The organism is Cronobacter sp. HA18006, assembly GCF_011605445.1.
Taxonomy (GTDB): Bacteria; Pseudomonadota; Gammaproteobacteria; order Enterobacterales; family Enterobacteriaceae; genus Cronobacter; species Cronobacter sakazakii.
Map to the genome: position 1 here is coordinate 1 of NZ_JAANQB010000001.1, position 96,722 is coordinate 96,722.

Sequence of the window (96,722 nt, forward strand, 5' to 3'; positions counted from 1 at the left end):
ACTCAGAAGTGAAACGCCGTAGCGCCGATGGTAGTGTGGGGCCTCCCCATGCGAGAGTAGGGAACTGCCAGGCATCAGATAAACGGAAAAGCCTCATGCGAAAGCATGGGGCTTTTTTGTATGCCGCATCAGTGAGGCTGAATGCTTCTGAGCAGGATAAACGGCTGGAAGCAGATTTCCATATCGCTCCAGGACGTTCAGAGAATAGCTGGCAGGTCGGCAGCCCTCGACTACCAAATGCCAGCGAAGATAACCTGCTTTTGTTCTGTTGCACTTCCAAATTTTCGCCCCTAATTCCCATTCATTACGCCCAGCCCATACCCCGTGAAACATTTTCACCTTTCGTACTCCTGCTCGACATTCTCGCCATTCCTGGTTATTGTTGGCTGTCTGGATGTCTAAACGTATAAACGTATGTTGTGAGGAAAAGGTTATGCCGATTCGGGTGCCTGATGAGTTACCAGCCGTCAATTTTCTGCGCCAGGAAAATGTCTTCGTGATGACGACATCACGCGCCAGCGTTCAGGAGATCCGTCCGCTTAAGGTTCTGATCCTGAATCTAATGCCCAAGAAAATCGAAACGGAAAACCAGTTCCTGCGGCTTCTTTCCAACTCACCTTTGCAGGTAGATATCCGTCTGCTGCGCATAGACAGCCGGGAATCACGCAACACGCCTGCGGAGCATCTCAATAACTTCTACTGTAATTTCGAAGATATCTGCGACGAAAACTACGATGGTCTTATCGTTACCGGCGCGCCGCTGGGCCTCGTTGAGTTTAACGATGTTGCGTACTGGCCGCAGATCCAGCAGGTGCTGGAGTGGGCAAAAGAGCATGTTACCTCCACGCTTTTTGTCTGTTGGGCCGTACAGGCGGCGTTAAATATCCTCTATGGTATCCCCAAACAGACGCGCCAGGAGAAAATCTCCGGCGTTTACGAGCATCACATCACGCAGCCACATGCACTGCTGACAAAAGGGTTTGACGATACTTTTCTGGCACCGCATTCACGCTATGCCGATTTCCCGGCAGCGCTCATTCGTGACTACACCGATCTCGATATTCTGGCCGAATCGGAAGAGGGCGACGCCTACCTGTTCGCCAGCAAAGACAAACGTATTGCGTTCGTTACCGGCCACCCGGAGTACGACGCCCTGACCCTTGCCGGCGAATACTTTCGCGATGTTGAAGCAGGTCTGGCACCGCGCGTGCCGTATAACTATTTTCCGAATAACGATCCGACCAAAACGCCGCGCGCCACCTGGCGCAGCCACGGTAATCTGCTCTTCACCAACTGGCTCAACTACTACGTGTATCAGATCACGCCATACGATCTGCGCCATATGAATCCCACGCTCGAGTAATCTCCCGCGCACGCGATCCTTAAGCGTTTCAGCACTCTTGATCAGGCACCTTCGGGTGCCTTTTTTATTTCCGAAAACCTCTTCATTATAAAAAAATCACTTTATTTGTATGTTAATCAAAAGCTTATAATGATAAGCAAATTAAAATGGAAATTGTTTTTGATTTTAGAAAAAGAATGAGTAGTCTTAATGGTGCTGTACGAAATCTGAACGTAAGAGATCGCGTACGTCTGCTATGGGGAATCTTTTGGATCAAAACCGAGGAGCGCTGCTATGAATCAACAGGCAATGACCGCAGAACTGGCTTTCAGCCAGCCTTTTGGCGAGCAGGAACGGCAGATCCTGACGCCGGAAGCCGTCGAGTTTCTTACTGAACTGGTGGCGCGTTTCACGCCGCAACGTAACGATCTGCTCGCCGCACGGCAACAGGTGCAGAAAGAAATTGATGGCGGAAAGCTGCCAGACTTTCTTTCGGAAACAGCTTCCATAAGAAATAGCGACTGGAGAATTCGCGGCATTCCTGAAGATTTGCAAGACCGTCGCGTCGAAATCACCGGCCCGGTCGAGCGCAAAATGGTCATCAATGCGCTGAATGCTAACGTCAAAGTGTTTATGGCAGATTTCGAGGATTCCCTTGCCCCTGCCTGGAACAAAGTCATCGAAGGGCAGATCAACTTGCGTGATGCGATAAAGGGCACGATTACCTGGACCAACGAAGCAGGTAAAATTTATCAGCTCAGGCCGAATCCTGCGGTACTGATCTGCCGCGTGCGCGGCCTGCATCTGCCTGAAAAACATGTCACCTGGCGCGACGAGCCTGTGCCTGGCAGCCTGTTCGATTTCGCGCTCTACTTCTTCCACAACTATAAAAATCTGTTGGCCAAAGGCAGCGGCCCCTATTTCTATCTGCCGAAAACGCAGTCCTGGCAGGAGGCGGCCTGGTGGAGCGACGTCTTCAGCTATGCCGAAGATCGCTTTAATCTTCCGCGCGGCACCATCAAAGCCACGCTGCTTATCGAAACGCTGCCTGCCGTTTTCCAGATGGATGAGATCCTGCACGCGCTGCGTGACCATATCGTTGGCCTCAACTGCGGTCGCTGGGATTACATCTTCAGCTATATCAAAACCCTTAAAAATCATCCTGACCGCGTCCTGCCAGACAGACAATCCGTCACCATGGATAAGCCTTTCCTGAACGCTTATTCGCGGCTGCTCATTAAAACCTGTCATCGCCGCGGCGCGTTCGCGATGGGCGGTATGGCCGCGTTCATCCCGAGCAAAGATACCGAGCGCAACAACTGGGTGCTTAACAAAGTGAAGGCGGATAAAGAGCTGGAAGCCGCGAACGGTCACGACGGCACCTGGATTGCTCACCCTGGTCTTGGCGATACGGTCATGGCGGTTTTTGACGCTGCGCTGGGCGAGCATAAAAACCAGCTGCATGTATTGCGGGAAGACGATGCGCCCATTACCGCTGCACAGCTGCTTGAGCCATGCCCTGGCGAGCGGACGGAAGAGGGGATGCGCGCCAACATTCGCGTGGCGGTGCAATACATCGAAGCGTGGATTTCCGGCAACGGCTGCGTACCGATTTACGGCCTGATGGAAGATGCCGCGACGGCGGAAATTTCACGCACCTCCATCTGGCAGTGGATACACCATCAGAAAACGCTCAGCAACGGTAGCAAAGTCACCAAAGATCTGTTCCGCCAGATGCTGGCCGAAGAGATGCGCGTCATTCAGGAGGAGCTTGGCGAGCAGCGCTACAGCCACGGCCGTTTTGACGAGGCCGCACGCCTGATGGAGCAAATCACCACGTCTGATGAACTCATCGACTTCCTGACGCTGCCGGGCTATCGCCTGCTGGCCTGACCCTACACCACCACAACAACACGGAGCATCTGCCATGACAACAACACGTACCCAACAGATTCAGCAGTTAGAGCAGGAATGGACAAACCCGCGCTGGGAGGGCATTCGCCGCCCTTATAGCGCGCAGGATGTGGTGAAATTACGCGGTTCGGTCAATCCGGAATGCACGCTGGCGCAGCTTGGCGCGGCAAGAATGTGGCGTCTGCTGCATGGCGAGTCGAAAAAGGGCTATGTCAACAGCCTGGGCGCGCTGACCGGCGGGCAGGCATTGCAGCAGGCGAAAGCGGGGATCGAGGCCATCTATCTCTCCGGCTGGCAGGTCGCGGCAGACGCCAACCTTGCCGCCAGCATGTATCCGGACCAGTCGCTCTATCCGGCGAACTCCGTGCCTGCGGTGGTTGAGCGGATCAACAACACGTTTCGTCGCGCCGATCAGATCCAGTGGGCTGCGGGCATTGAGCCTGGCGATCCGCGTTATATCGACTATTTCCTGCCGATCGTGGCCGATGCCGAGGCGGGTTTTGGCGGCGTGCTCAATGCGTTCGAGCTGATGAAAGCGATGATTGAGGCTGGCGCTGCGGCGGTTCACTTTGAAGATCAGCTCGCCTCGGTGAAAAAGTGCGGTCATATGGGCGGCAAAGTGCTGGTGCCCACGCAGGAAGCTATTCAGAAACTGGTCGCCGCACGGCTCGCGGCAGACGTTATGGGCGTTCCGACGCTGCTGATTGCGCGCACCGACGCCGATGCGGCGGATCTCATCACCTCCGACTGCGATCCGTATGATAGTGAATTTATTACCGGCGAGCGTACCAGCGAAGGCTTCTTCCGTACCCGCGCGGGCGTCGAGCAGGCGATCAGCCGCGGGCTCGCCTATGCGCCGTATGCGGATCTGGTGTGGTGCGAAACCTCCACGCCGGATCTCGATCAGGCAAGACGTTTCGCCGAAGCTATCCACGCGCGCTTCCCCGGTAAGCTCTTGGCGTATAACTGCTCGCCGTCGTTCAACTGGAAGAAAAAGCTCGATGACAAAACCATCGCGTCTTTCCAGGAGGAGCTGTCGGCGATGGGGTACAAATACCAGTTCATTACGCTCGCGGGCATTCACAGCATGTGGTTCAACATGTTCGATCTCGCCCACGCCTACGCCCAGGGCGAAGGGATGCGGCATTACGTCGAGAAAGTGCAGCAGCCGGAATTTGCCGCGGGTAAAGAGGGCTACACCTTTGTGTCGCACCAGCAGGAGGTGGGCACCGGTTACTTTGATAATGTCACGACCATTATCCAGGGCGGCGTGTCATCCGTGACGGCGTTAACCGGCTCGACCGAAGAAGCGCAGTTCTGACGCTGCTTTAAGCGCAGCGCATGCACCGGTTGCCAGCGGCGGGTGCGCGTCGCTTACCCGCCCTACAGTCCACTGGATTTTGTGTAGGGTGGATAAGCGCAGCGCATCCACCGATTGTCAGCGGCGGGTGCGCGTCGTTACCCGCCCTACAACCGCTTTGATCCTGTGTAGGGTGGATAAGCGTAGCGCATCCACCGATCGTAAGCTGTGGGCGCGCGTAACTTATCTGCCATACCTTTTATTTTCACACACGGAGCCTGCCTATGCCGCCGCGTGGACTGGAGCTACTCATCGCCCAAACCATCCTGCAGGGGTTTGACGCGCAATATGGTCGTTTTCTGGAAATTACCGCGGGCGCGCAGCACCGCTTCGAGCAGGCCGACTGGCACGCCGTCCAGCAGGCGATGAAAAGCCGTATCCATCTCTACGATCACCATGTCGGGCTGGTGGTGGAGCAGTTGCGCTGCATTATGGAAGGCAAGGCTACCGACCCTGATTTTCTGCTGCGCGTGAAGCGTCACTACACCGACTTGCTTCCCGATTATCCACGCTTTGAAATTGCTGAAAGCTTTTTTAATTCGGTCTATTGCAGGCTGTACGACCACCGCTCGCTGACGCCAGACAGGCTGTTTATTTTCAGCTCCCAGCCCGAGCGACGTTTTCGCACCATGCCGCGACCGCTCGCGAAAAATTTTTTCCCGGAGCAGGGCTGGCAGCCGCTTCTGACCACCTTGCTCACCGATCTCCCGTTGCGCCTGCCGTGGCAGGATCTGGCGCGCGACGTTCGCTACATCATCGCGCATCTCAATGAGACACTCGGCCCGGCTCGCCTTGCGCAGGCGCATCTGGAAATGGCGAACGAACTCTTCTACCGCAACAAAGCCGCGTGGCTGGTGGGCAAACTGCGCCTGCCTGACGCCACGCTGCCTTTTCTGCTGCCTGTCCACCGCAGCGACGACGGCGAACTGTTTGTCGACACCTGCCTTACCGGCAGCGCCGGGGCGAGCATCGTTTTCGGCTTCGCCCGCTCTTATTTCATGGTGTATGCGCCGCTGCCCGCCGCACTTGTCGAATGGCTGCGCGAAATCCTGCCGGGCAAAACCACGGCTGAGCTCTATATGGCGATTGGCTGCCAGAAACACGCCAAAACTGAAAGCTACCGCGAATATCTTCACTATCTGCGTCACGCCGATGAGCAGTTTATCGAGGCGCCAGGCATTCGCGGCATGGTGATGCTGGTCTTCACGCTGCCGGGGTTTGATCGCGTCTTTAAAGTCATCAAAGACCGCTTCGCCCCGCAAAAAGAGATGAGCGAAGCGCATGTGCGCGCCTGCTACCAGTTGGTGAAAGAGCACGACCGCGTCGGGCGCATGGCGGATACCCAGGAGTTTGAAAACTTCGTCATTGAAAAACGCCGTATCAGCCCGGAACTGATGGCGCTGCTGCAACAGGAGGTCGGGCAGAAGCTCACCGACATGGGCGATAAAATCTCCATCAGCCATCTCTATATTGAGCGCCGGATGGTGCCGCTCAATATCTGGCTGGAGCAGGCGACGGGCCAGCAGCTGCGCGACGCCATCGAAGAGTATGGCAACGCCATCCGCCAGCTCGCCGCCGCCAACATCTTTCCCGGCGACATGCTGTTTAAAAACTTCGGCGTCACGCGCCACGGGCGGGTCGTCTTCTACGATTACGACGAGATCTGCTACATGACCGAAGTCAACTTTCGCGATATCCCGCCGCCGCGCTACCCGGAAGACGAGCTCAGCGCCGAACCCTGGTACAGCGTGGCACCCGGCGACGTCTTCCCGGAGGAGTTTCGCCACTGGCTCTGCGCCGACCCGAAAATCGGCCCGCTGTTTGAGGAGATGCACAGCGATCTGTTCAGCGCCAGCTACTGGCGCGCGCTACAGACGCGCATTCGTGAAGGGTATGTGGAGGATGTGTACGCGTACCGCCGCCGCCAGCGCTTTTGCGTGCGCTGGAAAAACCACAACGGCCACCCGGAGGCAGCCGTTTCAGCGATTGCGCCCTCTGCGGTGGGCGAGGGCTAAAGCGAAGGCGTCAGGCGGAGAACCTCTGACACCCGCAAGCCATTTAACGAACGCCGCCGAAAGCCTGCGTCACTTCTTTCGCCGCGCGGATCACCATCGCGCCTAACTCCGTTACGCGATCGTCGGTCATGCGTGAAATCGGGCCGGAAATAGAGATCGCGGCGAACGCCTCGTGGTGCTCGTCGTAAATGCAGGCCGCTACGCAGCGCAGGCCAAGCGCGTGCTCTTCATCATCAAACGAATAGCCGCGCTTGCGCGTCTGGGCGAGATCGTCTTTCAGATGCGCAGGCGCCACCAGCGTCGCGTGCGTATAGGCTTTCAGCCCCTGGCGATGGAGCAGCGCGGAGACATCTTCATCGCTTAACTGCGACAAAAACGCTTTACCGGCACCGGACGCGTGCATCGGCAGCTTGCCGCCAATCGGCGCGGACATACGCATCAGCTGGGTACACTGTACCTGGTCGATAATAATGGCCTGATGGTCGCTCTTATCCAGCACGGCGAGGTTCACGGTTTCGCCGGACTCTTCCATCAGTTTGCGCAGAATCGGGTGCACAATCGCCAGCAGGTTGCGGCTTTGCAGAAAACTGCTGCCGATAATAAAGGCGTGCGCGCCGATGGCCCAGTGGCCTAAATCGCCGACCTGGCGTACAAAGCCCAACTGCTGCATGGTTGTCAACAGGCGGTGGGTGGTGGAGTTCGGCAATCCGGCCTGCTGCGCCAGCTCCGTCAGCGCCACGCTACCCTGCGATTCAGCTATCCACTCCAGCAGTTTCAGGCCGCGCGTGAGCGACTGCACCTGGCCCGTCGCCTGCGGGGCGGCAGCGGCGGCGGCGTTGCGGGGCTTTTTGCCACGTTTGGCGGGTACGGTAGCGACCATAACGGCCTCCTTTTCTGTATCGTGGAAATCATTTTCGTTTTATTTGGCGATAATGCAACCGCCAGGCAACTCATCGGAGCAGTCAATAATGAACATGTCTCAAGTTGCCGTCGCTCGCCTTCCCCGGCCGATCGCTTTATGCCAGTATGGTTTGCTGGCCTTTCCGGCCTGGGTTTTGTCGAGTATCAGGAGCACATGTGAGTAGCAAATCTGAACAGCTGCACCGGCAATTAGCGGAACGCATTATGGTGCTGGACGGCGGTATGGGCACCATGATCCAGAGCTACCGTCTGGATGAAGAGGATTTCCGCGGCGAGCGTTTCGCCGACTGGCCGTGCGATCTTAAAGGTAACAATGACCTGCTGGTACTCACTAAGCCAGATATCATCGCCGCTATCCACTACGCCTACTTTGAAGCGGGCGCCGATATCATCGAGACCAATACCTTTAACTCGACGACCATCGCGATGGCCGATTACCAGATGGAATCGCTGTCGGCGGAAATCAACTACGAAGCCGCGAAGCTGGCCCGCGCCTGCGCCGATGAATGGACGGCGCGCACGCCGGAAAAACCGCGTTACGTGGCAGGTGTGTTAGGGCCCACTAACCGTACAGCGTCGATTTCTCCTGATGTTAACGATCCGGCCTTCCGTAATATTACTTTTGATCAGCTGGTGGAGGCTTACCGCGAATCCACGCGCGCGCTGATTGAAGGCGGCGCAGATCTGATTCTCATCGAAACGGTCTTCGATACGCTTAACGCCAAGGCCGCGATTTTCGCCGTGAAGGCAGAGTTCGAGGCGCTCGGCGTCGAGCTGCCCATCATGATCTCCGGCACAATCACCGACGCCTCAGGCCGCACACTGTCGGGCCAGACCACCGAGGCGTTTTATAACTCGCTGCGCCACGCTGACGCGCTCACCTTCGGCCTTAACTGTGCGCTGGGCCCGGACGAGCTGCGCCAGTACGTGGCGGAGCTGTCGCGCATCGCCGAGTGCTACGTCACCGCGCACCCCAACGCGGGCCTGCCCAACGCCTTCGGCGAATATGATTTAGACGCCGATGTGATGGCCGCGCAAATCCGCGAGTGGGCGGAGTCGGGCTTCTTAAATATCGTCGGCGGCTGCTGCGGTACTACGCCGGAGCATATCGCTGCGATGAGCCGCGCGGTGGACGGTTTACCGCCGCGTAAACTGCCGGATATTCCCGTCGCCTGCCGTCTGGCGGGCCTTGAGCCGCTCAACATCGGCGACGATTCGCTGTTTGTGAACGTCGGCGAGCGTACCAACGTCACCGGCTCGGCCAAATTTAAGCGCTTAATCAAAGAAGAGAAATACAGCGAAGCGCTGGACGTGGCGCGCCAGCAGGTCGAAAACGGCGCGCAGATTATCGATATCAACATGGATGAGGGGATGCTCGACGCCGAAGCGGCGATGGTGCGTTTCCTCAACCTTATCGCGGGTGAGCCAGACATCGCCCGCGTGCCGATTATGATCGACTCCTCGAAGTGGGACGTTATCGAAAAAGGCCTGAAATGCATTCAGGGCAAAGGCATCGTTAACTCGATCTCCATGAAAGAGGGCGTCGAGGCGTTTGTGCATCACGCGAAGCTGGTGCGCCGCTATGGCGCGGCGGTGGTGGTGATGGCGTTTGACGATGTGGGCCAGGCCGACACCCGCGAGCGTAAAATTGAAATTTGCCGCCGCGCTTACAAAATCCTCACCGAAGAGGTCGGCTTCCCGCCGGAAGATATTATTTTCGACCCGAACATTTTCGCGGTCGCGACCGGCATCGATGAGCACAACAACTACGCGCAGGATTTTATCGGCGCGTGTGAAGACATTAAACGCGAGCTGCCGCATGCGCTGATCTCCGGCGGCGTCTCTAACGTCTCGTTCTCGTTTCGCGGCAACGACCCGGTGCGCGAGGCGATCCACGCCGTGTTCCTCTACTACGCCATCCGCAACGGCATGGACATGGGTATCGTTAACGCCGGGCAACTGGCGATTTACGACGATCTGCCCACCGAGCTGCGCGACGCGGTAGAAGACGTCATCCTTAACCGCCGCGCCGATGGCACCGAGCGGCTGCTGGCGCTTGCCGAAAAGTACCGCGGCAGCAAAGCGGATAACGCGGCAGATGCCCAGCAGGCGGAATGGCGCACGTGGGATGTCAAAAAGCGCCTTGAGTATTCACTGGTCAAAGGCATTACCGAGTTTATCGAGCAGGATACCGAAGAGGCGCGCCAGCAGGCGGCCCGCCCGATTGAGGTAATTGAAGGCCCGCTGATGGACGGCATGAACGTGGTCGGCGATCTGTTCGGCGAGGGCAAAATGTTCCTGCCACAGGTGGTGAAATCGGCCCGCGTGATGAAACAAGCGGTGGCGTATCTTGAGCCGTACATCCAGGCCAGTAAAGAAGTGGGCAAGAGCAACGGCAAAATCGTGCTCGCGACCGTGAAAGGCGACGTGCACGACATCGGCAAAAACATCGTTGGCGTGGTGTTGCAGTGCAACAACTACGAGATTATCGACCTCGGCGTGATGGTGCCGACGGATAAAATCCTCAAAACCGCGCGTGAAGTGAACGCCGATATCATTGGGCTTTCCGGGCTTATCACGCCGTCGCTTGATGAGATGGTCAATGTGGCGAAAGAGATGGAGCGTCAGGGCTTTACGCTGCCGCTGCTCATCGGCGGCGCGACCACCTCGAAAGCCCATACGGCGGTGAAAATCGAGCAGAACTACAGCGGGCCGACGGTCTATGTTCAGAACGCCTCACGCACCGTGGGCGTGGTCTCTGCGCTGCTCTCCGACACGCTGCGTGACGATTTCGTCGCGCGCACCCGCAAAGAGTATGAAACCGTGCGCATTCAGCACGGGCGTAAAAAACCGCGCACGCCGCCGGTGACGCTCGCCGCCGCGCGTGAAAACGATCTGGCGTTCGACTGGGAAAGCTATACGCCGCCCGCCGCACACCGTCTGGGCGTCGAAGAAGTAACGGCAAGCATCGAGACGCTGCGTAATTACATCGACTGGACGCCGTTCTTTATGACCTGGTCGCTCGCCGGGAAATACCCGCGCATTCTGGAAGATGAGGTTGTGGGCGAAGAGGCTCAGCGCCTGTTTAAAGACGCCAACGAGATGCTCGACAAACTGAGCGCCGAAAAATCCCTGACGCCGCGCGGCGTGGTAGGGCTTTTCCCGGCGAACCGCGTGGGTGACGACATCGAAATCTACCGCGACGAGACCCGTACACATGTGTTGTCAGTAAGTCATCACTTACGTCAGCAGACCGAGAAAGTGGGCTTTGCGAACTACTGTCTGGCCGATTTCGTCGCGCCAAAACACAGCGGCAAAGCAGACTACCTCGGCGCGTTCGCCGTGACCGGCGGGCTGGAGGAAGACGCGCTGGCGGAGGCCTTCGACGCGCAGCATGATGATTACAATAAAATCATGGTTAAAGCGGTGGCCGACCGTCTGGCGGAAGCGTTCGCCGAGTATCTGCATGAGCGCGTGCGTAAAGTGCTGTGGGGCTACGCGCCGTATGAAAATCTCAGCAATGAGGAGCTCATCCGTGAAAATTATCAGGGCATTCGCCCGGCGCCGGGTTATCCCGCCTGCCCGGAGCACACCGAGAAATCGGTTATCTGGGATCTGCTGGACGTGGAAAACCGCATCGGCATGAAACTCACGGAGTCCTACGCCATGTGGCCAGGCGCGTCAGTCTCCGGCTGGTATTTCAGCCACCCGGAAAGCAAATATTTCGCCGTGGCGCAGATCCAGCGCGACCAGGTGGAAGATTACGCGCAGCGCAAAGGGATGAGCATGAGCGAGGTAGAGCGGTGGCTCGCGGCGAACCTTGGTTACGACGCCGATTAGTTTCGGATTAGGCCTGTAAGACGAACACGCTGGTGGGTGCGCACGGCTTACCCACCCTACAACCGAAGCGTAGGGCGGGTAAGCGCAGCGCACCCGCCGTTCCCGTCATGATCCAACAACCACCATTTCCGCGATCCTCAACGCGCTGGTGGGTGCGCGTTGCTTACCCACCCTACAACCGAAGCGTAGGGCGGGTAAGCGCAGCGCACCCGCCGTTCCCGGCATCCTCCAACAACCGCTATTTCCGCGCTCATCAACGCGCCGGTGGGTGCGCACGGCTTACCCACCCTACAACTGAAACGTAGGGCGGGTAAGTGCAGCGCACCCGCCGTTCCCGTCATGATCCAACAACCGCTATTTCCGCCCTCATCAACGCGCTGGTGGATGCGCGCGGCTTACCCACCCTACAACCGAAACGTAGGGCGGGTAAGCGCAGCGCACCCGCCGTTCCGTCATGATCCAGCACCCATCATTCCCGCCTAATTCAACTCCCGGTTGACCCTTCATATACCCACCCGCCAATACTTCCTCCGGTTAATTACTTATACTCATCAAAGGAGCAGCATCGCGCCTGCTTCTTAGGAAAACACAACGATAAGGAGAAGCCGTGTTAACGCTGTTACACCTGCTTTCTGCTGTGGCGCTGCTCGTCTGGGGCACTCACATCGTGCGTACCGGCGTCATGCGCGTCTTCGGCGCGCGCTTAAGAAGCGTGCTCAGCCGCAGCGTTGAGAAAAAACCGCTCGCCTTCTGCGCGGGCATCGGCGTGACGGCGCTGGTGCAGAGCAGCAACGCCACCACGCTGCTTGTCACCTCGTTCGTCGCGCAGGATCTGGTGGCGCTGACGCCCGCGCTTGTCATCGTGCTTGGCGCGGATGTCGGTACGGCGCTCATGGCGCGCGTGCTTACTTTCGATCTCTCGTGGCTCTCGCCGCTGCTGATTTTTATCGGCGTCATCTTCTTTCTTGGTCGTAAACAGAGCCGCGCCGGCCAGCTCGGGCGCGTCGCTATCGGCCTTGGGCTGATTTTGCAGGCGCTGGAGCTCATCGTGCAGGCGGTTACGCCAATCACCAACGCCTCCGGCGTACAGGTCATTTTCGCCTCGCTCACCGGCGATATCATGCTCGACGCGCTGATAGGGGCGGTGTTCGCGGTCATCAGCTACTCAAGCCTGGCGGCGGTTCTGCTCACCGCGACGCTCACCGCCACGGACGTCATCTCCTTTCAGGTGGCGCTCTGTCTGGTGATTGGTGCGAACCTCGGCTCCGGCCTGCTCGCGATGCTCAACAACGGTGCCGCCAGCCCGGCGGCGCGGCGTGTGGCGCTCGGCAGTCTGCTGTTTAAGCTGGTGGGCAGCGTGCTGGTGCTGCCTTTCGTGCCGCTGCTGGCGCAATCCCTGCACAGGCTGCCGGTAGAGGAATCGGAGTTGGTTATCTATTTCCACGTCTTCTATAACCTCATCCGTTGCCTGGTGATGGTGCCCTTCGCGGGCATGATGGCGCGTCTTTGTCAGCGCATCATCTCGGACGCCCCGGAAACCGATCTGCGCATGAAGCCCCGGCATCTTGACCCGAGCGCGCTGGACACGCCAGCGCTGGGCCTCGCCAACGCCGCGCGCGAAACGCTGCGCATCGGCGACGTGCTGGAGCAGATGCTGGAGGTCTACGGCAAAGTGATGCATGGCGAACCGCGTCAGGAGAAGACACTGCGGCGGCTCGCCGACGACGTGGATGTGCTCTACACCGCCATTAAGCTTTATATGGCGCGCATGCCGAAAGAAGATCTGGCGGAAGATGAGGCGAAGCGCTGGGCGGAAATCATTGAAATGTCGCTAAATCTTGAACAGGCGGCGGATATTCTGGAGCGTATGGGCAGCGAAGTGGCGAATAAATCGCTGGCCGCGCGCCGCGCGTTTTCACCAGAAGGCGTGAAAGAGCTGGATACGCTGCTGGAGAAACTGACCGCCAACCTGAAGCTCAGCCTGTCGGTCTTTTTCGCGGGTGACGTACAAAGCGCTCGCCGCCTGCGACGCCATAAGCACCGTTTTCGCATTCTCAACCGCCGTTACGCGCACGCCCATGTGGACCGGCTGCATCAGCAAAACGTGCAGAGTATCGAAACCAGCTCGCTGCATCTGGGGTTGCTTGGCGATATGAAGCGCCTCAACTCGCTGTTCTGCGCCGTGGCCTACAGCATCCTCGAACAGCCGGATGACGATGAGGAGCGGCTGGAAGAGTAGCCTTACAAAGCCGCTTTTATGATTTAACCGTTAAACCGAGACCCAACGCTTTCATCACTGCCAGCGTGGTTTTAAGCGTTGGGTTGCCTTTATCACTGAAAGAACGGTACAGCTGTTCACGCGACAGCCCTGTCTGAGCGGCGATATGCGACATGCCTTTAGCGCGCGCGACGACGCCCAGCGCCTTTGCAATATGTCCGGCGTCGCCAGTTTCGAGCGCGTCCGCCATAAAGAAGGCGATCTCCTCATCATCTACCAGCGCCGCTGCGGGATCGTATTCGGTCAGCTTCATCACATTATCTCCACTGGTTCTCTGGCAGGTCAGCCAGCATTTTCGCAAGAAGAATGTCTTTATCCTGCGTGTGCTTATCACCACCACAAAGCAAAATGACAATCACCTCGCCGTGTTGTTTGAAATAAATCCGGTATCCCGCGCCGTAGTGAATACGCAGTTCACTGATGCCTGCGCCGACGGGCTTAACATCACCAGGCAAACCATTAGCCAGCCGAAAAAGCCGCGCGGCAATCATCGTTTTTACCCGCTGGTCTTTCAGACTGGCTTGCCAACGGCGGAATACTTCAGTTTGAAAAATATGCTTCATAACGCTCCCTGTATTTTAAAAACTACATGCGAATTCTACAAGTCTGCTCAGGGAGAATAAGTTTCATAAAAAAGGGAACAAAGGCGTCAGTAATGAATCTGGAAGACATGCCGAAAGATGACAAAAAACCTCGCTGACGGCGGGGTTTTTTATTTTATCGTGAAAGCTGGACGCTGTTTTTTATACCCATAAAGGTATAATCAGAGGGAACGCAACATGATAAAACCGTTGTTTTGGGTCGGGCAGGCCAGAAAAGATCTTCAGGCGCTGCCGGAGGATGTACAGGATCTTTTTGGCTATGCGCTTTATCTGGCGCAGCAGGGCAGACGCCATCCGCAGGCCAGGCCGCTTAAAGGTTTTGGCGGCGCGGGTGTGCTTGAGGTCGTGGAGGATTATCAGGGGAATGCCTTTCGGGCGGTCTATACCGTGCGCCTGATAGATGCGATTTATGTCCTGCATGTATTCCAGAAAAAATCCTCTTCCGGGATTGCCACGCCCCGCCCGGAGATGGAAAAAATTGAACAGCGACTTAAAGCCGCGCAACGCCACGCCGGAGGGCTGAAATGACAGCAGACATTGAACGCAGTAACGGAAATGTGTATGACGATCTCGGGCTTATCGACGCCGAAGAGATGCAGCTAAAAGCGCAGCTCGCTATGGCCATTAGCGACATTCTTAAAGCGCGCGGTTTAACCCAACAGGAGGCGGCCCGTCTTCTGGGAATGACCCAGCCAAAACTCTCTTTATTACTTCGCGGCCAGTTTCGCGGGATCAGCGAAACGAAAATGATGGCCTGCCTGATGCTCCTCGGGCGGGATATCAGCATCGTCGTGGGCGAGGCACAGCAGGCGCGCGGAAAAATGCGCCTGATTTATGAGCCAGCCTGACACAGGACAGCGCTCGTGGCTGCGCGTTAACGCCGTCCCCGCACGGGCGTGCTGGCGGACCATGAAAAGGTCGCGTCGCTGTCCGGTTTATACGCCTGCGCTTTTTTCTGTTTGCGCGTCTGCTTCGCCGCCTGTTCGCGCTGCGCCATCAGCTTGTCGATATACTCTTTTTTGACGTGGTTGGCTTCGGAATTGGTAAGCGGGCGACCATGGGCGATGCGGGCGCGGTCGAGCAGGGTTTTTAATTCGCGCTGTTCGCTTTCCGTCATCTCTTTCTGGGTCAGTCGGGGCAGGGACATAGTGGCGACTCCTCAGGGGGTGAGCTGCCAGTGTAACGCAACGCCGCCGCTAACTCAGTAAATAAGCCCGGTTTCGCCGGGCTTATTTGATCAGCGCGCTTTTTTTGCGTTTCCGCCCACCGGTTTGCCGGACCAGTAGCCCGCGAGCAGCGAGCCGGAAAGATTATGCCACACCGAGAACAGCGCGCCGGGTAGCGCCGCGAGCGGCGAAAAATAGAGTTTGCCGAGCGCGGCGGCAAGCCCGGAGTTTTGCATCCCGACTTCAATCGCCAGCGTCCGGCAGGTGGATTCGTCAAAGCCGAAGAGACGCCCGCCCCAGTAGCCGCCGAGCAGGCCGATACTGTTATGCAGAATCACCGCCACAATCACCATCAGCCCGACGGACGCGATATGCGAGGCGGAGCCCGCCACCACGGCGCTGATAATCGCCAGAATACACACCATGGAAAACGCGGGCAGGTAAGGCTCCACCGCTTTTACCACGCGCGGGAACAGGTGATGCACGATAAGCCCGAGCGCAATCGGGATCACCACGATTTGCAGAATGCTCAGCAGCATCCCCATCACATCGACCTGAATATGCGCGTCAACATAGAGGCGCGTCAGCAGCGGCGTGGCGACCACGCCTACCAGCGTTGAGACCGACGAAATGGTCACCGACAGCGCCACGTCACCTTTCGCCAGATAAATCATGACGTTAGACGCTGTACCGCTCGCCACGCTCCCCACCAGCACCATACCGGCGGAGAGATCCGGCGGCATATGAAACAGCATCGCCAGCAGCCAGGCGGCCAGCGGCATTACCAGATAGTGCAGGAAAATCCCTGCGGCCACCGGCGCGGGGCGCGACAGCACGCGTTTGAAATCATCGAGTTTCAGGTGTACGCCCATACCAAACATAATCAGCATCAATAATGTGCTGACCCACGGGCCGATGGGCGTAAACGTGGCGGGCGTGTAATAAGCAATAACCGAGAGCAGCAGCGCCCAGAGCGGGAACAGCCGGGTGAGTGTCGCGAGCATCGTGTTTTCCTTGCACCCCGTGGCGAACCGTCGTCGTAACGCGGCATCGCCGGGGAGAATGTTGTGTTGTGTCGTTATAAACAGGCCGGGATCGAGCCCGGCCATTGGTATTGTTTATCGTGCGAAGGAAAGTTATTCAAACAAATTATGATGAAAAGGCCTCATTCAGGGGCTTTAACCTGCTCCCAGCTCAGCCCAAAACGCGCCAGATATTTACGCAGCCGGTCGGCGTCGTTCGGGTTGGCTTTCTTCTGGCGCGAAACCGCAAACAGCGTGCGTCCGGCCTCAGAGAGCGAGGCGCTACGCCTGCACACGGCAACAACCGCCGCCAGTTGATCCTGGTCGAAGAGATCGAGCGTTGCGGTATCGACAGGCAGCGCGGCGGCAGGGTCTGCGAGCGGCCGCCAGCTCGCGGTAAGACGGCCGATTTCCTCCTCGACTAAGGCGTCGGTAATGCGACCCTGCTCGGCAAGCGTCGCCATGCGCGCCACCGAGCTGCCCAGTTCGCGAAAGTTGCCCGGCCAGCGCGCCTGCGGCGAGCAGGCGAAGGCGAGATAATTTTCGCGCGCCGTTTTATCAAAGCGGATCTGCGTCTGCTGCTGCGCCGAGAAGCGCTGTAGCTCATACTCCACGTTTGGCGCGATATCCTCGCGGCGCTCGGCGAGGCCCGGCAGCGCGAAGGCCCACATATTAATACGCGCATAGAGATCTTCGCGAAAACGGCCTTCAGCGACCCATCGCGCCATGTCGCGGTGCGTACCGGCGATCAGCTGAAAATCGCTCTGCACTTCTTTATCCGCGCCGAACGGGAAAAAGGTCTTTTCCTCAATAGCTTTCAGCAGCATCGCCTGTTCATCGAGCCCAAGCTCAGCGATTTCATCCAGAAACAGCACGCCGCCGTCGGCCTCGCGCAGAAGCCCATGCCGCGCCTGCTGCGCGCCGGTAAACGAGCCCTTCACATGGCCAAACAGCGTCGACATTGCGTTATCGCCGCGAAGCGTCGCGCAGTTCACGGAGACCAGTTTTCCCTGCACCAGATGCCGCGCCTGGCGCAGCTGGAAAATGCGCTTTGCGAGAAACGATTTCCCCGCGCCGGTCGGCCCCGTCAGCAGAATCGGCGCGGTGGATCGCAGCGCCACGCGCTCGATCTGGTCGATCAGACGGTTAAACGTGGCGTTACGGGTGTCGATGCCGGATTTGAGGAACGACACCGACTGCTGCTGCTCGCGCTGGAAGCGGCTGGTCAGCGTCGCATAGCGGCTTAAATCGAGATCGATGACCGACGCCGTGCCGATGGTTTTCTGCGCTTCATCGTCGCCCTGACGATCGGGGCTGGTCTGTAACAGCGCCGCCGGGAGATACCGCGCTTCGGTCAGCAGGAACCAGCAGATCTGCGCCACGTGCGTGCCGGTGGTGATATGCACCAGATACTCTTCGTTATCGGTATCAAAGGGATAGCGCGTGGCAAAATCCAGCAGCGCGGCGTACACCTCCTCGAAATCCCACGGATCGTCCATCACCACGGTGTGCGGGCGTACTTCGGTATGCGGCGAGACGGCGGCGATATCTTCTGTGACCCGCTCTGCGAGCGACGCGTCGCGCGCCTGGTACAGCAGTTCAAAGCGGTCGACAGGCAAACCGGGCTGCTGGCACAGCGCGACGGACGGACGCCATTTATTCCAGCGGTTGGCGCGCTTACCGCGCCGGTCCAGTACGGTGCCCAGCATGCCAATCACCACGCGACGCTTTTGCATTTCTTATCCTTAAAGATAAATAACGATATTAAAAGATAAATCATACGCCTTTCTGTTATAGCCGTCGCGTATCGAATAAAAAATTTATCTCTTAATAATCAACATATTAAAAATTTATTTTCACCTTAAACGAAACTGGCACGCTTCTGGCAATTATCACTTCGTCAGCACGCTGGGTATGCAGGGGTTTATAGCCCCGCCGGCGCACCGGGAACGGTAACACGTTATCCAGGGGGCGTTCCGCCAGTGCAATGACGTGGAAAACGGTCGGTTTATCAGGTTCGACTCCTGAACTTTCTTTCTCCTTCCAGAGAAACGTTAAAAGCAGTACCCCGGCGGTTGAGTTGTTAGCAACCGCCACACACTGACGCCGGTAACGGCGCCGGGCGGCAGGCAGAAAAGACCGGAACAGAGGTGGCTTCCCCCTCCCGCTTCGCGCCGTTATCCGCGTCAGCCACAACAGTAAGGGAAAAAAATGAATAACAAAGTGACGATTCGTAAGGGCCAGCTGGGTTTACTGGCAAAACAGGGCGATTTTTATCAGGTGCTGGAAGCGGGCGAGCATCGCCTGCCGTGGTTTAACAAACCGGACGTGACGCTGGTGGAGATGAACAGCGGCGACGTCGCGCCGGCGCTGGCCGACTATCTGCGCCGTTTTCAGCCAGAATGGGTAGAGAAATATTGCCTGGCGGTTGATACCGCCGATAACGAAACCGCGGCGCTGTGGCGTAACAACGTGCTGGTGGAAATTATCCCGCCGGGCGCGCGGCGTCTCTTCTGGCGCGACGGCGACAGCCTGCGCGCCGTGCGTATGGATACCCGCGACGTACAGGTGCCGACGGAGATAATGGCCGCCGTGTTGCAGCCGCGCGGCCGCGATGCCGTAGTGAAAGGGCGCGACGCTATCCTGACCGTTAACGTGCCCGCCTGGCACGTGGGCGTGCTGAAAATCGACGGCGTTACGCAGCCGCTGCTGCCGCCAGGCTTAAGCGCGTACTGGAAAATCAACCATCTGGTGGAAGCGGAAGTCGTGGATACGCGCCTTCAGGCGATGGAAGTCTCCGGGCAGGAGATCCTGACCAAAGATAAAGTGAACCTGCGCATTAACCTGGGGGCCAACTGGCGCTATCAGGACGTGTTACAGGCGTACAGCCAGCTTGCCAAACCGCTGGAGCATTTATACCGCGAGCTGCAGTTTGCGCTGCGCGAGGCGGTCGGCACCCGCACGCTCGATGAGCTGCTGGAAAATAAACAGATCATCGACGATGTGGTGAGCGCGCAGGTTATCGCCCGTATGGCACCGTTTGGTATCGACGTGGCGTCGACCGGCGTGAAAGACATCGTGCTGCCGGGCGACATGAAAACGATTTTGTCGCGGCTGGTGGAGGCGGAGAAATCCGCGCAGGCGAACGTGATTCGTCGCCGTGAAGAGACCGCCGCGACCCGTTCGCTGCTGAACACCGCAAAAGTCATGGAAAACAATCCGGTCGCACTGCGACTGAAAGAGCTCGAAACCCTGGAAAAAGTGGCGGAGCGTATCGATAAGATCTCCGTATTCGGCGGCCTGGATCAGGTGCTGCAGGGGCTGGTACAGATTAAAGGGGTATAACAATGCAAGAGAATCACTATCAGACGCTGGCGCAGGCTAACGGCGCGCCGGTAAAAATGTGGACCCACGGCGTGCCGGTAGAGCCGGAAGCGCGTGAGCAACTGCTGAAAACGGCGAAAATGCCGTTTATTTTTAAACATCTGGCGGTGATGCCGGATGTGCATCTGGGTAAAGGCTCGACCATCGGCAGCGTGATCCCGACCAAAGGGGCGATTATCCCGGCGGCGGTGGGCGTGGATATCGGCTGCGGGATGATCGCGGTGCGCACGTCGCTCGTGGCGCGCGATCTGCCGGATAACCTGAGCGGGCTGCGCAGCGCCATCGAACAGGCCGTCCCGCACGGGCGCACCACAGGGCGCGGCCAGCGTGATAAAGGCGCGTGGTCGAACACGCCGCAGGATGTGGACCACCACTGGGCATCGCTTGCGCCGCGCTTTAAACGCCTGACGGATAAATATCCCAACCTGTTGAAGACTAACAATCATCAGCATCTGGGAACGCTCGGTACGGGTAATCACTTTATCGAGATCTGCCTTGATGAGCAGGAGCGCGTGTGGGTGATGCTGCACAGCGGATCGCGCGGCGTGGGTAACGCCATCGGCACCCATTTTATCGGGCTTGCGCAGAAAGATATGCAGCGCCATATGGCGAATCTGCCGGACCGCGATCTCGCCTATTTTGAAGAGGGCAGTAAGCACTACGCCGATTACATCGAGGCGGTGGAGTGGGCGCAGGATTTCGCGCGCCAGAACCGTGAAGTGATGATGAACCGCGTGCTGGCGGCGCTTTCCTCGATTATCACGAAGCCGTTTATGACGCAGCAGGAGGCCGTGAACTGCCACCATAACTATGTGCAGAAAGAGACGCATTTTGGTGAAGAGATCCTGGTGACGCGCAAAGGCGCGGTGTCGGCGCAAAAAGGCCAGATGGGCATCATTCCGGGCTCCATGGGCGCGAAAAGCTTTATCGTGCGCGGGCTGGGAAACGAAGAGAGCTTTTGTTCATGCAGCCACGGCGCAGGGCGCGCGATGAGCCGTACCGCGGCGAAAAAACGCTTCACGGTGGAAGATCAAATCCGCGCCACGGCGCACGTGGAGTGCCGTAAAGACAGCGATGTCATTGATGAGATCCCGATGGCGTATAAAGACATCGACGCCGTAATGGCCGCGCAGTCGTCGCTGGTGGAAATTGTGCATACGCTGCGTCAGGTCGTGTGCGTGAAAGGATAATTTTTAAGGAAAAATGATGGAACTGAACGGGGTGGATGCCGCTATGCGCGAGCGCGTGCGGCAGGTGTTAAACGAGGTGGAAACAAAGTATGGCGTGAAGGTGCTTTACGCCTGTGAATCGGGCAGTCGTGGCTGGGGTTTTGCCTCGCCGGACAGCGACTACGACGTGCGCTTTCTCTATGTGCATTCGCCGGAGTGGTATTTACGGGTCGATGCGCCGCGCGATGTCATCGAACTGCCCATCGACGACACGCTCGACGTCTGCGGCTGGGAGTGGCGCAAGGCGCTCGGGCTGCTCAAGCGGGCGAACCCGACGCTTATCGAGTGGCTCGACTCTCCCATCGTCTACCGGCAGGATGAGACCGCCATCGGCGCGCTGCGCGACCAGGTGCCGCAGTGGTTCTCTGCTGAGCGTGCGCGCTGGCACTACTACTCGATGGCCCGCAAAAACTTTCACAGTTATTTGCAGGGCGAGACGGTGCGGCTGAAGAAATATTTCTACGTGCTGCGCCCGCTGCTGGCGGTGCGCTGGGTGGAAGCGGGTAAGGGCGCGCCGCCGATGCGCTTTCGCACGCTGCTGGAGGGTACGGTGAACGATCCGCTGCTGCGGGCGGAAATCGACACGTTGCTTGCCGCCAAACAGCGAGCGGGTGAGGCCGAGTACGGCGCACCGATGCCGCGGATACACGCGTTTATCGCTGCAGAGCTGGCGCGCGGCGAAACGCCGCCGGAGCTGCCGCAGAGTGAAAAGGCGCAGGCGAGTCTGTTAGATAAGCTGCTTTATGAAACGGTGATGGCCTGACAATGTCAGGCCATTTTTTTGGCTTACTCGAAGAGATTGTGGTGCAGCTTCTGGACGACCTGTTCGGCATCGTTGCCCGGCACCAGGAAGCAGAGGTTATAGCTCGACGCGCCGTAGCAAATCATGCGGATGTTAAACGGCTCCAGCACGCCAAACACCTCTTTGCCGACGCCGCAGGCTTTGGAGAGGTTATTGCCAATCAGCGCCACCAGCGCCAGGTTTTCTTCCACTTCCACGCGGCAGAGCGAGGAGAGCTCGGTCAGCAGCGCCTGCGTCAGCAGCGTATCGCCGGTTGACGTGGAGCCGGTGGTGTCGAGCGTCAGCGCCACGCTCACTTCCGACGTGGTGATCAGATCGACCGAAATATTATGGCGCGCCAGGATGCTGAACACTTCCGCGAGGAAACCGCGCGAGTGCAGCATGTTCAGGCTGTGGAGCGTCAGCAGCGTCTGCTTGCGGCGCAGTGCCAGCGCGCGGAACAGCGGCGGGTTGGTGGTTTTGTTGCACACCAGCGTGCCGCCTGCCTTTGGATCTTTGCTGGAGCCGACAAACACCGGAATGTCGCTGCGCACAGCGGGCAGCAGCGTCGCCGGGTGCAGCACTTTCGCGCCGAATGTCGCCATCTCGGCGGCTTCTTCAAAGGCGATTTCATCAATGCGTTTCGCGGCGGGCACCACGCGTGGATCGGTGGTGTAAATGCCCGGCACGTCGGTCCAGATATCCACGCGACGCGCTTTCAGCGCCTCGGCGAGCAGGGCGGCGGTATAGTCGCTGCCGCCGCGGCCAAGCGTGGTGGTGCGTCCTTTGGCTTCGCTGCCGATAAAACCCTGGGTGATAACTAGCCCTTCCGCCAGGCGCGGCGCGAGCTGCTGCGTGCAGAGTTCGGCGAGCGCCGCGATATCCGGCTCGGCGCGACCGAAGCGGTCGCTGGTGCGCATCACTTTACGCACGTCAAACCACAGCGCGTCCACGCCGCGCTCGCGCAGGATCTCGACAAACAGCAGGGTGGACATCAGCTCGCCGTGGCTGACCAGCTCATCGGTAAGCGCGGTGGAGGTCGCAAGCGACGCGGCTTCGGAAAGCGTGGCGATGTTTTCCAGCAGGCGATCAATCTCTTCGCGGATAACCGTCGGGTTTTGCAGGCGTTCCAGAATGTCGTACTGAATTTTGCGGATGGCGTCGAGCTTTACATAGCGCTCTGTCGCTTCGGGGCCTTCTGCCAGCGCCACCAGCAGGTTGGTGATCCCGGCGGAGGCGGAAAGCACCACCAGACGGACGTGACCGTCGTCCAGAACGACATCGGCGCTGCGGTTCATGGCGTCGAAATCCGCCACGCTGGTGCCGCCAAATTTAGCGACCACTAAAGAATCTGTCATAACAACCTCGTGTCAGGGCGCCATTCATCATGTATGGCGGAATCTGTTCAGCCTGGGCACAAGGAAAGCGCAGTAAAGGGGCGGACGCAGGAGGATAAAACCAACGTTACGATACACCCAGAAGCGCTCCACCTTGCGAAACGTTCGACTGCCGTCGTTTCGGGTGACAGCCCAGGGGATTCAGCCCCTGCAGCCGATGACGCGCCTTACCAGACAGCGCGCCATCTCGGCGTCGTTCCCCCTCGCGTGTGGTCGTAGGACGGGTTCCTCGCACACGTTACCTGGCCGACGCGCCTCTTCCGGTTTTCCTTCATATTTCAGGCTGTGGCGGCGTTGGTTGCGCTTGCTCACCCCAGTCACATACTTTTGTATGCTCCTGGGGATGCGCGCGCTTACCGCCTTGCCACACCCCGAACTATTTTGGAAAACAATGATTTTCGTCCTGTTTGTGGCTACGCGTGTGTTGGCTTTCCTCGCTCACCCCAGTCACATACTTTTGTATGCTCCTGGGGATTCGCTGCGTCGCCGCCTGCGTGTAACCCCACACCGTTTGAAAATCGTGTTCTCTTTCTTTCTCAGGCTATGGCGGCATTAGTTGCACTTGCCATACCCGAACTCATCTGAAAAACGCTGACGCCGTGCTGCTGTTTTATTGCCGTAATGCGCAAAACCCTAAGCGGGCGTCAGAGGCGGCTTCAGGTTGCGTAAGCAAGTAACTAAAGCCGCAGAAAAAAACAGGCCAGGCGTGCGCAGGGCGCGTCGGGCCGGTACTTATTCATAAATAAAGGGTTGGCCGGGGGATTGTCAACGATACGGTCATGGGGATTTTTCATATTACGCAGGCTGCCAGGAAAATAACTTATAACGGCTATACTTTTCTCTTGTCGCCGGGGAGGCTGGCGTCCGGCCTTATGATAAAAATCATCACAATTTCAGCGACTGGCGCTACAATCGACCGCAGTCACAATTCTCAAATCACAAGAGTATTGCTATGAAAAACATCAACCCAACGCAGACTTCTGCCTGGCAGGCACTACAAAATCACTTCGACGCGATCAAGGATGTCACCCTCGCTGAGCTCTTCGCGAAAGACGCTGACCGCTTCGGTAAATTCTCCGCCACCTTCAACGATCAGATGCTGGTGGACTACTCCAAAAACCGCATCACGGAAGAAACCCTCAGCAAGCTGCTGGACCTGGCAAAAGAGACCGATCTGGCGGGTGCCATTAAATCGATGTTCTCCGGCGAGAAGATCAACCGCACTGAAGACCGCGCCGTACTGCACGTCGCACTGCGCAACCGCAGCAATACGCCGATTCTGGTAGACGGCAAAGATGTGATGCCGGAAGTGAACGCCGTGCTGGAGAAGATGAAAAAATTCTCCGAGGCCATTATCTCCGGCGAATGGAAAGGCTATACCGGCAAACCCATCACTGACGTGGTGAACATCGGTATCGGCGGCTCTGACCTCGGCCCGTTCATGGTGACCGAAGCGCTGCGCCCGTACAAAAATCACCTCAACATGCACTTTGTTTCTAACGTCGACGGCACCCACATCGCCGAAGTGCTGAAAAAAGTGAACCCGGAAAGCACCCTGTTCCTGGTGGCGTCCAAAACCTTCACCACCCAGGAAACCATGACCAACGCTCACAGCGCGCGTGACTGGTTCCTGAAAACCGCCGGTGACGAAAAGCACGTGGCGAAGCACTTCGCGGCGCTCTCTACCAACGCGAAAGCGGTCGGCGAATTTGGCATTGATACGGCCAACATGTTTGAGTTCTGGGACTGGGTCGGCGGCCGTTACTCCCTGTGGTCGGCGATTGGCCTCTCCATCATTCTGTCCGTGGGTTACGACAACTTTGTTGAGCTGCTCTCCGGCGCGCACGAGATGGATAAACACTTCTCCACCACGCCGTTTGAGAAAAACCTGCCGGTGCTGCTGGCGCTGATTGGCATCTGGTACAACAACTTCTTTGGTGCCGAAACCGAAGCGATTCTGCCGTACGACCAGTACATGCACCGTTTCGCGGCGTACTTCCAGCAGGGCAATATGGAATCCAACGGCAAATACGTTGACCGTGACGGCAACGCCGTGGATTACCAGACCGGCCCGATTATCTGGGGTGAGCCGGGCACTAACGGCCAGCACGCGTTCTATCAGCTGATCCACCAGGGCACTAAACTGGTGCCGTGCGATTTCATCGCGCCGGCGATTACGCACAACCCGCTCTCTGATCACCATCAGAAATTGCTCTCGAACTTCTTCGCCCAGACCGAAGCGCTGGCGTTCGGTAAATCCCGCGACGTGGTGGAACAAGAGTTCCGCGACCAGGGCAAAGATCCGGCTCAGCTGGAAAACGTGGTGCCGTTCAAGGTGTTTGAAGGCAACCGCCCGACCAACTCTATTCTGCTGCGTGAAATCACTCCGTTCAGCCTGGGCGCGCTGATTGCGCTCTACGAGCACAAAATCTTCACCCAGGGCGCCATTCTGAACATCTTCACCTTCGACCAGTGGGGCGTGGAGCTGGGCAAACAGCTTGCTAACCGCATTCTGCCGGAACTGGGTGATAACAAAGAAATCGCCAGCCACGACAGCTCCACCAACGGCTTAATTAACCGTTATAAAGCCTGGCGTGGTTGATTTTAAATAAGCGTGTCAAATAAGCGTAATGATGCCGGCAATATGCCGGCATTTTTTTCTCAGATAAATCTTGTTGTTCGCCCACGTCCCGCTACTCTTTAATCTTGAGGTTAATCCGAAAATCGCCGTGCCCGTCTTCTGCACGCCTGAAATGTTTCAGATAAACCGGATTTCCATTTTGCAGGAATATATTATAACAAGTTGAAAAACAGGCGATTTATATAAAATCTATTACGCCATCCTGCGCCATTTGTCTAATTATCCTAAAACCCTGTGCCTATTTCCCTGTGTCGTAAACCGGCAGGGGTTGTTGTGTATACTCGGAAGCGCCTGAAAAGCTTTTCAGGTAAATCTCCATTCATTCAATGAAGGGAAATTGATATGAAGAAAATCCTTAGTGGCGTTTTCGCCATTGCAGCGCTTGGCGCTGTCTCAGCCCAGGCTGCACCGGTTAGCGTCGGTGAAGCGGCAGGCTCGGCAGCGACCTCCGTGTCGGTTGGCAGCTCCAGCGCCACCGCGTCAAGCACTGTAGGGTCGGTTGTTGGTGTGGCGCTTGCCGCCACCGGCGGCGGCGATGGTTCCAACACCGGGACCACGACCACCACCACCACCAGCACTGCCACCCAGTAAACCCTTCGGGGGCTTTAACCATAACCACACTACGGTGTGGTTATTTTGACTTTTTTTGGGGAAATATCGTGAAGCGACTCGCGATTGTGTTGATGTGCCTGATGATTCAGGCCTGCTCCACCACGACCAAGGGACTCGGCAATTCACTCAGGCAAAGTATTTTCGGCCCGGATGGCGTGCAGCTCACGGATGAAGATATCCAGAACATGCCCTACGCCAGCCAGTACATGACGCTGAATAACGGCCCGCAACTTTTTGTGGTGCTCGCTTTTTCTGAAAACGGCCAGCAAAAATGGGTGACGCAGGACCGCGCGACGATCGTGACGCAGCATGGCCGCGTCGTGAAAACCTTAAGCCTCGCCGATAACCTGATAGACATTAACAACCTGGCGGCCGATCCGCTGGCGCACGCAAATCAGATTATCGACGGCGCAAGCTGGACGCGCACGATGGGCTGGACGGAACGCCATCAGGTGCGTTACGCCACCGCCCGCTCCACCTTTACCTGGGATGGTACCGATACCCTGAAAGTGGGCAGCGACATCACGCCGGTGCGCATTCTGGATGAAGAAGTGACCACAGAAGCCGCCACCTGGCACAACCGCTTCTGGGTGGACAGCGATGGGCAGATTCGTCAGTCAAAACAATATCTGGGTGCGGGGTATTTTCCGATCACCACCATTCTGTTGAAGGCAGCGAAATAATGAAAACCACACTTATCGCTTCGCTGATTTTTAGCCTCGGCAGCTTTTGCGCTTTCGCCGACGGCACCATTACCGTTTATCGGGACCATGCACAGCCGCTAAAAGTTTCCGGCGCGAAACATCTCGCCGATCTGGTTTCTCAACCGCAGTTAGCTGGCAGCTGGTGGCTGGGTGCGGTTATCAGCGAACGTCAGGCAAGCGTTGAGGCGCAGGCGCAGCATCAGGTGCTGTTAAATCGCCTCGCGTCTCTTGCCGCCGAAGAGGGCGGCGATGACGGCGCGGCGATTAACCGCGTGCGCCAGCAGTTACAGGCCATCAAAGTGACAGGCCGTCAGAGAGTGATCCTCGACCCGGACCGCGTGCGGGTGCGTCCGCACAACAACCCGCCGCTGGAAGGCGATTACGAGCTGTGGGTGGGCCCGCAGCCGTCCACCATTACGCTTGTCGGGCTCGTCAGCGCGCCTGGCAAAAAAACGTTTACGCCCGGCAAACCGGTGACCGATTACCTGGACGACGTCAGCCGTCTGAGCGGTGCCGAGCGCAGCTACGCGTGGCTGATTCAGCCGACCGGGCGCGTGGAAAAGGTGCCGGTGGCGTACTGGAATAAGCGCCACGTAGAGCCGATGCCCGGCAGCATTCTGTATGTCGGCTTCGCTGACCATACGTTTACCTCAGCGTATGACGGGCTGAACGAGCAAATCATCTCTTCTCTGACGCATCGGATACCGGATTAATGAAAAAACATTACTACTTCAGCCTGCTGGCGCTGGCGGTCGCTTCCGCCTGTCATGCCGAAACGTATCCGGCACCGGTGGGCCCTTCGCAGTCAGATTTCGGCGGCGTCGGCCTGATGCAGACGCCGACGGCGCGCATGGCGCGCGAGGGCGAGCTGAGCCTGAACTATCGCGATAACGATCAGTATCGTTACTACTCCGCGTCCATTCAGCTCTTTCCGTGGCTGGAAACCACGCTGCGCTACACCGACGTGCGTACCCGCGAATACTCCAACGTGGATGCGTTCTCCGGCGACCAGACCTATAAAGATAAAGCGTTCGATCTCAAGCTGCGCCTGTGGGAAGAGGGCTACTGGCTGCCGCAGGTGGCGGTGGGCGCGCGCGATATCGGCGGTACGGGGCTGTTTGACGCCGAATATCTGGTCGCCAGCAAAGCCTGGGGGCCGTTTGATTTCTCGCTCGGTCTCGGCTGGGGCTATCTCGGTACGAGCGGCAACGTGAAGAACCCGCTCTGTCAGTACGACGATAAATTCTGCTACCGCGACCCGAGCTATCAGCGCGCGGGCTCCATTGACGGCAGCACCATGTTCCACGGCCCGGCGGCGATTTTCGGCGGTATCGAATACCAGACGCCGTGGCAGCCGCTGCGCCTGAAGCTGGAGTATGAAGGCAACAACTATACCCAGGACTTCGCGGGCAAAATCGATCAGAAAAGCAAATTCAACGTGGGCGCGATTTACCGCGTCGCCGACTGGGCGGACGTTAACCTGAGCTACGAGCGCGGCAACACCGTGATGTTCGGCTTCACGCTGCGCACCAACTTTAACGATCTGCGCCCGTCTTACACCGACAACCGTCGTCCTGAATACGATCCGCAGCCGCAGGACGCGGTGTTGCAGCACAGCGTGGTGGCGAACCAGCTCACTTCGCTGAAATACAACGCCGGGCTTAACGATCCGCAGATTCAGGTGAAGGGCGATACGCTTTACGTGACGGGCGAGCAGTATAAATATCGTGATTCGCGTGAAGGGATCGAGCGCGCCAACCGCATCATCATGAATGACCTGCCGCAGGGCGTGAACCGTATCCGCGTGACCGAAACGCGCCTTAACATGCCGCAGGTCACAACAGAGACTGACGTGGCGAGCCTGAAGCGTCATCTGGAAGGTGAGCCACTCGGCCATGAGACGCCGCTCGCACAGCAGCGCATGACGCCGGTCGTTGCCGAGAACCCGGAACAGGGCTGGTATATCGAGAAATCGCGCTTTAATGTCGCGATAAACCCGGTTCTGAACCAGTCCATCGGCGGCCCGGAAAACTTCTACATGTACCAGTTGGGCCTGATGGGCACCGCCGACTGGTGGATGACCGACCACCTGCTGACGTCCGGCAGCGTGTTTGTGAACCTCGCGAATAACTACGACAAGTTCAACTACACCGACCCGAAAGATAATTCGCCACTGCCGCGCGTGCGTACCCGCGTGCGTGAATATGTGGAGAACAACTATTACGTTAACAACCTGCAGGCGAACTACTTCCAGCATCTGGGCGGCGATTTCTACGGCCAAATCTACGCGGGCTATCTGGAAACCATGTATGCCGGCGCGGGCGCGGAAGTGCTGTGGCGTCCGGTGGACAGCAACTGGGCGTTCGGTATCAACGGCAACTACGTGAAACAGCGCGACTGGACCAGCCCGCAGAATATGATGAAATTCACCGATTACAGCGTGAAAACCGGTCATCTGACCGCGTACTGGACGCCGCCATTTGCGCAGGATGTGCTGATTAAAGCGAGCGTCGGGCAGTATCTGGCAGGCGATAAGGGCGGCACGCTGGAGGTCGCGAAACACTTCGACAGCGGAATTGTGGTGGGCGCGTACGCGACTATCACTAACGTGTCGCCGGAGGAGTACGGTGAGGGCGATTTCACCAAGGGCGTGTATGTGTCGGTGCCGTTTGATCTCTTCACCACAAGCCCGACCCGCAGCCGCGCGGCGATCGGCTGGACGCCGCTCACCCGTGACGGCGGCCAGATGCTGGGCCGTAAGTTTGATCTCTATAGCATGACCAGCGATAAGAGCCTGAATTTCCGGTAATCGTGCGGTGGTTCCGGTTACGGAGCGGTGAGGGGTATGTGGGATGGTGGGTGCGCTTTGCTTACCCACCCTACGGGTGATTCATGTTAGACGGTGGGTGCGCTTCGCTTATCCACCCTACGGACGGCCCATGTTTAACGGTGGGGTGATATTTTGTAGGGCGGGTAAGCGTAGCGCACCCGCCACGCAATGTAATGACTACAATCGCCGCAACAACCGCGCCGGGTTACCGGCGTAAACGCCTTTCTCGGTAATCGACCTCGTCACCACGCTGCCTGCGCCAATCACCGCGCCGTCACAAATCGACACCGCGAGAATGGTCGCATTGCTGCCAATCGACACGCCATTACCAATCACAATCCGCCCCCAATTCTCGCTGTCCGGGTCCGGCTTGCCGTCGCGAAACATATCGTTGGCGAACATCACACCGTGGCCGATAAAACAATCTTCCCCGATGGTCACGTACTCGCAAATAAACGTATGCGACTGCACCCGCGTACCGCGACCGATGCGGGAATGGCGCTGGATCTCTACAAACGGGCCGATAAACACTTCATCGCCCAGCTCGCAGCCATACACGTTGGCAGGCTGATAAATCACCACGTCGCGCCCGACGGTCACATCGCGCACGGCCACTTCACGCCATTCCGGCACGGGATTCGTCATCACGCACGCTCCCGCGCAATACGCGCGGCAATCTGCACCAGCGCGGCGCGCGGGCTGGTGAGCAGTTTAGGGTGGCTGAAATAACGCTCCGCGCCCGCCATCGAAGCCTGCGCCAGCGCCACACAACCCGCGCCGCGCGCGAAAGCCTGCTGAGCGGCTTCGGCGACGCGCTGGTGAAAGGCGTCATTCTGGCCGCTCTCAAACAGCGCCCAGGCGTCGGGAATAAGCTCAACACCGAGCGGCGTGGTCGGCGGGAGTGTTGCACGAAACAGCGCGGCGGTCGGGTGCAGCGTGGTTGGCGCGGCGCAGAGCACCACGACGGGCTGTCCGGCGGTCACCGTCGCCTGCGCCAGCGCGCGGTCAACACGCATAATGCCCGGGTCCTGCGCGAGGAAATCGGCGGCACCGCCGAGCGTGGAGCAGGTGAGCAGCACCACATCGGCATCGGTACGCAGATCGGCGAGCGCGGCTATCGTCTCTTTTTCAATCTCAGGCGTGACGCCACCTGCGGCTTGCGCCTGTTCGAGCAGATGCGGCATCACTTTATGGGTTAAGGCGTCTTGCGGGAGATCCAGCGCACGGGCGGCCTCATCAAAAATCGCCACGTTACTTTGCGCCGTATGCAGGCAGGCTATTTTCATCTTCTTTCCCTGTTATCAGTAAGCGTTACGGTGCCAGCCTCTCGCGGGCCGGGCAAAACCTGAACCTTTAACTATAGACGCTCGCTGCGTTTTTAGTCTTGCCACAGCCCGAGCGCCCATAAAAAAAGGCGGCCCGCGGGCCGCCGAAAACAACTTCTTAGTCAGGGATACAATGGTACTACAGTGGCAAAATAACGATGAAGAGACTTAACCTTTAACCCCGCCCGCCGTGAGGCCGCTTACCAGCCAGCGCTGCGCCAGCAGGAAGACCACGGTAATCGGGATAGCTGACAGCACGGCCGCCGCCGCGAAATCGCCCCACAGGTAGTTTTGCGGGTTGAGATATTGCTGCATGCCGACCGCCAGCGTGTAGCTGTCGACATCGCGCAGCAGCAGCGAGGCGACCGGCACTTCGGTAATCGCGCCGATAAACGAAAGAATAAAGACCACCGCAAGAATAGGCACCGACAGCGGCAGCAGGACCAGGCGGAACGCCTGCCACGGTGTCGCGCCATCCAGCGCCGCCGCTTCTTCAAGCGATCCGTCGATGGTTTCGAAATAGCCTTTGATCGTCCAGACATGCAGCGCGATGCCGCCCAGATAGGCGAAGATCACGCCGCCGTGCGTATTAAGCCCGATAAACGGAATGTACTGGCCGAGACGGTCAAACAGGGCGTAGAGCGCCACCAGCGACAGCACCGCCGGGAACATCTGGAAAATCAACATGCCTTTCAGCAGCGCGCCTTTACCCGGGAAACGCATACGGGCGAAGGCATAAGCGCAGGTAGTGGAGAGTGCCACGATGCCTGCCGCGGTAATACCCGCGATTTTCACGGAGTTCCACAGCCACAGCAGCACCGGGAACGGCGGCGGCGTGACGCGGCCGTCGGCATGCTCCACGCTGAAACCGAGCGCCAGCCGCCAGTGCTCCCAGGAAATTTGATCCGGGATGAGGCTACCGGTCGCGAAGTTGCCGGGGCGCAGCGAAATCGCCACGACCATCAACAGCGGGAACATAATGGCGGCGATAAACGCCAGCAGCAGCAGGTGAGTTGCCAGCAGACGCAGCTTTTGCGATTTGGGTTGCACCATAGCCATGTGGGATCTCCTTAATCAAACTTAATGCGCGTGGCTTTGAGGTTCACGACCGCCAGCGCGCCCACCAGCAGGAAGATAAGCGTGGCGATAGCCGCCGCGAGGCCAAAGTCCTGACCGCCGCCGCCTTCAAAGGCGATACGCCAGGTGTAGCTCACCAGCAGGTCGGTATAGCCCGCAGGCGTGGTGGTGCCGATGCGGTCCGGGCCGCCGTTGGTCAACAGCAGGATCAGCACGAAGTTATTAAAGTTAAACGCGAAGCTTGCGATCATCAGCGGCGTCAGCGGCTTGATAAGCAACGGGAATGTGATTTTAAAGAAGTTCTGGAACGGGCCGGCGCCGTCCATCGCGGAAGCCTCATAGAGATCGTCCGGGATCGCTTTCAAAAGCCCCATGCAGAGGATCATCATGTACGGGTAGCCAAGCCAGGTGTTGACGATGATGATCATGGCGCGCGCGGTGGTCGGGTCGGTAAACCACGCCGGTTTGATGCCAAACAGCGCGCTCAGCATCATGTTGATTTCACCAAAGCTCTGGTTAAACAGCCCCTTGAAAATCAGAATGGAAATAAACGACGGCACCGCATACGGCAGGATGAGTAGCACGCGGTAGATGGCTTTACCCTTCAGCGATTCCCACTGCACCAGGCATGCCAGCACCATGCCGACCGCCACCGTCAGCACGACGGTCAGTGCCGCGAAAACAACCGTCCAGACGAAGATAGCCATAAACGGTTTCTGGATGCCTTCATCGGCAAAGACGCGCAGGAAGTTATCCCAGCCGATCGTCACGGTATAACCCGGGCTCAGCTTCTCATCGCCCCACTGGCCGTCGGCGTTCACCGCCTGATAAAAGCCGATGTCATTATTCGGGCGGTATTTCACGCCGCTCTGGTTATTAGTGAGCGTGCCGTCATCGGCGAGTGTATAGAGCGGACGGGTGCCGGAGAACTGGCGCAGCGAGCTCATAACGAGCTGGCTTTTGTCCGGCAGTTCAGCGGTGAGCTGGTTCAGTGCCTGACGATTTTGCGTGATGATGCGAAGGCTGGCGCGTTCGCCTTCTGGCAGGGCAGGCGCGGCGGAAAGCTTCAGTTTCTGCTCGCCGCCAAATTTAAACGGTTCAGAGATATAGTAGTTGCCGCTGGCGCTGTCCGTAAGGGCGAGACGCCACTGATCGCCTGCGGGATACAGGCCAAAGGTATAGCTTTCGCCTGCCTGATATTTACGATCCATCAGCACTTCACGCGCGCGCTCCTGCGTGAGCTGGTTGGTGCTGCTGTAGTTGGTAAAGGCGATGGCGATGGTGCAGGCGAGCGGAAAGAGCACGAACAGCCCCATGCCCGCGAGACCCGGATAAACATAACGCCACGCGTAGGCGCGGCGATTCGCGAAGATGTAGAGGCCAATTGAGCTTAAAATCAGCGTCATGATGGCGAACAGGTATTCCCCCTGTGCGTACATTAAAACGACAAGGTAACCCACCAGTAAGCCCAGCAGACCAATCGCCGACCATTTCAGCGCGTCGCTTTGCCACCAGTGTTTCTTTTTAATGACATCCATGGGGATAATCCTCAACAACGATGAAAACGTAGGTGTGGCCGTGCCACGGTGTAACTCTTTACAGGGTGTGGTGGGCGCGCGTCGCTAACCCACCTGCTTTTTTCGTGGGTGCGCGTCGCTTACCCACCCTACAGGGTGTTTGTGGGTGCGCGTCGCTTACCCACCCTACAGGGTGTTTGTGGGTGCGCTGCGCTTACCCACCGTAACTCTCTGAGAATGATGTTGTACGGCGGGTAAGCAACGCGCACCCGCCATTTTCCAAAAGGGTTACTTCGCGATACGGCCCTGCGCGTCTTTCAGCGCGGCGTCCACGGTCTGACGACCGGTTACGGCGTTGATGACGGCGGTACGTACGGCATACCAGAATGCGGACATTTGCGGCACGTTAGGCATAATTTCACCGGTTTTCGCGTTCGCCATGGTGGCGGCGATGCGCGGATCTTTCTCCAGTTTCTCCTGGTAAGATTTCAGCGCGACGGCACCCAGCGGCTTGTCTTTATTTACCGCTTCCAGACCCTGGTCGGTCAGCAGGTAGTTTTCCAGGAACTCTTTCGCCAGCTCTTTGTTCGGGCTGGCGGCGTTAATACCTGCGCTCAGCACGCCCACGAACGGTTTAGACGGTTTGCCTTTGAAGGTTGGCAGCTGCGCCACGCCGTAATTGACTTTGCTCTTGTCGATGTTGGCCCACGCCCACGGACCGTTGATGGTCATGGCGGTTTCGCCTTTGTTAAACGCCGCTTCCGCGATGGAATAATCGGTGTCGGCGTTCATGTGTTTATCTTTGATAAGCTGAACCAGGAAGTTCAGGCCCGCTTTCGCGCCTGCGGTATCCACGCCGACGTTTTTCACGTCATACTTGCCGTTTTCAAACTTAAACGCGTAACCGCCGTCCGCCGCGATGATCGGCCACGTGAAGTACGGCTCCTGCAGGTTGAACATCAGCGCGCTCTTGCCTTTCGCCTTCAGTTCTTTATCGAGTTTCGGGATCTCTTCCCAGGTTTTCGGCGGGTTCGGCACCAGGTCTTTGTTGTAAATCAGCGACAGCGATTCCACGGCAACCGGGTAGGCAATGATTTTGCCGTTATAGCGCACGGCATCCCACGTGAACGGGTAGAGTTTGTCCTGGAACGCTTTCTCCGGCGTGATTTCCGCTAGCAGGCCAGACTGCGCGTAGCCGCCAAAACGGTCGTGCGCCCAGAAAATAATGTCCGGACCGTCGCCGGTCGCGGCCACCTGCGGATATTTCTCTTCGAGTTTATCCGGGTGCTCAACGGTCACTTTGATGCCGGTGTCTTGTTCAAACTTCTTACCCACTTCGGCCAGGCCGTTATAGCCTTTGTCGCCGTTGATCCAGATAACCAGCTTACCTTCTTCAATCTTGGCCAGAGCAGAGGCAGAAAAGAGCGCCGTCGTCAGCGCTGAGAGGGCGAGGAGGCGTACGCCGCTTTTAATTTTCATAACTCCTATCCTTTTAGTGGTTTGCGCGTGGATACACGTGTTGGCTTTACGTGTAACAGTCTGGGCATCTGACAAGCGCTTCTCATCCTCCTTTCCTCTACGCCCCACCGCCTCGTAGTGTGATCTGCATAACATAAGTGGATTTTCTGTGGCCTCGCGCACAGAAAACCGCTGCGTTTTTTGCCGGTTACATCACGAAAATCGCCGCGAGCCGCCCGGCCGCAGGACGGCTGACAACCCCTCATCCTCCCGTCTCCTCCCCCATAAAAAAGGCGGGGGTGGAGGATGGCTCGCCCTCGCGTAAGGCGCATAGTGCCGTCAACGTGTTTTTCCCGCGGCAAGCGGGTGAAGTAGACAAGGGAGAAGGGAATGGCAGGCGTTCAGCTTCGCAACGTAACAAAAGCCTGGGGCGATGTGGTGGTATCAAAGGATATCAATCTCGATATCACCGAAGGCGAGTTTGTCGTATTTGTCGGGCCGTCGGGCTGCGGAAAATCCACGCTGCTGCGTATGATTGCCGGGCTTGAGACCATCACCAGCGGCGATTTGCATATCGGCGGCAAGCTTATGAACGACGTGCCGCCCGCCGAGCGCGGCGTGGGGATGGTGTTTCAGTCTTACGCGCTCTATCCGCATCTGTCCGTGGCTGAAAACATGTCTTTTGGCCTGAAGCTGGCAGGTGCCCGCAAAGAAACCATCAACCAGCGCGTCACTCAGGTGGCGGAAGTGCTGCAACTGGCGCACCTGCTGGATCGTCGTCCGAAAGCGCTCTCCGGCGGTCAGCGTCAGCGTGTGGCGATTGGCCGTACGCTGGTGGCGGAGCCTTCCGTATTCCTGCTCGATGAGCCGCTCTCAAACCTCGACGCCGCGCTACGCGTGCAGATGCGTATTGAGATCTCCCGTCTTCACAAGCGCCTTAAGCGCACCATGATTTATGTCACCCACGATCAGGTCGAAGCGATGACGCTCGCCGACAAAATCGTGGTGCTGGACGCAGGCCGCGTCGCCCAGGTGGGCAAGCCGCTGGAGCTTTATCACTACCCGGCAGATCGCTTCGTCGCGGGCTTTATCGGCTCGCCGAAAATGAACTTCCTGCCGGTGAAAGTCACCGCCACCGCTATCGATCAGGTGCAGGTGGAGCTGCCGAACCGCCAGCTGGTCTGGCTGCCGGTGGAAAGTACCCATGTTCAGGTGGGTGCCAATATGTCTCTTGGCATTCGCCCCGAACACCTTCTGCCGAGTGATATCGCCGATGTGACGCTGGAAGGCGAGGTGCAGGTGGTCGAACAGTTAGGTCATGAAACTCAGATTCATATCCAAATCCCTGCGCTGCGTCAGAACCTGGTCTACCGCCAGAATGACGTCGTGCTGGTAGAAGAGGGCGCCACATTCGCTATCGGCTTGCCGCCGGAGCGTTGTCATCTTTTTCGGGAAGATGGCACCGCCTGTCGTCGGTTGCATAAAGAGCCGGGCCTTTAAGCGCCCCCGCTTACAAAGAAAAGCAATGATCTCAGGAGATAGAATGATGATAACTCTGCGTAAACTCCCTCTGGCTGTGGCCGTGATGGCGGGCATTTTCGCCGCTCAGGCCTCGGCTGTGGACTTCAAAGGTTATGCCCGTTCCGGCATCGGCTGGACCGGCAGTGGCGGCGAACAGCAGTGCTTCCAGGCGACCGGTGCCGGCGCTAAATACCGTCTGGGTAACGAATGTGAAACCTATGCGGAACTTAAATTAGGCCAGGAAGTATGGAAAGAGGGCGATAAGAGCTTCTACTTCGATACTAACGTAGCGTACTCCGTTGCTCAGCAAAATGACTGGGAAGCCACCAGCCCGGCGTTCCGTGAAGCTAACGTTCAGGGTAAAAACCTGATTGACGCCCTGCCGGGTTCAACCATCTGGGCCGGTAAACGCTTCTATCAGCGTCACGACGTTCACATGATCGACTTCTACTACTGGGATATTTCCGGCCCGGGCGCAGGTATTGAAAACGTCGATCTGGGCTTTGGTAAGCTCTCTGTTGCGGCAACCCGTTCCTCTGAAGCTGGCGGTTCTGCGACTTTCCAGAGCGACAGCATTTATGATTACAACAAGAGCACGGCTAACGACGTCTTTGACGTACGTTTAGGCAGCCTGGAAGTAAACCCGGGCGGCACGCTGGAACTGGGTGTGGACTATGGCCGTGCCAACGCGCGTGACGACTACTATCTGGCTGACGATGCGACCAAAGACGGCTGGATGTTCACCGCTGAGCACGTTCAGACCATCGGTACTGGCTTCAACAAATTTGTGGTTCAGTATGCGACAGATGCGCTGACCTCTCAGGGCAAAGGGCTGTCTCAGGGCTCCGGCATTGGCATCAGCGATACCGATCCTAAGTTTGCGTATGCTCAGAACAACAACGGCCACATGCTGCGTTTAATCGATCACGGCTCAATTTCTATGGGCGATCGCTGGGACATGATGTATGTCGGTATGTATCAGGACATCGACTGGGATAACAACAACGGCACCCGCTGGTGGACCGTGGGTGTACGCCCGATGTTCAAATGGACGCCTATCATGAGCACCCTGCTGGAAGTTGGCTATGACAACGTGAAATCCCAGCGTACTGACGAAACCAACAACCAGTACAAAATCACCCTGGCGCAACAGTGGCAGGCAGGCGACAGCATCTGGTCTCGCCCGGCGCTGCGCGTGTTCGCAACCTATGCGAAGTGGGATGAAAAATGGGGTTATGACAAAACGGGTAACCCGAGCAACAACGCCAACTATGGCTACGCAGTTAAAGATGGCTTTAACGGCGGCAGCTTCGGCCGTGGCGACAATGATGAGTGGACCTTCGGTGCCCAGATGGAAATCTGGTGGTAATCACGCGTTAGTGTTGTAACAAGAGGGGCGAAAGCCCCTCTTAACCCTCATTGAAAAGTACAGATTTGCGGGAAGCGCGCTATTGCCTGGCTACCGTTTCCCTCTCCATCCGAGGTAATAAAAATGAAAAAACGTCTCGTCGCATTATGCTTAAGCGCAGGGCTGCTCGCAGGCCTGCCCGCCGTCAGCTTCGCTGATGTGAATATCGTGCCGCAGAACACTGCCGCGGCACCCGCTATCCCGACCGGTGAGTTACAGCGCCTGACCTGGACGCCCGTCGCGCAGTCGCAAACCCAGACCACCGATCTCGCCGCCGTGGGGCAAACCCTTAACGTACCGGGCATTAGCGGTAAAGTCGCCGCGTATAGTGTGCCGGCCAATATCGGCGAACTGACCATTACGCTCACCAGCCTTGCGAACAAACAGACCGGTATTTATGCCCCGAACGTGCTGGTGCTGGATCAAAACTTAACGCCAGCCGCGTACTTCCCGAGCAATTACTTTACCTATCAGGAGCCGGGCGTGGTCTCTGAAGACCGCCTCGAAGGGGTTATCAAGCTGACCCCTGCGCTGGGGCAGCAGAAACTGTACCTGCTGGTTTTCACCACGCCGCAGGATCTGCAGAAGACCACCACCATGACCAACCCGGCGAAGGCATACGCCAAAGGCGTGGGTAACGCTGTGCCAGATATCGCCGATCCGGTGGCGCGCCACACGCCTGACGGCAAGCTTAAACTGAAAGTAAGCACGAACTCCTCCTCCAGCGTTCTGGTCGGCCCGCTGTTTGGTTCTTCCGGCCCGTCGTCAGTGACGGTCGGCAACACCGCCGCACCAGCCACGGCCTATACCGCGCCAGCGCCTGCCGCACCGGCGGCTGCGCCCGCTCCTGCCGCGAAGCGCGAGCCGGTGCTTAACGACACCGAAGCCTATTTCAACCGCGCCATTAAAGAGGCGGTCGCGAAAGGCGATGTCGATAAAGCGCTGAAACTGTTGGATGAAGCAGAGCGTCTCGGCTCCACCACGGCGCGTCAGACTTTTATCAGCAGCGTAAAAGGCAAGGGGTGACAGTCTCCCCACGCTGCTGATGTTTGCAACACCTGGTGCGCTTGCGCGCACCTTTTTTCCTGGCGCAGCATGCCGTCCTGTTGCACCCATGTTGCGCTTTTGTTCGTACTCCTTGTTTCCCCGCCCCCGTTTTGCTGGTTCTGCGTTACAATACGTCCACTTTTGGCCCCGGAGAGTCACGCATGTCCCATCCCGCGCTGAGACAACTGCGCGCGTTGTCCTTTTTTGACGATATCAGCACGCTTGATAGTTCGCTGCTCGACTGGCTGATGCTGGAAGATTCCATGACCCGCCGTTTCGAAGGCTTTTGCGAGCGCGTGACGGTCGACATGCTGTTTGAGGGCTTTGTCGGCCCCGAGGCGCTGGAGGAAGAGGGCGAGTTTTTGCCTGATGAGCCGCGCTACTGGCTGCGCGAAATTCTGCTGTGCGGCGACGGCGTGCCCTGGCTGGTCGGGCGCACAGTGGTGCCGGAGTCTACACTTTGTGGGCCGGAGCTGGCGTTGCAGCAGCTCGGTACCACGCCGCTGGGCCGTTATCTGTTTACCTCATCCACCCTCACGCGTGATTTTATCCAGCCGGGCCGCAGCGACGAACTCTGGGGACGCCGCTCTCTGCTGAGGCTTTCCGGCAAACCGCTGCTGCTGACTGAACTGTTTTTACCTGCATCACCTTTGTACGGAGAGGAAAAATAATGGAGTGGAGCCTGACGCAGAATAAGCTGCTCGCCTATCACCGCCTGATGCGCACCGATAAGCCGATCGGCGCGTTACTGCTGCTCTGGCCGACGCTGTGGGCGCTCTGGGTGGCATCGCCCGGCGTGCCGCCGCTGTGGATACTTGCGGTGTTTGTGGCGGGCGTCTGGCTGATGCGTGCCGCAGGCTGCGTGGTGAATGATTATGCCGACCGCAAATTTGACGGGCACGTGAAGCGCACCGCGCACCGGCCTCTGCCAAGCGGTGACGTGACCGAAAAAGAGGCGCGAAACCTGTTCGTCATCCTGGTGCTGCTGTCGTTTTTGCTGGTGCTGACGCTGAATGTGAAAACTATTCTGCTCTCTGTGGCAGCGCTGGCGCTGGCCTGGATGTATCCGTTTATGAAGCGCTACACCCATCTGCCGCAGGTGGTGCTGGGCGCGGCGTTTGGCTGGTCGATTCCCATGGCGTTTTGCGCGGTGAGCGAGTCGCTGCCGTTAAGCTGCTGGCTGATGTTTTTCGCCAATATCTGCTGGGCGGTGGCGTACGACACGGAATATGCAATGGTCGATCGTGACGACGATGTGAAAATCGGCGTGAAGTCGACAGCCATCCTCTTCGGGCGTCACGACAAGCTGATAATCGGACTGCTGCAGATAGCCGTGCTGGCGCTGCTTGGCGCAGTCGGCTGGCTGAACGGTCTGGGGGCGTTTTACTATGCCGGTCTTGCAGGCGCGGGCGCGCTGTTTATCTGGCAGCAAAAAATCATCGCCGGGCGCGATCGCGACGCCTGTTTCCGCGCGTTTTTGAACAATAACTACGTGGGGCTGCTGGTGTTTATCGGCCTGGCGCTAAGTTATCTGAAGTTCTGATAAAAGCGGGGAAACCCGCTTTTTTGTTATTAGCGGCGGTGGAGTGACGGCGGGTGCGCTGACGCTTACCCGCCCTACATTTTTTCGGCGAGCAAGGTTATGAGTAGAGTGGGTAAGCGCAGCGCACCCGCCGTGTTAAAGGCATGCCAGCCGGGGCTAATTCTGTAGGGTGGGTAAGCGCAGCGCACCCACCACTCGCATTGTTATCAGCCATTACCCCTGTTTTTCGCCAATAAAAAAGGCGGGTTTCCCCGCCTTTTTACTGTCTGTCGCCAGACTCAATCACGCGCCCGCTTGTGCCGCCGCGCTCTCGATAGTCAGCCTCACATCGGAGGTCATCAGCTCTGCCAGCATCTGGTAAACCTTCATGGTTTCCGCCGGTTCGGCATCACCCGTATCGCTGATGTAGCCTTCATCACGCAGCGTCAGCACCAGCGTTGAGAACACGGCTTTATCGAAGAACTCCGGCGCGTTAATGCCGTGCAGTACGGAAAGACGCTGCGCCACCGTGCGGCTCTCTTTCTCAAGCGTACCGCGGTTGATGGACGGATTCGCGCTCAGCAGCCAGAAGGTAATCGCGTAGCGTTGCAGCGTTTCGCGCACGCCAGCGGCGAGCAATTGCAGCGTACGGGAGCGCGCCGGGTTCACCTGAAGCCATTCGTCGTCAGCAAGAATAAGCCCCTGCTGCGCCAGCTCGTTAACCAGCGCATCGACGACCGCCGACACTTCTTCTTTCTCCCAGCGCAGGAACAGCTCCGTCTTCAGCATCGGGAATAACAGTTCCACCTGCTGCTGCACCGCTTCGCGGCTGATGCGACGATGCTGGGTGACGATAGCGGCGATAAGCGACGGCAGCACCAGCATATGCATGATGTTATTGCGGTAATAAGTCATCAGCACCGCTTGTTCACGCGGCAGCACGATGATGTCGCCGATGGTGTCCTTCTCGACTTCAAACTTATTCATCTGCAACGCGTGCTCAATAAGCTGCGTCGCCGTGGCGTCCGGCACCGTGGCATCTGCGGCATAAGGCACATTACGCAGGAGATTCAGGTAGCAGTCGAGCTGCTCGGTAAGCTGCTCGCGCGTTAACGAACGCTGGCGCGAGGCCAGCAGCGCGGTGCAACACAGGTTCATGGCGTTAGCCGCGCCCGCGTTGTTGATACGCACCATCAGCTGAGCGGCAATCTCGTTCACCGTTGGCGTCAGCCACGCCGGGCGTACCGCTTCGATAGGATCGATAGCATCGCGCCACTCGGGCACGTGCTGGTTCAGGAAGGTGATGAGCGGCAGTGGCTCGCCGAAGTTCACATAACCCTGACCGAGGTTACGCAGCTTGCTTAAGCCGCGCAGCATCTGCAGCAGGCTCTCTTTCTCTTTGGTGGCACCGCGCAGCTCTTTGGCATACGTGCCCACTTCCATCACATGCTCATAGCCAATGTAAATCGGCACCAGCGTAATCGGGCGGGTGCCGCCGCGCAGCATGGCCTGAATGGTCATGGAGAGCGTGCCGGTTTTCGGGTCAAGCAGACGACCGGTACGTGAACGCCCGCCTTCCACGAAATATTCCACCGAATAGCCACGGCTGAAAAGTTCGCCGAGATATTCGCGAAACACCGTCGAATAAAGCTTATTACCCTTAAAGGTGCGGCGGATAAAGAACGCGCCCAGACGGCGGAAAATCGGCCCGGCGGGCCAGAAGTTCAGGTTGATGCCCGCGGCGATATGCGGTGGCACAAGCCCCTGATGGTAGAGCACATACGAGAGCAGCAGATAGTCCATATGGCTGCGATGGCAGGGCACATAGACAATTTCGTGGCCGTCGTGCGCAAGCTGGCGCACACGCTCGGCGTTATGCACGTTAATGCCCTGGTAGAGGCGGTTCCAGGTGAAACCAAGCACGCGATCGGTAATACGAATCGCCTCGTAGGAGAAGTCGGCGGCGATCTCTTCCATCAATGCGACAGCATTCTGCTGGGCTTTCTCGTGCGAGATTTTTTTAGTGCGCGCCTCGTCTTCGACGGCGCGGGCAATCGCTTTTGACGAGAGGAGTTTATTAAAGAGATCCTGGCGCGCAGGCAGGCGCGGGCCGACGGCGGCGAGGCGCTGGCGGGCAAAGTGCATGCGCGCCACACGGGCCAGTTTCTGGGCGATACGCTTGTCGGTGCCGTGCTCGGTCGCCATACGGCGCAGCGATACGGGCGGTGAGAAGCGCACAAAGCTGTCGCGGCCAAGCCACGAGACCGCGAAGAATTTCTGAATGCCGTTCAGCATGCGCAGCGGCGGGTTTTCCTCGCCTTTTTCGCGGCCTGGCGAGCGGCCAAACATAACCGACACCGGCACCATCTGGACGTCGAGATCCGGGTTACTGCGGTGCAGATCGAGATAGTTGTGGAAGAGTTTGATCGATTCTTCTTTGGGCGTGTAGTAGGTGAACACGCGGGGGCCGCCATGGATAAACACATAGCGCGGCAGTTCGGTGCCGTCGATGACCAGCGGATCCAGCGGATCGGGCAGATCGTGCTCCAGGCACTGCGCGCGTAGCGTCAGGAGATCCGCCTTCGAGTTATACGGCAACACATACATGATAGGGCGTGACGTATCGAGCCCAAGTTCGGGGCAGGGCGCCGCCGGGATGGACTTGCTTTTTACCAGCACGCTTAATGGTAAATTAAGTAATTTGTAGTAAATTCGTGGCCAACCGGACATAAACGATGTAAAGCCTCTGGTTAATAATGCAATTGCGGCGCAAGAATATCAGAAACTCCGTAGAATTTCTGTGGTGCTTCTTTATCGAAGCGCATTAGCATTGACGCCTGAATTTAAAAAAGGTTTCTTGTCATGGCCAATAACACCACGGGGTTAACCCGAATTATTAACGCTGCCGGCTATTCCTGGAAGGGATTACGCGCCGCCTGGAAAAATGAAGCGGCGTTCCGCCAGGAAGGGGTCGCCGTGATAGCGGCTATTCTTATCGCCTGCTGGCTGGATGTCGATCCTGTCACCCGCGTGCTGCTGATTGGCTCCGTTACGCTGGTAATGATTGTCGAAATTCTCAACAGCGCCATCGAAGCGGTGGTGGATCGCATCGGCCCTGAATTTCATGAGCTTTCAGGCCGCGCCAAAGATATGGGCTCCGCCGCCGTTCTGCTGTCGATTATCCTCGCGCTCGTCGTGTGGGTCACGCTGCTCTGGCAGCATTTGCGATAAGTTTTCCAGAAATCGCGAAAGAAGCGCTTTTTTAACCGGTTATGGTTTTAAAATCACCTTTAGCTGTATATACTCACAGCATCACTGTATATGCACCCAGGGGGCGGAATGAAAGCATTAACTACCAGGCAACAAGAGGTGTTTGATCTCATTCGGGATCACATCAGCCAGACCGGCATGCCGCCTACGCGTGCGGAAATCGCGCAACGTCTGGGTTTCCGTTCGCCGAACGCGGCGGAAGAGCACCTTAAAGCGCTGGCGCGTAAAGGGGTGATTGAGATTGTCTCCGGCGCGTCGCGCGGTATTCGTCTGTTGCAGGAAGAAGAAAACGGGCTGCCGCTGATAGGGCGTGTGGCGGCGGGCGAACCGCTGCTGGCTCAGCAACATATCGAAGGGCATTATCAGGTTGATCCTGGCCTGTTTAAGCCAAATGCCGATTTTCTGCTGCGCGTAAGCGGGATGTCGATGAAAGATATCGGGATTATGGACGGCGATCTGCTGGCGGTTCATAAAACGCAGGATGTGCGTAACGGCCAGGTCGTCGTCGCGCGCATTGATGATGAAGTAACGGTAAAACGCCTGAAAAAACAGGGTAATACCGTTGAGCTGCTGCCGGAAAACAGCGAGTTTAAACCGATCGTTGTGGATCTGCGCGAGCATAACTTCTCTATCGAAGGTCTGGCGGTCGGCGTTATCCGCAACGGCGAATGGCTCTGAGCCCTTTTCCGGCTCACTGACGCCGCATTACCGTAACTGGCCCGCCCCGGTTACGGTAATGACCTCTCCCGTCTGCTAAAGACTGCATATTTTTTCATCTTCGCGTAACGGCATCGGAACGCCATATGCCCTTTCTCACTTCTACCGATAAAGCTCTCTGGCGCCTCGCGCTGCCAATGATTTTCTCAAATATCACCGTGCCGCTCTTAGGCCTGGTGGATACCGCCGTTATTGGTCATCTCGACAGCCCCGTCTATCTGGGCGGCGTCGCGGTGGGCGCTACCGCCACCAGTTTCCTGTTTATGCTGCTGCTCTTTTTACGCATGAGCACCACCGGGCTAACCGCGCAGGCGTTTGGCGCGCGCGATCCGATAGCGCTGGCCCGCGCCCTGGTGCAGCCCATGGCGCTGGCGCTGATTGCCGGTATGCTGATTATCGCGCTACGTGAGCCGCTGATACATCTGGCGCTGCATGTTACCGGCGGCAGCGACGCGGTGCTGACGCAGGCCCGACGGTTTCTTGAAATCCGCTGGCTCAGTGCGCCCGCCTCGCTCGCTAATCTGGTGCTGCTGGGCTGGCTGTTAGGCGTGCAGTACGCCCGCGCGCCGGTGATCCTGCTGGTAGTCGGCAATCTGCTTAATATCGTGCTCGATCTCTGGTTCGTGATGGGGCTTGGCCTTAACGTCCAGGGCGCGGCGCTGGCGACGGCGCTGGCAGAGTATGCGACGCTTGGCATCGGTCTTATGATGGCGGCTCGCGTGCTGCGCCTGCGTGGTATTACCCTTGCGATGCTAAAAACCGCGTGGCGCGGCGGCGTTGGCCGACTGCTTGCGCTTAACCGCGACATCATGCTGCGCTCGCTGCTGTTGCAACTCTGCTTCGGTTCCATCACGGTGTTTGGCGCACGGCTCGGCAGCGATATCGTCGCGGTGAACGCCATTCTGATGACACTCCTGACCTTCACCGCCTATGCGCTTGATGGCTTCGCCTATGCCGTAGAAGCCCATGCCGGGCAGGCCTTCGGCGCGCAGGATAAATCGCAGCTGAGCAGCGTCTGGCGCGCGGCATGCCGACAAGCAGGGATGGTGGCGCTGGCGTTCGCGCTGCTGTATGCCGTGGCGGGGCAGTACATTGTGTCACTGCTCACGTCATTACCTTCGCTTCAGGCGCTGGCGAAGCCCTATCTCTTCTGGCAGGCCATCCTGCCGGTGGTCGGCGTCTGGTGTTATCTGCTGGATGGTATGTTTATCGGCGCGACGCGCGGGGCGGAGATGCGTAACAGCATGGCCGTCGCGGCGCTCGGTTTTGGCCTGACGCTGCTCACCTTGCCAGAGCTTGGCAACCACGGCCTGTGGCTGGCGCTCACCGTTTTCCTGGCGCTGCGTGGGTTGTCGCTCGGCTATTTATGGCGCCGGGGGCGTCTTTTGCACTGAATATCCCTGATACAGCGCCTCACCAGTAAAAGAAAATTTGTCGGTGTCAGCGCTTCGTTATGGTTAAAGATTCTGAATATCCCGCCAGGGTTAAAATTGACGTCTAAAATGAGTAGTACGTTCAGCAAATGATGAAGATGACTCGGGCTGAACCCCCACAGGAAAACCTGTGAGACTGATTCACTACCGAATGTTAAGGAGACGTCTATGAACAGAGATGAAGCTGGCGGTAACTGGAAACAGTTTAAAGGTAAAGTGAAAGAGCAATGGGGTAAATTAACCGACGATGATATGACCATCATCGAAGGGAAACGTGACCAGCTGGTAGGTAAAATCCAGGAACGTTACGGTTACGCGAAAGATGAAGCCGACAAGGAAGTGACCGACTGGGAAAGCCGCCACGATTACCGCTGGTAATCGGGCCACCACCTCAAACGGTATTTTCCCTCTGAGGCTGCCCTGCCCACCGGTACAAGGATGTACCACCCAATGATGTACCACTCAGTAAAGCGTTACCCAATTAGATTCAACGTCCTTTCTTTTTCACCGTAATGCTGTGGTCGTGACCACACTGTCCCTGATGGCGACACGCCTCAATTTCTGCACACGCCGCACACAGCCCATGCGCTTCAATCACGTTATGGCGTAACGCAAAGCCCATTCTGGCTGCCAGCGCATGCATAATATCTTCCACCCCTTCCGCTGCCTCTTCTTTTACCACGCCGCATCTGTCGCAGATAAACATCGCGGAAGTATGCGCCGGGTTATCAAATAAGTGGCACAGCACATAGCTATTGGTGGACTCCACCTTATGCACGAACCCCTGCTCCAGCAGAAAATCAAGCGCGCGGTAAACGGTGGGCGGTTTCGCCTGCGGTTCGCTTTCGCGTAATAAATCGAGCAGATCATAAGCGCTTATCGCGCCCGGCTGGATGGTCATCAGGCGCAGCACTTCGAGGCGCTGCGGAGTCAGGCGCACATTACGTTGCTGGCAGAGCTTTTCAGCCTGCGCCAGAACTTCCTGCGAAATCGTCGTATCCATCGGCATCCTCTATGAATCGTGTTGATGTCATCACTTTATCATGAACTGGCTGAAACACCGACATCCCGCCTGTGTTATACCTTTCAGTGAACATTAACCGGAGGTTTATATGCATACGCGCCCTGAATGTATTTGTCACTGGCAGGAAGTCGAAGGCAACGATGACGCCTGTTACCCGGACAGCGACGAACTGATGTCCATCGGCGCGCCGCTGGCGAAGCGTACCGGGCTCACGCGGCTCGGCATTCATCATGAGCGCCTGCCGCCGGGGCGTCGTACGTCTTATCCGCATGCGGAAAGCAGCGAAGAAGAGTTTGTTTATGTGCTCGAAGGGTTTCCGGATGTCTGGCTCAACGGCGAGCTGTGGCCGTTAAAACCGGGCGACAGCGTCGGCTTCCCGGCAGGCACCGGCCTTTGCCACACCTTTATCAATAACACCGACAGCGAAGTCCGGTTACTGGTGGTGGGCGAGGCGAACAAACCGGAAAACCGCATTTACTATCCGCTTAACGGCCCTTACGCCGCCACGCGCCCGGATCGCTGGATAGACCACCCGCCACAATTTTTTGGCCCACACGACGGCTTACCTACACGAATTAAGAACCCTAATCTATAAATAATGAGGGCGATCACGAAACGAGCCCGGTAGTGCCGTTGAGCTTTTAGCCTCAACCTCTGGCGTAGTGCGTTCTTCACAACAGAAATCGTCTCTGTCATGAACTGACAGAGGATGTCATTCATGTTGCTAATAAGCAGGGTAAACAGTGAAAAATATAATCAAACCTTCAGTGGCAGCCGTCGCCCTTTCTCTGGTGATGGCCAATCAGGCGAGTGCAGCCAATACCTGGGCGCAGGCGCGTAACGATGCGATGGGCGGCACCGGCGTGGCGTCAGCCGATTACGGCAGCGGCGCGTTAATTAACCCGGCATTACTGGCACGTTCACAGCCAGAAGATGACATTACGGTAATTTTGCCTGCATTACAGGCGCAAATTACCGATAAAGACAATCTCGAAGATGAGATAGATCATATCAGTGACCGCGTCGATTATTATCGCGATGTGGTCAACAGCCTGACGCCGGGCGATATCGCGGCCAACCCGATTGGCACGCTGCGCCAGTTCCAGGGCGCGGCGCGTGAACTGGGCGACGAGCTGGAATACCTGCGCGGTAAAACGGCAAGCGCACGTGCGGCGGGCGGCATCGCGGTGAGTATTCCAAACGACGTGCTGGCGGTGGCGTTTGTGGCGAAAGCCTATGCGCATGCGCGTGTCAGCACCCGTGTGGATCAAAGCGACATCGACTATCTGCGCCGCATCCAGAACGATGATATTTACGCAGGCACACAGATCATCAACGCCGCGATTAACGGCTCTGACGCTATCACCGATCGCCTGACGTCTACCGCGTTTGGCCGCGCGGCGATCGTTTCTGATTACGGCGTGGCGTTCGCGCATCGGTTCCAGGTGGGCGACGTGCCGGTTTCCGTCGGCGTTACGCCGAAGCTGCAGAAAACCTGGCTCTATAACTACACGGCTTCGATTTATAACTACGACAGCAGCGACTGGAACAGCTCGCGCTATCGCAACGATGACACTGGCTTCAACGTTGATGCGGGTGTGGCAGCGGATTTCGGCCCGAACTGGACCGTGGGCGTGAGCGGGCAGAACCTGATGTCGCGTGATATCGATACCAAAGAGGTTAACGGGTATAAAGATACTTATCAGATCTCGCCGCTGGTGACCGCGGGCGTGGCCTGGCATAACGATCTGGTGACCCTGAGCGCCGATGGCGATCTGACGGAAACCAAAGGCTTTAAGAGCGAAGAAAACTCGCAGTTCGTCGGCGTGGGTGCCGAGGTGCGTCCGCTTAGCTGGCTGGCGGTGCGCGCCGGTTATCGCGCGGACGTGAAAGATAACGAGAGCAACGTGTTTACTGCGGGCGTCGGTTTCGCGCCGTTTAACCGCGTGCATCTCGATCTGACCGGCATCGTTGGTGAAGACGAAACCTGGGGCGCAGGCGCGCAGTTGAGCCTGACCTTCTGACCATGTGCAGGGGCGCAATGCGCCCCTGCCTGAAGTTTGTGCTATAGTAGCGCCCCTTTTTCAGCCCGAACTTCAACTCGCTTAGCTATTATGACGTCCACATCCCGTAACGCTTTCCCCGCCCATCGCTTTTCCATTGCGCCGATGCTCGACTGGACCGATCGCCATTGCCGCTATTTCCTGCGCCAGCTCTCATCGCAGGTGCTGCTCTATACCGAAATGGTGACGACCGGCGCGATCATTCATGGCAAAGGGGATTACCTCGCCTATAGCGAAGAGGAACATCCGGTGGCGTTACAGCTCGGCGGGAGCGATCCGGCGGCGCTGGCGCACTGCGCGAAGCTTGCCGAGGCGCGCGGCTATGACGAGATAAACCTTAACGTCGGCTGCCCGTCCGACCGTGTCCAGAATGGCCGCTTCGGCGCCTGCCTGATGGGCGAGGCGCAACTCGTCGCCGATTGCATTAAGGCGATGCGCGACGTGGTCTTCATTCCGGTGACGGTGAAAACCCGTATCGGCATCGACGACCAGGACAGCTACGAATTCCTCTGCGATTTCGTCGGCACCGTGGCGGAGCAGGGCGGCTGCGACACCTTTATTATTCATGCGCGTAAGGCGTGGCTCTCCGGCCTGAGCCCAAAAGAGAACCGCGAAATCCCGCCGCTGGATTACCCGCGCGTTTATCAGCTCAAGCGCGATTTCCCGAAGCTTACGATGTCGATTAACGGCGGCATCAAAACGCTGGATGACGTGAAAACGCACCTTGAACATATGGATGGCGTAATGGTGGGCCGCGAGGCGTACCAGAATCCGGGCATACTGGCGTCGGTCGATCGCGAAATCTTCGGGCTTGATACGCCGGATGCCGACCCGGTGGCAGTAGTGCGCGCCATGTATCCGTACATTGAGCGTGAGCTGGCGAAAGGCACATATCTGGGTCACGTCACTCGCCATATGCTCGGGCTTTTTCAAGGGATTCCCGGCGCGCGGCAGTGGCGCCGCTATCTCAGCGAAAACGCCCATAAGCCTGGCGCGGATATTAACGTGCTGGAACAGGCGTTAAAGCTGGTGGCCGACAAACGTTAAGTTCACCAGAATATCGTCAATTTCACTAACGCCCCGGATGACATGCCGGGGCGTTTCTTTTGAATTCAGTAAGTTAAATCTGGCACGAAACTTGTAATAGCAGGGCATAACGTTTTTAAGGAGAACGAGAATGTTTGAACTGCTGTTTGTGGTGGCTTTCTTTCTGATGTTGCTGGCGACCGGCGTGTCGCTTATCGGGATTATCGCCGCGCTAATGGTAGCAACCCTGGTGATGTTTTTCGGTGGCGTGTTCGCGCTGATGATTAAAGTGTTGCCGTGGCTGCTGCTGGCAGTGGCGGTGGTGTGGGTGATCCGCACCGTGAAGGCCCCGAAAGTGCCCGAGTATCGTCGCACCTCACGTTACAGCCGGGCGAATCGCTGGCGTTACTAATAAGTTGCGGGGTTGATCACAACCTCGCAACTTTCCATGTTACTTTGCGCGCTAAGCCATGTTTTTTAACGGGCCTGTCTGGCACTATGTCAGCCGTGTTACCGAATTCATCAGCGCTGTACCCTACATATAGCGCAAACAATAAAAAGAAAGGGCTTCCTGCGGGAAGCCCTAATTCTTTCAGGGAATCAACAGACTGGAGCCTTGCGTGCTGCGGCTCTCCAGCGTCTTATGGGCGCGCGCGGCGTCTTCGAGCGCAAACTTCTGGCTCTGCGCCACCTCCACTTTAATTACCCCGCTGGCGATAAGCGAAAAGAGCTCGTTACTGGCTTCTTCCAGCTCGGCGCGGTTGGTCAGATAGCCGTTCAGTGACGGGCGGGTCACGTAGAGCGAGCCTTTCTGGTTAAGAATACCGAGATTCACGCCCGTCACCGGGCCGGAGGAGTTACCGAAGCTCACCATCAGGCCGCGACGTTGCAGGCAGTCGAGCGACGACTCCCAGGTCTCTTTACCCACCGAGTCATACACGACGCGCACTTTTTTCCCGCCGGTCAGTTCACGCAGCCGCTCCGGCACATTCTCTTCACGGTAATTGATGGTTTGCCACGCGCCCGCCTGTTTCGCCCGCTGGGCTTTTTCGGCCGAACCGACCGTACCGATAAGCCGCGCGCCCAGCGCTTTCGCCCACTGGCAGGCGATAAGCCCGACGCCGCCCGCGGCGGCATGGAACAGAAACATCTCGTCGGGTTTAATTTCATATGTCTTGCGCAGCAGATAAAAAACCGTCAGCCCTTTTAAAAAGCAGGCCGCCGCCTGTTCAAACGAGATAACATCCGGGAGCACAACGGCTTTCTCTGCCGGCACGTTATGCACCGAGCTGTAGGCACCGAGCGCCGACTGTGCGTAGACGACGCGATCGCCGGGTTTGAGGTGCGTCACGCCGCTGCCCACTTTAGTGACGACGCCCGCCGCTTCGGTGCCGAGGCCCGCCGGGAGCGCCGGTGGCGGGTAAAGACCGCTGCGAATATAAGTGTCGATATAGTTGATGCCGATGGCTTTGTTTTCCACCTGCACTTCCAGCTCGTCCGGGTCGGCCGGGGTAAAGGTCACCGCTTTTAACACTTCTGGTCCGCCATGCTGGCTGAACTCAATACGCGTCGCCATAGGAACTCCTTGTTAAGTGTCGGGCATGAAAGCAGGAGCGCGCAAACTGAGTACAAAACCACTCAGATCAGATACACTCCTCATTCTCTCTGATGATGATTTTTGGTAACTCCATTCACTATGGCAGGAAATAAACCCTTCAACAAACCCACTGAACCTCGTGACCCGCAGGTCGCCGGGCTGAAAATGCCGCCGCATTCCATGGAGGCGGAACAGTCGGTGTTGGGCGGTTTGATGCTGGATAACGAGCGCTGGGACGATGTGGCCGAGCGTGTCGTGGCCGAGGATTTTTACACCCGCCAGCACCGCATGATCTTCACCGAAATGCATCGCCTGCAGGAGATGGGCAAACCCATCGATCTGATTACGCTTTCTGAATCACTTGAACTTCAGGGGCAGCTCGAAAGCGTCGGCGGTTTTGCGTATCTCGCGGAGCTGTCGAAAAATACGCCAAGCGCCGCGAACATCAGCGCTTATGCTGATATCGTGCGCGAACGCGCTGTCGTACGCGACATGATTTCCGTCGCCAATGAAATTGCCGACGCCGGTTACGATCCGCAGGGCCGCACCAGCGAAGATCTGCTCGATCTCGCCGAATCGCGCGTGTTCCAGATAGCCGAAAACCGCGCCAATAAAGACGAAGGGCCGAAAAGTATCGATCAGATCTTAGAAGCCACCGTCGCGCGTATCGAAACGCTCTATCAGCAGCCGCACGACGGCGTGACGGGCGTGGATACTGGCTATCAGGATCTCAATAAAAAGACCGCGGGCTTGCAGCGCTCAGATCTGATTATCGTGGCGGCGCGTCCGTCGATGGGTAAAACCACCTTCGCGATGAACCTATGTGAAAACGCCGCGATGCTGCAGGATAAACCGGTGCTGATCTTCTCCCTTGAGATGCCCGGCGAGCAGATCATGATGCGTATGCTGGCGTCGCTCTCCCGCGTGGATCAGACGCGCATTCGTACCGGCCAGCTGGATGACGAAGACTGGGCGCGTATTTCTGGCACGATGGGCATCCTGCTTGAGAAGCGCAATATGTATATTGACGACTCCTCGGGCCTGACGCCGACGGAAGTGCGCTCCCGCGCGCGGCGTATTTATCGCGAGCACGGCGGCTTAAGCCTGATTATGATCGACTACTTACAGCTGATGCGCGTGCCGTCGCTCTCTGATAACCGTACGCTGGAAATCGCTGAGATTTCCCGCTCGCTGAAAGCGCTGGCGAAAGAGCTTCAGGTACCGGTGGTGGCGCTCTCGCAGCTTAACCGCTCGCTGGAACAGCGCGCCGACAAGCGCCCGGTGAACTCGGATCTGCGTGAGTCCGGCTCTATCGAGCAGGATGCCGACCTTATCATGTTTATCTATCGTGACGAGGTGTACCACGAAAACAGTGACTTAAAAGGCATCGCGGAGATTATTATCGGTAAGCAGCGTAACGGCCCGATAGGCACGGTGCGCCTGACGTTTAATGGGCAGTGGTCGCGGTTTGATAACTACGCGGGTCCCCAGTACGACGACGAATAATTAATTTGGCTATTTCACTTGCGATTTTGGGCTTGGGCAGTGCTCGCCATCCTCACGTACTTCAGTACGCTCCGGTGGCTGCGCGCTGGCCGCACCCAAACTCGCTGCGCCAATAACGCCAAATTGTCTGTAGCTTAAAAGTTAATACACCAAAATAACTGCAAGGAAAGTCAATGCAAGCGGCAACTGTGGTAGTAAACCGCCGCGCTCTGCGTCACAACCTGCAACGCCTGCGTGAACTGGCGCCTGCCAGTAAACTGGTTGCGGTGGTGAAGGCAAACGCCTATGGACACGGTCTTCTTGAGACCGCCCGCACTCTTCCTGATGCCGATGCGTTCGGCGTCGCCCGCCTCGAAGAGGCGCTGCGCCTGCGCGAAGGCGGCATTACCCAACCCATTCTTTTGCTCGAAGGTTTTTTCAACGCAGCCGATCTGCCCGCGATTGCCGCGCAACGATTCCACACCGCGGTACACAGCGAAGAGCAACTGGCGGCGCTGGAGCAGGCGACGCTCTCAGAGCCTGTCACCGTCTGGATGAAGCTGGATACCGGTATGCATCGCTTAGGCGTGCGCCCGGAGGCGGCGCAGGCGTTTTACGACAGGCTCGCGGCCTGCAAAAACGTACGTCAGCCGGTGAACGTGGTGAGCCATTTCGCGCGTGCCGATGAGCCAGACTGCGGTGCCACCGAGCGCCAGCTCGATATCTTCAACAGCTTTACCCACGACAAACCGGGTAAGCGCTCGATTGCCGCGTCCGGCGGGATCCTGTTCTGGCCACAGTCGCATTTCGACTGGGTGCGCCCCGGCATTATTCTCTACGGCGTATCGCCGCTCGATACCCACCCCTGGGGCGCGGAACTTGGTTTTCAGCCTGCGATGTCGCTGACGTCAAGCCTTATCGCTGTGCGTGACCACAAAGCGGGCGAACCCGTCGGTTATGGCGGCACCTGGGTGAGCGAGCGCGATACGCGGCTTGGCGTGGTGGCGATGGGCTATGGCGACGGGTATCCGCGCTGCGCGCCGACGGGTACGCCGGTGCTGGTTAATGGCCGTGAAGTGTCGATTGTCGGGCGCGTGGCGATGGATATGATCTGCGTCGATTTAGGCCCTGACGCGGCGGAAAAAGCGGGTGATACGGTAATCATGTGGGGCGAGGCGCTGCCGGTCGAGCGTATCGCCGAAGCGACGGGAGTGAGTGCTTACGAACTTGTAACGCGGCTGACCTCCAGGGTGGCGATGCGTTACCTTGACTGAAGGTACGCAGGCGAGTAATCGCTGACGGTGGGTGCGCTGCGCTTACCCACCCTACGCATACGTTAATCCTCGTTTTTACTGATGGTGGGTGCGCTGCGCTTACCCACCCTACCAACATCGACATGTCTTCTGTAGGGCGGGTAAGCGCAGCGCACCCGCCGTGTTTATTAACGCTGCGCGCCCGCCATCTTCCCCAGGGCATCGCACCCGTCACATCGCTCTCGATCTGCTGCGCTATCCGGTTTATTGTGAAGACACATCACACCGTAAATCTGGAGAACCAAGCGTGTTTCAGAATGTTGACGCCTACGCCGGCGACCCCATCCTCTCGCTGATGGAACGCTTTAAAGAAGATCCCCGCAGCGACAAAGTAAACCTGAGTATCGGCCTCTATTACAACGAACAAAATATCATCCCACAGCTGCAGGCCGTAGCGCAGGCGGAACAACAGCTGAACGCGCAGCCGCACGGCGCCTCGCTTTATCTTCCGATGGAAGGGCTCAACAACTACCGCAGCGCCATTGCGCCGCTCCTGTTCGGTGCCGATCACCCGGCGCTGGCCGCAGGGCGTATCGCCAGCATCCAGACGGTGGGCGGTTCCGGCGCGCTGAAAATCGGTGCGGATTTCCTTAAGCGTTATTTTCCGCAGTCCCGTGTCTGGGTGAGCGATCCGACCTGGGAAAACCATGTCGCCATCTTTAACGGCGCAGGCTTTGAAGTAAGCACTTACCCCTGGTTTGATGAAGAGACCAACGGCGTGCGTTTCGAAGCGCTGCTTGAAAAGCTCAACACGCTGCCTGCGCGCGATATCGTGCTGCTGCACCCGTGCTGTCACAACCCGACTGGTGCCGATCTGACTAACGCCCAGTGGGATGCCGTGGTTGACGTGCTAAAAGCGCGCGAGCTTATCCCATTCCTGGATATCGCTTATCAGGGTTTTGGCGCGGGGATGGAAGAAGACGCCTACGCTATCCGCGCTATCGCCAGCGCGGGCCTGCCAATGCTGGTCAGCAACTCATTTTCAAAAATCTTCTCGCTCTATGGCGAGCGTGTGGGCGGCTTGTCCGTGGTTTGTGACGATGCGGAAACCGCTGCTCGCGTGCTCGGTCAGCTTAAAGCGACCGTGCGCCGCAACTACTCCAGCCCGCCGAATTTCGGCGCGCAGGTCGTGGCCACGGTGCTTAACGACGCCACGCTGAAAGCGCAGTGGCTCGCGGAAGTGGAAGCGATGCGCCGCCGCATTCTGGAAATGCGCCAGGCGCTGGTGGACGTGCTCAAAACAGAAGTGCCGGGGCGCAATTTCGATTATCTGCTTAAACAGCGCGGCATGTTCAGCTACACCGGTCTCAGTGCCGCGCAGGTTGACCGCCTGCGTGATGAGTTCGGCGTGTATCTGATTAGCAGTGGACGCATGTGCGTGGCGGGCCTTAACAGCCGTAACGTAAAACAGGTGGCACAGGCGTTTGCCGCCGTGATGTAACGCCGTTTAAAAGCGCTGCCTGGCAGCGCTTTTGCTATTCTGCAACTCTGTTTTCGGATCTTCTTAAATGTGATTCGCCGATTTGTAAAATATCATTAGTTTTCACAAAGCAGCCGCCTTTTATATCCCCCCACCGTTAAAGCACAACATTACTTTTTTAAAACTTTAATGCGCTTTTCGTGAGTTATTTTCCATATTTGTTCATTAGTGGATGCCTTAACTGCGTACGCGTTTTTCTGCTATTTATTTCGGGAATGTGTAATTACTTTTTATTGACGGAAAGGTTTGTATTCTTTTACAGGAATTTTTTGTGGAAATTGCATCGTGGCGATATAGGTAAAACTACTTTTATGTAGTCAGGTCGCGGGTACAACAACTATCAATTCGCAGCCTGTAAACAAGGATTGTTGAGGAATTAACGTGATTTTTTATCGTGCAACCGTATGTATAGCGATCCTGTCGTTGCTGGCGGCCGTTCGCTCCCAGGCTTTCGCCGATACTCCTGAAAATCAGCAGCCATTAAATCAAAAACAGCAGAACGAAGCCCGCCAGGAAAGCCTGGCTACGCAAAGTAAATCCTTACTTTCATCTACCAGTAATAAACCTGAAGAGGGGCTGAATTTACCTCAGGAAGCGCCCTGCTATCCTGTTAACGCCATTGAGTTTGAGAATAAAAACGCGGTAGCGCACTGGATGACATTTCAGGATGTGTTGCGCAGCGTGAGAGGGAAATGCGTTGGTATTAATGGTTTGAAAATGATCCATAAAGCGGTGCAAAACCGGCTGATAGAACATGGCTTTATTACGACGCGCGTATTGATTCCGGCGCAGGATCTCAAAAGCGGCACGCTCAAGTTTCAAATTCTTCCGGGCACGATTAGCGATATTGTTTTTAAAGGCGACGGTGGAGAGTATATTCATGCAATAAATAATTTCCCTGAACGTGAGGGCGACGTTCTCGATTTGCGTGGCCTTGAACAAGGGCTTGAGAATCTGCAACGCACGCCTGGCTCTGAGGCAACGATTAATCTGGTGCCCGGCGCGAATCCTGGCGAAACGCGCGTTGAAGTCATGCGTACTCAGCCGAAACACTGGCGTCTCGGTGCCTGGGCGGATGACTCCGGCAGCAAATATACCGGGCGTTATCAGAGCGGTCTGGCACTTTATCTGGATAATCTCACCTCGTTTAACGATATGTCTTATATCGCTTATGGCGGCGGGCTTAAAAATGAGGATGGCAGGCGCAGCGATAACGTCTCGGCGTTTTACTCAGTCCCGTGGGGGTACTGGCAGCTTGAACTGTATGGCAGCAAATACCGCTATACCCAAACTATTCATGACAGTGTCTCCCGCTATCTCTATAGCGGCATTGAAAAATACCTCAGCGCGCAGCTTAGCCGGGTTATTTACCGCAGCGCCAGCCAGAAAACCACGCTGGCGATAAAGGCTTTCCGCCGTCATTCCACGTATCTGCTTAATGATGTGGAAATCGAGGTGCAGCGGCGAAAAACCAGCAACTGGAAGCTGTCACTGGAACATCTGGCATATCTCCCGTTCGGACAGATCAAAGGCAGTCTGGGCTACCAGAAAGCCGCGCGCTGGTTTAATGAACAAGAGGATGCCGAAGAAATGGTCGGCAACGCCGATGCGCAGGCGCGCATTATTACGCTCGGTGTTGATGGCGCGTTCCCGTTCAAATTTGGCGATGTCGCGATGAGTTATGAGCCGCACTTTATGTCTCAGACATCGCCGGATCGCCTGACGCAGCCGGATAAATTCACGATCGGCAACCGCTGGACGGTGCGCGGTTTCGATGGCGAAACCACCATTTATGCTGATAAAGGCTGGTATCTGCGCAACGACATTAATCTCAATCTGCCGCAGTGGGGAATGCAGCCCTATCTTGGTGTTGATTACGGCGAAGTAAAAGGCTCGAAAAATGATTACTGGAGCGGCAAGCAACTGGCGGGCACGGCGCTTGGCGTGCGCGGCGTAAAAGGCCAATTTGGCTACGATCTCTTTGCCGGCGTGCCGCTTATGAAACCGCAGGATCTGCATACCAGTCCTTTCACGCTCGGTTTTGCCGTGCAGTGGCAATACTGACTCCATCTTGCTGGCGCGATGTGTAAAATTACAGCAGAACGCCAGCGAAATTTTGCCTTTTGCCGCTCAGCCTGCACACTTAGAAGATCACTATTTTTAAGGGGCAGCGTATGTGGTTTCAACAAACCCTGACATTAAAAGCCAGACCGCGGGGTTTTCATCTCATCACGGATGACATCATCAGCCAGCTTCCCGCGCTTTCACAGGTGAAGACCGGGCTGCTGCATCTCTTGCTTCAGCACACCTCAGCCTCTCTAACGCTTAATGAAAATTGCGATCCTTCGGTGCGTCGCGATATGGAGCGTTATTTTCTGGGCGCTGTACCGGATAACGGGCATTACGAGCATGATGCTGAAGGACCAGACGATATGCCGGCGCATATCAAATCTTCCACGCTTGGCGTTTCCCTGACATTACCGGTTAAGCAGGGACGCCTGCTGCTCGGCACCTGGCAGGGTATCTGGCTTGGAGAACACCGTAACCATGGCGGTTCGCGGCGCATAGTCGCGACGCTTCAAGGAGAATCCTTATGACTAATTCTGATTTGCTGGATTACTGCATGAACAAACCGGGCGCTGAACAGAGCGAACATCGGGAGTGGAAAGCGGCGCAAATTAAAGTCGGCGATGTGATGTTTGCGATGGTGCACGAGGTTAACCAGCGTCCTGCCGTGTCACTGAAAACCAGCCCGGAGCTGGCGGAACTCTTGCGTCAGGAACACAAAGACGTGTTTCCCAGCGCACAGCTGAATAAAGCGCACTGGAGCACGGTCTTTCTGGATGGCGACCTGCCGGATTCGCAGATTTACTATCTGGTTGATGCGTCGTATCAGCAGGCACTGGGTCTGTTGCCAGAGCACATTCGCCAGCAACTGTCGGTATGAACGCTGGCAAGCGACGCTATTTCGCGATGCCTGACAGCGCATTATGTGATTGAGTGACTAAGGGTGCCGGTCACCAGATCCAGCAGCCTGATCGTCAGGGACTGAATGCGCGTGCGCAATGCGATCTCACTGCTGTTAGCGTGGATCTGCGCGATCGTTTTCTGTTTATTCATCAGCGCAGTCATATCGTCTTCACTGATAAGCCCCTGCGCCCGATCCAGCAGCGCCTGAGCGGTTAACTCCGCGCTGGTTTTGATAAATGTCTCTCTGTCGCTCAGGCCCTGTTTCAGGAGGCCAAGACATTCATCCACCGCGATTTTCCCGGCCTGCTTCTGAAATGGCGGCGATGCCAGTAGCTGGCTGACGGCGTTAATTAGCGTACTCATGAACACTCTCCTCTACTCACAGGGCGAAGCGGGGCGTCTGCATTCGCCCCGGACCGCTTCGAGATAAGCCAGCCGGGCCTGGTCACGCCAGAGCGCGGCCTGTGCTGGCGTAAAAGGGCGATGCTGTTTCAGTAGCCGGGCATGATCTTCCTGATAAACCGACTGCAACAGGCGCAAATTATCGGTGCGCAGCGGATCACCCAGGCTTTCGGCATACGTGAGGGCTTCAGCAAAGCGCAACTGCAGAGTGTGGTCAGCGTCTTCGAGCGCGGCGGTGTCCAGCACTCCCGAGGGCGCGGTAAAATCGTCGATAAACTGCAAATGTGCCGCCATCAGGTCAGTTAACTGCGCATGCGCGCGTGGTTGATAATTTCCTACCAGACTGCACGCTGAAATGAGCACCGCCAGAAAAAGCAGCCACCCCGGAAGATAGCGCGTTAGCGTTGATATGCGCGGCATGAGATCCCCCTGCGTTTGCCCGCTCTGTATGAATTCAGCAGCAGACCGTGGCGCGCGCAAATCATCTTTGCTCACGCACTTCGCAAGAAACCTCATCAGAAATAAGTGAGGGGAAATGAGGCGCGTCGGGCCGGACGACCCGACGCGTAAGGGTTACTTCAGAAGCGGTTTCAGGAAGCGAGCGGTATGCGAGGCTTCGCACTCCGCCACGGTTTCCGGCGTGCCGGAAACGAGGATCTCGCCGCCGCCGCTGCCGCCTTCCGGGCCCAGATCGACGATCCAGTCGGCGGTTTTAATAACATCCAGATTGTGCTCAATCACCACGATCGTATTGCCCTGATCCCGCAGCTGATGCAGTACCGCCAGCAACTGCTGGATATCCGCAAAGTGCAGACCGGTGGTCGGCTCATCGAGAATATAGAGCGTCTGCCCGGTGCCGCGTTTTGAAAGCTCACGGGCGAGCTTGACGCGCTGCGCTTCACCACCGGAAAGCGTGGTGGCGGACTGGCCGAGACGAATATAAGTCAGGCCCACATCCATCAGCGTTTGCAGCTTACGCGCCAGCGCTGGAACCGCGTCGAAAAACTCACGCGCTTCTTCGATGGTCATATCCAGCACTTCATGGATGGTCTTGCCTTTATATTTGATCTCAAGCGTTTCGCGGTTATAGCGTTTGCCTTTGCACTGATCGCACGGCACGTAGATATCCGGCAGGAAGTGCATCTCAACTTTGATAACGCCATCGCCCTGGCAGGCTTCACAGCGTCCGCCGCGCACGTTAAAGCTAAAGCGCCCTGGCGTATAGCCGCGAGCGCGCGCTTCCGGCACGCCAGCGAACAGTTCACGCACTGGCGTAAACACGCCCGTGTAGGTCGCCGGGTTCGAGCGTGGCGTGCGGCCAATCGGGCTTTGATCGATATCGATAACTTTATCGAAATGCTCCATGCCCTGAACGTCGCGATACGGCGCCGGTTCGGCGATCGTCGCGCCGTTGAGCTGGCGCTGGGCAATCGGGAACAGCGTATCGTTGATAAGCGTCGATTTACCGGAGCCAGAAACGCCAGTCACGCAGGTAAAGAGCCCAACCGGCAGCGTCAGGGTGACATCTTTCAGGTTGTTGCCGCGCGCACCGGTCAGCTTCAGCACTTTTTCCGGATCGGCTTTCACGCGCTCTTTCGGCACTTCAATCTTGCGCTTACCGCTCATGAACTGGCCCGTAAGCGATTCCGGCACTGCCATGATAGCGTCAAGCGGGCCTTCCGCGACGACCTGGCCGCCGTGTACGCCCGCGCCCGGGCCGATGTCGATCACGTGGTCGGCGGCGCGGATGGCGTCTTCATCGTGCTCCACCACAATCACGGTATTGCCAAGATTACGCAGGTGAATCAGCGTACCGAGCAGACGTTCGTTATCGCGCTGGTGCAGGCCGATGGACGGCTCATCAAGCACATACATCACGCCCACCAGGCCCGCGCCAATCTGGCTTGCCAGACGGATACGCTGCGCCTCGCCGCCCGAAAGCGTTTCCGCCGAACGGGAGAGCGTCAGGTAGTTCAGGCCGACGTTCACCAGGAATTTCAGGCGATCGCCAATCTCTTTCAATACTTTTTCAGCAATTTTGGCGCGCTGGCCGGAGAGCTTCATGTTATTGAAGAACTCCATGGCATGGCCGATGCTCATGTCGGAAATGGTCGGCAGCGCGGTGTTTTCGACAAACACGTGGCGCGCTTCGCGACGCAGACGCGTGCCTTCGCAGGTGGCACACGGGCGGTTGCTGATAAATTTCGCCAGCTCCTCGCGCACCGCGTTGGATTCGGTCTCTTTGTAGCGGCGCTCCATATTGTGCAGCACGCCTTCAAACGGATGACGACGCACGGACGTATCGCCGCGATCGTTCATATATTTGAATTCGATAGTTTCTTTGCCGGAGCCGAACAGCACCGCTTTCTGCACTTTATCGCTGAGCGTATTCCACGGCGCTTCGACGTCAAACTTATAGTGTTCCGCCAGCGAGCGCAGCATCTGGAAATAGTAAAAATTGCGGCGATCCCAGCCGCGGATGGCACCGCCCGCGAGCGACAGCTCGCCGTTCTGCACCACGCGATCCGGGTCAAAATATTGCTGCACGCCGAGACCGTCACAGGTCGGGCATGCGCCAGCCGGGTTGTTAAACGAAAACAGGCGCGGCTCAAGCTCGCGCATACTGTAGCCGCAAATCGGGCAGGCGAAGTTGGCGGAGAACAGCAGCTCTTCCGCTTTTTCGTCATCCATATCCGCCACGACCGCCGTACCGCCGGAAAGCTCAAGCGCGGTTTCAAACGATTCGGCCAGGCGCTGCGCTAAATCTTCACGTACCTTAAAGCGGTCCACGACCACTTCGATGGTGTGCTTCTTCTGCAATTCCAGCTTCGGTGGATCAGAGAGATCGCACACTTCGCCATCGATACGCGCGCGGATATAGCCCTGGCTTGCCAGGTTTTCCAGCGTCTTGGTGTGCTCGCCTTTACGCTCTTTAATGACCGGCGCAAGCAGCATCAGGCGCTTGCCCTCAGGCAGCGCCAGCACGTTATCGACCATCTGGCTGACGGTTTGTGCCGCAAGCGTAACGTCATGATCCGGGCAGCGCGGTTCGCCGACGCGGGCGTAGAGCAGACGCAGATAGTCGTGGATTTCCGTGATAGTCCCCACGGTAGAACGCGGGTTATGAGACGTCGATTTCTGCTCGATGGAAATAGCAGGCGACAGCCCTTCGATATGATCGACATCCGGCTTTTCCATCAGCGACAGGAACTGACGCGCGTAGGCGGAAAGCGACTCGACATAACGGCGCTGCCCTTCGGCGTAGAGCGTGTCGAAAGCCAGCGAAGATTTGCCGGAACCCGACAGCCCGGTCACGACGATCAGTTTGTCGCGCGGAATGACGAGATTGATATTTTTGAGATTGTGGGTGCGGGCGCCCCGAACTTCTATCTTATCCATTCACCTTTCCTGGATTTGAACGCTAATGCCTGGGTGTTTGAAGGACAACCGGTGGCCAGAAACGGTTAATTATGACACAATTTAACCTGAATGGATATCCAGTATTTATTTGCAACTGTGTATACTGTGTGAACATTTCCTGAAGCCGTCTCGCAGCTATCAACATTGAAGGCTGACGTGGTAGAATGGAATGTTTACACTATTAAGAAATGTTTTCAGGAGACACGATCATGGCCAGCAGAGGCGTAAACAAGGTGATTCTCGTCGGTAATCTGGGGCAGGACCCGGAAGTACGCTACATGCCGAACGGCGGGGCCGTGGCGAACCTGCGCCTGGCAACGTCCGAATCCTGGCGCGATAAGCAGACCGGTGAGATGAAAGAAGTGACCGAATGGCACAGCGTCGTGCTGTACGGCAAGCTGGCGGAAGTCGCTGGCGAATACCTGCGCAAAGGCTCGCAGGTGTACATCGAAGGCCAGCTGCGTACCCGTAAGTGGCAGGATCAGAGCGGTCAGGATCGCTACTCTACCGAAGTTGTGGTTAACGTCGGCGGCACCATGCAGATGCTGGGCGGCCGCCAGGGCGGCGGCGCAGGCGGCAACATGGGCGGCGGTCAGCAGCAGGGCGGTTGGGGTCAGCCTCAGCAGCCGCAGCAGCAGGGTGGCGGCGCGCAGTTCAGCGGCGGCGCACAGTCCCGTCCGCAGCAGCAGGCACCAGCGCCTTCTAACGAACCGCCGATGGATTTCGACGACGATATCCCGTTCTGATAGCGCGGCGTTCCGCACGGAATGCCTCTCTTCAGAAAGTGTTGAAAAGCTCTGCTCCGGCAGGGCTTTTTCTTTATGGTTTTCGGCTGAGGCTGTTAAGTGCTTCGGGCCGATTCCCGCCAGGCACAGTTGTCTGTACCGTTGGCACAATGCTCCTCTTACTGACGATTAACGGCACCCGATTTTTCTCTGCTGGCACGATTAAACCGCCGACAAATGAAGGGCATGACGCTTTTCCGCGATGCGGCGCTAAATCTCGCCGCCGGAATGCCGATATAGGTTGCATGAAGTCTTCATACGTTCCGTACGTTTTCGGCAGGGATGATGCCCCACAGTGCAGGTTAGCCCATGTCAGAAAGAGATCGCGACCAACTCCTTAGCCAGGCGACCGACCAGTACTGGCAACACATTATTCCGATCGTCTGGCTGGCGTTGCTGATTCATGTCGGGCTGATTTTCCTGTTTCTGTCGATGAGTATTCCGACGCTCGCCATTTTTAATATTTTCAGCGTGATGGTTTATATCCACTGTCTGAATGAAATAGAGCATTACCGGTATCTGTATGTCGGTACGCTGATGAGCGTGGAAATTCTGGCGCATGCCGTTGCCACTACGGCGTTGCTGGGCTGGGAGAGTAATTTTTACCTGTTTGTTTTTTCGCTGATCCCCATCGTGTCGTTCAGCTTTCAGCAGGTGCCGGTCCGGCGCGCGCTGTTCCTAGCCGCGATCGCGGTGCTTGGCACGGTGGGTTACGCGCTGCGACATCACACCGGTACGGCGTCCGGGTTAAGCCCGTCAGTGCTGAACGGCATCGGCATTGCGAACGCCGTGATGGCGATTGGGCTGTTAACGTACACCACGCTACGTTCGGTCGAATTCACCCACACGATGAAATTCGATCTCTTTAATACGGCGAGCCGCGACAGCCTGACGAACCTCTATACCCGGCGTCACTTTATGCATCAGGTTTCGCTGCTTGATAAACAGGTGGGCAGTCATAACGTAACGCTGTTGCTGCTGGATATCGATCATTTCAAGGCCATTAATGACAGTTGCGGTCACAGCTATGGCGACATGATTTTGCAGCGCATCGCGCGGGCGATTACCGACAACGTGCGCGAAAGCGACATCGTGGCGCGCTGGGGCGGCGAAGAGTTTCTGGTGCTGATGCCGGATACATCACTGGCAGATGCCAGACGGGTGGCGGAGCGGCTGCTGACGCGCATTCAGGAGTGGGTTGGCCAGACGGATAAAAATCCGCGAGAAGTCACCGCGACGCTTGCGATCAGCGCTTTCGGCAAAGATGAAGAGTTTGAAAAAGCGCTCAATCGCGCTGACAAAATGTTGTACGCCGGTAAGCAACAGGGGAGAAACCGTCTGGTTATCGCCGATTAAGTTGCTGATTTTAAAATTAAAAAAAGCCAAAGATAACCCCGGGGTACTCCTTAGTTAGCATTTTCCCGGTGGGGGTGAAGTGCCATGCTCTGCGATTCCTTCCTGTGCGACGGCGTTTATTGACGAGCCCGCCAGTTGCCGCCCGCAGGTGAATTTCACACAGGGAATGCAAGCGATGACACAGGAACCGAATCCGTTTACCGCCGCCTGGAGCCGTAACGGCAATTTGCTCTGCCACGGTCACTGGATTATTACGTTTGAAGAACGCCCGGTGACGCTGCCGCAACACTGGCAGGATAAGGCGATGAACACCTGGGGGATCTACTCGATTATCGATCCCGAGGACGAAACGTTCGCCGACGGGCTGGAAGAAGAGGAGTGGATTGTCGAGAACGTCGAGTGGCTGACCGACTGGTTTTTCGATAACCATATTCCGCTGGAGGAATGCTATTACCGCGCCTTCTGGCGGGCTATCAATAAAGCGGACTGGCGCTGTACCAGTTGCGCCGGTTGTATGTAAGGGCCTGGCAGAAAATAAAAAAGCCCCTGATACAGGGGCTTTAATGAAGACGGTGAGGTTATCAGGTCACGACCATCGGCCATTCTGGCGGCGTGTGGCTCATCACTTCCACCATTACGTCTTTCATATTGTGCCAGATGGCATGAAAGTCGATGCTGACGCCGAGCAGGCCCGTCGCGAAGACACAGGACGCGGCGATACCCAGCCCGCTGCTGATCACCGCCAGCGCCTGGTAGTCGGATTTGCGAAACTGAATATTAAGCGTGCTGGCAAGAAACATTAAAACCGCACCCAGAAGTTGCCAGCGCATCAGTACCATGCTGGCGGTAAGCGTAGCCATGAAACCAGTCCTCAAAAAGCGTTCTGCCGCGCGGGGGCCGGAACGCGGCAGGCCTGGCGCGGCGCTAAAATTTAACGTGACGGCAAGCATGTAAACTTGCACACTAAGTGTGAACTGTATCACATTTGTTGTTTTATTCGCCAGTCTGGCGGGCGCGCTTTGGTGAAAAAAAGCGCACGATCCACGAGATCGCCGGCAACCGTTCGGAATAAAAAATGGTCGAAAAGAAAGCAGTGAAAAAATCCACCAACGGATTTAACTAATGCATAAATTTTCATTTCGACACAAAAAAACGCCGCCCGTACATTTTTTCGGCAGCTTTGATTAATTTAACTTAAAACGCTTTCTGAAGTGGTTGATGAATTTTTAGCACGGTTATCAACGCGGATATTTCACTTAAGAAAAATTAAATAGCCATTCCCTATTTTCCTTATGGCAAATTTTAATGTTTCGCGTGAAATATTGGATGGATAACTGGAAATGGCTATTGCCAATGCGTGCTGATTGATGCAACGTAAACACCTGTTTGCGATGTGTCTCATCAGGCGATTAATGTGACACAGAAAGCAGGGATATGAGGCCATAATGAATTTCAGGGCACGACGTCAGGCGTTGCGAATCTCAGGCATAATCATGGTGGTCTTACTGCCTGTGATGCTTGCGCTTTGGGCCGCCCATCATCGCGCGGTCAACGAGACGCGGGCGCACCTGGATACCTTCGCACAACTGGTCCTCAACCGTACCGAGCTGGTATTAAGCCATGTCGATGAAGCCCGTAATGAAGCCGAAAAATATCAGGGCGAAATATGCTCCTCTGCGCATCAGCGTAATATGCTGGATATTTCACGCGGGCAAATTTATATCGAAGATCTCATTTACGCCCAGGGTGATGAACTATTATGTTCCCCTCTGTTCGATCAGCCTTTTATTCTCTCGCCTGCGAATTACACGCGCTCGCCGGATATCGCCATTTATTATTATCGTGACACGCCATTCTTTTCCGGCCACAAAATGGTTTATTTGCGTAAAGGGAATTATGTCGCGGTGGTTAACCCGCTCTCCTTTAGCGAAATATTATCTAATGATGACACTATCACTTATGGCGTGTATGACACCGTCACCCGGGAGTTTTTTTCGGTAAGTGACAAAGCTGACGCCCGTGCGCTCGCGCCTTTTGCGCGTTCACAGAATACGGATTTCCAGAAAGATGGCCGTTTCTGGTCGATAGTGCTTTCTGGTAAGCGCCCGATTGCCGTCGCCGTTTCCACCAGCGACGCCTGGTTCTGGCAGGCGTGGCGGCATCAGATGTCGGTCATGCTGCCCCTTGGGCTTATCATGGGCGGTTTGCTGGTTTTTCTCGGCTCGCGCACCCGTCACCGTTTTAACTCGCCGAGCCGCCAGCTCCAGCGCGCGTTGCATAAACGCGCGCTGCGCCTGCATTACCAGCCGATTATGGATATCAAGCACGGCATGTGCGTCGGTGCGGAAGCGCTGCTGCGCTGGCCCGGCTATAACGGTCAGGTGATGAGCCCGGCGGAATTTATCCCGCTTGCCGAGAAAACCGGGATGATCGCGCAGGTTACGGATTATGTGGTGGAAGAGTTATTTAATGACTTAGGCCATTTCCTGGCGACCCACCCGCAGATTTATATTTCTATTAACCTTTCGGCATCCGATTTCCATTCGTCGCGCCTGATAGCGTTAATCGAAGGGAAAAATAACCAGCATGGCGTACGCGCGCAGCAAATCAAGATTGAAGTGACCGAGCGGGGCTTTATTGACGTGCCGCGCACCACCCCGGTTATTCAGGCGTTTCGCCAGTCAGGGTTTGAGATTGCGATTGATGATTTCGGCACCGGATATTCCAACCTTCATAATCTCTATTCGCTGAACGTCGATATTCTGAAAATTGATAAGTCGTTTATCGATACCTTAACCACCAACAGCACCAGCCATCTGATTGCAGAGCATATTATCGATATGGCCCAGAGCCTGCGGCTGAAAATTATCGCCGAGGGCGTGGAAACCGCCGAACAGGTGGGCTGGTTGTTAAAGCGTGGAGTGCAATATTGTCAGGGGTGGCATTTCTCAAAAGCGCTGCCGCGTCAGGAGTTTGTCGCCTGGCTGCAACAGGATGACGCCCGGGCGATGCCGGGCTGGCAGAACTGCGCCGTTAATCGTCAGGCGCTCTGACGATAATCGCTCGGCGTGCGGTCGAACTGACGGCGGAATATCCGCGAAAACGTCTGTTGCGACACATAGCCATAATCCATCGCAATATCAAAAATCGGTCGCCGGGTCGTACGCAACTCCTGCGCCGCCAGTTGCAAACGCCGCTTGCGAATATACTCACCCAGCGTCTGATGCATCACAGTGCGGAACATCCGCTGTAAATACCATTTCGAATAGCCCGACTTCTTTGCCACCACATCGATATTCAGTGGCTGGTCAATATGCTCATCAATCCATTGCGTCAGTGCGTGGATAATTTCCTGATGTGACATAAGCCGTCCTCTTCCTCTGTTTTGGGTTAGCCGTTCTTCTGGTCGGCGAGTATAATTCCTCAAGTTAACTTGAGGTAAAGCCCCCAATGGAAAAGAAAGCACCCAGAATCAAATCGCTGCTGACGCCGGGCGAAGTCGCGAAGCGCAGCGGCGTGGCAGTCTCCGCGCTGCACTTCTATGAAAGCAAAGGATTGATTAAAAGCACCCGCAACAGCGGCAACCAGCGGCGTTACCGGCGCGACGTGCTGCGTCAGGTGGCGATCATTAAAATCGCCCAGCGTATCGGCATTCCGCTGGCGACGATTGGCGAGGCTATCGGCGTGCTGCCTGAAGGGCATAACCTGAGCCCGAAGGCCTGGAAGCAGCTCTCCACGCAGTGGCGCGAGGAGCTGGACCGGCGTATTAAAACGCTAACCGCGCTGCGTGACGATCTGGATGGCTGCATCGGCTGTGGTTGCCTGTCGCACCGCGATTGCCCGCTGCGCAACCCCGAAGACCGTCTGGGCGCGCAGGGCAGCGGGGCACGCCTGCTGGAAGATGAATAAGCGGCGCGCAAACAAATTCGGTGCGCCGCCGGTGGATTCTCTATAGTTAATGCAATGAAAAGCGAAAGGAAAACGCCATGCTGACGGTCCACCATCTGAATAATTCCCGCTCGCAGCGCATTCTTTTTGCGCTTGAAGAGCTTGGCAAGCCTTATGAACTGGTGCGCTACCAGCGCGAGCCGACTATGCTTGCGCCACCTGCGCTTAAGAAAGTGCATCCGCTCGGTAAGTCGCCGGTGCTGGAGGATAACGGCCAGAAAATTATCGAATCCGGCGCGATTCTGGAATATCTCCAGGAGACCTATGACACTGAACAACGCCTGAAGCCGCAGAGTGCGGAGGAGAAAATCCAGTACCGTATCTGGCTGCATTACGCCGAAGGCTCCCTGATGCCGCTGCTGTTGATGAAGCTGGTGTTTGGCAGTCTCGGGAAAAAGCCCGTTCCGTTCGGGCTTCGCACCCTCGGCAAAGCGCTCGGGCAGGGCGTTCAGAAAGCCTGGCTTAATAAGCAGCTCGCCACCCACACCCGCTTTATGGAAGATCACCTGACGCAGCATCCGTGGTTTGCCGGACAGACCTTCAGCATGGCGGATATTCAGATGAGCTTCCCGGTGATCGCCCTGCTGGCGCGCAATGATTCCGGCGAGTTCCGCCAGTTACGCGCCTGGCTGACTAATCTTCAGGCTCGCCCGGCCTGGCAGCGCGCTATCGAAAAAGGCGGCCCGCTGGCGATCCCCGGCAGCTAATCGTTATGGCCTTCCTCTGAAGGCCCTCTTTTTGCGCATCAACGATATCGTTTGCGCAGTCTGCGCTGAATTATTCATCAGCCAGCGCAACTTTTTGCCAAAAGGCTTAAAGTTCTGTTGAAAATCCCCGTCCTAAGGCTGGATAATCGTTTGCCTTAAAATTTTGCCGTTTTTTGCGCGTGGAGTTAAACGTTTGCTTTTTGTGGCCCCTCCAAAACCACAAACAGAACGCAGGGAGTTAACGTTTGATCCGCAGCGGGTTGTTTGCCACGCGCGAGCTTTAAAAACTCACACTTTTCAGGGGATGTCTCATTATGTCTACGCCTTCTGCGCGTAACGGCGGTTCGCTCGACGCCTTTTTTAAAATTTCCGCGCGCGGCAGTAACGTGCGTCAGGAGATTGTTGCCGGTCTCACCACGTTCCTTGCGATGGTCTATTCAGTGATCGTCGTGCCGGGCATGCTCGGCAAAGCGGGCTTCCCGCCTGCCGCCGTGTTTGTCGCCACTTGTCTGGTCGCAGGCGTTGGCTCCATCGTGATGGGGCTGTGGGCGAATCTGCCGCTGGCGATTGGCTGCGCCATCTCGCTGACCGCCTTTACCGCGTTCAGCCTGGTGCTCGGGCAGCACATCAGCGTACCGGTTGCGCTCGGCGCGGTCTTCCTGATGGGCGTGCTGTTTACCGTGATTTCCGCAACCGGCATTCGTAGCTGGATCCTGCGTAACCTGCCGCAGGGCGTGGCGCACGGCACCGGTATCGGTATCGGTCTGTTCCTGCTGCTGATTGCCGCGAACGGCGTGGGCCTGGTCATTAAGAACCCGCTCGACGGCTTGCCGGTGGCGCTCGGCCATTTCGCGAGTTTCCCGGTGATCATGTCGCTGATTGGTCTTGCGGTCATTATCGGCCTTGAGAAACTCAAAGTGCCGGGCGGCATTCTGCTGACCATCATCGGTATTTCGATTGTCGGCCTGATTTTCGACCCGACGGTGAAATTCACCGGCCTGTTCGCCATGCCGTCGCTGAGCGATGAGAAGGGCAATTCGCTGATTGGCAGCCTGGATATCATGGGCGCGCTCGATCCTGTGGTGATTCCGAGCGTGCTGGCGCTGGTGATGACCGCCGTGTTTGACGCCACCGGCACCATTCGCGCGGTCGCGGGCCAGGCGAATCTGCTGGATAAAGACGGTCAGATCATCGACGGCGGCAAAGCGCTGACCACCGATTCCCTCTCCAGCGTCTTCTCAGGCCTGGTGGGCGCGGCACCGGCGGCGGTGTATATCGAATCTGCCGCAGGCACCGCGGCGGGCGGTAAAACGGGCCTGACGGCGATTACCGTCGGCGTGCTGTTCCTGCTTATCCTGTTCCTCTCGCCGCTCTCGTACCTGGTGCCGGCATATGCCACAGCGCCCGCGCTGATGTATGTTGGCCTGCTGATGCTGAGCAACGTGGCGAAAATCGACTTCGCCGATTTCGTGGACGCGATGGCGGGGCTGATTACCGCGGTGTTTATCGTGCTGACCTGCAACATCGTGACCGGCATCATGATAGGCTTTGCGTCGCTGGTCATTGGCCGCGTCGTTTCCGGCGAGTTCCGCAAGCTCAATATCGGTACTGTCGTCATCGCCATCGCGCTGGTCGCTTTCTACGCGGGCGGCTGGGCAATCTAAACCTTTCTTTAACGAAGCGGGCTGCGGCCCGCTTTTTTCCTGCTTTCAGGGCACAACCTGATTCCTTTTCCGGCGCGTCAGTGTTCTATTATCAAAGGTGAGTCTTTCATCACAGATAATAAGGAGCCGCTCAGACCGCATGGAAATCTTTTTTACCATCCTCATCATGACCCTTATGGTATCGCTCTCCGGGGTCGTCACTCGTATGCTGCCCTTCCAGATCCCGCTGCCGCTGATGCAGATAGCCATCGGGGCGCTACTCGCCTGGCCTACGTTCGGTCTGCACGTCGACTTTAACCCCGAGCTGTTCCTGGTCCTGTTTATTCCGCCGCTGCTGTTCGCCGACGGCTGGAAAACCCCGACCCGCGAATTTCTCGATCACGGCCGCGAAATTATCGGCCTCGCGCTGGCGCTGGTGGTGGTCACCGTTGTCGGCATCGGTTTTCTGATCTACTGGATGGTGCCGGGTATTCCGCTCATTCCTGCTTTCGCGCTGGCGGCGGTGCTGTCGCCGACCGATGCGGTGGCGCTCTCCGGCATTGTGGGTGAAGGCCGCATCCCGAAAAAAATCATGGGAATTTTGCAGGGCGAGGCGCTGATGAACGACGCCTCCGGCCTGGTGTCCCTGAAATTCGCCGTCGCGGTCGCGATGGGGACGATGGTCTTTACCGTGGGCGGCGCGTCGCTGGAGTTTTTAAAAGTGGCGATTGGCGGCCTGCTCGCCGGGATCGCGGTAAGCTGGCTGTACGGCCGCTCGCTGCGCCTGCTGAGCCGCTGGGGCGGCGATGAGCCCGCTACGCAGATAGTCCTGCTGTTCCTGCTGCCGTTCGCCTCTTATCTGATTGCCGAACATATCGGTTTCTCCGGCATTCTCGCCGCGGTGGCCGCCGGGATGACCATCACCCGCTCCGGCGTGATGCGCACCGCGCCGCTGGCGATGCGTCTGCGCGCCAACAGCGTCTGGTCGATGCTGGAGTTTGTGTTTAACGGCATGGTGTTCCTGATGCTCGGTCTGCAACTGCCGGGCATTATGGAGACGTCGCTTGCCGCCGCCGAAAAAGATCCGAACGTCGAGACCTGGATGCTGTTCATGGATGTCGTTCTGATCTACGGCGCGCTGATTGGCGTGCGTTTCCTGTGGCTGTGGATCATGAAGCGCTTTAGCCTGCGTTTTCTGAAGAAAAAACCGCTGACGTTTGGCGAGTACTCGACGCGCGAGCTGCTGGTGGCGTCGTTCGCGGGCGTGCGCGGGGCGATTACGCTTGCGGGTGTGCTCTCTATTCCGCTGCTGCTGCCAGACGGCTCGCCGTTCCCGGCGCGCTATGAGCTGGTGTTCCTGGCCGCGGGCGTCATTCTTTTCTCGCTGTTTGTTGGTGTGATCCTGCTGCCGATTCTGCTGCAACAGGTCGAGACGCCGGATCACGGCCTGGCGCACAAAGAAGAACGAATGGCGCGTTCGGTGACGGCGGAAGTGGCGATTACCGCCATTCAGAAAATGGAAGAGCGTCTGGCTGCGGATACCGAAGAGAACATCGACGACCAGTTGCTAAGAGAGGTTTCCGCGCGTGTGGTGGGGAACCTGCGCCGCCGTGCCGACGGACGCAACGATGTGGAAAACAGCGAGCTTGAGGAAAATCTTGAGCGCCGTTTCCGCCTGACCGCACTGCGTGCCGAGCGCGCCGAGCTGTATCACCTGCGCGCCACGCGGCAAATCAGTAACGAGACGCTGCAAAAAATGCTGCACGATATGGACCTGCTCGAAGCGCTGCTGATGGAGCGTAAATAACCGTAACCGCCGGATCGCTCCGGCGGTTTTTTTACCGTCCCGTCAGCCGTCGCACCAGTTCAAACTCGCTAAAATTCACCGGCCGCTGTTGCTGCATCGAGATATTCCCGGCAATGCCTGTGAGAATGGACATCGCGCCCGCACGGTGATCGGCGGCGCGTTGCAGCGGGTCGTCGCCCGGCTCGCCGAAGAGGTCCGCCAGCATCGCGTTGTCGCCGCCGCCGTGTCCTCCTTCGCCCAGCGTGAAATCCGCCTTCCAGGGGGCCGCGAACATCGGGTAAACCGTGATATCGCAGCGGTCGAGACTGCCCTCGGCCTCACGCAGCCCGCCGCCGTTAACGTAAGAGTTTTCCACCAGTTTCATTTCAAGCCGACCGCGGCTGCCGTTGAACACCACGTTGAGTCCCTCCTGCGGCAGATACGCATTGAGTGAATAGGTGAGCTGCGTCTGGTTCTGGTATTTCACCAGCACTGAGAGCGTATCCTCAATGGTAATGCCGTCGCCAAAAACGCTCTGATCGCGAAAGTAGCTGTCCTCGTGTTCGGCATCCAGATACAGCGCTTTAAGCTGCGCGCTCTCCTCCATGTGCAGCGCGAACGGATCGTCTTTCGCCGCCGCATAGCCATGGGCGCGCGGGTAAAAGTGCGAAACGCCGCGCTTTTCGGCGTTTTCACGCCCATAAAAACGCAGCGCGCCTTCGGCGTAAACCCGTTGCGGGTAGCTGCCGAGCCAGAAATTCATTAAGTCGAAATGATGGGTGGATTTATGCACCAGCAGGCCGCCGCTGTTGCGCTTCTCCCGGTGCCAGCGGCGGAAATAGTCCGCGCCATGTTCGGTATTCAGCAGCCATTCGAAATGCACCGAAAACACCTCGCCGATGGTGCCGTTCATCAGCAGTTCGCGCACTTTGCTGTGGTGCGGCGCATAGCGGTAGTTGAAGGTCACGCGCACCTCGCGGCCCGTCTCTTCAATGGCGTTGAGGATGCGCAGCGCACGCGCTTCGTCGATGGTCATGGGTTTTTCGGTGATAACATCGCAGCCCGCATGAAGGGCGCGGACGATATAATCGTCGTGGGTCCGGTCCATCGTGGTGACGATGACCGTATCGGGCCGGGTGTTGCGTATCATCGCTTCAAACTGCGCGGCGACGAAACAGGGCACTGGCGGCGCGCCTGCGTTTTCCAGCAGACGATTAGCGTAGCGCATGCGGGTCTGGTTGGTGTCGCAGAACGCGACCATCTGCGCGGTGTCGCGAAACGTCTTACCGATAGCCTCGATATACATACCGGCGCGCCCGCCGGTTCCCACCAGGGCGTATTTTTTCATCGCCATGCTCCTCTCAGCCAAAATGACGTGTTGTATGCATAAAATAAAAACAACGTTTCATTTTGCTAATGTAGCGCGACCAGAGACACGGAACAGGGCGGGAGAGGAAAAGTGTGATCCCCGGCCAGAATGGCCGGGGCGGAAGGGTTAGTGCGCGCGGCCCTGTTCGATGCCAAGACCGGTTTGGGAGCGGATAAACTGCGCGCGGAACTGCTCGCGCTCCAGATTGCCTTCCGGGCTGTTGTCGGTTGCCGAGAAGACCCAGATCCCGATAAACGCCACGGCGATAGAGAACAGCGCCGGATATTCATACGGGAAGACCGGCGCGGCGTGGCCAAGCACCTGCACCCAGACGGTCGGGCCGAGAATCATCAGCACCACGGCGGTGAGCAGGCCAAGCCAGCCGCCAATCATCGCACCGCGGGTGGTGAGCTTCGACCAGTACATCGAGAGTAAAATAATCGGGAAGTTACAGCTCGCCGCAATCGAGAACGCCAGGCCCACCATGAACGCGATGTTCTGCTTCTCAAACAGAATCCCGAGCAGGATAGCCACCACGCCGAGCACCAGCACGGTGATTTTGGAGACGCGCAGCTCATCGCGCTCGGTTGCGCCTTTGCGAAACACGTTGGCGTAGAGATCGTGCGACACCGCCGACGCGCCCGCGAGCGTCAGGCCCGCCACAACCGCCAGAATCGTGGCGAAGGCGACCGCCGAGATAAAGCCCAGGAACAGGTTGCCGCCCACGGCATCGGCCAGATGTACCGCCGCCATGTTGTTGCCGCCAATCAGCGCGCCGGTGGCGTCTTTAAACGCCGGGTTCGCGCCCACCAGCATGATGGCGCCGAAGCCGATGATAAAGGTCAGGATGTAGAAATAGCCCATAAACCCGGTGGCGTAGAACACGCTTTTACGCGCTTCGCGGGCGTCGCTGACGGTGAAGAAGCGCATCAGAATATGCGGCAGACCAGCGGTGCCGAACATCAGGCCGAGGCCAAGTGACAGCGCGGAAACCGGATCTTTCACCAGACCGCCGGGGCTCATGATGGCGCTGCCTTTCGGGTGAACCGCCATCGCTTCCGTAAACAGATTGTTGAAGCTAAAGCCCACATGCTTCATCACCATGAACGCCATAAAGCTTGCGCCGAACAGCAGCAGCACAGCTTTGATGATCTGTACCCAGGTGGTGGCCAGCATGCCGCCGAACAGCACATACATCACCATCAGCACGCCCACCAGCACCACGGCGATGTGGTAGTTCAGGCCGAACAGCAGCTCGATAAGCTTGCCTGCGCCAACCATCTGCGCGATGAGATAGAGCGCGACCACCACCAGCGAACCACAGGCGGAGAGCAGACGGATAGGGCGCTGCTTCAGGCGGTAGGAGGCGACGTCCGCAAAGGTGTAACGCCCGAGGTTACGCAACCGCTCGGCGATTAAAAACAGAATAATCGGCCAGCCCACCAGGAAGCCCAGCGAGTAGATAAGCCCGTCGTAGCCGGAGGTATAAACCAGCGCGGAGATGCCGAGGAACGACGCGGCGGACATAAAATCGCCCGCGATGGCAAGCCCGTTCTGAAAACCGGTAATGTTGCCGCCTGCGGTGTAGTAATCGCTGCGCGAACGGGTGCGTTTGGAGGCCCAGTACGTGATGCCAAGCGTCAGCGCCACGAAGATCAGGAACATGATGATGGCCTGCCAGTTGGTCGGCTGGCGCTGCACATCACCGGTCAGCGCATCGGCGAGGGCGGCAGGTGAAAGCAGAGTCAACAGCGGGAAAAGCACCTTTTTCATGATGACTGCACCTCTTTCAGCACGGCGTTATTCAGCCGATCAAATTCACTGTTGGCGCGCCAGACGTACACGCCGGTGAGAATAAACGAAATCAGGATCACGCCGATGCCGATGGGTATACCGCGCGTCACGCTGCTGCCGGGCGAGAGCGGCGTGCCGAGCCAGCCCGGCGCAAACGCAATAAGCAGGATAAAACCGACGTAAATAATCAGCATGATGATGGAAAGGGTGAAGGCAAACCGTTGCCGCTTATGCACTAACTCCCTGTAAGGCGCACTGCTCTCTATCTGCTGACAAATATCGTTATTCATCATCGCAGTCTCCAGAAGTAAGGTAGGGGTTGTTATTATTCCCTCTCCCTTTGGGGGAGAGGGTTAGGTCGAAAGGTCAGTATGCAGGCGTGGTTATGATGGCATCGCGATGGACTGCTTCTCTTCGAGCAGTTTTTCCACCACACCCGGATCGGCGAGCGTTGAGGTATCGCCAAGGTTGCTGGTATCGCCCGCCGCGATTTTGCGCAAAATACGGCGCATGATTTTGCCGGAGCGGGTTTTCGGCAGCGAATCGGTCCAGTGCAGCACGTCCGGCGTCGCCAGCGGGCCAATCTCTTTACGCACCCAGTTACGCACTTCGCTGTACAGCTCCGCTGACGGCTCTTCGCCGTGGTTCAGCGTCACGTAAGCGTAGATAGCCTGGCCTTTGATGCTGTGCGGAATGCCCACCACCGCGGCTTCGGCGATTTTCGGGTGCGAGACCAGCGCGGATTCAATCTCGGCGGTGCCAAGACGATGCCCGGAAACGTTCAGCACATCATCGACGCGCCCGGTTATCCAGTAGTAACCGTCTTCGTCACGGCGCGCGCCGTCGCCGCTGAAGTACATGTTTTTAAACGTTGAGAAATAGGTCTGCTCGAAACGTTCGTGATCGCCAAACAGCGTACGCGCCTGGCCCGGCCAGGAGTCGGTAATGACCAGATTGCCTTCCGTCGCGCCCTGTTGTGGATTACCTTCGTTATCCACCAGCTCTGGCTGCACGCCGAAGAACGGACGCGTGGCGGAACCGGCTTTTAGCTCGGTCGCGCCTGGCAGCGGCGTAATCATGAAGCCGCCGGTTTCGGTCTGCCACCAGGTGTCGATCACCGGGCATTTTTCATTACCGATTTTCTTCCAGTACCACTCCCACGCTTCCGGGTTGATAGGCTCACCGACCGACCCGAGAATGCGCAGCGACGAACGGTCAGTGCCGTCGATAGCTTTATCGCCTTCCGCCATCAGCGCGCGAATGGCCGTCGGCGCGGTATAGAGAATATTCACTTTGTGTTTATCCACCACCTGCGCCATACGGTTGGCGGAAGGCCAGTTCGGGACGCCTTCAAACATCAGCGTGGTCGCGCCGCAGGCGAGCGGCCCGTAGAGCAGATAGCTGTGGCCAGTCACCCAGCCCACATCGGCGGTGCACCAGTAGATATCGCCAGGATGGTAGTCAAAGGCGTAGAGGAACGTGGTGGCCGCATAAACCAGATAGCCGCCCGTGGTGTGCAGCACGCCTTTCGGTTTACCGGTCGAGCCGGAGGTGTAGAGAATAAACAGCGGATCTTCGGCGTTCATCTCGACGGGCTGATGGTGCGCGCTGGCTTTCTCCACCAGCTCGCTCCACCACAGATCGCGTCCTTCATGCCATTCGATGTTTCCGCCGGTGCGTTTCAATACCACCACGTGTTCCACGCTGGTGACGCCGGGGTTTTTCAGCGCGTCATCGACGTTTTTCTTCAGCGGAATGGCACGCCCGGCGCGCACGCCTTCATCGGCCGTGATAACCAGACGCGCGCTGGAGTCGATAATGCGTCCGGCGACGGCTTCCGGCGAAAATCCGCCGAAAATGACCGAGTGCACCGCACCAATGCGGGCGCAGGCGAGCATCGCAACGGCGGCTTCCGGCACCATTGGCATATAGATAGCGACCACGTCGCCTTTCTTAATGCCAAGAGAGGTCAGGGTGTTTGCAAAACGGCAGACGTCGCGGTGGAGTTCGCGGTAGCTGATGTGTTTGCTCTGGGTCGCGTCATCGCCTTCCCAGATAATGGCGGTCTGATCGCCGCGCTCGCTCAGGTGCCGGTCAAGACAGTTTGCTGCCAGATTTAGCGTGCCGTCTTCATACCATTTAATCGAGACATTGCCAGGCGCGAAAGAGGTGTTTTTTACCTTCTGGTAAGGCGTGATCCAGTCGAGGATTTTGCCTTGTTCGCCCCAGAAGGCGTCAGGGTCATGTACGGATTGCTGATATTTCGCATCATATTGTTCCGGCGTAATCAGGCATCGTTCCGCAATAGCTGCGGGAATAGGGTGTTTATGGATTTGGCTCATGGCTTTTTTCTCCTTTTAGATGTTAATGATATGTCACGCAAAAGTTAAGAACAGGCTTGCGAATAGCTTTGTTTACTTTTTGGGCGGCAGATCACGCATTGCCGAAACTGCATGAAAATTCATCAAACGAATCTTTCAAGGAAAATAATTGCTGTTAAGTATTATTTGCTGGCTCGATTTTATAATGTCTTAAATAACATTAGCTTATAGATGATTAGCGCGATAAATTAGGGTTATTAAGGCAATTTTCAGTGAATATGCCTGTTCTTTAAGGGTTGCGCAGGATGCCGTGCAAGTGGTACTGATTAAACGCGTTAAAAAACCCCACAATATCACCCAACGTTTGTCATACCCCTTTCAGCTTGCGTCGTTCTCATTCGAGCACGCGTGGGAATGGCGCTGTAATTTAGGAAGTAAAGTCGTTATGAAAAACAGTAAAATCAGCCTGGCCTGGCAGATCCTGCTGGCCCTGGTGCTGGGTATTCTTCTGGGCAGTTTTCTCCATTATCAGACGGATAGCCGCGAATGGCTGGTGACCAATCTCCTCTCGCCCGCCGGCGACATTTTTATTCATCTGATTAAAATGATCGTCGTGCCGATTGTTATCTCCACGCTGGTGGTGGGCATCGCCGGTGTCGGCGACGCCAAACAGCTCGGGCGCATCGGCGCGAAAACCATCCTCTATTTTGAAGTGATCACAACCGTCGCAATCATCATTGGCATTACGCTTGCGAACGTGTTCCAGCCAGGGAGCGGCATTGATATGTCGCAACTGGCTGCCGTGGATATTTCAAAATATCAGCACACGACCGAAGAGGTGCAGAGCCATGCTCACGGTCTGATGGGCACGATCCTCTCACTGGTGCCGACCAACATTTTCGCCTCGATGGCGAAAGGCGAGATGCTGCCGATTATCTTCTTCTCGGTGCTGTTCGGGTTGGGGCTGTCTTCACTGCCCGCCGCGCACCGTGAGCCGCTGGTGACGGTCTTCCGCTCTGTTTCCGAAACCATGTTTAAAGTCACCCATATGGTGATGCGCTATGCACCGGTGGGGGTGTTTGCGCTGATCTCCGTGACGGTGGCGAACTTTGGTTTCGCCTCGCTATGGCCGCTCGCGAAACTGGTGATTCTGGTTTATGTGGCGATTCTGTTCTTCGCGCTGATCGTGCTGGGCGCGGTGGCGCGGATGTGTGGGCTGCGCGTCTGGACGCTGATCCGCATTCTTAAAGATGAGCTGATTCTGGCGTACTCCACGGCAAGCTCGGAAAGCGTGCTGCCGCGGATTATCGAGAAAATGGAAGCCTACGGGGCGCCTGCGTCTATCACAAGTTTCGTGGTGCCGACCGGTTACTCCTTTAACCTTGACGGCTCCACGCTCTACCAGAGCATCGCGGCGATTTTTATCGCCCAGCTCTACGGCATTGAGCTGTCGCTGGGGCAGGAGATTATCCTGGTGCTGACGCTGATGGTGACCTCGAAAGGGATCGCGGGCGTGCCTGGCGTGTCGTTTGTCGTCCTGCTCGCGACGCTTGGCAGCGTCGGCATTCCGCTGGAAGGCCTGGCATTTATCGCGGGCGTGGACCGTATCCTCGACATGGCGCGCACCGCGCTGAACGTGGTCGGTAACGCGCTGGCGGTTCTGGTGATTGCCAAGTGGGAACACAAGTTTGACCGCAAAAAAGCGCAGGCTTACGAGCGGGAAATGCTGGGTCGTTTTGACAGCACCGCCAATAACTAATCTTCTGCGCATCTGTAGGTGTACAAACCCCGCTTCTGGCGGGGTTTTTTATAATGGTAGCGCAGGGTATGCACTGTAAACGGTAAAAAAACGGGTGCGTTAAGCACTCAACGCCAGCAAGTCGGGCGGAGCGAACCCCGCCCGGAGAGTGTTACCGGTCAGAGCAGGAAAGCCGTGCCGCCACCTCCTTATTTCCTTGCTTTATCGTTAACTCACATAACGTGCCGTGGTTAATTAAAGCGAAAATTAATATCGTGACGCAAAATACAACAAAACATGCGAAAAGATATTTCAGTGGCTTCATGCCTTTTACTCCTTGCCTTTCGGCGAGTAAGCGGCTAATCTCAACTTGTCGGAGTTGAGGGATAGCCTCGGGTTAATAGAAATATTGCCCGGGGCTTTCTTCTTTCTGTCCCTCGCGTCGGCTTAAGACAGAAAGTCTTAAGCACCCGGCGCTTATCATAATGATCTCTTATTAAAATGAGAATAAAAATCCCAATGTAATTTTCGTTGGGTTTGTTGCATTGGGTTGGCTTATAAATTAAATAGTGTCGTTTGGTAATATGAATATTTAAAGCGTAAGGGGAAATAAATACCCGAAAGGGTAAAAGGATTGGGTGCGTTAAGACCTCCGCTCCTGGCAAGCCGGGCGAGGAAACCCCGCCCGGGAGAGCCTTACTTGCCGGTACAGGTAAGCTTAGCCGCCACCTCCTGACTGCCGCTTCTGATGGTGAGCTCGCATAACGTACCCTGATTCATTAATGCAAAAATCAAAATAGTGATGCAGACCATGAATAAACAGGCCAGTAAATAACGCAGTGGCTTCATGCCTTTTACTCCTTGCATTCTGAAGAGTAAGAGGCTAATCTCAACTTGCTGGAGTTGAGGGATAGCCTCGGGTTAATAGAAATATTGCCCGGGGCTTTCTTCTTTCTGTCCCTCACGTTGGCTTAAGACAGAAAGCCTTAAGCACCCGCGCTTATAATAATCCTTTCGCCAAAAGTTTAAATAAAAATCCTGATGTAATTCATTTGTGGTTTTTACATTAATTATGGAACCTTTCTCGCAAATCTCCGCGTTTAAATAACGAAAGCTGTAACAGGTAAATATAACGCCATCCATTAATATGGGATTGAATGTCTCTTTTTTCTTTCTGCGCGCGCAGCAACGCCCGGGTTGTGTATCCTGATAATGAGAGAAAGCGTGACGGGCGCTGATCACGCCCGAAAACTATCGGGAATGATAGTATACCCGGCCGCCGTACACCCTTATCATCTCTCCCTTATGCCTGCGCGAAAGTGAGCACGTACATGCGCCATCCGGGCAGGCTACCGACAACCACAGCCGGAATATAAAGAGAGTCACAGTGGATAACCTCATTAGCGCGCCATTAACAGGACAACACGAAACGCCGGTGAACCTGCCGGGGTTGATGCAGGTGCTCAGTAAACACCTTTACTCCACGCCGATGGTCGCCATCCGTGAGCTGGTGCAGAACGCGCACGACGCGATTGTCAGACGTCGACTGGAAGAGGGGACGACGGGCCAGCTTGCGGAGATCCGCGTCACGGGCGATACCCAAACCCGTACCATCGTCATTCACGATACCGGCTCTGGCCTCACGGAGCAGGAGATCCACGATTTCCTGGCGACCGTCGGCGTCGGCTACACCCGCCATCTGCGCCAGCAGGACGATGAAACCGGGCTTATCGGCATGTTTGGCCTGGGCTTTCTTTCCGCTTTTGTGCTGGCCGAGCGGGTAACGGTACACACCACCTCCTGGAAAACGCCGGAGGAAGGCTGGCTTTACGCCTCCGCCAGCGGCGAAACCTACAGCGTCACGCCGGCAAGCCCGCGCGAGCCAGGGACGACCGTCACGCTGCATCTCAAAGACGAGTTTTTATATCTCGCCAACAACAAGTTGCTGGGCGATGTGCTGGGCCGTTACTGCATATTAATGAAAGAGCCGCTGTTTGTCGGTGAAGCGCAGACGGCGGTAAATCACCTGACGCCGCCCTGGCGTGTAACGTCGCAGGATGGCGTGGCGCTGCACCCAGCGCTGCGTCAGAAGCAAAATATTGAATTCGCCAGCCGCTTCGAGCGCGCGTTTACGCCGCTCTGTACCTTGCTGGTGGAGCCCTCGGGCGACAGCGACGCGGTGGGCATGCTCTGGCTTCAGGACGGCGCGACGTATGGCACCAGCGATAACCGTAATCTGTCGCTGTTTTTGCGCGGTATGCTGCTCGACGATCAGGCGCGCGAGCTGCTTCCGCCGTGGGCCGGGTTTGTCGGCGGCGTTATCGAATCGAATCGTCTTACGCCGACGGCCAGCCGCGAAGATTTACAGCGCGATGTCACCTGGTATGCCACGCAGGCGGCGCTCACCGAGGCGCTGATTAACGGTCTGGCCGATCTCGCGAAGCAGCAGCCTGCCGTCTGGCGTCGTGTGCTGGTGCGCCATAACGAAGCGTTGCTCGGCGCGGCTATCTGCGACGATCGCCTCTTCGATCTGCTGAAAGATGAACTGCTGATCCCGACCTCTCAGGGCGATCTGCCGGTTAAAGCGTTGCGCCAGAACAACACGCTGAACGTAATGCTCAGCGAAGAGGGCGGTTTTGAAGAGATGCTGTTCCGGCTTTCGGGCCGCCCTGTCGCGCTGGGCTATCGCTATGCGGTCGTGCCGTTCCTGCGCCGCTGGGCGACGCTCTACGGCGCGCGGCTGGTGGAAGTGGGCACCTCGGCGGGTAACGAACAGCTCTTTGCGCTGCATGACGTCAGCGCCGAAGAAGAGGCCTGGTGGAGCGAACAGCTGCGCGACGACGAAGAGTGCGTAATGTCCTCTTTCGAACCGGCGACGCTGCCGCTGGTGATGGTGGTCAACCGTGACGCCGAGCTTAAAGCGCGTCTTGAGCAGGACGACGCTGATCGCCGCATGAGCACCGCCGCGCTGATGCTCGCCCGCCAGTTTGCCAGCAAAATCGAACAGCAGGCGCCGGTGCGCCTCTACATCAACTTTAACAATCCTGCGGTAAAAGCCTTATCACAGGCCTGGCGTGCCGGGCAGCCCATCGCGCCCGCCGCCACGCAATTACTGAAAAGCCTCAAAATTATTCTTGCTCTGGCCACGGGGGATTCCCGTGAGTACGACTTTCGCCAGGCGCTGGACACATTCAGTTGCATCACGGCGCAACTTATTACACCGACAACAGAAGGAAGCAACTAATGGATATCTGGGCATGGTATGAGCAATATGAACGTGACCTGGCAGACGCCGGTAAACCCTGGATCACGCAGCATGTTAATAAGCTTATCGAGTCTGTTGTTGAAGTGCAGACCGGTAAAACCGAAGCGTTGCTGCCGGAAGCGCGCGCGCTGAAAAAGACCGCTGGCAACCCGTGGATTGACGTGATGGTCGGCCACTGGGAGATGCGTCACCGCATCGGCAATCTTGGCGAAGGCGAAAAAGCGCTGGGTGATGTCGTGGCGCTGTTTGAGCGCGCTCACCAGGCCGATGCCGCAGAGTGCCCGCAGTCGATTTGCGTGACCCAGGATCTCAGCGCCTGCTACAGCAATGTGGACGGCCCAGGCTGGGCGGACGAGCGTATCGCCGTTTGCCAGGAGACGCTTTCGAAAATCACCCCGCTGCGCAGCTGCTTCCTGTGCCTTTCTGAAGAACAGTTCTTCGCGATGGTCGATAAAGGCCAGGTTGAAGAGGCGCTGGCCTTTGTGCAGCAGCAGATGGAGAAGCGCCGCGCGGCAGGCGAAGAGGACGTCAATGGCCTCAAAGAGAACGAAGCGCAGGCGCTGATGCTGCTTGGCCGTTATGACGAGGCGCTGGCGATTATTGATAAGCTTCATGAAGACGAGCTGGAAAACAGCAGCGAGCAAGTCCGCCAGGTCATGATGATGATGAAAGCGGAAGTGCTGGCGCTGATGGGGCGTGAAGAAGACGCTCGCGAATGGCTGCTGCCGTGGGATCGTCTCACCGCCTATAACCGTATGCGCTGGGTGCGCGTGGTGGAGCAACTGGTGCGCCTCAACCCGGCTTACAATAACTGGCAGACCGGCAGCGCGCTGCAGCTGATTCTTGAACAGCGTGTGGAAGCGCAGGCGTGGCGCGAAGCGGTGATTGTCGCGAAAAGCCATATCCGCCTGGCGCTGGCGCGTGGTGCTACCTGGGTCGCCCGTCGTGCCCTGATGCAGGCGAAACAGTGCGCAGCAAAACTGCGTAACCCGCACGATGAAGACGCCGCGCTGGCGGAATTCGCAAGCCAGTTAGCGGGCATGGAAACGCAGGTTGAGCTGCCGGTGCCTGCCGAATCGCTGATGGCATGGCTGGAAGAGCGCGGCCAACAGGAAGGCGTGACGCGCGATCCGGAACAAGAGGCCCAGTGGCTGCTGCTCGCTTCCGCGCAGCGCCCTGATGATGAAGAACTGCTGATGCTGGCAGGTGCCGCGCTGGAAGCGTGCCAGGCGCAGGGCGAAGCGACGGATCTCCTGCTTGGCTGGCAGAAACGCCACCCGCAGGAAGAGGCCGCGCCGCTGTTCCATCTGCTCTCTGCGCTCCTGAACGCGCGCCGTTACGACGACATCTTAGCGCTCGCCGAAAGCTATCGCGACGCGCTGCCGCACGTGGCACTGTGGTTTGAAGCTCAGGTGGCGCAGGCGCAGGAAGACTGGGAAAAACTGGAGTCCGTAAGCCAGGCGCTGCGCGCCACGCCGCAGGGGCAGCAGAAGATAGCGCCGCTGATGCTGGCGGGCCAGGCGGCGATGCGCCAGAAAGCCTATGACCGCGCCACGGCGTACCTGAAAGACGCGGTGGCGATGCTGGACGCGCGCGAAGAAGACGCCAGCAATGTTCTGTGGGATCTGTTGACTGCCGCCAGCGCCAGCGAAGACTGGTCAACCGTGCGCGAAGCCGGCGCGCGTCTCGGCATGAAGTTCAGCACCGATGAAGGCCCGGTTGAAGAGCAGTGGGGCACCGTTCGTCTGCGTTTCTTTGAAAACCACGACGAGCATTATTACTTCGCTCAGCGTACCGGCCCGGTGACGGCGCGCGTGTTCCAGCCGTCCTGGCGTAAAGCCTTACAGCATATGAACGAGTCGGTGGTCTTTGACGCCAACCTGCTGAACACCCCGCCGGAAGATGAAAAAGAGCGCGAGAACTTCATCCCCGTGCATAACGTGGTGAAAACGCTTGAGCCGAGCGAATATGCGCCGAGCTGGTTTATCGACGGCGTCGATCCGGGCGAGGAGACCTTCAACGCGTTTGTGAATGGCGTGCGCCAGCGTGGCGGTGCCGTCTGGGTGCACTGCGAAGCTGATTATCAGGTGACGGACAGCGAAAGCGGCGAAACGCTGCCTGGGATCTACTTCATGCTGGCGATGCCACAGTCGGTCTCGCCGCTGGAAGTGGACGCGATGCTGCGTGAATTCACCCAGGGCTGGAAACACCCGATCCACTGGCTGGATGTTGCCATGACGGGCGGACTTGATGAAACGCGTCACCGTCAGGTGATGGCGCGCTATCAGCTGTAGTTTTGCATCACGGGCGGCGTTCATCGCCGCCCGATTTGAGAATCCTCCGCTGTCTGCCTCTCTTCGCCCTCATTACTTTAAGACCAGTCAAACACAGGGCTGGCATTATGAAATCATCTCTTCGCGCTTTGCTTTTCGCCACACTTTCTCTTTCCAGCAGCCACGCGCTGGCAGATGGCCTGGATTCTGTCTTTAACGACACCATTAACTCGGTAACAGAAGCGATCAACGAGGCTTACCATCCGGATAGCAGCGAGGCGTCGGACGATCGTTCCTATGACGATGAAAGCCGCACGCGCTACGACGAGCGGCGCAGACGTCTGGAAGAGCGCCACCGGCAGCTTGATGAGCGCCAGCGTCGTCTGGATGAAGAACGCCGTCGCCTGGAGGAAGAAGAGCAACGGCTGGAGGACGACGATTATCGCTAACGGCCGCTGTCGGCGATCTCGACATGCGTAGTGCGAGGGATAGCCAGCAGACGATCGCCGCAGGTCAGCAACAGATCAATGCCAAGCGATCCGGCATGCAGGCGATCTGCCAGTTGCGCAATCAGACACTCCGGCAGCTGTGGCGCTATCATGCGTTCCTCCGCAATACCGGTGCCTGTCAGGCGCAGCATACGCCCGCCGCTCAGACTGTTGACCTGTAACACCAGCGTGGCGCTGTGCTCTGGCGCGATCACGCTGCCGTGCGCCAGTCTGTCGGGAAGTAACGGATTCAGGTGTTCATCGGCAATGGCGAAAACTGCCTCGTCCGGCGTATCAGCAATCCGCGTGCCGGTGTGAAAGCGCAGATTAGAACGCACAATATCATTTGCCAGCGAAGGCGACAGCCAGACGGGCGTATCGTTGTCGACAAGCGTAAGCAGCACGCTGGTGGTCGCCACGCCAAGCGGCTGCCAGCCATGGCGGAGCAACTGCAGTGAGACAATCACGCCGGGCTCGCTCATGGCTTTTAGCAGGCGACGAAAGCATTGCTGTGCATCATGCACGGGTGAATCAAAAGCGGTGTTTAACGTCATCAGAATCTCCATACTGCTGCGCAACGCGGCGGTACGTCCTGGACGCCGCCACAAGCAGGTTGCGGCACATCCTGACGGTCTAATATGACCTTGCTGTTAAACAAACATGACAGCCAGATGAAATGTGGCGCAATAAAAGGAGGAGATGAGCGGCCAGGCTTTAACGGAATCATCGATGAAAGAAGTTAATATTGGGCTTAAGTCAGGTAAGAAAAGAGGTGATATTTTTACGATAATAACCTTTTTATCCTGATAAAGATTATTATTACAGCGCGATTTTTTGTGTTTTTGATTTTGACTTATTATTTCTTTAATTATATTTATTGCCGGCGAGTTATATTTTATTTTGCGCTGATTAATAATATTCCTAAAAGAAACTGGCGAAAAGTTAAGCAGTGCTTAATTCAAGTGTAGTTATTATTTATTTTATTGATTTTTAAGGGTATTTATCTGGATTAACGCTCTGAATTCTATTTTACGCTGCTTTTCGTTTTTGTTTTAATCTTTTTTTAAAAGAAGCACGAAAATAAGCGTGAAATCACGTTAACGAAGCGTCATACCGGCAGTGTCGCCCATAAAAAACACAGGGGTAAATCGATCGAGCACGCTATTTTATTCTGAGCAGAGCTCCGTCCAGTTAGCGGGCAGCCGGACGGCCTGACGCTGGCAGCGCAGGCTGCCAGCCCAGGAAAAATGCGCCTTGTGGCTCCGTCAGCTTTTTTTGACGAACTCCGACTTGAGCTTCATCGGGCCAAAGCCGTCGATTTTGCAATCAATGTTGTGATCGCCTTCCACCAGACGGATGTTTTTCACTTTTGTGCCAATCTTCAGCATCGATGAGCTGCCTTTGACCTTGAGATCCTTAGCAATTGTGACGCTGTCGCCATCGGCCAGCAGGTTGCCGTTGGCGTCTTTAACGACCAGGGCGTCGCTCTCAACACCGGTTTCGCCTTCGCGCCACTCGTGGGCGCACTCCGGGCAGACGTAAAGATTATTATCCAGATAAGTATATTCTGAGCCGCATTGCGGGCAGGCTGGCAGTGACATGGTGTCTCCTTAGAATGAACCAACAGTGCAGCAAAACAGGGCTGCAAAAGAAGCGGTCGCTTACGCGGCGCGCATGAAAGGCGGGATTATACCCTAAACCCTTACGTTTTACGGGCTTGTCTGTGGCGCAAACGCGCAGGCACCCGAAGCCGATAAACTTTTTTACTGCCAGGGATAAAACATATATCGTGATTTATTGCCAGGCGGTGTTATTCTGGAGTGGTTAATGTTGATCTGAATTATTAAAACCATCCCCTGAAGTCGGAACATTTTTGTCAAATGACCGATGTGAGGATATATTCTTTCGCTCTGAAAAATCGATCGGCCCACTGGTCTTACAGCGTGATTATTTGGTTTTTGACGAACAGGAAGGTTTGAAACGTTTCTCGTCGTCTCATACATATTTTACCACAACGATGGTATGGCATTTTTACGCCACTTTTCGTCATGTAGCCTCATGACGCGCAGGATATTTTCCACACGTAATTATAAAAGCCGCATTGAGCTAATAAAAAGATAAGGCAAAAGGTCATTTAATTTGTGTTAAGGAAAGATTTTTATGCACACACAGACTGTATTTGAAATGAATCAGGAAGCGGAGCGGCTTCTTCAGTTGGCTCTGTATAATCTCAGCGCCCTGAAACAAATGCCGCTGGCGGTGCAGGATGACTGTGGGAACGTTGCCAGCCGCCAGACCGCCGCCGTGCATCCGCTTCATTTTTCCTTACGCGGCCTTGAGGCGCAGCAAGAGATGCTGCAGGCCGAATTGCGAAAAACCACCCAGCAGGAGATGGTCGTGGCGATTGTCGGCACGATGAAAGCGGGGAAATCGACCACGATCAACGCCATCGTTGGCAAAGAAGTTCTGCCAAACCGCAACCGCCCGATGACGGCGCTGCCGACGCTGATTCGCCACACGCCGGGCCAGAAAGAGCCGGTACTGCATTTCACCCACGCCGGACCCATAGAAACGCTGATGCAGGCGCTGCGCGCGCGATTAGAGAACGCTTCGCGCGAAAGCCTGGCGCTGCGTCTTGAAATCGATCGCGATATGGACCTCCTGCTGGCGCGCATTCTTAACGGCACCTCGTTTGAAAAACATTATCTCGGCGCGCAGCCCATTTTTCACTGTCTGAAAAGTTTAAACGATCTGGTACGGCTCTCGGCCGTGCTTGACGTGCCGTTCCCGTTTCGCGCTTACGCGGCCATTGAACATATTCCGGTGATAGAAGTGGAGTTTACTCACCTCGCGGGTATGGAGAGGGGGCTTGGCCAGCTTACGCTACTGGACACGCCAGGGCCGAACGAAGCCGGACAGCCGCACCTGCAAAAGATGCTGCAGGAGCAGATTGCCCGCGCCTCCGCCGTGCTGGCGGTGATGGACTATACCCAGCTGAAATCGACCTCCGATGAAGAGGTGCGTCTGGCGCTCGCGGCGGTGGGCGAATCCGTGCCGCTCTACGCGCTGGTCAATAAATTCGATCAACTGGATCGCAACAGCGACGACGAAGATCAGGTGCGCGCGCTGATCGCCGGCACGCTGATGAAAGGCGCTATCGATCCGACGCATATTTTTCCGGTTTCTTCCATGTGGGGCTATCTGGCTAATCGCGCGCGTCAGGAGCTTGACGAGCACGGCGCGCTGCCGCCGTATGACCAACAGCGCTGGGTGCAGGATTTCGCTGAAGCTGCGCTGGGTCGTCGCTGGCGAAACGCCGATTTCACCGACGCCGCGCATCTGCGCCACGCCGCCGACCTGCTGTGGGAGGATTCCCTTTTCGAAGCGCCTGTTCGGGCGATTCTGCACACCGCGCATGCCCACGCCTCGCTCTACGCGCTGCGCTCGGCCTGCGCAAAATTAACTCACTCTGCGCAATGCACCCGAGACTACCTGGACTTCCGCTGTCAGGGGCTCGATATCGCAAATGACCAACTGGTGGAGAGTATCTCTCAAATGAATAATGACATCGCACAGCTAAAACGTTGCCAGGCAGACGCCAGCAAAGCCATTCAGGAAGAGGTTGTTAAGGCGCTCGGGCGCGCGTCGGAAACTATTGCGGGTCATGAACAGAAAGTGCTGGCGGATATCGCCAGTTATTTTGATACCGGCAAAGTGCCCTCGCTGTCGCTCAGCAGCCCGGTGCGTCGCGCGGTGACCTGGGGAAGCGATTTTGACGCAGGCAGCGAGCAGCTGATTCTGGATCAAGAGAGCGACGCGCGGATGCTGCTGCACAAAATTCGTGCCTCCTGCGAGCTGATTCTGCTGTCGGTACAGGAAAATCTGACCCGCGATCTGGCGGCGCATTTCAGCGAGCTGGAAACCGCACTGGGAGATATCCTGCGCGCGGCCCTGGCACCGCTTGAGCAGCGCGTCACGGAAGGTCTGCGTCGCACCGGCTTTCGCGCGCACATTACGCTGCCGGTATTTCAGCGTAGCCAGCTTAATTTCAACGCGCATCAGCTGTTTAACGACATTATTGAAGAAGAGAGCGTGCCGGTCGCCAGCGCCCCGCGCAGCGACGGCGTGCGCGGCACCGTGGCCCGCTGGCTTAACAGCAAAGATCTCGGCTGGGACGACTGTACGGCGATGCGCTCCCGCTATGTTATCAATCTGCTGCAACTGAAGCAGACGCTCAGCCGTTACGTCAGCCGCTTCTGCGCGCAGATCCGCCAGGCGATGAACGCGCAGGTGGATATCTCTGTTACGGCGGGCATGGCGACGTTTTTCGCCGAGTTCCAGATGGCGATGGCGGCGATTGAGGCGAACCTTCAGCAGAGTCTTGCGGCGCGCCAGCAGAGTGAATCGGCGCGCAACGCGCTGCGTGAGAAGCTGCAGCAGTGCGCCCGCACCGCGCGCGATATTAACGAAGACGCCCGTGCGCTGCGTGATGACATCCAGACGCTGTTTTCCGTGGAGCACTGAACGCCATGAACGGGTCACTGCTTGAAGGGCCGGGCCGACATTTACGCGCGCTGCGCGGGCGACTGATGGTGGATCTGGCGAAGGGCGAAGACGAAGAACGTTACGGTCGCTCGCATCCGCAACATCAAAACATGCGAGAGCGGCTGCAAAAATCGCTGGCCGTCACGCGTGCGGAACCCATTGCGGCCACCCCGGAGGTAGCGGCGCTGCATCTGCTGGAGTCGCTCTCTCGCCAGAGCCCGCCGGGGCATCTGGCATTAAGCCTCACCGCGCAGGCGCTGGCGCGTCGCAGCCAGCGTCTTGCTGAGAAAGGCGTTTGCGCGCCCTTTGCACAGGCGCTTGAGGTGACGGCCGGGCAGTATCAGCACAGCGCCGCGCGGCTTGAGGCGCAACTGCGTCAGGGCGATTTACTGGCCGCGGCGCAGCGCCACGCCAGCGAGGTTATGGCGCGCTGGCAACGCGGTGAATTTAACGGCTGGTCGCCAGTCGGGCGCTGCTACGTAGCGCTTCAGGAGCTGCACTGGGGGGCGTTCGGCGATGCCTTGCGCTTAGGTGAACCCCAGTACAAAACCGCGTTGTTACCGCCGGTGTATGACGACACCGCCAGATTACTTGCGCACAGCGTTAACGCCTCGCCCGACACGCGGCATTTCTACCACCAGTGGCTGCATACGCCGCCACAGCCGGGCCTGCTTGAGCATAAAGATATCCTCTGCTGGCTGGGCGCGATGCATGACAGCGAGCGTCAGCCGGTCAGCTGGTCGGTGACGCAAACCTGGCAGAGTGTCTCGCTCGGGATGCCGCGGATCTGCTCCGCAAGGCGGCTGGTGAACGCGCTGGTGGAAGAGATTTTCCTGCTCTGAACGCCCAACCACACCCCGCCGATGCGGGGTGCTTTCTTCTTTACACGGACTTTACCGGTGCAGCGTGCTCGTACTGACGCTTTCAGCGTGTGCTACCGCTGGTGCCTGTTTCGCCACATGGCGGGCATAGAGCGCGGTGATGATGGGCACGAGAATCGCCGTCACGATAACGCTCGCGGCGACCAGGGCTGTGGCTTGCGCGGCCACCGGCTCAAACGCGGGGTTGATTTGCGCGATGATAACCGGGTTCGCGACCGCCGCCCCCGCCGCGGAAGAGGCCGCCACGCCAGCCGTACCGTTACCGCCGCCCAGAAACTTATCCGCCATGATCAACGGAATACCGGTAATAATGATGACGGCGACACCCAACACAATCCCCAGCAGGCCCGTTTCCAGAATCACGCGCAAATTAATGGTATTGCCGAGCGCGAAGCCAAAGAACGGGATCAGCACCGGCGTGGCTTTGCTGAAGAACGCGCGCAGATCGTGGTCAAGATTGCCGAGCGCGAAGCCTATCAGAAACGGCAGCACCGCGCCGATGAAGTGATGCGGCTCGAAAGAGGCGAGGCCGGCAGATCCCAGAATCACCATCGTCATTAACGGGCCCGATTCCAGCGACATCAGCACAAACGCGCCGGACTCTTCCTTTGTACCGTACTGGTTCATCAGACTGGCATACAGCCCGCCGTTGGTCATGTCCATCGCGGAAACGATAGCCAGTACCGACAGCCCGGCGAAAAAGCCGGTCTGAATGCCGGTGTCGGGAATAAACGAGGCCGCAATCATCGCGACAAGCCAGGCCACGGCAATCTTTGTGACGACCAGCGTGCCGGATTTACGCAGTACCGTACCGGTCGCACGTAAATCAATAGACGCGCCAATACAGAAAAACCAGACGGCGAGAATAGGTACCGTTCCGCTAATCATGCCTTTCGTAAACGAACCGAAATAATTCCCGGTTTCCGGAGCCAGCGTATTTAAAATTGCGCCAAGTAACAGCGGGATAAGCATCATCCCTCCGGGGATGCGTTCCATCGTAGCTTTAATCTTCATCATAAACCTCAGCGGTTTTATTCAGCCCAGGCTGAATTAAGGTTATAAGTGCCCGCCGATAAAAATTATTACTTTTCATCGGGTTACGTTGGTATTTTTTGTAAGGCAGCCGTGGCGAGGCAGCGGCGGCTGGCATCTTCGGTATAAGAATTGAGACTGGTCTGTGTGCGACTTATCCCGTTATTGAAGCGACTGGCGCTACTATTACTTTTGTGGAATATTGATTCAATAGAAATGAAACGATGTTTTAGTTACATTGATCACATTATTGATTCACGTGTTTGATAGCATCAAACGCAGCGAAAATTTATGTAAATCCACTGTTATTTAATTGGGGTTTTTACGCTTATCTGATACCGGGACTCGATCCCCGTAACGTCACGAGGAGTCAGAATGGACGTTCGTCAAAGCATTCATAGCGATCACGCGAAAACCCTGGATACCGCCGGGCTTCGCAGGGAATTTTTAATCGAGACGATTTTTGTGGCTGACGAGTACACCATGACGTACAGCCATATCGACCGCATCATTGTGGGCGGCGTGATGCCGGTAAACCGCACGGTGGCCGTGGGCAGTGAAGTGGGCAAACAGCTGGGCGTGAGCTATTTTCTGGAGCGCCGCGAGCTGGGGGTCATTAATATCGGCGGGCCGGGGCTTATCACGGTGGACGGCACGCGCTATGAAATGAACAGCCGCGACGGGCTGTATGTCGGCAAGGGCGCGAAAGAAGTGATGTTTGAAAGCGCCGACGCGGCGAATCCTGCGCGTTTTTACTATAACTGCGCGCCGGCGCACACGACATTTCCAACCAAACGCGTGACGCCTGCGGATGTTTCGCCGGTGCATCTTGGCGAGGATGTGACCAGCAACCGCCGTACCATCAATAAATATTTTATTCCTGACGTGCTGGAGACCTGCCAGCTCAGCATGGGTCTGACGGAGCTGGCGCCGGGCAACCTGTGGAATACGATGCCGTGCCACACGCACGAGCGGCGCATGGAGGTGTATTTCTATTTTGGACTGGAAGAGAACAGCTGCGTCTTCCACATGATGGGCCAGCCGCAGGAGACGCGGCACATTGTGGTGCAAAACGAGCAGGCGGTCATTTCGCCGAGCTGGTCGATTCACTCAGGCGTCGGGACGCGCGCATATACCTTTATCTGGGGGATGGTGGGCGAAAACCAGGTCTTCGACGATATGGATCACGTTGCGGTGAAGGATTTGCGCTAACCGCCCACGCATAAAAAAAGCCTCGTCAGTGACGAGGCTTTTTGTGGCTTACGCGCCGCATTTGTCTTCGGTATTACGCTCAAAATCAGAGGCGTCGTGGCGCTCGTGAAGCTGCTCGTTGAGCGGCCCCCAGGTGCGGTTAACGATGCGCCCGCGCTGCACGGCCGGACGTTGTGCGACCTCTTCGGCCCAGCGCTTCACGTTTTTGTATTCCTCAACCTGCAGGAATTTACTCGCCTCATACAGCCCGCCGATAATCAGGTTGCCGTACCACGGCCAGATGGCGATATCGGCAATCGAATAGGCGTCGCCCGCGATAAAACGGTGCTGCGCGAGCTGTCTGTCCAGCACGTCGAGCTGGCGTTTGGCTTCCATCGTAAAGCGGTTAATCGCGTACTCGATTTTCTGCGGTGCGTAGTGGTAGAAGTGACCGAAACCACCGCCGAGATAAGGCGCTGACCCCTGCAACCAGAACAGCCAGTTCAGCGCTTCGGCGCGTCCGGCGTAATCTTCCGGAAGGAATTGACCAAATTTATCGGCGAGATAAAGCAGGATCGCGCCGGATTCAAACACGCGTACCGCGGGCGTGACCGAACGATCCAGCAGCGCCGGGATCTTGGAATTAGGGTTCACCTCAACGAAGCCGCTGGAGAACTGATCGCCTTCACTGATGCGGATCAGGTGCGCGTCATATTCCGCGCCGCTGATGCCAAGCGCCAGCAGCTCTTCCAGCAGGATAGTCACTTTCTGGCCGTTCGGCGTGCCGAGCGAATAGAGCTGTAACGGGTGTTTGCCGACCGGCAGCGTTTTTTCATGCGTCGGCCCCGCGATGGGACGGTTAATGTTTGCAAAGGCGCCGCCAGACTGCGGTTCCCAGGTCCAGACTTCAGGTGGCTGATATTCGTTTTGAGACATAATGTTATCCCGCGCGATGAGTAAGGAAGTAAACCGGCCGTCCGGTTCGCGTTTTCGAGTGTAGCAGGCGAGGGCCTACTCGCCTGTTATCCGGTTGTGGCATTACCGCGCTCAACAGCCCGCGGCGATGTAGTCGCCGTTCGGGCTGACAGGAATCACCGTGAGGAAGAGAACGACCGCGAACAGCAGTAGCGCCAGCCCGCCTGCGATCCGCAGCAGCGCAGCGATACGCTGCGCCTGGACGGGCGTAGCTGGTGTGCCGAAAAGCCGTGTGGTGGTGCGCCGGGCATATTGCACGCCAAGCGACAGCGCCATAATCGAGAGCGCCGTGCCGAGCGCCATCGTCATCACCGCCGCCATTCCCCAACTCGCCATGCCCAGCGCATTGGCAAACAGCATAATCATTATCGCGCCGCTACAGGGCCGCGCGCCGATAGCGGTGATAACGCCAAGCCGGGCGCGCCAGTCGCCACCATGATTTTCACGGCCGACACCATGATGGCCGCAGCCGCAGCTTTCCGGGTGCGATTGCACAGGCGTCAGCGAATGGATTTTCAGGCGCGGCGCACGCAGGCTTCTCGCGGCGCGCAGAATAAGAAACAGCCCGAACGCGCCGATAAGCAGCGCGCTCACCTTTTCGAGATACCAGCGGCTCTGGCTCAGATCGCCAGACGCCAGGTTAAAGCCGACCGCCAGGATAAACACAAACGCGATGGCGCTGACGCCCTGCATCAGGCTGCCCGCGAGCGGCACCACTCTTGCCGCGAAGAGGTTTTCACGGTGGGTGGCGAGATACGCGCTGACGATAAATTTGCCGTGCCCCGGCCCGATGGCATGCAGTACGCCGTAAATAAACGCGCCGCTGATAAGCCAGAGGCCGCCGGTGTACTGATGGTTATTGAGCTGCAACAGATAAAGCACCAGATAGCGGTGCAGCGCGATTTGCAGGCTGAACGCCCACTGTAAAAACGCGCCCCAATGGCTGTAGAAAAAAAACGCCACGCCCAGCGCAAAGAGCGTTAACAGCAGCGCGCCAGGGCGTTGCCAGCGGCGGTTCAGGATGGCAGTCGACATGCAGTTATCCCGTGAATGAGCATTGAGCAAGTATAACGATGAAAGCGTTAGGGAGAAGCGGGAAAGGGAAGGGGAGCACTCAGTGCGAGTCGCAGGGATGCGACGAGTGAATCGAACGCAGTCCGATGAAGAGTCCGGCTCTCCAAAAGCAAAAAACCAGCCCGTAGGCTGGTTTTTCTAAATTAGTGGTGCCCGGACCGGACAAAAACGCCGGGAGCGTTTTTGCACAGCGCATCGCGCTGCCCGCAGGGCGAGTCGCAGGGATGCGACGAGTGAATCGAACGCAGTTCGATGGAGAGTCCGGCTCGCCAAAAGCAAAAAACCAGCCCGTAGGCTGGTTTCTTTAAATTAGTGGTGCCCGGACTCGGAATCGAACCAAGGATTCATTGACTCAACAATGAAGTCACCGAATAACAGTAAGTTACCTTTACGCTTCGATTCCGAATGTACCACTGTTTTGTACCAGATACCACGACT

The 96,722-nt window shown here is 57.1% G+C and carries 83 protein-coding genes and 1 riboswitch; of the genes, 51 read left to right on the plus strand and 32 right to left on the minus strand.

The genetic code is table 11. The features are described 5' to 3' along the window. The 5 genes from G9X48_RS21260 to aceK form a co-directional block, all read left to right on the plus strand. On the plus strand, positions 1 to 410 hold a 410-nt coding region (locus tag G9X48_RS21260), incomplete at its 5' end, for a hypothetical protein (protein ID WP_208091270.1). Between the two features lie 23 nt (positions 411 to 433). Continuing rightward, complete coding sequence (metA, locus tag G9X48_RS00005) at positions 434 to 1,363, plus strand: homoserine O-succinyltransferase (protein WP_012123595.1); 930 nt, start codon at positions 434 to 436, stop codon at positions 1,361 to 1,363. Positions 1,364 to 1,636: 273 nt separating this feature from the next. Next, a complete protein-coding gene (gene aceB, locus G9X48_RS00010; protein WP_097640903.1) occupies positions 1,637 to 3,235 on the plus strand; it encodes a malate synthase A in 1,599 nt (532 codons plus the stop codon). A 34-nt stretch (positions 3,236 to 3,269) separates the two neighbouring features. Further along, positions 3,270 to 4,577, plus strand: a complete 1,308-nt coding sequence (aceA, locus tag G9X48_RS00015) for an isocitrate lyase (RefSeq protein WP_097640904.1) — start codon at positions 3,270 to 3,272, stop codon at positions 4,575 to 4,577. Between the two features lie 263 nt (positions 4,578 to 4,840). After that, complete coding sequence (gene aceK, locus G9X48_RS00020; RefSeq protein WP_012123597.1) at positions 4,841 to 6,631, plus strand: bifunctional isocitrate dehydrogenase kinase/phosphatase; 1,791 nt, start codon at positions 4,841 to 4,843, stop codon at positions 6,629 to 6,631. Positions 6,632 to 6,674: 43 nt separating this feature from the next. On the opposite strand, the gene iclR is transcribed toward aceK, so the two are convergent. After that, positions 6,675 to 7,511 (minus strand): glyoxylate bypass operon transcriptional repressor IclR, encoded by an 837-nt coding sequence (iclR, locus tag G9X48_RS00025; protein WP_004387513.1) that lies wholly within the window; start codon positions 7,509 to 7,511, stop codon positions 6,675 to 6,677. A gap of 197 nt (positions 7,512 to 7,708) precedes the next feature. On the opposite strand from iclR, the gene metH reads away from it, so the two are divergent. Beyond that, positions 7,709 to 11,392, plus strand: coding sequence for a methionine synthase (gene metH / locus G9X48_RS00030; protein ID WP_139156807.1), 3,684 nt, complete (start codon positions 7,709 to 7,711; stop codon positions 11,390 to 11,392). Between the two features lie 607 nt (positions 11,393 to 11,999). Further along, a complete protein-coding gene (locus tag G9X48_RS00035; RefSeq protein ID WP_097640906.1) occupies positions 12,000 to 13,631 on the plus strand; it encodes a Na/Pi cotransporter family protein in 1,632 nt (543 codons plus the stop codon). A 16-nt stretch (positions 13,632 to 13,647) separates the two neighbouring features. Here G9X48_RS00035 and G9X48_RS00040 read toward each other — a convergent pair whose 3' ends face one another. Continuing rightward, on the minus strand, positions 13,648 to 13,923 hold the full coding sequence (locus G9X48_RS00040) for an addiction module antidote protein (protein WP_007852536.1): 276 nt from the start codon (positions 13,921 to 13,923) through the stop codon (positions 13,648 to 13,650). A gap of 4 nt (positions 13,924 to 13,927) precedes the next feature. Beyond that, entirely contained in the window at positions 13,928 to 14,233 is a 306-nt protein-coding gene (locus G9X48_RS00045; RefSeq protein ID WP_014727945.1) for a type II toxin-antitoxin system RelE/ParE family toxin, read from the minus strand. Positions 14,234 to 14,449: 216 nt separating this feature from the next. Here G9X48_RS00045 and G9X48_RS00050 point away from each other — a divergent pair, with 216 nt between their 5' ends. Both G9X48_RS00050 and G9X48_RS00055 read left to right on the plus strand, forming a co-directional pair. After that, a complete protein-coding gene (locus G9X48_RS00050; protein WP_097640907.1) occupies positions 14,450 to 14,800 on the plus strand; it encodes a type II toxin-antitoxin system RelE/ParE family toxin in 351 nt (116 codons plus the stop codon). Further along, positions 14,797 to 15,120 carry a helix-turn-helix transcriptional regulator gene (locus tag G9X48_RS00055; protein ID WP_063265163.1) on the plus strand — a complete coding sequence of 108 codons (324 nt, stop codon included), beginning with the start codon at positions 14,797 to 14,799 and terminating at the stop codon, positions 15,118 to 15,120. The genes G9X48_RS00050 and G9X48_RS00055 overlap by 4 nt, the downstream gene beginning before the upstream one ends. Positions 15,121 to 15,146: 26 nt before the next feature. Here G9X48_RS00055 and G9X48_RS00060 read toward each other — a convergent pair whose 3' ends face one another. The 4 genes from G9X48_RS00060 to G9X48_RS00075 all read right to left on the minus strand — a co-directional run bounded on the left by G9X48_RS00060 (position 15,147) and on the right by G9X48_RS00075 (position 18,557). Next, positions 15,147 to 15,419, minus strand: a complete 273-nt coding sequence (locus tag G9X48_RS00060) for a DUF3811 domain-containing protein (protein WP_007702377.1) — start codon at positions 15,417 to 15,419, stop codon at positions 15,147 to 15,149. Between the two features lie 90 nt (positions 15,420 to 15,509). Further along, positions 15,510 to 16,442: a ketopantoate/pantoate/pantothenate transporter PanS gene (panS, locus tag G9X48_RS00065; protein WP_097640908.1), complete on the minus strand. Its 933-nt coding sequence runs from the start codon at positions 16,440 to 16,442 to the stop codon at positions 15,510 to 15,512. 161 nt (positions 16,443 to 16,603) lie between these two features. Beyond that, complete coding sequence (rtcR, locus tag G9X48_RS00070) at positions 16,604 to 18,196, minus strand: RNA repair transcriptional activator RtcR (RefSeq protein ID WP_097640909.1); 1,593 nt, start codon at positions 18,194 to 18,196, stop codon at positions 16,604 to 16,606. 106 nt (positions 18,197 to 18,302) lie between these two features. Further along, the gene (locus G9X48_RS00075; RefSeq protein WP_097640910.1) at positions 18,303 to 18,557 is read right to left on the minus strand and encodes a hypothetical protein; all 255 of its coding nucleotides are present in this window, start codon (positions 18,555 to 18,557) and stop codon (positions 18,303 to 18,305) included. A 114-nt stretch (positions 18,558 to 18,671) separates the two neighbouring features. Here G9X48_RS00075 and G9X48_RS00080 point away from each other — a divergent pair, with 114 nt between their 5' ends. From G9X48_RS00080 to G9X48_RS00090, 3 genes are read left to right on the plus strand one after another with little or no spacing between them, the layout of a single operon-like run. Next, positions 18,672 to 19,805: a slipin family protein gene (locus tag G9X48_RS00080; RefSeq protein WP_097640911.1), complete on the plus strand. Its 1,134-nt coding sequence runs from the start codon at positions 18,672 to 18,674 to the stop codon at positions 19,803 to 19,805. A 2-nt stretch (positions 19,806 to 19,807) separates the two neighbouring features. Next, positions 19,808 to 21,034 (plus strand): RtcB family protein, encoded by a 1,227-nt coding sequence (locus tag G9X48_RS00085; protein ID WP_097640912.1) that lies wholly within the window; start codon positions 19,808 to 19,810, stop codon positions 21,032 to 21,034. 16 nt (positions 21,035 to 21,050) lie between these two features. After that, a complete protein-coding gene (locus G9X48_RS00090; RefSeq protein WP_097564167.1) occupies positions 21,051 to 21,836 on the plus strand; it encodes a nucleotidyltransferase domain-containing protein in 786 nt (261 codons plus the stop codon). A 23-nt stretch (positions 21,837 to 21,859) separates the two neighbouring features. Here the strand turns inward: G9X48_RS00090 and lysC are convergent, their stop codons facing one another. Next, positions 21,860 to 23,212, minus strand: coding sequence for a lysine-sensitive aspartokinase 3 (lysC, locus tag G9X48_RS00095; protein WP_097582501.1), 1,353 nt, complete (start codon positions 23,210 to 23,212; stop codon positions 21,860 to 21,862). Between the two features lie 113 nt (positions 23,213 to 23,325). Continuing rightward, positions 23,326 to 23,519, minus strand: a riboswitch (Lysine riboswitch). A 684-nt stretch (positions 23,520 to 24,203) separates the two neighbouring features. Between lysC and pgi the strand changes: the two genes are divergently transcribed. The 5 genes from pgi to G9X48_RS00120 all read left to right on the plus strand — a co-directional run bounded on the left by pgi (position 24,204) and on the right by G9X48_RS00120 (position 30,017). Continuing rightward, entirely contained in the window at positions 24,204 to 25,853 is a 1,650-nt protein-coding gene (gene pgi, locus G9X48_RS00100; protein ID WP_007871432.1) for a glucose-6-phosphate isomerase, read from the plus strand. Between the two features lie 381 nt (positions 25,854 to 26,234). Then, positions 26,235 to 26,483 carry an exopolysaccharide production protein YjbE gene (yjbE, locus tag G9X48_RS00105; protein ID WP_004387525.1) on the plus strand — a complete coding sequence of 83 codons (249 nt, stop codon included), beginning with the start codon at positions 26,235 to 26,237 and terminating at the stop codon, positions 26,481 to 26,483. Between the two features lie 68 nt (positions 26,484 to 26,551). After that, positions 26,552 to 27,187: a YjbF family lipoprotein gene (locus tag G9X48_RS00110; protein WP_097640914.1), complete on the plus strand. Its 636-nt coding sequence runs from the start codon at positions 26,552 to 26,554 to the stop codon at positions 27,185 to 27,187. Further along, entirely contained in the window at positions 27,187 to 27,921 is a 735-nt protein-coding gene (locus G9X48_RS00115) for a capsule biosynthesis GfcC D2 domain-containing protein (protein WP_007871426.1), read from the plus strand. The genes G9X48_RS00110 and G9X48_RS00115 overlap by 1 nt, the downstream gene beginning before the upstream one ends. Then, on the plus strand, positions 27,921 to 30,017 hold the full coding sequence (locus tag G9X48_RS00120) for a YjbH domain-containing protein (RefSeq protein WP_004387528.1): 2,097 nt from the start codon (positions 27,921 to 27,923) through the stop codon (positions 30,015 to 30,017). Before G9X48_RS00115 ends, G9X48_RS00120 begins: the two co-directional genes overlap by 1 nt. A gap of 198 nt (positions 30,018 to 30,215) precedes the next feature. Here the strand turns inward: G9X48_RS00120 and G9X48_RS00125 are convergent, their stop codons facing one another. The 5 genes from G9X48_RS00125 to malE form a co-directional block, all read right to left on the minus strand. Then, positions 30,216 to 30,683 (minus strand): acyltransferase, encoded by a 468-nt coding sequence (locus G9X48_RS00125; protein ID WP_097564164.1) that lies wholly within the window; start codon positions 30,681 to 30,683, stop codon positions 30,216 to 30,218. Next, on the minus strand, positions 30,683 to 31,324 hold the full coding sequence (locus tag G9X48_RS00130; RefSeq protein WP_097640915.1) for a glutamate racemase: 642 nt from the start codon (positions 31,322 to 31,324) through the stop codon (positions 30,683 to 30,685). Before G9X48_RS00130 ends, G9X48_RS00125 begins: the two co-directional genes overlap by 1 nt. A 207-nt stretch (positions 31,325 to 31,531) precedes the next feature. Next, on the minus strand, positions 31,532 to 32,422 hold the full coding sequence (gene malG / locus G9X48_RS00135; protein ID WP_004387533.1) for a maltose ABC transporter permease MalG: 891 nt from the start codon (positions 32,420 to 32,422) through the stop codon (positions 31,532 to 31,534). Between the two features lie 11 nt (positions 32,423 to 32,433). Next, a complete protein-coding gene (malF, locus tag G9X48_RS00140) occupies positions 32,434 to 33,978 on the minus strand; it encodes a maltose ABC transporter permease MalF (RefSeq protein WP_063265174.1) in 1,545 nt (514 codons plus the stop codon). Between the two features lie 267 nt (positions 33,979 to 34,245). Further along, positions 34,246 to 35,436: a maltose/maltodextrin ABC transporter substrate-binding protein MalE gene (malE, locus tag G9X48_RS00145; protein WP_004387535.1), complete on the minus strand. Its 1,191-nt coding sequence runs from the start codon at positions 35,434 to 35,436 to the stop codon at positions 34,246 to 34,248. 369 nt (positions 35,437 to 35,805) lie between these two features. On the opposite strand from malE, the gene malK reads away from it, so the two are divergent. The 5 genes from malK (at position 35,806) to ubiA (ending at position 40,934) form a co-directional block, all read left to right on the plus strand. Beyond that, the gene (malK, locus tag G9X48_RS00150) at positions 35,806 to 36,915 is read left to right on the plus strand and encodes a maltose/maltodextrin ABC transporter ATP-binding protein MalK (protein ID WP_166499905.1); all 1,110 of its coding nucleotides are present in this window, start codon (positions 35,806 to 35,808) and stop codon (positions 36,913 to 36,915) included. Positions 36,916 to 36,958: 43 nt separating this feature from the next. After that, positions 36,959 to 38,305, plus strand: a complete 1,347-nt coding sequence (locus G9X48_RS00155) for a maltoporin (protein WP_007888874.1) — start codon at positions 36,959 to 36,961, stop codon at positions 38,303 to 38,305. 123 nt (positions 38,306 to 38,428) lie between these two features. Continuing rightward, positions 38,429 to 39,370 (plus strand): maltose operon protein MalM, encoded by a 942-nt coding sequence (malM, locus tag G9X48_RS00160; RefSeq protein WP_171964778.1) that lies wholly within the window; start codon positions 38,429 to 38,431, stop codon positions 39,368 to 39,370. Positions 39,371 to 39,552: 182 nt separating this feature from the next. Further along, complete coding sequence (ubiC, locus tag G9X48_RS00165; protein WP_032988080.1) at positions 39,553 to 40,062, plus strand: chorismate lyase; 510 nt, start codon at positions 39,553 to 39,555, stop codon at positions 40,060 to 40,062. After that, positions 40,062 to 40,934: a 4-hydroxybenzoate octaprenyltransferase gene (gene ubiA / locus G9X48_RS00170; protein WP_004388586.1), complete on the plus strand. Its 873-nt coding sequence runs from the start codon at positions 40,062 to 40,064 to the stop codon at positions 40,932 to 40,934. The genes ubiC and ubiA overlap by 1 nt, the downstream gene beginning before the upstream one ends. Positions 40,935 to 41,216: 282 nt before the next feature. On the opposite strand, the gene plsB is transcribed toward ubiA, so the two are convergent. Continuing rightward, entirely contained in the window at positions 41,217 to 43,643 is a 2,427-nt protein-coding gene (gene plsB, locus G9X48_RS00175; protein WP_041460351.1) for a glycerol-3-phosphate 1-O-acyltransferase PlsB, read from the minus strand. A gap of 132 nt (positions 43,644 to 43,775) precedes the next feature. Between plsB and G9X48_RS00180 the strand changes: the two genes are divergently transcribed. From G9X48_RS00180 to G9X48_RS00195, 4 genes are all read left to right on the plus strand, one after another. Then, entirely contained in the window at positions 43,776 to 44,144 is a 369-nt protein-coding gene (locus G9X48_RS00180) for a diacylglycerol kinase (RefSeq protein ID WP_069682685.1), read from the plus strand. A 108-nt stretch (positions 44,145 to 44,252) separates the two neighbouring features. After that, complete coding sequence (lexA, locus tag G9X48_RS00185; RefSeq protein ID WP_007888886.1) at positions 44,253 to 44,861, plus strand: transcriptional repressor LexA; 609 nt, start codon at positions 44,253 to 44,255, stop codon at positions 44,859 to 44,861. Between the two features lie 125 nt (positions 44,862 to 44,986). Beyond that, entirely contained in the window at positions 44,987 to 46,294 is a 1,308-nt protein-coding gene (gene dinF / locus G9X48_RS00190; RefSeq protein ID WP_097640917.1) for an MATE family efflux transporter DinF, read from the plus strand. 207 nt (positions 46,295 to 46,501) lie between these two features. After that, a complete protein-coding gene (locus tag G9X48_RS00195; protein ID WP_004388591.1) occupies positions 46,502 to 46,711 on the plus strand; it encodes a CsbD family protein in 210 nt (69 codons plus the stop codon). 109 nt (positions 46,712 to 46,820) lie between these two features. Here the strand turns inward: G9X48_RS00195 and zur are convergent, their stop codons facing one another. After that, positions 46,821 to 47,336, minus strand: a complete 516-nt coding sequence (gene zur / locus G9X48_RS00200; RefSeq protein ID WP_004388592.1) for a zinc uptake transcriptional repressor Zur — start codon at positions 47,334 to 47,336, stop codon at positions 46,821 to 46,823. A gap of 109 nt (positions 47,337 to 47,445) precedes the next feature. On the opposite strand from zur, the gene G9X48_RS00205 reads away from it, so the two are divergent. The 4 genes from G9X48_RS00205 to pspG all read left to right on the plus strand — a co-directional run bounded on the left by G9X48_RS00205 (position 47,446) and on the right by pspG (position 50,858). After that, entirely contained in the window at positions 47,446 to 47,952 is a 507-nt protein-coding gene (locus G9X48_RS00205; RefSeq protein ID WP_007888891.1) for a cupin domain-containing protein, read from the plus strand. Between the two features lie 148 nt (positions 47,953 to 48,100). Beyond that, on the plus strand, positions 48,101 to 49,381 hold the full coding sequence (locus G9X48_RS00210) for a conjugal transfer protein TraF (protein ID WP_007852468.1): 1,281 nt from the start codon (positions 48,101 to 48,103) through the stop codon (positions 49,379 to 49,381). Positions 49,382 to 49,471: 90 nt separating this feature from the next. Beyond that, positions 49,472 to 50,467, plus strand: coding sequence for a tRNA dihydrouridine(20/20a) synthase DusA (gene dusA / locus G9X48_RS00215; protein WP_105629556.1), 996 nt, complete (start codon positions 49,472 to 49,474; stop codon positions 50,465 to 50,467). Between the two features lie 130 nt (positions 50,468 to 50,597). After that, positions 50,598 to 50,858: an envelope stress response protein PspG gene (pspG, locus tag G9X48_RS00220; protein ID WP_014727959.1), complete on the plus strand. Its 261-nt coding sequence runs from the start codon at positions 50,598 to 50,600 to the stop codon at positions 50,856 to 50,858. A gap of 180 nt (positions 50,859 to 51,038) precedes the next feature. Here pspG and G9X48_RS00225 read toward each other — a convergent pair whose 3' ends face one another. Further along, positions 51,039 to 52,022 (minus strand): quinone oxidoreductase, encoded by a 984-nt coding sequence (locus tag G9X48_RS00225; RefSeq protein WP_004388596.1) that lies wholly within the window; start codon positions 52,020 to 52,022, stop codon positions 51,039 to 51,041. Between the two features lie 120 nt (positions 52,023 to 52,142). Here G9X48_RS00225 and dnaB point away from each other — a divergent pair, with 120 nt between their 5' ends. The 6 genes from dnaB to G9X48_RS00255 all read left to right on the plus strand — a co-directional run bounded on the left by dnaB (position 52,143) and on the right by G9X48_RS00255 (position 59,268). Then, positions 52,143 to 53,549 (plus strand): replicative DNA helicase, encoded by a 1,407-nt coding sequence (gene dnaB / locus G9X48_RS00230; protein ID WP_004388597.1) that lies wholly within the window; start codon positions 52,143 to 52,145, stop codon positions 53,547 to 53,549. Between the two features lie 173 nt (positions 53,550 to 53,722). Beyond that, positions 53,723 to 54,802 carry an alanine racemase gene (gene alr, locus G9X48_RS00235; RefSeq protein WP_097640919.1) on the plus strand — a complete coding sequence of 360 codons (1,080 nt, stop codon included), beginning with the start codon at positions 53,723 to 53,725 and terminating at the stop codon, positions 54,800 to 54,802. 286 nt (positions 54,803 to 55,088) lie between these two features. After that, positions 55,089 to 56,282: an aromatic amino acid transaminase gene (tyrB, locus tag G9X48_RS00240; RefSeq protein WP_097640920.1), complete on the plus strand. Its 1,194-nt coding sequence runs from the start codon at positions 55,089 to 55,091 to the stop codon at positions 56,280 to 56,282. Between the two features lie 420 nt (positions 56,283 to 56,702). Next, complete coding sequence (locus tag G9X48_RS00245; RefSeq protein WP_105629555.1) at positions 56,703 to 58,385, plus strand: ShlB/FhaC/HecB family hemolysin secretion/activation protein; 1,683 nt, start codon at positions 56,703 to 56,705, stop codon at positions 58,383 to 58,385. Between the two features lie 110 nt (positions 58,386 to 58,495). Beyond that, complete coding sequence (locus G9X48_RS00250; RefSeq protein WP_004386196.1) at positions 58,496 to 58,918, plus strand: secondary thiamine-phosphate synthase enzyme YjbQ; 423 nt, start codon at positions 58,496 to 58,498, stop codon at positions 58,916 to 58,918. Then, the gene (locus tag G9X48_RS00255; protein ID WP_007893292.1) at positions 58,915 to 59,268 is read left to right on the plus strand and encodes an MmcQ/YjbR family DNA-binding protein; all 354 of its coding nucleotides are present in this window, start codon (positions 58,915 to 58,917) and stop codon (positions 59,266 to 59,268) included. Before G9X48_RS00250 ends, G9X48_RS00255 begins: the two co-directional genes overlap by 4 nt. A gap of 41 nt (positions 59,269 to 59,309) precedes the next feature. Here the strand turns inward: G9X48_RS00255 and G9X48_RS00260 are convergent, their stop codons facing one another. The 3 genes from G9X48_RS00260 to uvrA form a co-directional block, all read right to left on the minus strand. Further along, on the minus strand, positions 59,310 to 59,654 hold the full coding sequence (locus G9X48_RS00260) for a hypothetical protein (protein ID WP_032988069.1): 345 nt from the start codon (positions 59,652 to 59,654) through the stop codon (positions 59,310 to 59,312). 12 nt (positions 59,655 to 59,666) lie between these two features. After that, on the minus strand, positions 59,667 to 60,113 hold the full coding sequence (locus G9X48_RS00265; RefSeq protein ID WP_097640922.1) for a hypothetical protein: 447 nt from the start codon (positions 60,111 to 60,113) through the stop codon (positions 59,667 to 59,669). Positions 60,114 to 60,266: 153 nt separating this feature from the next. Beyond that, complete coding sequence (uvrA, locus tag G9X48_RS00270; RefSeq protein ID WP_004386200.1) at positions 60,267 to 63,092, minus strand: excinuclease ABC subunit UvrA; 2,826 nt, start codon at positions 63,090 to 63,092, stop codon at positions 60,267 to 60,269. 230 nt (positions 63,093 to 63,322) lie between these two features. Here uvrA and ssb1 point away from each other — a divergent pair, with 230 nt between their 5' ends. The 3 genes from ssb1 to G9X48_RS00285 all read left to right on the plus strand — a co-directional run bounded on the left by ssb1 (position 63,323) and on the right by G9X48_RS00285 (position 65,774). Further along, positions 63,323 to 63,859, plus strand: a complete 537-nt coding sequence (gene ssb1 / locus G9X48_RS00275) for a single-stranded DNA-binding protein SSB1 (protein WP_004386202.1) — start codon at positions 63,323 to 63,325, stop codon at positions 63,857 to 63,859. Between the two features lie 348 nt (positions 63,860 to 64,207). After that, the gene (locus G9X48_RS00280; RefSeq protein WP_014727965.1) at positions 64,208 to 65,254 is read left to right on the plus strand and encodes a GGDEF domain-containing protein; all 1,047 of its coding nucleotides are present in this window, start codon (positions 64,208 to 64,210) and stop codon (positions 65,252 to 65,254) included. Between the two features lie 175 nt (positions 65,255 to 65,429). Next, positions 65,430 to 65,774, plus strand: a complete 345-nt coding sequence (locus G9X48_RS00285) for a hypothetical protein (protein WP_097640923.1) — start codon at positions 65,430 to 65,432, stop codon at positions 65,772 to 65,774. Positions 65,775 to 65,835: 61 nt separating this feature from the next. Here the strand turns inward: G9X48_RS00285 and G9X48_RS00290 are convergent, their stop codons facing one another. Beyond that, positions 65,836 to 66,114 (minus strand): YjcB family protein, encoded by a 279-nt coding sequence (locus tag G9X48_RS00290; protein WP_004386205.1) that lies wholly within the window; start codon positions 66,112 to 66,114, stop codon positions 65,836 to 65,838. 585 nt (positions 66,115 to 66,699) lie between these two features. Between G9X48_RS00290 and G9X48_RS00295 the strand changes: the two genes are divergently transcribed. Next, entirely contained in the window at positions 66,700 to 68,307 is a 1,608-nt protein-coding gene (locus G9X48_RS00295; RefSeq protein WP_139156604.1) for an EAL domain-containing protein, read from the plus strand. On the opposite strand, the gene soxS is transcribed toward G9X48_RS00295, so the two are convergent. After that, on the minus strand, positions 68,295 to 68,618 hold the full coding sequence (gene soxS / locus G9X48_RS00300; protein WP_004386206.1) for a superoxide response transcriptional regulator SoxS: 324 nt from the start codon (positions 68,616 to 68,618) through the stop codon (positions 68,295 to 68,297). The genes G9X48_RS00295 and soxS overlap by 13 nt on opposite strands. Before the next feature lie 86 nt (positions 68,619 to 68,704). On the opposite strand from soxS, the gene soxR reads away from it, so the two are divergent. From soxR to G9X48_RS00320, 4 genes are all read left to right on the plus strand, one after another. After that, the gene (soxR, locus tag G9X48_RS00305) at positions 68,705 to 69,163 is read left to right on the plus strand and encodes a redox-sensitive transcriptional activator SoxR (protein WP_004386207.1); all 459 of its coding nucleotides are present in this window, start codon (positions 68,705 to 68,707) and stop codon (positions 69,161 to 69,163) included. A gap of 77 nt (positions 69,164 to 69,240) precedes the next feature. Then, positions 69,241 to 69,909 carry a glutathione S-transferase gene (locus G9X48_RS00310; RefSeq protein ID WP_004386208.1) on the plus strand — a complete coding sequence of 223 codons (669 nt, stop codon included), beginning with the start codon at positions 69,241 to 69,243 and terminating at the stop codon, positions 69,907 to 69,909. 314 nt (positions 69,910 to 70,223) lie between these two features. Continuing rightward, positions 70,224 to 71,573: a guanine/hypoxanthine transporter GhxP gene (gene ghxP / locus G9X48_RS00315; protein WP_004386209.1), complete on the plus strand. Its 1,350-nt coding sequence runs from the start codon at positions 70,224 to 70,226 to the stop codon at positions 71,571 to 71,573. 139 nt (positions 71,574 to 71,712) lie between these two features. Further along, on the plus strand, positions 71,713 to 73,359 hold the full coding sequence (locus tag G9X48_RS00320) for a Na+/H+ antiporter (RefSeq protein ID WP_007778478.1): 1,647 nt from the start codon (positions 71,713 to 71,715) through the stop codon (positions 73,357 to 73,359). Positions 73,360 to 73,390: 31 nt separating this feature from the next. On the opposite strand, the gene G9X48_RS00325 is transcribed toward G9X48_RS00320, so the two are convergent. The 4 genes from G9X48_RS00325 to acs all read right to left on the minus strand — a co-directional run bounded on the left by G9X48_RS00325 (position 73,391) and on the right by acs (position 78,843). Beyond that, positions 73,391 to 74,686 carry a Gfo/Idh/MocA family oxidoreductase gene (locus tag G9X48_RS00325; protein WP_032988061.1) on the minus strand — a complete coding sequence of 432 codons (1,296 nt, stop codon included), beginning with the start codon at positions 74,684 to 74,686 and terminating at the stop codon, positions 73,391 to 73,393. Positions 74,687 to 74,833: 147 nt separating this feature from the next. After that, positions 74,834 to 76,483 (minus strand): cation/acetate symporter ActP, encoded by a 1,650-nt coding sequence (gene actP, locus G9X48_RS00330; protein ID WP_063265186.1) that lies wholly within the window; start codon positions 76,481 to 76,483, stop codon positions 74,834 to 74,836. Beyond that, on the minus strand, positions 76,477 to 76,791 hold the full coding sequence (locus tag G9X48_RS00335) for a DUF485 domain-containing protein (RefSeq protein ID WP_004386213.1): 315 nt from the start codon (positions 76,789 to 76,791) through the stop codon (positions 76,477 to 76,479). The genes actP and G9X48_RS00335 overlap by 7 nt, the downstream gene beginning before the upstream one ends. Before the next feature lie 93 nt (positions 76,792 to 76,884). Continuing rightward, a complete protein-coding gene (acs, locus tag G9X48_RS00340; RefSeq protein WP_105629554.1) occupies positions 76,885 to 78,843 on the minus strand; it encodes an acetate--CoA ligase in 1,959 nt (652 codons plus the stop codon). A gap of 424 nt (positions 78,844 to 79,267) precedes the next feature. On the opposite strand from acs, the gene gltP reads away from it, so the two are divergent. Next, positions 79,268 to 80,581, plus strand: coding sequence for a glutamate/aspartate:proton symporter GltP (gene gltP / locus G9X48_RS00345; RefSeq protein ID WP_029039679.1), 1,314 nt, complete (start codon positions 79,268 to 79,270; stop codon positions 80,579 to 80,581). Between the two features lie 151 nt (positions 80,582 to 80,732). On the opposite strand, the gene G9X48_RS00350 is transcribed toward gltP, so the two are convergent. Together G9X48_RS00350 and G9X48_RS00355 are read right to left on the minus strand one after the other, a co-directional pair. Continuing rightward, on the minus strand, positions 80,733 to 80,885 hold the full coding sequence (locus G9X48_RS00350) for a Hok/Gef family protein (protein ID WP_015742631.1): 153 nt from the start codon (positions 80,883 to 80,885) through the stop codon (positions 80,733 to 80,735). Positions 80,886 to 81,256: 371 nt separating this feature from the next. Then, positions 81,257 to 81,409: a Hok/Gef family protein gene (locus G9X48_RS00355; RefSeq protein ID WP_097640925.1), complete on the minus strand. Its 153-nt coding sequence runs from the start codon at positions 81,407 to 81,409 to the stop codon at positions 81,257 to 81,259. A 538-nt stretch (positions 81,410 to 81,947) separates the two neighbouring features. Between G9X48_RS00355 and G9X48_RS00360 the strand changes: the two genes are divergently transcribed. The 3 genes from G9X48_RS00360 (at position 81,948) to yjdP (ending at position 86,547) form a co-directional block, all read left to right on the plus strand. Beyond that, positions 81,948 to 83,804, plus strand: coding sequence for an ATP-binding protein (locus tag G9X48_RS00360; RefSeq protein ID WP_097640926.1), 1,857 nt, complete (start codon positions 81,948 to 81,950; stop codon positions 83,802 to 83,804). After that, positions 83,804 to 86,119 carry a hypothetical protein gene (locus tag G9X48_RS00365; RefSeq protein ID WP_097640927.1) on the plus strand — a complete coding sequence of 772 codons (2,316 nt, stop codon included), beginning with the start codon at positions 83,804 to 83,806 and terminating at the stop codon, positions 86,117 to 86,119. Before G9X48_RS00360 ends, G9X48_RS00365 begins: the two co-directional genes overlap by 1 nt. A 107-nt stretch (positions 86,120 to 86,226) precedes the next feature. Further along, on the plus strand, positions 86,227 to 86,547 hold the full coding sequence (yjdP, locus tag G9X48_RS00370; protein ID WP_007871335.1) for a DDRRRQL repeat protein YjdP: 321 nt from the start codon (positions 86,227 to 86,229) through the stop codon (positions 86,545 to 86,547). On the opposite strand, the gene phnH is transcribed toward yjdP, so the two are convergent. After that, positions 86,544 to 87,140, minus strand: a complete 597-nt coding sequence (gene phnH, locus G9X48_RS00375; protein WP_007871333.1) for a phosphonate C-P lyase system protein PhnH — start codon at positions 87,138 to 87,140, stop codon at positions 86,544 to 86,546. The two genes, yjdP and phnH, sit on opposite strands and share 4 nt — an antisense overlap. Before the next feature lie 711 nt (positions 87,141 to 87,851). After that, positions 87,852 to 88,187, minus strand: a complete 336-nt coding sequence (locus G9X48_RS00380) for a zinc ribbon domain-containing protein YjdM (protein WP_004388249.1) — start codon at positions 88,185 to 88,187, stop codon at positions 87,852 to 87,854. Positions 88,188 to 88,746: 559 nt separating this feature from the next. Between G9X48_RS00380 and crfC the strand changes: the two genes are divergently transcribed. Next, a complete protein-coding gene (gene crfC / locus G9X48_RS00385; RefSeq protein WP_088276767.1) occupies positions 88,747 to 91,110 on the plus strand; it encodes a clamp-binding protein CrfC in 2,364 nt (787 codons plus the stop codon). Between the two features lie 5 nt (positions 91,111 to 91,115). Next, complete coding sequence (locus G9X48_RS00390; protein ID WP_004388188.1) at positions 91,116 to 91,973, plus strand: diguanylate cyclase regulator RdcB family protein; 858 nt, start codon at positions 91,116 to 91,118, stop codon at positions 91,971 to 91,973. A 51-nt stretch (positions 91,974 to 92,024) separates the two neighbouring features. Here the strand turns inward: G9X48_RS00390 and kdgT are convergent, their stop codons facing one another. Continuing rightward, positions 92,025 to 93,026 carry a 2-keto-3-deoxygluconate transporter gene (kdgT, locus tag G9X48_RS00395; protein WP_097640928.1) on the minus strand — a complete coding sequence of 334 codons (1,002 nt, stop codon included), beginning with the start codon at positions 93,024 to 93,026 and terminating at the stop codon, positions 92,025 to 92,027. Between the two features lie 393 nt (positions 93,027 to 93,419). Between kdgT and kduI the strand changes: the two genes are divergently transcribed. After that, positions 93,420 to 94,256 (plus strand): 5-dehydro-4-deoxy-D-glucuronate isomerase, encoded by an 837-nt coding sequence (gene kduI / locus G9X48_RS00400; protein WP_007871327.1) that lies wholly within the window; start codon positions 93,420 to 93,422, stop codon positions 94,254 to 94,256. Positions 94,257 to 94,304: 48 nt separating this feature from the next. Here kduI and yghU read toward each other — a convergent pair whose 3' ends face one another. Both yghU and G9X48_RS00410 read right to left on the minus strand, forming a co-directional pair. Further along, a complete protein-coding gene (yghU, locus tag G9X48_RS00405; RefSeq protein ID WP_105629553.1) occupies positions 94,305 to 95,171 on the minus strand; it encodes a glutathione-dependent disulfide-bond oxidoreductase in 867 nt (288 codons plus the stop codon). A gap of 111 nt (positions 95,172 to 95,282) precedes the next feature. After that, positions 95,283 to 96,245 (minus strand): nickel/cobalt transporter, encoded by a 963-nt coding sequence (locus tag G9X48_RS00410; RefSeq protein WP_097640929.1) that lies wholly within the window; start codon positions 96,243 to 96,245, stop codon positions 95,283 to 95,285. Positions 96,246 to 96,722: the final 477 nt, after the last annotated feature.

Coding starts and splice junctions, on each gene's coding strand:
- G9X48_RS00350 (WP_015742631.1), bottom strand. CDS start 80,885: ATGAAGCCACTGAAATATCTTTTCGCATGTTTTGTTGTATTTTGCGTC.
- dusA (WP_105629556.1), top strand. CDS start 49,472: ATGACGTCCACATCCCGTAACGCTTTCCCCGCCCATCGCTTTTCCATT.
- ssb1 (WP_004386202.1), top strand. CDS start 63,323: ATGGCCAGCAGAGGCGTAAACAAGGTGATTCTCGTCGGTAATCTGGGG.
- acs (WP_105629554.1), bottom strand. CDS start 78,843: ATGAGCCAAATCCATAAACACCCTATTCCCGCAGCTATTGCGGAACGA.
- G9X48_RS00125 (WP_097564164.1), bottom strand. CDS start 30,683: ATGACGAATCCCGTGCCGGAATGGCGTGAAGTGGCCGTGCGCGATGTG.
- G9X48_RS00285 (WP_097640923.1), top strand. CDS start 65,430: ATGACACAGGAACCGAATCCGTTTACCGCCGCCTGGAGCCGTAACGGC.
- G9X48_RS00335 (WP_004386213.1), bottom strand. CDS start 76,791: ATGAATAACGATATTTGTCAGCAGATAGAGAGCAGTGCGCCTTACAGG.
- G9X48_RS00295 (WP_139156604.1), top strand. CDS start 66,700: ATGAATTTCAGGGCACGACGTCAGGCGTTGCGAATCTCAGGCATAATC.
- lexA (WP_007888886.1), top strand. CDS start 44,253: ATGAAAGCATTAACTACCAGGCAACAAGAGGTGTTTGATCTCATTCGG.
- G9X48_RS00410 (WP_097640929.1), bottom strand. CDS start 96,245: ATGTCGACTGCCATCCTGAACCGCCGCTGGCAACGCCCTGGCGCGCTG.
- metA (WP_012123595.1), top strand. CDS start 434: ATGCCGATTCGGGTGCCTGATGAGTTACCAGCCGTCAATTTTCTGCGC.
- G9X48_RS00355 (WP_097640925.1), bottom strand. CDS start 81,409: ATGAAGCCACTGCGTTATTTACTGGCCTGTTTATTCATGGTCTGCATC.
- G9X48_RS00050 (WP_097640907.1), top strand. CDS start 14,450: ATGATAAAACCGTTGTTTTGGGTCGGGCAGGCCAGAAAAGATCTTCAG.
- G9X48_RS00090 (WP_097564167.1), top strand. CDS start 21,051: ATGGAACTGAACGGGGTGGATGCCGCTATGCGCGAGCGCGTGCGGCAG.
- G9X48_RS00040 (WP_007852536.1), bottom strand. CDS start 13,923: ATGAAGCTGACCGAATACGATCCCGCAGCGGCGCTGGTAGATGATGAG.
- soxR (WP_004386207.1), top strand. CDS start 68,705: ATGGAAAAGAAAGCACCCAGAATCAAATCGCTGCTGACGCCGGGCGAA.
- G9X48_RS00195 (WP_004388591.1), top strand. CDS start 46,502: ATGAACAGAGATGAAGCTGGCGGTAACTGGAAACAGTTTAAAGGTAAA.
- G9X48_RS00325 (WP_032988061.1), bottom strand. CDS start 74,686: ATGAAAAAATACGCCCTGGTGGGAACCGGCGGGCGCGCCGGTATGTAT.
- phnH (WP_007871333.1), bottom strand. CDS start 87,140: ATGACGTTAAACACCGCTTTTGATTCACCCGTGCATGATGCACAGCAA.
- iclR (WP_004387513.1), bottom strand. CDS start 7,511: ATGGTCGCTACCGTACCCGCCAAACGTGGCAAAAAGCCCCGCAACGCC.
- G9X48_RS00250 (WP_004386196.1), top strand. CDS start 58,496: ATGTGGTTTCAACAAACCCTGACATTAAAAGCCAGACCGCGGGGTTTT.
- G9X48_RS00310 (WP_004386208.1), top strand. CDS start 69,241: ATGCTGACGGTCCACCATCTGAATAATTCCCGCTCGCAGCGCATTCTT.
- ghxP (WP_004386209.1), top strand. CDS start 70,224: ATGTCTACGCCTTCTGCGCGTAACGGCGGTTCGCTCGACGCCTTTTTT.
- G9X48_RS00225 (WP_004388596.1), bottom strand. CDS start 52,022: ATGGCGACGCGTATTGAGTTCAGCCAGCATGGCGGACCAGAAGTGTTA.
- dnaB (WP_004388597.1), top strand. CDS start 52,143: ATGGCAGGAAATAAACCCTTCAACAAACCCACTGAACCTCGTGACCCG.
- G9X48_RS00155 (WP_007888874.1), top strand. CDS start 36,959: ATGATGATAACTCTGCGTAAACTCCCTCTGGCTGTGGCCGTGATGGCG.
- aceK (WP_012123597.1), top strand. CDS start 4,841: ATGCCGCCGCGTGGACTGGAGCTACTCATCGCCCAAACCATCCTGCAG.
- G9X48_RS00085 (WP_097640912.1), top strand. CDS start 19,808: ATGCAAGAGAATCACTATCAGACGCTGGCGCAGGCTAACGGCGCGCCG.
- G9X48_RS00130 (WP_097640915.1), bottom strand. CDS start 31,324: ATGAAAATAGCCTGCCTGCATACGGCGCAAAGTAACGTGGCGATTTTT.
- zur (WP_004388592.1), bottom strand. CDS start 47,336: ATGGATACGACGATTTCGCAGGAAGTTCTGGCGCAGGCTGAAAAGCTC.
- G9X48_RS00280 (WP_014727965.1), top strand. CDS start 64,208: ATGTCAGAAAGAGATCGCGACCAACTCCTTAGCCAGGCGACCGACCAG.
- ubiC (WP_032988080.1), top strand. CDS start 39,553: ATGTCCCATCCCGCGCTGAGACAACTGCGCGCGTTGTCCTTTTTTGAC.
- pgi (WP_007871432.1), top strand. CDS start 24,204: ATGAAAAACATCAACCCAACGCAGACTTCTGCCTGGCAGGCACTACAA.
- G9X48_RS00205 (WP_007888891.1), top strand. CDS start 47,446: ATGCATACGCGCCCTGAATGTATTTGTCACTGGCAGGAAGTCGAAGGC.
- G9X48_RS00260 (WP_032988069.1), bottom strand. CDS start 59,654: ATGAGTACGCTAATTAACGCCGTCAGCCAGCTACTGGCATCGCCGCCA.
- G9X48_RS00060 (WP_007702377.1), bottom strand. CDS start 15,419: ATGTCCCTGCCCCGACTGACCCAGAAAGAGATGACGGAAAGCGAACAG.
- malE (WP_004387535.1), bottom strand. CDS start 35,436: ATGAAAATTAAAAGCGGCGTACGCCTCCTCGCCCTCTCAGCGCTGACG.
- malG (WP_004387533.1), bottom strand. CDS start 32,422: ATGGCTATGGTGCAACCCAAATCGCAAAAGCTGCGTCTGCTGGCAACT.
- G9X48_RS00115 (WP_007871426.1), top strand. CDS start 27,187: ATGAAAACCACACTTATCGCTTCGCTGATTTTTAGCCTCGGCAGCTTT.
- malM (WP_171964778.1), top strand. CDS start 38,429: ATGAAAAAACGTCTCGTCGCATTATGCTTAAGCGCAGGGCTGCTCGCA.
- uvrA (WP_004386200.1), bottom strand. CDS start 63,092: ATGGATAAGATAGAAGTTCGGGGCGCCCGCACCCACAATCTCAAAAAT.
- G9X48_RS00255 (WP_007893292.1), top strand. CDS start 58,915: ATGACTAATTCTGATTTGCTGGATTACTGCATGAACAAACCGGGCGCT.
- aceA (WP_097640904.1), top strand. CDS start 3,270: ATGACAACAACACGTACCCAACAGATTCAGCAGTTAGAGCAGGAATGG.
- kdgT (WP_097640928.1), bottom strand. CDS start 93,026: ATGAAGATTAAAGCTACGATGGAACGCATCCCCGGAGGGATGATGCTT.
- G9X48_RS00180 (WP_069682685.1), top strand. CDS start 43,776: ATGGCCAATAACACCACGGGGTTAACCCGAATTATTAACGCTGCCGGC.
- G9X48_RS00080 (WP_097640911.1), top strand. CDS start 18,672: ATGAATAACAAAGTGACGATTCGTAAGGGCCAGCTGGGTTTACTGGCA.
- G9X48_RS00045 (WP_014727945.1), bottom strand. CDS start 14,233: ATGAAGCATATTTTTCAAACTGAAGTATTCCGCCGTTGGCAAGCCAGT.
- soxS (WP_004386206.1), bottom strand. CDS start 68,618: ATGTCACATCAGGAAATTATCCACGCACTGACGCAATGGATTGATGAG.
- G9X48_RS00290 (WP_004386205.1), bottom strand. CDS start 66,114: ATGGCTACGCTTACCGCCAGCATGGTACTGATGCGCTGGCAACTTCTG.
- yjdP (WP_007871335.1), top strand. CDS start 86,227: ATGAAATCATCTCTTCGCGCTTTGCTTTTCGCCACACTTTCTCTTTCC.
- G9X48_RS00265 (WP_097640922.1), bottom strand. CDS start 60,113: ATGCCGCGCATATCAACGCTAACGCGCTATCTTCCGGGGTGGCTGCTT.
- lysC (WP_097582501.1), bottom strand. CDS start 23,212: ATGACAGATTCTTTAGTGGTCGCTAAATTTGGCGGCACCAGCGTGGCG.
- yjbE (WP_004387525.1), top strand. CDS start 26,235: ATGAAGAAAATCCTTAGTGGCGTTTTCGCCATTGCAGCGCTTGGCGCT.
- alr (WP_097640919.1), top strand. CDS start 53,723: ATGCAAGCGGCAACTGTGGTAGTAAACCGCCGCGCTCTGCGTCACAAC.
- rtcR (WP_097640909.1), bottom strand. CDS start 18,196: ATGCAAAAGCGTCGCGTGGTGATTGGCATGCTGGGCACCGTACTGGAC.
- malK (WP_166499905.1), top strand. CDS start 35,806: ATGGCAGGCGTTCAGCTTCGCAACGTAACAAAAGCCTGGGGCGATGTG.
- panS (WP_097640908.1), bottom strand. CDS start 16,442: ATGCTCGCGACACTCACCCGGCTGTTCCCGCTCTGGGCGCTGCTGCTC.
- G9X48_RS00390 (WP_004388188.1), top strand. CDS start 91,116: ATGAACGGGTCACTGCTTGAAGGGCCGGGCCGACATTTACGCGCGCTG.
- G9X48_RS00055 (WP_063265163.1), top strand. CDS start 14,797: ATGACAGCAGACATTGAACGCAGTAACGGAAATGTGTATGACGATCTC.
- crfC (WP_088276767.1), top strand. CDS start 88,747: ATGCACACACAGACTGTATTTGAAATGAATCAGGAAGCGGAGCGGCTT.
- G9X48_RS00320 (WP_007778478.1), top strand. CDS start 71,713: ATGGAAATCTTTTTTACCATCCTCATCATGACCCTTATGGTATCGCTC.
- gltP (WP_029039679.1), top strand. CDS start 79,268: ATGAAAAACAGTAAAATCAGCCTGGCCTGGCAGATCCTGCTGGCCCTG.
- plsB (WP_041460351.1), bottom strand. CDS start 43,643: ATGTCCGGTTGGCCACGAATTTACTACAAATTACTTAATTTACCATTA.
- yghU (WP_105629553.1), bottom strand. CDS start 95,171: ATGTCTCAAAACGAATATCAGCCACCTGAAGTCTGGACCTGGGAACCG.
- pspG (WP_014727959.1), top strand. CDS start 50,598: ATGTTTGAACTGCTGTTTGTGGTGGCTTTCTTTCTGATGTTGCTGGCG.
- aceB (WP_097640903.1), top strand. CDS start 1,637: ATGAATCAACAGGCAATGACCGCAGAACTGGCTTTCAGCCAGCCTTTT.
- G9X48_RS00380 (WP_004388249.1), bottom strand. CDS start 88,187: ATGTCACTGCCAGCCTGCCCGCAATGCGGCTCAGAATATACTTATCTG.
- malF (WP_063265174.1), bottom strand. CDS start 33,978: ATGGATGTCATTAAAAAGAAACACTGGTGGCAAAGCGACGCGCTGAAA.
- G9X48_RS00365 (WP_097640927.1), top strand. CDS start 83,804: ATGGATATCTGGGCATGGTATGAGCAATATGAACGTGACCTGGCAGAC.
- dinF (WP_097640917.1), top strand. CDS start 44,987: ATGCCCTTTCTCACTTCTACCGATAAAGCTCTCTGGCGCCTCGCGCTG.
- G9X48_RS00120 (WP_004387528.1), top strand. CDS start 27,921: ATGAAAAAACATTACTACTTCAGCCTGCTGGCGCTGGCGGTCGCTTCC.
- kduI (WP_007871327.1), top strand. CDS start 93,420: ATGGACGTTCGTCAAAGCATTCATAGCGATCACGCGAAAACCCTGGAT.
- ubiA (WP_004388586.1), top strand. CDS start 40,062: ATGGAGTGGAGCCTGACGCAGAATAAGCTGCTCGCCTATCACCGCCTG.